91 protein-coding genes (2 of these 91 cut by a window edge) are annotated in these 115,343 nt (G+C 50.0%); 23 read left to right on the plus strand and 68 right to left on the minus strand.

Annotation, left to right across the window (positions count from 1 at the left end):
- From D0B88_RS02115 to D0B88_RS02185, 15 genes are all read right to left on the minus strand, one after another.
- Positions 1-673, minus strand: partial view of a glycoside hydrolase family 5 protein gene (locus D0B88_RS02115; protein WP_151054668.1) — the start only. It extends 1,988 nt beyond the left edge of the window; 673 of the gene's 2,661 nt are visible here — the first part of the coding sequence; the start codon lies at positions 671-673; its stop codon lies off the left edge, out of view.
- Between the two features lie 86 nt (positions 674-759).
- Positions 760-3,942 carry a TonB-dependent receptor gene (locus tag D0B88_RS02120; protein ID WP_151054670.1) on the minus strand — a complete coding sequence of 1,061 codons (3,183 nt, stop codon included), beginning with the start codon at positions 3,940-3,942 and terminating at the stop codon, positions 760-762.
- A 641-nt stretch (positions 3,943-4,583) separates the two neighbouring features.
- Positions 4,584-5,123 (minus strand): glutathione peroxidase, encoded by a 540-nt coding sequence (locus tag D0B88_RS02125; protein WP_151054672.1) that lies wholly within the window; start codon positions 5,121-5,123, stop codon positions 4,584-4,586.
- Between the two features lie 456 nt (positions 5,124-5,579).
- Complete coding sequence (locus D0B88_RS02130) at positions 5,580-6,590, minus strand: cupin-like domain-containing protein (RefSeq protein WP_151054673.1); 1,011 nt, start codon at positions 6,588-6,590, stop codon at positions 5,580-5,582.
- A 32-nt stretch (positions 6,591-6,622) separates the two neighbouring features.
- Positions 6,623-8,134 carry a tryptophan halogenase family protein gene (locus tag D0B88_RS02135; RefSeq protein ID WP_151054675.1) on the minus strand — a complete coding sequence of 504 codons (1,512 nt, stop codon included), beginning with the start codon at positions 8,132-8,134 and terminating at the stop codon, positions 6,623-6,625.
- 27 nt (positions 8,135-8,161) lie between these two features.
- A complete protein-coding gene (locus D0B88_RS02140) occupies positions 8,162-9,712 on the minus strand; it encodes a tryptophan 7-halogenase (protein ID WP_151054677.1) in 1,551 nt (516 codons plus the stop codon).
- Positions 9,709-11,319, minus strand: coding sequence for a tryptophan halogenase family protein (locus D0B88_RS02145; RefSeq protein ID WP_151054679.1), 1,611 nt, complete (start codon positions 11,317-11,319; stop codon positions 9,709-9,711). The genes D0B88_RS02140 and D0B88_RS02145 overlap by 4 nt, the downstream gene beginning before the upstream one ends.
- A gap of 98 nt (positions 11,320-11,417) precedes the next feature.
- A complete protein-coding gene (locus D0B88_RS02150; protein WP_151054681.1) occupies positions 11,418-14,456 on the minus strand; it encodes a TonB-dependent receptor in 3,039 nt (1,012 codons plus the stop codon).
- Between the two features lie 300 nt (positions 14,457-14,756).
- The gene (locus D0B88_RS02155) at positions 14,757-15,560 is read right to left on the minus strand and encodes an AraC family transcriptional regulator (protein WP_007639755.1); all 804 of its coding nucleotides are present in this window, start codon (positions 15,558-15,560) and stop codon (positions 14,757-14,759) included.
- 206 nt (positions 15,561-15,766) lie between these two features.
- Positions 15,767-18,175, minus strand: coding sequence for a beta-N-acetylhexosaminidase (locus tag D0B88_RS02160; protein WP_151054683.1), 2,409 nt, complete (start codon positions 18,173-18,175; stop codon positions 15,767-15,769).
- Positions 18,176-18,191: 16 nt separating this feature from the next.
- On the minus strand, positions 18,192-18,587 hold the full coding sequence (locus tag D0B88_RS02165) for a RidA family protein (RefSeq protein ID WP_007639751.1): 396 nt from the start codon (positions 18,585-18,587) through the stop codon (positions 18,192-18,194).
- 170 nt (positions 18,588-18,757) lie between these two features.
- Complete coding sequence (locus tag D0B88_RS02170) at positions 18,758-20,224, minus strand: amidohydrolase family protein (protein ID WP_151054685.1); 1,467 nt, start codon at positions 20,222-20,224, stop codon at positions 18,758-18,760.
- A 17-nt stretch (positions 20,225-20,241) separates the two neighbouring features.
- Positions 20,242-21,114 (minus strand): MurR/RpiR family transcriptional regulator, encoded by an 873-nt coding sequence (locus tag D0B88_RS02175; RefSeq protein ID WP_151054687.1) that lies wholly within the window; start codon positions 21,112-21,114, stop codon positions 20,242-20,244.
- An 11-nt stretch (positions 21,115-21,125) separates the two neighbouring features.
- Complete coding sequence (locus D0B88_RS02180) at positions 21,126-22,490, minus strand: GntP family permease (RefSeq protein WP_151054689.1); 1,365 nt, start codon at positions 22,488-22,490, stop codon at positions 21,126-21,128.
- Positions 22,491-22,501: 11 nt separating this feature from the next.
- Positions 22,502-23,821, minus strand: a complete 1,320-nt coding sequence (locus D0B88_RS02185) for an amino acid deaminase (protein ID WP_151054691.1) — start codon at positions 23,819-23,821, stop codon at positions 22,502-22,504.
- Positions 23,822-24,122: 301 nt separating this feature from the next.
- Between D0B88_RS02185 and D0B88_RS02190 the strand changes: the two genes are divergently transcribed.
- On the plus strand, positions 24,123-24,938 hold the full coding sequence (locus D0B88_RS02190) for a hypothetical protein (protein WP_151054693.1): 816 nt from the start codon (positions 24,123-24,125) through the stop codon (positions 24,936-24,938).
- 53 nt (positions 24,939-24,991) lie between these two features.
- Positions 24,992-25,924: a hypothetical protein gene (locus D0B88_RS02195; protein WP_151054695.1), complete on the plus strand. Its 933-nt coding sequence runs from the start codon at positions 24,992-24,994 to the stop codon at positions 25,922-25,924.
- Here the strand turns inward: D0B88_RS02195 and D0B88_RS02200 are convergent.
- On the minus strand, positions 25,921-27,333 hold the full coding sequence (locus D0B88_RS02200) for a S8 family serine peptidase (protein WP_151054697.1): 1,413 nt from the start codon (positions 27,331-27,333) through the stop codon (positions 25,921-25,923). The genes D0B88_RS02195 and D0B88_RS02200 overlap by 4 nt on opposite strands.
- A 202-nt stretch (positions 27,334-27,535) precedes the next feature.
- On the opposite strand from D0B88_RS02200, the gene D0B88_RS02205 reads away from it, so the two are divergent.
- From D0B88_RS02205 to D0B88_RS02215, 3 genes are read left to right on the plus strand one after another with little or no spacing between them, the layout of a single operon-like run.
- Positions 27,536-28,057: an RNA polymerase sigma factor gene (locus tag D0B88_RS02205; RefSeq protein ID WP_225318496.1), complete on the plus strand. Its 522-nt coding sequence runs from the start codon at positions 27,536-27,538 to the stop codon at positions 28,055-28,057.
- A 10-nt stretch (positions 28,058-28,067) separates the two neighbouring features.
- Positions 28,068-28,820, plus strand: coding sequence for an anti-sigma factor (locus tag D0B88_RS02210; RefSeq protein ID WP_151054699.1), 753 nt, complete (start codon positions 28,068-28,070; stop codon positions 28,818-28,820).
- A 41-nt stretch (positions 28,821-28,861) separates the two neighbouring features.
- Positions 28,862-29,347, plus strand: coding sequence for a hypothetical protein (locus D0B88_RS02215; RefSeq protein WP_151054701.1), 486 nt, complete (start codon positions 28,862-28,864; stop codon positions 29,345-29,347).
- Here D0B88_RS02215 and D0B88_RS02220 read toward each other — a convergent pair.
- The 3 genes from D0B88_RS02220 to D0B88_RS02230 form a co-directional block, all read right to left on the minus strand.
- Positions 29,340-30,290 carry an SMP-30/gluconolactonase/LRE family protein gene (locus D0B88_RS02220; protein WP_191966495.1) on the minus strand — a complete coding sequence of 317 codons (951 nt, stop codon included), beginning with the start codon at positions 30,288-30,290 and terminating at the stop codon, positions 29,340-29,342. The two genes, D0B88_RS02215 and D0B88_RS02220, sit on opposite strands and share 8 nt — an antisense overlap.
- Positions 30,291-30,519: 229 nt before the next feature.
- Complete coding sequence (locus tag D0B88_RS02225; protein ID WP_151054703.1) at positions 30,520-32,247, minus strand: bifunctional protein-serine/threonine kinase/phosphatase; 1,728 nt, start codon at positions 32,245-32,247, stop codon at positions 30,520-30,522.
- Complete coding sequence (locus D0B88_RS02230; RefSeq protein WP_151054705.1) at positions 32,247-33,713, minus strand: MFS transporter; 1,467 nt, start codon at positions 33,711-33,713, stop codon at positions 32,247-32,249. Before D0B88_RS02230 ends, D0B88_RS02225 begins: the two co-directional genes overlap by 1 nt.
- Positions 33,714-34,015: 302 nt before the next feature.
- On the opposite strand from D0B88_RS02230, the gene D0B88_RS02235 reads away from it, so the two are divergent.
- The 4 genes from D0B88_RS02235 (at position 34,016) to D0B88_RS02250 (ending at position 39,369) form a co-directional block, all read left to right on the plus strand.
- Complete coding sequence (locus D0B88_RS02235) at positions 34,016-34,306, plus strand: hypothetical protein (RefSeq protein WP_007639725.1); 291 nt, start codon at positions 34,016-34,018, stop codon at positions 34,304-34,306.
- 25 nt (positions 34,307-34,331) lie between these two features.
- On the plus strand, positions 34,332-35,810 hold the full coding sequence (locus tag D0B88_RS02240) for an MFS transporter (protein WP_151054707.1): 1,479 nt from the start codon (positions 34,332-34,334) through the stop codon (positions 35,808-35,810).
- 201 nt (positions 35,811-36,011) lie between these two features.
- Entirely contained in the window at positions 36,012-37,730 is a 1,719-nt protein-coding gene (locus tag D0B88_RS02245; protein ID WP_151054709.1) for a bifunctional protein-serine/threonine kinase/phosphatase, read from the plus strand.
- Between the two features lie 196 nt (positions 37,731-37,926).
- Positions 37,927-39,369 carry a response regulator gene (locus D0B88_RS02250; RefSeq protein ID WP_225318497.1) on the plus strand — a complete coding sequence of 481 codons (1,443 nt, stop codon included), beginning with the start codon at positions 37,927-37,929 and terminating at the stop codon, positions 39,367-39,369.
- Between the two features lie 143 nt (positions 39,370-39,512).
- On the opposite strand, the gene D0B88_RS02255 is transcribed toward D0B88_RS02250, so the two are convergent.
- The 9 genes from D0B88_RS02255 to D0B88_RS02295 all read right to left on the minus strand — a co-directional run bounded on the left by D0B88_RS02255 (position 39,513) and on the right by D0B88_RS02295 (position 54,412).
- The gene (locus D0B88_RS02255) at positions 39,513-40,280 is read right to left on the minus strand and encodes a hypothetical protein (protein ID WP_007639717.1); all 768 of its coding nucleotides are present in this window, start codon (positions 40,278-40,280) and stop codon (positions 39,513-39,515) included.
- A gap of 27 nt (positions 40,281-40,307) precedes the next feature.
- A complete protein-coding gene (locus tag D0B88_RS02260; RefSeq protein ID WP_151054713.1) occupies positions 40,308-41,765 on the minus strand; it encodes an alkaline phosphatase D family protein in 1,458 nt (485 codons plus the stop codon).
- 355 nt (positions 41,766-42,120) lie between these two features.
- Positions 42,121-42,714, minus strand: coding sequence for a hypothetical protein (locus D0B88_RS02265; RefSeq protein WP_151054715.1), 594 nt, complete (start codon positions 42,712-42,714; stop codon positions 42,121-42,123).
- Complete coding sequence (locus tag D0B88_RS02270) at positions 42,704-47,089, minus strand: RHS repeat-associated core domain-containing protein (RefSeq protein ID WP_191966496.1); 4,386 nt, start codon at positions 47,087-47,089, stop codon at positions 42,704-42,706. The genes D0B88_RS02265 and D0B88_RS02270 overlap by 11 nt, the downstream gene beginning before the upstream one ends.
- Positions 47,090-47,256: 167 nt before the next feature.
- Positions 47,257-48,474 (minus strand): alpha-galactosidase Aga27, encoded by a 1,218-nt coding sequence (gene aga27 / locus D0B88_RS02275; RefSeq protein WP_191966497.1) that lies wholly within the window; start codon positions 48,472-48,474, stop codon positions 47,257-47,259.
- Between the two features lie 127 nt (positions 48,475-48,601).
- Positions 48,602-49,972 carry a cellulase family glycosylhydrolase gene (locus tag D0B88_RS02280; protein ID WP_151054719.1) on the minus strand — a complete coding sequence of 457 codons (1,371 nt, stop codon included), beginning with the start codon at positions 49,970-49,972 and terminating at the stop codon, positions 48,602-48,604.
- 12 nt (positions 49,973-49,984) lie between these two features.
- Positions 49,985-51,217 (minus strand): AGE family epimerase/isomerase, encoded by a 1,233-nt coding sequence (locus D0B88_RS02285; protein ID WP_151054722.1) that lies wholly within the window; start codon positions 51,215-51,217, stop codon positions 49,985-49,987.
- 3 nt (positions 51,218-51,220) lie between these two features.
- The gene (gene mgp130, locus D0B88_RS02290; RefSeq protein ID WP_151054724.1) at positions 51,221-52,402 is read right to left on the minus strand and encodes a 4-O-beta-d-mannosyl-d-glucose phosphorylase Mgp130; all 1,182 of its coding nucleotides are present in this window, start codon (positions 52,400-52,402) and stop codon (positions 51,221-51,223) included.
- Positions 52,403-52,540: 138 nt separating this feature from the next.
- Positions 52,541-54,412 (minus strand): sodium:solute symporter family protein, encoded by a 1,872-nt coding sequence (locus D0B88_RS02295; RefSeq protein ID WP_007639702.1) that lies wholly within the window; start codon positions 54,410-54,412, stop codon positions 52,541-52,543.
- A gap of 314 nt (positions 54,413-54,726) precedes the next feature.
- On the opposite strand from D0B88_RS02295, the gene D0B88_RS02300 reads away from it, so the two are divergent.
- Complete coding sequence (locus tag D0B88_RS02300) at positions 54,727-55,728, plus strand: LacI family DNA-binding transcriptional regulator (RefSeq protein WP_007639698.1); 1,002 nt, start codon at positions 54,727-54,729, stop codon at positions 55,726-55,728.
- Between the two features lie 143 nt (positions 55,729-55,871).
- On the opposite strand, the gene D0B88_RS02305 is transcribed toward D0B88_RS02300, so the two are convergent.
- The 3 genes from D0B88_RS02305 to D0B88_RS02315 form a co-directional block, all read right to left on the minus strand.
- Positions 55,872-56,198, minus strand: coding sequence for a hypothetical protein (locus tag D0B88_RS02305; RefSeq protein WP_151054726.1), 327 nt, complete (start codon positions 56,196-56,198; stop codon positions 55,872-55,874).
- A gap of 125 nt (positions 56,199-56,323) precedes the next feature.
- Positions 56,324-56,998: a hypothetical protein gene (locus tag D0B88_RS02310; RefSeq protein ID WP_151054728.1), complete on the minus strand. Its 675-nt coding sequence runs from the start codon at positions 56,996-56,998 to the stop codon at positions 56,324-56,326.
- A 214-nt stretch (positions 56,999-57,212) separates the two neighbouring features.
- The gene (locus D0B88_RS02315; RefSeq protein ID WP_225318498.1) at positions 57,213-58,367 is read right to left on the minus strand and encodes an AGE family epimerase/isomerase; all 1,155 of its coding nucleotides are present in this window, start codon (positions 58,365-58,367) and stop codon (positions 57,213-57,215) included.
- A gap of 201 nt (positions 58,368-58,568) precedes the next feature.
- On the opposite strand from D0B88_RS02315, the gene D0B88_RS02320 reads away from it, so the two are divergent.
- Positions 58,569-58,787, plus strand: coding sequence for a hypothetical protein (locus D0B88_RS02320; protein ID WP_151054732.1), 219 nt, complete (start codon positions 58,569-58,571; stop codon positions 58,785-58,787).
- Here the strand turns inward: D0B88_RS02320 and D0B88_RS02325 are convergent.
- The 22 genes from D0B88_RS02325 to gspC form a co-directional block, all read right to left on the minus strand.
- Positions 58,776-59,744: an AgmX/PglI C-terminal domain-containing protein gene (locus D0B88_RS02325; protein ID WP_151054734.1), complete on the minus strand. Its 969-nt coding sequence runs from the start codon at positions 59,742-59,744 to the stop codon at positions 58,776-58,778. The genes D0B88_RS02320 and D0B88_RS02325 overlap by 12 nt on opposite strands.
- Before the next feature lies 1 nt (position 59,745).
- Complete coding sequence (locus D0B88_RS02330; RefSeq protein WP_007639692.1) at positions 59,746-60,264, minus strand: biopolymer transporter ExbD; 519 nt, start codon at positions 60,262-60,264, stop codon at positions 59,746-59,748.
- A complete protein-coding gene (locus tag D0B88_RS02335; RefSeq protein ID WP_007639691.1) occupies positions 60,261-60,812 on the minus strand; it encodes a biopolymer transporter ExbD in 552 nt (183 codons plus the stop codon). The genes D0B88_RS02330 and D0B88_RS02335 overlap by 4 nt, the downstream gene beginning before the upstream one ends.
- A 59-nt stretch (positions 60,813-60,871) precedes the next feature.
- Positions 60,872-61,555, minus strand: a complete 684-nt coding sequence (locus tag D0B88_RS02340) for a MotA/TolQ/ExbB proton channel family protein (protein WP_007639690.1) — start codon at positions 61,553-61,555, stop codon at positions 60,872-60,874.
- A gap of 46 nt (positions 61,556-61,601) precedes the next feature.
- On the minus strand, positions 61,602-61,970 hold the full coding sequence (locus D0B88_RS18975) for a hypothetical protein (protein ID WP_007639689.1): 369 nt from the start codon (positions 61,968-61,970) through the stop codon (positions 61,602-61,604).
- The gene (locus D0B88_RS02350; protein ID WP_151054736.1) at positions 61,963-62,703 is read right to left on the minus strand and encodes a tetratricopeptide repeat protein; all 741 of its coding nucleotides are present in this window, start codon (positions 62,701-62,703) and stop codon (positions 61,963-61,965) included. Before D0B88_RS02350 ends, D0B88_RS18975 begins: the two co-directional genes overlap by 8 nt.
- Entirely contained in the window at positions 62,690-65,554 is a 2,865-nt protein-coding gene (locus D0B88_RS02355; protein WP_191966498.1) for a tetratricopeptide repeat protein, read from the minus strand. Before D0B88_RS02355 ends, D0B88_RS02350 begins: the two co-directional genes overlap by 14 nt.
- Positions 65,551-67,497, minus strand: a complete 1,947-nt coding sequence (locus D0B88_RS02360) for a hypothetical protein (protein ID WP_225318499.1) — start codon at positions 67,495-67,497, stop codon at positions 65,551-65,553. The genes D0B88_RS02355 and D0B88_RS02360 overlap by 4 nt, the downstream gene beginning before the upstream one ends.
- On the minus strand, positions 67,497-68,045 hold the full coding sequence (locus D0B88_RS02365; RefSeq protein ID WP_225318500.1) for an AraC family transcriptional regulator: 549 nt from the start codon (positions 68,043-68,045) through the stop codon (positions 67,497-67,499). Before D0B88_RS02365 ends, D0B88_RS02360 begins: the two co-directional genes overlap by 1 nt.
- A 319-nt stretch (positions 68,046-68,364) precedes the next feature.
- Positions 68,365-69,342, minus strand: coding sequence for an FAD:protein FMN transferase (locus D0B88_RS02370; protein WP_151054738.1), 978 nt, complete (start codon positions 69,340-69,342; stop codon positions 68,365-68,367).
- A 14-nt stretch (positions 69,343-69,356) separates the two neighbouring features.
- Positions 69,357-70,151: a type II secretion system protein N gene (locus D0B88_RS02375; RefSeq protein ID WP_007639674.1), complete on the minus strand. Its 795-nt coding sequence runs from the start codon at positions 70,149-70,151 to the stop codon at positions 69,357-69,359.
- Between the two features lie 61 nt (positions 70,152-70,212).
- Positions 70,213-70,689, minus strand: a complete 477-nt coding sequence (gene gspM, locus D0B88_RS02380; protein WP_007639665.1) for a type II secretion system protein GspM — start codon at positions 70,687-70,689, stop codon at positions 70,213-70,215.
- Positions 70,690-70,698: 9 nt separating this feature from the next.
- Positions 70,699-71,970 carry a type II secretion system protein GspL gene (gene gspL / locus D0B88_RS02385; RefSeq protein WP_040391135.1) on the minus strand — a complete coding sequence of 424 codons (1,272 nt, stop codon included), beginning with the start codon at positions 71,968-71,970 and terminating at the stop codon, positions 70,699-70,701.
- A 45-nt stretch (positions 71,971-72,015) separates the two neighbouring features.
- Entirely contained in the window at positions 72,016-73,173 is a 1,158-nt protein-coding gene (gene gspK / locus D0B88_RS02390) for a type II secretion system minor pseudopilin GspK (RefSeq protein WP_225318501.1), read from the minus strand.
- On the minus strand, positions 73,142-73,843 hold the full coding sequence (gene gspJ, locus D0B88_RS02395) for a type II secretion system minor pseudopilin GspJ (protein ID WP_151054740.1): 702 nt from the start codon (positions 73,841-73,843) through the stop codon (positions 73,142-73,144). The genes gspK and gspJ overlap by 32 nt, the downstream gene beginning before the upstream one ends.
- Positions 73,821-74,303 carry a type II secretion system minor pseudopilin GspI gene (gene gspI, locus D0B88_RS02400; protein ID WP_151054742.1) on the minus strand — a complete coding sequence of 161 codons (483 nt, stop codon included), beginning with the start codon at positions 74,301-74,303 and terminating at the stop codon, positions 73,821-73,823. The genes gspJ and gspI overlap by 23 nt, the downstream gene beginning before the upstream one ends.
- Positions 74,300-74,872 (minus strand): prepilin-type N-terminal cleavage/methylation domain-containing protein, encoded by a 573-nt coding sequence (locus D0B88_RS02405; protein WP_151054744.1) that lies wholly within the window; start codon positions 74,870-74,872, stop codon positions 74,300-74,302. Before D0B88_RS02405 ends, gspI begins: the two co-directional genes overlap by 4 nt.
- Before the next feature lie 27 nt (positions 74,873-74,899).
- Positions 74,900-75,361: a type II secretion system major pseudopilin GspG gene (gene gspG, locus D0B88_RS02410; RefSeq protein ID WP_151054746.1), complete on the minus strand. Its 462-nt coding sequence runs from the start codon at positions 75,359-75,361 to the stop codon at positions 74,900-74,902.
- 43 nt (positions 75,362-75,404) lie between these two features.
- Complete coding sequence (gene gspF / locus D0B88_RS02415; protein ID WP_151054748.1) at positions 75,405-76,640, minus strand: type II secretion system inner membrane protein GspF; 1,236 nt, start codon at positions 76,638-76,640, stop codon at positions 75,405-75,407.
- Positions 76,641-76,650: 10 nt separating this feature from the next.
- Entirely contained in the window at positions 76,651-78,189 is a 1,539-nt protein-coding gene (gene gspE, locus D0B88_RS02420; protein ID WP_151054750.1) for a type II secretion system ATPase GspE, read from the minus strand.
- Positions 78,189-80,246, minus strand: a complete 2,058-nt coding sequence (gene gspD, locus D0B88_RS02425; RefSeq protein WP_151054752.1) for a type II secretion system secretin GspD — start codon at positions 80,244-80,246, stop codon at positions 78,189-78,191. Before gspD ends, gspE begins: the two co-directional genes overlap by 1 nt.
- Before the next feature lie 7 nt (positions 80,247-80,253).
- Positions 80,254-81,258: a type II secretion system protein GspC gene (gene gspC / locus D0B88_RS02430; protein WP_151054754.1), complete on the minus strand. Its 1,005-nt coding sequence runs from the start codon at positions 81,256-81,258 to the stop codon at positions 80,254-80,256.
- A gap of 549 nt (positions 81,259-81,807) precedes the next feature.
- Here gspC and D0B88_RS02435 point away from each other — a divergent pair.
- The 4 genes from D0B88_RS02435 to D0B88_RS02450 all read left to right on the plus strand — a co-directional run bounded on the left by D0B88_RS02435 (position 81,808) and on the right by D0B88_RS02450 (position 85,886).
- The gene (locus D0B88_RS02435; protein ID WP_151054756.1) at positions 81,808-82,053 is read left to right on the plus strand and encodes an exodeoxyribonuclease VII small subunit; all 246 of its coding nucleotides are present in this window, start codon (positions 81,808-81,810) and stop codon (positions 82,051-82,053) included.
- Positions 82,053-82,940, plus strand: a complete 888-nt coding sequence (locus D0B88_RS02440; protein WP_151054758.1) for a polyprenyl synthetase family protein — start codon at positions 82,053-82,055, stop codon at positions 82,938-82,940. The genes D0B88_RS02435 and D0B88_RS02440 overlap by 1 nt, the downstream gene beginning before the upstream one ends.
- Before the next feature lie 65 nt (positions 82,941-83,005).
- On the plus strand, positions 83,006-84,916 hold the full coding sequence (gene dxs, locus D0B88_RS02445) for a 1-deoxy-D-xylulose-5-phosphate synthase (protein ID WP_151054760.1): 1,911 nt from the start codon (positions 83,006-83,008) through the stop codon (positions 84,914-84,916).
- 76 nt (positions 84,917-84,992) lie between these two features.
- Positions 84,993-85,886 carry a chemotaxis protein gene (locus D0B88_RS02450; RefSeq protein ID WP_151054762.1) on the plus strand — a complete coding sequence of 298 codons (894 nt, stop codon included), beginning with the start codon at positions 84,993-84,995 and terminating at the stop codon, positions 85,884-85,886.
- 11 nt (positions 85,887-85,897) lie between these two features.
- Here the strand turns inward: D0B88_RS02450 and D0B88_RS02455 are convergent, their stop codons facing one another.
- A complete protein-coding gene (locus D0B88_RS02455) occupies positions 85,898-86,788 on the minus strand; it encodes a LysR family transcriptional regulator (protein WP_151054764.1) in 891 nt (296 codons plus the stop codon).
- A gap of 103 nt (positions 86,789-86,891) precedes the next feature.
- On the opposite strand from D0B88_RS02455, the gene D0B88_RS02460 reads away from it, so the two are divergent.
- The 3 genes from D0B88_RS02460 to D0B88_RS02470 all read left to right on the plus strand — a co-directional run bounded on the left by D0B88_RS02460 (position 86,892) and on the right by D0B88_RS02470 (position 90,496).
- Complete coding sequence (locus D0B88_RS02460) at positions 86,892-88,001, plus strand: S-(hydroxymethyl)glutathione dehydrogenase/class III alcohol dehydrogenase (RefSeq protein WP_151054766.1); 1,110 nt, start codon at positions 86,892-86,894, stop codon at positions 87,999-88,001.
- Between the two features lie 19 nt (positions 88,002-88,020).
- Positions 88,021-88,881, plus strand: coding sequence for an S-formylglutathione hydrolase (gene fghA, locus D0B88_RS02465; RefSeq protein WP_151054768.1), 861 nt, complete (start codon positions 88,021-88,023; stop codon positions 88,879-88,881).
- 388 nt (positions 88,882-89,269) lie between these two features.
- Positions 89,270-90,496 (plus strand): cellulase family glycosylhydrolase, encoded by a 1,227-nt coding sequence (locus D0B88_RS02470; protein ID WP_151054771.1) that lies wholly within the window; start codon positions 89,270-89,272, stop codon positions 90,494-90,496.
- 443 nt (positions 90,497-90,939) lie between these two features.
- On the opposite strand, the gene D0B88_RS02475 is transcribed toward D0B88_RS02470, so the two are convergent.
- The 6 genes from D0B88_RS02475 to D0B88_RS02500 all read right to left on the minus strand — a co-directional run bounded on the left by D0B88_RS02475 (position 90,940) and on the right by D0B88_RS02500 (position 99,091).
- The gene (locus tag D0B88_RS02475) at positions 90,940-92,154 is read right to left on the minus strand and encodes a sugar MFS transporter (RefSeq protein WP_151054773.1); all 1,215 of its coding nucleotides are present in this window, start codon (positions 92,152-92,154) and stop codon (positions 90,940-90,942) included.
- 116 nt (positions 92,155-92,270) lie between these two features.
- Positions 92,271-93,416: a Gfo/Idh/MocA family protein gene (locus D0B88_RS02480; RefSeq protein ID WP_151054775.1), complete on the minus strand. Its 1,146-nt coding sequence runs from the start codon at positions 93,414-93,416 to the stop codon at positions 92,271-92,273.
- An 18-nt stretch (positions 93,417-93,434) separates the two neighbouring features.
- Positions 93,435-94,487 (minus strand): sugar phosphate isomerase/epimerase, encoded by a 1,053-nt coding sequence (locus D0B88_RS02485; RefSeq protein ID WP_151054777.1) that lies wholly within the window; start codon positions 94,485-94,487, stop codon positions 93,435-93,437.
- Between the two features lie 222 nt (positions 94,488-94,709).
- Positions 94,710-96,635: an ATP-dependent DNA helicase RecQ gene (locus tag D0B88_RS02490; RefSeq protein ID WP_151054779.1), complete on the minus strand. Its 1,926-nt coding sequence runs from the start codon at positions 96,633-96,635 to the stop codon at positions 94,710-94,712.
- Between the two features lie 51 nt (positions 96,636-96,686).
- Positions 96,687-97,295: a PEP-CTERM sorting domain-containing protein gene (locus D0B88_RS02495; protein WP_151054781.1), complete on the minus strand. Its 609-nt coding sequence runs from the start codon at positions 97,293-97,295 to the stop codon at positions 96,687-96,689.
- Positions 97,296-97,603: 308 nt separating this feature from the next.
- On the minus strand, positions 97,604-99,091 hold the full coding sequence (locus D0B88_RS02500) for an OmpA family protein (RefSeq protein WP_151054783.1): 1,488 nt from the start codon (positions 99,089-99,091) through the stop codon (positions 97,604-97,606).
- A 302-nt stretch (positions 99,092-99,393) separates the two neighbouring features.
- Here D0B88_RS02500 and D0B88_RS02505 point away from each other — a divergent pair, with 302 nt between their 5' ends.
- Entirely contained in the window at positions 99,394-100,326 is a 933-nt protein-coding gene (locus tag D0B88_RS02505; protein WP_151054785.1) for a thioredoxin family protein, read from the plus strand.
- Positions 100,327-100,455: 129 nt separating this feature from the next.
- On the opposite strand, the gene D0B88_RS02510 is transcribed toward D0B88_RS02505, so the two are convergent.
- The 4 genes from D0B88_RS02510 to grpE form a co-directional block, all read right to left on the minus strand.
- Complete coding sequence (locus D0B88_RS02510) at positions 100,456-101,256, minus strand: CPBP family intramembrane glutamic endopeptidase (protein WP_151059193.1); 801 nt, start codon at positions 101,254-101,256, stop codon at positions 100,456-100,458.
- Between the two features lie 70 nt (positions 101,257-101,326).
- The gene (gene dnaJ, locus D0B88_RS02515) at positions 101,327-102,448 is read right to left on the minus strand and encodes a molecular chaperone DnaJ (RefSeq protein ID WP_151054787.1); all 1,122 of its coding nucleotides are present in this window, start codon (positions 102,446-102,448) and stop codon (positions 101,327-101,329) included.
- A gap of 120 nt (positions 102,449-102,568) precedes the next feature.
- Positions 102,569-104,500, minus strand: coding sequence for a molecular chaperone DnaK (gene dnaK, locus D0B88_RS02520; RefSeq protein WP_151054789.1), 1,932 nt, complete (start codon positions 104,498-104,500; stop codon positions 102,569-102,571).
- A 232-nt stretch (positions 104,501-104,732) separates the two neighbouring features.
- Positions 104,733-105,305, minus strand: a complete 573-nt coding sequence (gene grpE, locus D0B88_RS02525; protein WP_007639614.1) for a nucleotide exchange factor GrpE — start codon at positions 105,303-105,305, stop codon at positions 104,733-104,735.
- Positions 105,306-105,743: 438 nt separating this feature from the next.
- Between grpE and D0B88_RS02530 the strand changes: the two genes are divergently transcribed.
- Positions 105,744-107,363, plus strand: a complete 1,620-nt coding sequence (locus D0B88_RS02530) for a methyl-accepting chemotaxis protein (protein ID WP_151054791.1) — start codon at positions 105,744-105,746, stop codon at positions 107,361-107,363.
- 140 nt (positions 107,364-107,503) lie between these two features.
- Positions 107,504-109,171 carry a DNA repair protein RecN gene (gene recN, locus D0B88_RS02535; RefSeq protein ID WP_151054793.1) on the plus strand — a complete coding sequence of 556 codons (1,668 nt, stop codon included), beginning with the start codon at positions 107,504-107,506 and terminating at the stop codon, positions 109,169-109,171.
- 99 nt (positions 109,172-109,270) lie between these two features.
- Here the strand turns inward: recN and fur are convergent, their stop codons facing one another.
- Positions 109,271-109,684, minus strand: a complete 414-nt coding sequence (gene fur, locus D0B88_RS02540) for a ferric iron uptake transcriptional regulator (RefSeq protein ID WP_007639611.1) — start codon at positions 109,682-109,684, stop codon at positions 109,271-109,273.
- Positions 109,685-109,762: 78 nt separating this feature from the next.
- On the opposite strand from fur, the gene bamE reads away from it, so the two are divergent.
- Positions 109,763-110,218 carry an outer membrane protein assembly factor BamE gene (bamE, locus tag D0B88_RS02545; protein WP_151054795.1) on the plus strand — a complete coding sequence of 152 codons (456 nt, stop codon included), beginning with the start codon at positions 109,763-109,765 and terminating at the stop codon, positions 110,216-110,218.
- Between the two features lie 150 nt (positions 110,219-110,368).
- Here bamE and D0B88_RS02550 read toward each other — a convergent pair whose 3' ends face one another.
- Positions 110,369-112,024, minus strand: coding sequence for a diguanylate cyclase (locus D0B88_RS02550; protein ID WP_225318502.1), 1,656 nt, complete (start codon positions 112,022-112,024; stop codon positions 110,369-110,371).
- A 263-nt stretch (positions 112,025-112,287) separates the two neighbouring features.
- On the opposite strand from D0B88_RS02550, the gene D0B88_RS02555 reads away from it, so the two are divergent.
- Positions 112,288-113,511, plus strand: a complete 1,224-nt coding sequence (locus tag D0B88_RS02555) for an HD-GYP domain-containing protein (protein WP_007639607.1) — start codon at positions 112,288-112,290, stop codon at positions 113,509-113,511.
- Positions 113,512-113,528: 17 nt separating this feature from the next.
- Here D0B88_RS02555 and D0B88_RS02560 read toward each other — a convergent pair whose 3' ends face one another.
- Together D0B88_RS02560 and D0B88_RS02565 are read right to left on the minus strand one after the other, a co-directional pair.
- A complete protein-coding gene (locus D0B88_RS02560; RefSeq protein ID WP_007639606.1) occupies positions 113,529-113,912 on the minus strand; it encodes a response regulator in 384 nt (127 codons plus the stop codon).
- Between the two features lie 20 nt (positions 113,913-113,932).
- Positions 113,933-115,343, minus strand: the 3' portion of a protein-coding gene (locus tag D0B88_RS02565; RefSeq protein ID WP_151054799.1) for an ATP-binding protein. 221 nt of this gene lie beyond the right edge of the window; 1,411 of the gene's 1,632 nt are visible here — the last part of the coding sequence; the start codon falls outside the window, past its right edge; the stop codon is at positions 113,933-113,935.

The following is a 115,343-nucleotide window of genomic DNA, read 5'->3' on the forward strand; positions in this document are numbered from 1 at the left end:
GTGCATCGATAACTAACGGGAACTTAAAACCTGCAGTGCGGAATTTCCGAATGAGCGCTTTGTATGTATCGATGTATTCCTGATAGCCAAGGCTATCCTGATTAAATACATCCATTACGCCCCAGCCATTGGCGATATTCACCATCAAATGTGGCTGAAAGCGGTCTTGGACCAAGATGGGAAGAAATTTTTTCAACCAGAGGTCATCGACGGCCGTTAATAAATAACTGCCATCCTCGGTACAGGTTAATTTGTTACCTTCCGCCGTTAAGGTCACCAGCGCAACCATCCCGTTTTCAACAATCTTGCTCATTGCTCCTTCAAACTGGGTATCCGTTGTCGTTTCATCTAACTGCAGGCGAATCACATTTGATCCAGCAGTTTTAATAGCAGCAATACCGTTGATGCGCGCAGTCGGGTTGGCAGCATATAAGTGATTCATGCCACGCAAAAATACCGGCTGTTTGGCAGCATCGTAAATGAAATGCTGATCCGTGGTGATTACTACTGCGTTTTCTGGCGGGCGCGGACGCGCCGATTCATCTTCAACACCCGCTTCAGGGCGAATGGTGTCTATATCTTTGCCGTCACCGCCTGCTAGGCCACCGCCACCGCAGGCCTGCAAAAGCAACGTACTCGATAATATCGCCAAGTAACATAACTTCAGTTTCATAACAGAACTCCAAATTAAATTTTTATTGTTGCTTCACATGAAGCTGCCATCGCTTGATTTATGGATGACAATCATCTGTTGTTTCATTAATAGGTGAAGGTTATACCTGCCGTATAGCGACGCTCTTGCACCCAAATTGACTGCAATTGTTCTTCAAATTGTGCGTAGCTTTTTTTGCTCTGCCCGGTCAGGTTAGTTCCACTGAGCGAGAAGCTGACATGTTGGTTAAGCCAGTAGTTAACTGACAAATCCAAATAACCGGTTGGCTCTACCCAATTGCCCAAGTTGAGAGGTTGACCGCTGGTATTGAGCCCTGCACGCCCTTCGTACTCTTCGCTTTTCCAGTTATAAGCCAAGCGCACGTTGAGGCCGTCTTTGTCGTACCAGAGGATCATGTTGCTTTGATGCTGGGAGTTGGATTGCAGTGGCAGAGACTCACCATAAAGGTCTTCATCACCAGAATCGCTTTCGGAGTAGGTGTAGTTAAACTCAATACCCGTTGAACTCAAGAATGAAGGCAGGAAGGTAAAGGGTTGTTTGTACCCTAATTCAACACCGTACAAACTGGAGGCGCTGACATTTTTCGAAACCCACACATTGCCGGTATTACCACGATCAATGCCATCCGCATCCACAAAGCTACGGCGCTCCTGAAAACTTTGCACAGCGGTGTTCACATCAATCATGAACAAACCCAAACCGAGAATAGAGTTCTCATCGAAATACCACTCGGTGGAGATGTTATAAACATTCGCTTCCCAAGGTTTGATATCGATATTGCCTTGGTCGCTACCACCACCGGTACAGGTGACGGTATCGCCCTCCAGCTGACCCGAGTCATTAACAAACATTACCCGATTGCCATTTTCGTCGGTTTTTGCGCACTGGGATAACCACAGGCTCAGACCAGCACCAACATTTTCCAGATTGTTACGCGAGGTGGTTTTGGCAGCACCAAGACGCACAATCACATCATCCTGTGGGAAAAAGTTAAGGTTTACTGAGGGTAAAACCTGGTTAAACGAGCGCTCATTGGTTTCCACATCGTATACAAAAGCGAGCTTTTGATAGTCGGCCGCACCGATGGAGTTATAGATATCCAAGACTTCCGGAATATTATTTCTATCCACCGTACGGTCAGTGCGCATCACATGCAGACCGAGGTTACCGCTGTAAGGAATACCAAAAACACCTTCTTGATTATCAAGGTTTAACTGTACATAACCCTCGGTAGAAGCCTCTTCCACTTTGTAGGCATAGGCAGGGTCATCAACCGTTTTTGTGCCGGGATACAGGCGATTCATAAAATCGAGCGGATTATCCCAAGCTGCCGGATTAACCGCCGCCACACCATTTTCGAAGCCTTTAAAGGGACCAAAATCGGTAAAGGGAACAATCAGCGGATCATCGGCGCGGAAACCGTTATCGTACAGGCCCGCGTCGCGCAAACCTTGATCCTCAAGGTTGTAATCGAAGGTACGGAAGTCGGGATAACGCTGCCACACCTGATTACCGCTATAAAGCTGATTGCGCTTGTTTAACGGGATGCGCTGGCTTCTGCCATAACGACCAGTGGGAGTTACATAATAAAACTTGGTGTATTCCGCATCGCGCACACCATAACGTGCACCAACATCTACAGAGGTGAGAATGCCCTTGTTCAAGCCATAACTCAGGTCAGCACGCAATACATTTAAAGTAGCATCAGTGTTGTTACCATCAGCCATAGCCTGGTAATAGGTCAGGTTGCTGGCATCAGCAAGATCAGCCGTGTAAGAAAATGAGGGGTAGTCGCCGCGGTAATCAACGGTAACTTCATAAGGTTTGATTTCATCCTTTCCAGGAATATTATCAACATCAACCCAATGCCAAGCGGGAGTGCCCTGCTGCAAATTGGCAAAACGGCTTTCTTTTTCCGCTTCGGCGTAGATATAACGAACACTCGCTTTAATATTGTCCTGATTGTCGTAATCCAACTGAATATTGCTGTTCAACGCACCGGTACGGTTAATTCTAGTACCGGAAACAGTGCCAAAACTGGACGAAAGCACATTCGCAACACGCAGAGCCTGTAGATTTCGGGTTTGTGTTTGACCTGCATCGTCTACGTAAGAGAACTGACCAACCGGTTCAAAAATGGAGCCTGGCAAAACAACGTTATACAGACTGTTTTCTTTGTATTGAACATCGGGAGCAAGATCAGCATATTGCTCACCAAATACGTCATCCGGACCACGCAAGTCACCATTGACCGAATAAGCCCATGGCGTGCTTTCGCCATCAAAACTGGCTTTCACGTAGCGGTCGAACTGATCCATTTTGGTATAGAAGACATCCCCGCGCAGGGTGAAATTATCATTCAAATCCACTTCAATGCTAACTGAACCACCGTCGCGCTCACGCTCCATAAAGCTACTTTCCGCGCCGAACGAAGTGGGAACTAAATACCAATCATTTACCAAATCCCCATTGCCATTAATATCAGAAGGATCAATTGGCGTACCGTTGCGCTGATCCAGAAAACCAAAAGCCTGGGTCTGGGACATCTGATAGTTGGCGTTATAGGAGGTAGAGGTATAAGCACCGGCGGTAATTGCTACGCGGTCATTAAATTTGTAGCCCAGAAAAATATTGATGTTGTCATCTGGCGAGCGATCACCAGTAGTCCCATCGCTTTTCATCTCTTTGTCAGAGCGGCTACCTTGCGACGCTTCCAGCTTCAAATTACCAGTGAATCCATCTTCCAATGAAAGTGGGCGTATGGTTTTGAGATCTACCACACCAGAGATCCCACCTGCGATGGCGTTTGCGGCCTGAGATTTATATACATCTACACCGCGAATCATGCTCGCCGGCACGTCCGAATAGTTCGCCCCCACATCGGTAATGCTCCAGGGGCTGAGAAATTGCTCGCCATTCAGGGTAGTTAGCACTTGTGGCATACCGCGAATATTGAGCGAGGTACCTTCGTTGGCCTCACGCTTGATCTGGACACCAGTTACGCGCTGGAGCGAATCGGTAATGGTCATATCAGGCAACTTACCAATATCTTCTGCCACGATAGAATCCACCACGACAGCCGAATTTCGCTTGATATCAATCGCCTTGGCTTGTGAGGCGCGCACACCTCTTACGATTACTTCTTCCAAATCAGCATCTGCCGCTGGCACCTCTTGCGCCAGCGCTGTCGTAGACAGGCCACCCAGTGCACAGCTTATCGCCAGCACCAGTGCTTTTTTTCTGGGGTTAAAACCATGGGGTTTACTCATTGCTCACATCCTCATCTTGTTATTGGTATATCTAAAAATTGCGCCGGCCGGTCAAAAGCGGGAAGCATCAAATGGAGGGGGGCTCTCACTCTGGGTTGTCGCTTTTTATTATTTGGTACCAATTCCGATTAACCCGGAGGGGTATCTAGACCTTTTGGTGACATGATAATGGAACAAAATGTAATCGGTTTCAACATCAAAATGTTAACGGTTACACTTATGAATGAGAATGAAAATAAAGAATGACAGCTAAACCCTTAGAAAAAATAGCATCAAAAAATAGTTTTTTTGACCATATCTCTATAAAAACAATCATAAATAATCATTTTTATCCTAAAAATAGATAAAAAATCCTAAGTAAACCGAATATAGATATGAGATCTGCATATAAAAATAATTTTACCGGCAACAAAAAACTCAAAATATGCTGTTCGGTTTCATAAAAAGTGTTGCCATCGGTAACATTTCTAATGGGAACAATGTGCACTCAGGGAAACAAGTCCCACATGGTTGATAGGCAAAAACGGCGGAGGGAAGGCAAGCAGCGGGAGTAAGCAGAAAAACAAAAATCGACAGCACAGGGCAAGTGCTGTCGGTTTCTGGTGGATTGGCCCCACCAGTCAAAGGGGAAAAAGCGAGGCCTAAAGCGCCTTTTCTATGGCCGTAGCTAGCTTCGTCGATTCGGGCTTGGTCATACTGCCAAAATGCTCAATGACCTTGCCATCTTTACCTAACAGATACTTATTGAAGTTCCACTTGGGTTGTTCGCTTTGTGCAGCCAGCGCCTTGAATAGGGTGTTGGCCTTATCACCCGTGACAGGTGTAGGTGAGAGCATGGTGAAGGTCACACCGTAATTCAGGTAGCAGATTTCCGCCGCTTTCTCTTCACTGGCGTCTTCCTGTTTAAAGTCATCGCTGGCAAAACCAACCACCACCAAACCTTTGTCCTGATACTTTTTATGTAGGGCTTCCAGACCTTTGAACTGGGAGGTGAAACCACAGTGGCTGGCGGTATTCACTACCAGCACGGTTTTATTTTCCATTAACTCACAGATATTGATCATGTCTTTGGAGTGCAACTTGCGGTACTCCCCCTGCATATACTCAGGGCACGCAGCGCTGGCTAGCTGTGTCAAACCTAAAGCAGCAAGGGCGATGATAGGCTTTATCAAACTGTTCACAGATGAATCCTCGTGGTGGGTGCTACCAATTAACAATGTATGGTTTCGCTTGATTTACGCAGTGTAAGCCTTTTTGGATGCGCTGCCAGCTGGCGCAAATCGACTTAACCAATCCTTACGCATTGCTGTTTTCAGCACCGCACAGCATTACACAGGAAAACGAATACCCAGTTATAAAAAAGCCAGAACAGAGTCTGGCAAGTCACGGGAAACAACAACAATTGATTGGCTAGAGACGCCAGAGCACCACAAAAAAAATCATCAGCATCATGAGGTTGATAACACGCATTAAGGATATCAATTTGTTGTTATTGCTTTGCATGAAACTTCTCACAGAAAAATAAACTCACATCAACAGTAGCAGCTGCTTTTTAGCGGGACAATGATGACTTTGCGCAAAACCAAAAGTCGAACGATGGGTGAAAAAAAATACCTCATACACAACAGAAATAGCAGCTACTTAATTCCCATTCGCGCATATAAATAGCTGCGGATAAGTTGTTGTAATTCCGGTGTCATTGTAGATAAAACACCACGCGCCGATTCGGGTAAATGATCAAGCGGGTGGCCAGCATCCTGAAATACGTAATGATCAAAAAAAACTTTCCATGCACGGCGCTCAGCCTCAGGTAGCGAACTAATCGTGAGCACGCCGTGAATAAGTGCGGCATAGGGATCGTCATTCGCTAACGCTGCTGATTTCCACCAGTAGTTAACCAAACCATTAAAAGAGTCCAACCCCTCAACACCATGCCACCACAACGAGGGAATAAAAATAGCGTCGCCAGGTTCGAGTTCGACCACTACTTTATTTTTCTGTGCATCGGCATAGCGCGGAAATTTTTGCAGATCAGGATTGTTGATGGGAACCAAACTCATGGGCTGGCCGGCGGGAGTAACATCAATCGGCCCAACGTATAAGTTGCCGATTTGATCGGGAGGAAATAGGGTGAATCGCCGGCGACCCGCAACCACCACCGCAATATTATCGGACACATCATAATGCGGCTGCACCAGGGTTTTTCCGCCCAACCACAGGCGCGGTTTAATACTATTCCCCAACAATGTCATTGGGTTTTCGTGCTTTAAACGCGGCAATAAATCCTCTGTGGGTGTGGAGCCCATATAAATTAACGGCGATGGATTTTCGCGCTGGGCCAACAGCAATCGCTCCAGACAATGAGAAAATGGAACTTTAAGTTTATTAAAGTTAAAACCATTCATGGCATCATTGTAGTGCATGCGTCCATCCGCTCCGGGCGGCGCATAAAAAATGTCAACCACATCAGCATGGTGGCCGGCACTGCTCTCCAACAAATACTGCGCAAAACCATGTGACGATTCCCTGCCCTTTTTTACCAAAGGCCACGCCGAACATAGCCCTCTGAACACACAGGGCCTGTAGCGAGGAATAATGTCATTAAAAAATAATTCGCGGTTTATATCGCGATATTCATCGATTACCATCACACTGCCCTATCGTTTTGATTACCTGCAGATTACGCCTTACAGTAACGCGCAATATATTCAGCATGGGAAGGTATAACATCGGTAGATTCGCGAATCGCTCGTGCAATATCACCAAGCATTGCATCGAATTTAACCTGTTCAACTGAATCAACCAGTGGATGATAATCCTCCACCTTCACACCCTGCCCTTCCATCACTGCAAACCAGCTATCTTCGGTAAATAACTCATTGTTATCCCGGTAAAGGCGGCCACTCTTGATATAAAGCTCCATTTTTTTCCGCAGGCCATCGGGCACATCCATAGTTCTGCAGTGATTCCAAAAGGCGGAGTCAGTGCGGGACGTTGCCTTGTAATGCAGCAGAATAAAATCGCGAATAAACTCTATATCAGTTCGCATTACATCATTGTATTTATCGATATCCACTTGCGACAAAGCACCGGTAGGAAAAAACGTTAGCAATTTATGAATTGCACTGTGAATCAGATGAATACTGGTGGATTCCAACGGCTCGATAAAACCGCTGGACAAACCAATGGCGACACAGTTTTTATTCCACAGTTTTCGCCGGATACCCGTTTTGAATTTTACTGTTCTTGGCCCTGCAAGCGCAGGTGTGGGTAAATGTTGCAACAGTAAACTGGTCGCTTCATCTTCCGACATAAAACGGCTGGAAAAAACATGCCCATTGCCCGTGCGGTGCTGCAGCGGAATACACCATTGCCAACCGGCAGAATGTGCAGTCGAACGAGTAAAAGAGGGTAACGGATGAATAACTTCCGAAGGGACTGTGACCGCCGTATCCGACAACAGTAAATGGCTCCAATCCTCATAACCTGTTTTTAATGCCTGCTCAATTAACAAACCGCGAAAGCCACTGCAATCAATAAAAAAATCGGCGCTGTGCGTCTGTCCGTCTTTTAAGGTAACTGACGTTATGCAACCGGAATCATCATCAAGGCTTACGTTTGTTATCTCGCCTTGAACACGAATAGCACCTTGCTGCTCAGCGTAATTACGCAGATAAAGCGCATAAAGCCCTGCATCAAAGTGATAGGCGTAACGAATGTCAGCAAGCGGGGAGTTTGGTAAGTTGGGTGCACGCATAAATTTGTTATGGCGCGCCGCCTGGATATTAATTGAATAATCCCCCACATCAGTATCCGGCTTAATTTTTTGCTGTTTAAGCAAAAAATTATAAAAAGCCAGTGAGCCAATGCCTTTGCCATAAACACCAAATGGGTGAATATAGCGGTCGCCAATGTTTCCCCAGTTAACAAACTCAATGCCCAGCTTAAATGTCGCCTGGGTTTTTTTCATAAACTGACTTTCATCCAAACCCAGAATTTGGTTAAAGGATGTTATCAATGGAATCGTTGCCTCACCCACACCAACAGTTCCAATATCATCGGATTCAATTAACACTATGTCGTAGCAACTTGTGCCTAACACTTTTGAAAAGGCTGCAGCCGTCATCCAACCCGCCGTTCCACCGCCCACTATGATTATCTTTTTAATTCTACGCTTGGCATTATCGTTCATAAAAAAATCCTGTAAAACTTAGCGGGATTATGGCGCGTTGCTGGCGAGATATTGCGCCAGATAAGTATTGTGATCTGGCATTGCCTGCGCTGCTTGGTACATCATGTTCTGCATTTTCTGCAACTGCTCTTTAATCCACACAGAATCATTTTGCTCGATTAAACAGCTGTAATCTTTCGGCCAGCCGAACAAGCCCACCATAAACGACAACCATGCGGATTCAGCCAGTGTTTCACCTTCAAAAAAAGGCACTCGTCCTGCTGATGTAAATAAACTGATACGGTGCTGGAGTCGATCAGAAATAACAGCCTTTTTCTGCACTGACCAAAAATCAGTAAGCGGCATGCCCGGCACCTGAAAATGAAGTGAATGGAAATCCTCCACATGATCATATTCAAGATGCGTAAGGCGATTGTACTCAGCCGACAAATGCGCAAATGAAGGCGACGCAGGAAACAGCGTCGCCAAACGCAAAGCGGCGCTTTGGGTGAGATGCAATTGATCGATGCAGGTTGAGGTCAAATCACCTGCAGAGGCTCCGATAGCCACACAATTTTTATACCAGAAACTTGCTCTTCTTCCCGGTTTTAACTGGATTGCTGCACTATTGTTTTCGAGTGAGTGGCGCGCAATTTCATACTGCGCTGACAACTCAGATAATGCCTGGTCCTCGGTTATAAAAGCAGAGTTATAAATATAAGAAATAGCATTATTATTTTTTAGGGATACGCTGCGACTCACCCCTGAAGATAAAAACTGCAGCTGATTCACAGGCGCGCCGCGAGTACCAGCTTGCATAACATCTATGCGGCGATCAACCGGAAGTGACCGGGTTGACTCAAGCCAAGTGACGGCTAACGCATCACCCATCACCGCGGCGCGCTTACCGGAACAATCCACTATTAAATCGCACTCAAGTGTTACTTGCTGACCGGGTGTGTAGTTCTCCCCTGCCGCATTGACTTGCAGCATTAATTTATCAATATTGCCTGTGTTTGCAGAAAACACATATTGCTCAATGGTTGCATCAATAAATTCAACGGATTTTTTTTGTGCATATTGTGTTAAGTAACGGGAAAATAATGACGTAGAGAAATTTAATCCATAAGCCAAGGTTGAATATAAGGATTTCGCTTCTGCTGCCGGATGCCGAAAGCGCCCGAGTGAAGCCGCAACTGCACTTAGCGAATATTGATCATATGGGGTATTGTCACCCAGAGATTGCAGGTGCGCTGCATAGGAAAAAAAGTTCATGCCCTTTAGCGTAAAACCATGTTCACCATAAGGAAAAAAATATGCAGATTTATGATGACCGGTATAACGCTGGGCCAGCGTAAATGTAGCGGCTGTTGCCGCCACAAGATCGGCCTCGTGAATACCCAGAATTTTATTGAATACCTGTATGGACGGCGATAACGCCGCGCAGCGATCCACTTCGTCTTCTTGCGCCGTTTGAATCACTGTAATTTTAACCGCTGTGTTTTCAAGCGCATTGGCCAACACTGCCGCGGTGACCGCAGCGTCTACCCCACGACCCACAATCACAAGGCTAAATATTCGAGGCTGCTGCATACTCATGAAAACACCTCGTACAGGCTCAAGGCAGCGGGCGGCCACACATTTGACATTGCATTGGTATGTTTTTCTATCGCCAGGGAATGCGGCGGCATATCAGTGCAGTAATTATTAATTTCTGCGCGCAGGTTCGCCATGTGCGAATCCAGTTCGGTTTTACTTAAACTCTCCACGGCCGGGTGATAACCTGTGGGAACTATGCCCTGCCCCAGATAAACCGCCACCCAACTAGGCTCAAGAAACATGCCTTTTTTGTATTGCATTACATGCCCCTGCTCTACAAAAAGGGCGATTTTTTCATCCAGACTGGCGGGCTTTTTCATATTGCGCATATAGCGCCAGAACTCAGTATCGTCACGAGTGGTTGCGGTGTAATGCAAAACCAGAAAATCGCGCACACGCTCATACTCCAAACGCATGTCGCGATTAAATTCTTCCGTTAACGTAATGTCATTTTGGGTGCGCGGGAAATACTCAACCAGTTTGGTGATGGCCATTTGAATTAAATAAATACTGGTCGACTCCAGTGGCTCCAGAAATCCACTGGATAGCCCTACTGCAACGCAGTTTTTATACCAGGTCTTTTTTCTACACCCGGTAGTGAAACGAATATGATTAAGATTAGCGAGAGGTTTGCCATCCAAACTCGCCAATAAATTTTCAGCAACCTGCTCTTCCGTCACATAATGGCTGCAATAAACCTGGCCATTGCCATTTCTATTTTGTAACGGAATTCGCCATTGCCAACCGGCAGCTTTGGCCGTTGCTTTGGTGTAGGGCAGCGGTGGAGACATTTTTTCGGAGGGGACAGCAATAGCGCGATCACAGGGCAGCCACTGGCTCCAATCGTCGTAACCCACCTGTAAAGTTTTCTCTATTAGCAAGCCGCGAAAGCCGGAACAGTCGACAAACAAATCCCCACCAATGGTGGAACCATCATCCAATATGACTGAGGTGATGCAACCCGAGTCAGTGCATTGATTTACCTGTTGAATTTTTCCTTCGCGCCGGGTGATACCTTTTTGCTCCGCATAGGTACGTAAAAATTGTGCGTAACGCGATGCATCAATATGAAATGCATAACTGTATTTGGAGGCCAGTGATTCCGGGTTAGCAGAGGGGTAAGAAAATTTGGACTGCAAGGCCGCTTGCACAGCCAGAGAATAATCGCCGATTGGCCGACTATCACCAGCGAGTTTTGCCTTTAACCAATAGTGATGGAAACTGACATCGTTAATTGTTCGGCCGTAAATACCAAACGGGTGAATATAGGCATCACCCAGCTTTCCCCAATCAATAAATTCGATGCCTAATTTGTAGGTCGCATTGGTTTGACGAATAAACTCATTTTCATCAATTCCCAAGGTCTGATTAAAATAGCGGATGTGCGGAACCGTAGCCTCGCCCACACCCACAGTGCCGATTTGATCGGACTCGATAAGCGTTATGTGATAATGCTGTGCACTTAAAAAGTGACTCAACGCAGCGGCGGTCATCCAACCTGCAGTACCACCACCCACAATAACAATGGACTGTACCGTTTTTTGCAACCCTTTTTTTTGCAACCCTTGTTGTTGCATCGCATCTTGCTGAGTTTTGTTTTGCTGCATTTTTTTCTCGATATAACGTAGCTGCGATAACTAACTATATCACCGAAAAAAATACGCGCCGCTGTAGCGACGCGTATTTTTCACCAAACCTACGCCGATTAGAATTGCGCGCGCAGACTTAACGCATAACGTCTGTCAGTGACAAAGTTCAAACCATCGGTTTTATCACCTTCCTGATTCAACTGATTCATGGTTCTGGTTTCGGTATTTAACAGGTTAGAAACTTCCAGACCCACTTTGATATTTTCATTGAGGGTGTAGAAAACCGAACCGTCCAAATAACCGGTGTCTTTAGCATATACCGGAGCAAACCAGTCACTGTCACGACGAGTAATCAAATATTCCGAACGCCAGTTGTAGGCCAGACGCGCCGAAATACTTTCATACTCGTACATACCGGTGATATTGAAGGTATTTTCTGAATAGGAAGGCAGTGGCAAATCCGTAAACGAACGGAAAGTATTGCGACCATCCTGAGGCAATGGCAGGCCATCAACACCTAAACGAATATCTTCAATAACATCGATACCTTCCGAGTCATTAATATCTTGCTGATCGATATAGGTGTAGTTAAGTTGCAAGCCCAAACCGGACCACAAACCTGGCAGGGAGTCGTAGAATTGTGTGTAGGACAATTCGATACCCTGGATATCACCCGAGCCTTCATTTACCGGGCCACTGAAGCTGCCAGGCAAGGTCACACCATTATTAGTAACCGGTGCAGCAAAGGCGCGCTCACGAATAATATTGTCGAGTTTCTTGTGGAATAAACTGGCAGTTAAGGAATCCGTTTTATTGAAGTACCACTCTAAAGTGACATCAATATTGGTTGACTCCTCCGGCTCAAGGAAGGGGTTCTTCGCCTGACCCGTTAACTGAACATCAGTAACACCAATCACTTGTGTAGGATCATTTGGATCAGTGATATCCGTTTTACTAATCTGCATCACTTTAATATTGCGCGTATCGGTAAGCGATGGGTAATAAAGCCCTTTGGACACGGCAAAACGCGCAATCAAATCATCTTGCAAACTGGCGGTCAGGTTAAATGTTGGCAGAACCGTGGAGAAATCCGTGCCCTCTACGGTGACACCTTCGCTCGAACCACCGGTTGCAAAATCCTGCACATTTTGTGGATAGAGCGTCGCATTATTTGACAGTGTTGGATAATTTTCAAAACCGGTAGAGGTCAATTGGTAATTCACTTGACGCAAACCCAAATTACCTTTTAACGGAATTGCCAAATCATCAAACGCATAATCAACGCGCACATAAGCTTCCTGACGCTCTTCATTGACAGCACCAACATGATTAGGCGCAAACGGTGTACCGGGAATACGGTCTGCTCTTAACCATTGTGAGCCAGTGCCGTAGGGCATCCAACCATTTTCGTAACCACGCAGTGTTGTTTCAACCAGATCTTCCACACTGGACATTTTGGCAAACCAGAATTCATTGGTATCGCCATTAATGCCTGCGCCGCGATAGAAATTATCAAATGTCACTTTTTCAAATTCGGTTGGGCTCTGGGATAAATCGGCACTGGTTCCGGAGAAGCCTGGGCCACCGGCACACCAACCACAACCACCCACTACACCCCAGTTGGAATATTCGGTGTCACGCACCACAAGATCTTTATCCGCATAATAAACACCCGCTTTAACACCGGTGATCCAGTTGTCATCTATCTCATAGGTAACGTCTGCCGAATAGGCATCCATTTTTGCATCGTTATCAACGTTTTGCTCTAACAGCGAACGGATAAAATTGGTATTGGTCGCAGCGGCACCGTTGGTGTTTGGATTTCTTACCGACGGACTGAGGTATTCAATACTTGGATTTGAACCGCGCAGATCCACATAGAATCTTGAACCGGTTGATTGCGACATAAAACTATTGTTTACAACCGTATTGGAAGAATCAACACGCTGAACATCAAGATCGATGGTCAGATTATCCATCGGACGCAGTTTCAGATTAAAACTCGCATCTTCCACCGAGTTATCGGTGTCATTGAAGCGAGTGTTGTACCACAACAAACCTGAATCCAACGCGCCAGCCTTGAAGAAACCATCTTCAATCACTGTCGGAAAATCTGCATCATCAGGATTGGTTGAAAGATTAATCGCCGTGTTACCACCGATCACAAAACCCTGCTCATAGGGTGAATAAACCACATATTCGCGTGTAATTAATTCGGCTTCGGCTTTAATGTATTCCACTGTGGCAACAATGGTTTCATCGGCATTTTGCCACTGCAACGAGCTGCCGAAACCTTCGCGGGTACGATCATTATTGGCAGTGCGAATGGAAATAACCCCAGGCATATACACCTGTTGATCTTCATAACCGTTGAGTGGTGCACCATCGGCATCTGCACCGGGGCCGCGCGAATAATAGTTACCTACACCTATACCATCGCCGCGTGTTTCAAGTTCAGATTGAATAGCGCTGACCAAGAAACCAAATTCACCAGCACCGGTTTCCCAGCGATCACTAAATAATGCGGAAGCAACCGGTGTTACTGTCTCGCGCATATCACCATAAGAGGCTTTTGCACTTGCGGCTAATACGCGCCCTTCGGAATCAAATGGCTTACGCGTAACCAAATTTACTGTACCGGCAATACCACCCGAAATACGGTCAGCGGTTTGGTTTTTTACAACCTCTACCGCGCCCAACAATTCCGGTGGAATATCCTCAAAATTTAAAGTACCCCAGGGATTTGCACTGAATGCATCGCGGCCATTTATTTCACTGCGCACGCGATCCAAACCACGCACCAATACCCCGGTACCTTCATCGGCAAAGTGATTTGGATCTTCCGACGAGGCAAAGCGCTCGATAGTAACGCCCGGAACACGCTGCAAGGCTTCCGTTACTGATTTATCAGGCAATGCGCCAATATCTGTAGCGGTAATAGCATCAATTACCGTATCGGAATTTCTTTTTAAATCCTGCGCATTCTGAATACTATTTCTCATGCCCGTAACCACAACCTCTTCCACGTCAGCCGTGGCAGCGTTATTGGTTTGCGCAAACGACGGCACACTAAGTGCCATAATCGATGCTGCAAGCAGTGAGTGTTTGAAGTGAGTGCCTGACATTGCTGCCACACCTTTTTTGCTGTTAAACATAAGTAACCCCTTTAGTTTTTTTCTCTCGCAAAAATACCGACACTTATAAAGGACTAACACTTTATAAACCCGATGACTTTCCCCATTTGCACTCGCGGCCCTGTCAATGTTTGTGCGAGATTTATCGACAAACAAAAAAGCGGCCTTATTTTTTCGTTAAAGCGCAAATTCCGACGCTAACATTCTGTTTTTTTAAGTGCCACAGCAAAACCAAAGTCGTACTGTCACTACTAAAAGTCGAACGTCAGCAAATTCTAAAAGAGTTACTTAAGCGCAGCGTTATTGAGTGCCTGCAAGCTGTTAGCGGCAGTGCTGTTGCCGATAAATGCTAGGCGTTACGCCCACCGCTTTTTTAAATGCCTGGTTAAAAACAGATTTACTGTTAAAACCACAACTTTTCATAATTTCGCAAATCGGTTTATCCTGCAGTGTCGGGTCAGCTAGACGTTTTTTGGCTTCCAACACACGATAATTACTGATCAGTTCAAAAAAATTCATCTGCAATTCATTATTAATGGTTCCGGACAACAGCTTGGGCGATACATTTAATTTAATCGCCAAACGCTCTACGGTGATGTGCGGTTCCAAATACGGTTTTTGCAATAGCATAAATTCCGTTAACTTTTCTGCCAGCTGCGGCTGAACTTCCACAAGCACCTCACTGGCAAGACTCTGTGCATCCTGCACTTGCCCCAATTGTTCAGACTGCTGTTGCGCAGGGTTGTCATGGATAAAAAATGGTCGCGCATTAGCTCTGAATGGTGAAAAAAAATCGGCGCGAACTCGATCATCATGATTGATTGCCATTTTTTTATGGCGCCCCAGCAGGCGCGGCCCAAACAGAAAAAAAACACAGCCGACCATAAATAAAATATTGTTCACCACCAGCAGCAAAGCGGCATCTATTGCTATATCCCAATGCAATAGCGACGCAAGCATGCGCACAAGGCCAACCAAAAAAAACAATACCAGGCAGAACAGATACACGTGGCGCAATGCGCTTTGCTGTGGGCGCGCTATTAACAAACACACCAATATCAATACCAGTGCACTGCTCATTAGCAGCGACAGATCTTTTATTGCCAGGAGTGCTACTTCAACCATATCAGTCTACCCATAGGCACATTGAGTCGTGACGCATTGGAGTTATGACGATGGGTATTGTCATATCTATCGCCCACTCGGGCGCACTCCGTTAATTATTCTTTGTCTCCTGCGCGATATTCACTGCCTCCGGCATGGTGAACTTAACCGCGAAAGGACAACGTTGTCAAACAAATTTACAATTATTCCCTCTGAATTATCTTGCGCTAGGGAATTAACAGGGAATTAAGAATTTTTTCAGCGGAAAAAACCAATGCGATTATCATTTCCTGTTCTATCTGCGATGCGGCTAACAACTTTTTTTGCAATTTTTGTTGCTCGCCCGCTGCCAATGTTTTACTGGTTAAACGCTGCTCCAACAGTGCAGCAGTAAGATCCACCAACCCATAGGTTTTTTCCGCAAACAGCATCAGTTCCGGATGCTGTTTTAATAGCGGCATAAGTCGCGCGCGATTCACTGACCAACGCTGTAATTGCGCTTGTAGCAACGCATAATCCTCACCCGCTACCGGGTTCATCAACCAGCGTGTCAGGCGCATATTAAATTGCCGCAGAGATTCGTTTTCAACCGGTAATGCATCCACAAGACGATTCAGTGGATCTGCCTTGGAATAGCTTTCATTGGCCGATTTTTCATGTTGCCGGTGGTAGTAATAAGCCGGCTGCAACAGTTCAATAAATGTCAGCGCGGGTGTAATTGCCTCGGTTCCAAATAATCGCTGCAGCGCTTGCTCGGTTTGCTTTCGATGCAACAAGCCTGTGGATTTTTCTGCCCAGTGGGCGACACTATTCATACGCACATACATTGCATTTTCATCTTGCAATTCCTGCGCCGACCAGAGGCGTTCGGCCACAACAAATGCGCGCGGCCAGAGCCGCAGGTCGATTGACTGCTCATCCACAATTTCTGCCCACAATGCCGCTTCGCCACCCAGAATTAATTTATGCTCCTGTGCACCGAGCGGAGTCATTTTTTGCAATGCGGTTATCAATTGTAGTGCAATTTTTTTACCGCTCACCGGGTAAGGTGCGTTGCCTACTATTGCCCTGCCCTGCAATTCATCGCCCTTAAATTGCACGCGAAACTCTACCGGTCCCATCCAGGTATCCAGCGAAAACACGGCGGCACTTTTTGTCAATTTCTGAATCTTCACTGCACGACGCGACTTACCGGAAAAATCGATAAAACCCTCGCGCTCATTAAGCAGTGTGAAACTACCAGTAACCGGATTGCCGCGTTTGCGTGGCAAGGAAAATGACCAGCTGGCAATTTCTTCGCGCGCACTGTTGTTTTCGATCAGCGCAAGATTTTTATTGGTGTAAGGCGGCGGAGGCAAAGGATCATTGCGATAGTGATAAGCCGCGGATTGCGGCTGATCCAGATAATAACCCGTGGATAAAATCGCCTGAAAACCTGCCTCCACGGATTCGCTTACCGCATCCGGCCCACGCCAGGATTGAATCACTATGTCCTTGGGTAAAGTTTTGTGTTGTATTTCATCCCAGCCAATCATTTTGCGCTGGTGTTTGTGCAAAATGGTTTGCACCCGCTGATTAAAATAGGCCTGCAGCGCATAGCTATTTTTTAAATTGTTGGCCTGCATAAAGGCTTGAATGTCGGCGTTGTTATTCCAATGTTCCGGGTCTACCTCATCGCCGCCAATATGCAGGTATTCAAATGGAAATATGGCTTTGGCTTCTGCCACCAGTGCATCAACAAATTCATACGCCTTTTCATTGGCCGGATTGAGCGTGGGTTTATGCACGCCCCAACGATATTCCATCGCATAGGGGCCGGGTGCGGACATTAATTCCGGGTAGGCAACGGCAATAGCGCTGGCGTGCCCCGGCACATCAATTTCCGGCAATACCTGAATGCCGCGCGCTTGTGCATAGGCCACGACCTCACGCATTTGTTTACGCGTATAAAACTGACCGTCCGACGCGAGCTGTTGTAATTTTGGATAGCGTTTGGATTCAAAGCGCCAGCCTTGGTCATCGGTTAAATGCCAGTGAAAAATATTGTATTTGGCCGCAGCCATCGCATCGATTTGTCGTTTGATCGTCTCTACCGAGAAAAAATGGCGCGAAGTATCGAGTAACAAGCCGCGCCATTTAAAACGTGGGAAATCGTTAATGCTGACCTGTGGAATTTGAATCGTTTTTTCGCTTACACCCATTAACTGCAACAGGGTTTCCAAACCGCGCAGCACACCCAGATTTTGATTGGCACTGAGGTAGATTTTTTTATTATCGACCACCAACTGGTAGGACTCGTCCCATTCACTCATGCGTGGGGACATAGTGCGCGAATCTTTAATCGTGATAACCAATGTTGCTTTGGCGGCGGTGCTTTTTTTCCAGCGCAGTTTAATGCCGGTTTGTTGATAGCTGCGCTGTGCAAAACGCTTCAGTGCGTTGTTTAATTCAGCCGTAGATTTTCCGTCGATGGCAATCAACCAGTCACTGCCAAGCTGCAACTGCGGTTCACCTGCCGCCGGTATCAATTGTTGTGGATAAGGCATAAGCGGCAGCGACGGCGCATTGGCTACCGCCGCTAACGATGCCATCGTCGACAATATAAAACCAAAAACAAATAACAGCACACGGAACATAAATTATTAACTCTTATTATGTAGAGGACTTTTTATAGGCAACGCAATCTACTTCTACTTTGCAATCCACCACCATGCTGGACACCACGCAGGCGCGCGCCGGTGGGTTTGCGCCAAAATATTCCATAAACACGCGATTGAAGGACATAAAGTCGCGCGGATCATCAAGCCAGACACCGCAGCGCACAACATCTTCAGGGCCATAACCGGCTTCGGCTAAAATCGCGAGCACATTGTTAATGGCTTGATGGGATTGCGCCACAATGCCGCCCTCGATTATTTCACCATTTACCATGGGCACTTGTCCGGAAACGTAGAGCCAACCATCGGCTTGCACTGCCCGTGCAAACGGCAAATGCTGCCCACCGGTTCCTTTACCACCTTCAACACCGTAACGTTTTATTGCTGACATTTTATTTTCCACTGTTTAAATCATCGTTTGGATAAAGCCTGATATTCACTCGGAGACACGCCGTGAATACATCCCTGTAGGCTCGTCGTCGACATCCATGTCTCCGACGGTCTCCGAGCAAATATCAGACTTTATCTTGCAAGGTCATCGCATAATTTCTATTTGCAAAATCAATAAAACCCGATCCGTAAATCCCGCTGCTTTTCCAAGAACTTTCCTGCGCGTTTTCCAGTAATTTTTTTATTGCTGTAGGTCAACACTCCATTGACCCACACTGCCTCTATGCCTTCGGCTAATTGTTGTGGCTGCTCGAAAGTGGCGGCGTCTTTTACGGTATTGGGATTAAAAACAACCAGATCGGCGGCGGCGCCAATTTCAATGCGACCACGATCATCCAGACCAAAACGATCTGCCGACATACGTGTCATTTTGCGCACCGCTTCAGCCAACTCGAATAATTGTAAATCGCGACTGTAATGCCCGAGCACGCGGGGAAATGCGCCCCATAAACGGGGGTGCGGCAATGGGTCTACCGGCAAACCATCGGAGCCGATCATGGTGAGTGGATGGGCGAGAATTTTTTGTACATCCTGCTCACTCATGCCGTAATAAACTGCACCAGCGGGCTGTAATTTTTTAGCCGCGTCGAGCAAATCCAGTTGCCATTGCTGTGCGATATCCGCTAATTTTTTTCCGCCCTGCTCGGGGTGCGGTTTGCTCCAGGTGATGACTATGTCAAAGTCGCTGGTGACTTGTTGTAAATCTAAAGTGGATGAACTGGCACTGTAGGGATAACAGTCACAACCAATGGGGTGTGTGGTAGCCGCCTGTGTAATTTTTTGTAGCACCTCACCGCTGCGCCCCCAATTACCGGCACCCGCACATTTCAAATGGGACACAATAACCGGTGCCTGCGCGTGCTCGCCAATGTCAAAGGCTTCCTCGAGAGCGGCGATTATTTCGTCAAACTCGGTGCGCAAATGTGTGGTGTAAATAGCGCCCGCCGCGTTTAATTCCTGCGCCAGTTGTTTTACTTCCTCCGTGCTGCTGGAAAACGCTGATGCGTAAGCCAAACCGGAAGACAAACCCAACGCCCCCTCCGCCAGAGCCGTGCGCAGCTGCAATCGCATCGCTGCAATTTCATAATCCGTGGCGCTGCGATCCAACCGATCCATATGATTATTGCGCAGTGCTGTGTGACCGATTAACGCTGCCACATTGACGGCAGGCACAGTTTTATTAACCGCTTGTTTATAGGTGGCGAGATCAGGAAAACAAAAATCTTCTTTGCTGCCGAGCAAATTCATCGGGTCAGGCAAATTATTTTTTAAGGTGACCGGGCTGGCACTAATGCCACAGTTGCCCACTATCACGGTAGTAATGCCCTGGGAAATTTTGGGCAACATATTGGGCGTGCGAATCACTTGAATATCGTCGTGGGTGTGCACATCGATAAAACCCGGTGCCAAGACCCAACCCTGGGCATCAAAACGCTGGTGAGATTCGGCATTGGCAAGGTCACCGAGCGCGGCGATTTTTCCATTGTGAATTGCCAAATCACCGCGCACCGCGCTAGCGCCTGAACCATCCAGAATAAGCGCGTTGTAAATGACACAATCGAATTTCACCGCCTGCATTATTCGCTTCCCTTGGTTTAGTCGCCCAGCGGCAAACGGTTGTCGCCGCCGCGATATTCATCCAGTGCAAACTTCACCCGGCGCAATAATTCCTTGCTCTCGGTTTTGCGCACCAAGGCCAACTCAGTCGCCAGCAAATCTATCGCGAGTAACATGCCGTAGCGCGAAGCTGAAGGTTTGTAAATAAAATCCGTCTCTTCGGTGACGATTGGAATAAATAAACTGGCTTTTTGCGCGAGTGGAGAATCGGGCGCGGAGAGCACAATAATTTGCGCACCGTACTCGCGCGCGATATCGGCCACTTCCAATAATTCGGGCGTGACCCCAGTAATCGAAAGCAACACCAACACATCTTTTTCGGTGAGTGTCGCGGCAAACATGCGCAGCAATACCGGATCGTGATAAGCCGTTACCGCAATACCCAAGCGTGCGATACGAAATTGCACCTCGTCCGCCAGCATGGTGGAAGCGCCGCCCATGCCGCCGATATAAATCAGCCGCGCGTTATTTAATACAGTGGCGGCGCTGCGAAAATTGGCCTCGACAAAACGCGCGAGATTAGCGCGCAAGGTGGATTCCACTTCGCTGCAAATTTGCGAATAAAAAGCGCTCTCTTCCAGGGCTGGCACTTCGGATAAAAAGCGTGTACCCACCGCACTTGCCTGCGCCAGTTTTAATTTCAAATCGCGAATATCGTCGCAGCCAACAGATTTAGCAAAACGCGAAATAGTGGCGATGCTGACATTCGTTTTTAGCGCTAACTGATCAATACTCGCCGAGGCGGCAAAGGCGATATCTTCCAAAATAATATCCGCGACTTTTTGTTCCGTCGCCGAGAGCCGATCGCGATTGGAGCGAATGTGATAAACAATATCGAACAGTGCAGTCATAGGTGTTTCTCTTAAATAAAAGCGGCGATCAACAACACAAAACCCAGCGCCACAAAGGAAATTATCGTTTCCAATACCGTCCAGGTTTTTAAGGTTTGGGTAACGGTCATATTGAAATATTCTTTGATTAACCAAAAACCGCCATCATTTACATGGGACAAAATTAATGAGCCAGCGCCGGTGGCGATCACCAATAATTCGGGATGCGGATAACCCGCCGCAATCGCAATAGGTGCAACAATTCCAGCAGCGGTACTCATGGCAACCGTGGCGGAACCAGTGGCGATGCGCATTAACGCCGCCACAAACCAGCCCATCAATAATGGGGTTAAGGCCATGTCGGAAGAAAAATTAACAATTTCTTTGGCAATGCCAGCTTCCACTAAAATGCGGTTTAAACCACCACCGGCGCCGACCAATAAGGTGATGCCAGCGGTGGGCGCCAAACAATCGTGACTGAATTTTAAAATCGAATCGCGATTAAAACCGCGCGCCAAACCGAGGGTGTAAAAACTCACGAGCGTTGCGATTAAGAGCGCAACAACGGAATTGCCGATAAATAATAAAAAGTCATTCAGACCCGTGCCACGTTCGGCGATTAAATCCGCCCAGCCGCCAAGTAGCATTAACACCACGGGTAATAAAATTGTCGCAAGTGTGATACCAAAACCGGGCAACTGGCGCTCGCTATCGGCGTGAATAAATTGCTCTTCCAGTGGGTTGTGCGCAGGCAAATGAATTTTGGGTGCAATCCATTTGGCAAAAATTGGCCCAGCAATAATCGCCGTGGGAATGCCCACCAACAGCGCATAAAAAATGGTGCGGCCAACGTTGGCTTGGTATTCGCCCACCGCAATCATCGCGGCCGGATGCGGCGGCACTAAACCATGCACTACCGACAAACCCGCCACCATAGGTAAACCCACCAACAACATGGAAGTGCCGGTGCGACGCGCCACGTTAAAGGCGATGGGAATTAACAATACAAAACCGACTTCAAAAAAAATCGGGAAGCCCACCAGGAAAGCGATAAACACCATCGCCCAGTGCACATTTTTTTCACCGAACCAGCGAATCATGGTGCGCGCGATTTGTTCCGCGCCGCCCGATTCCGCCATCATTTTTCCGAGCATGGTGCCCAGCGCCACAACGAGTGCGATGTGCCCCAGGGTTTTACCCACACCGGCTTCATACACAAACACCACATCTTTTGCAGGAATACCGGCCATTAAACCCAGACCGAGGGAAACGAGGGTAAGCGTAATAAACGGATTCAAACGGTAGCGGGCGATCAATAAAATCAGCGCGATAATGCTGAGCGCCGCGTATACCAACAGCCACTGGCCTGAGGTTAATGCACTTGAAAAAAATTCCATCGCCGCGCGCCTTAAAAAAACGTTTCCACGGCATCGATCACCGTGTAGTTATCGTCAACCACCAATAGCTGGCGCCACTTATCAAAGGTCAGGCAGGGGTGGGAAATATCCAGCGCGAGCATATCGCCCACCTGCAAATCAGCACCGGCAGGCACCTGCATAAAGGCGTGTTGATCCATCATTTTGGTCAGCTGCCAGTCCGCTGGCGCGGGCGCGGGTTTTTCAGCACCGGGGCGACCTTTGTTGTGAGGACGAAAGTGCAAAGCGGGAACCGGCAGGCCGGCATCAAAGGCAGCATCGCGTTTACCCAGGCCGAGAATCACCAGACCGGGTTCGGGAATGGATTGCACATAAGCCCAGAGTTGCAGCGCGGGCAGCAAGCTGCTGTGCATGGCGCGGGCGATAGGGTTGCAAGCTTGGATACGGGCTTCGGAGGCTTTGTAAATGCCAACATCGTGAGTGAGGTAACAACCGGGGCGCAGGATGATATCCAGCACGCGGGCATCGCCCAACGAGGCACCGGCCCATTCCTCCGCCACCAAATCAAACCAGGCGGAACCGGCGCCAGTGAGTATAACCGGCCCTTGAGCCAACTGGCCGTGGGCTTCCAGAGTCATCAAATCGCGCAGGGCCAAACGCAGAAACTCGCGAATGGCGGCTTCGTCATTCAGTACACCCTCATAAACTTCTACGCCGCGTAATGCGAGTGCTTGCGGGTAGCGGGCGATGGTTTCTAACACGGCGGCGCGGGTTGCGGCGTCGCGCACTCCGGTGCGGCCGCCCGCAACACCCAACTCCAAAAGCAGATTCAAACGCTGGCCCGTTTGGGCAAAAAACTGCCCGAGCTGTTCGACATTCGCTGCCGAATCCACAATCACGTAACACTCAAAATCCGGGTCTTGCAGCAGGCGGCTGATAATCGCCATATTGGCGCGGCCGACTAGCTGGTTAGCCAAAATCACCCGACGCACACCAAACTCATAAGCCGCCTGAACTTGTGGCGCGGTAGCCAGAGTGATACCCCAAGCGCCAGCATCCAATTGGCGCTGGAACAGCGCGGGGCTCATGGTGGTTTTGCCGTGGGGCGCGAGTTTCAACCCGTAGCTGGCGATAAAGTCTTTCATCCACTGCAGGTTGTGTTGCAAGCGGCTTTCACTCAGCACCGCGACTGGCAGGCTTACATCCTCGTGCAGCAGGTTCCAACCCTGCGCGGCAATCTCGCCCACCAAAGGCTGTTTCAGCGAATCCCCAGCCGCAATACCTAACCCCTTGCCCACAGGGCTAAGCGGTCTGATTTTCAGGTTTGACTGTAAATTATTTTCTTTAGTCATATTATTTTTTTGCCAATAGCAGAAAAATCGAGCGTTTTTACAAGGATAACAGCAAAAATGCGCCATGTTAAGAAAATTATTTACAAAAAGACATTTTTGCTTGAAAACTTCTTTCAGGGTTTTGCCTACCGGGATTCCCTTGTTTAGCCCCCCACCCCCTCCTCATTTGCTTCCCGCATCAAATATTTTTTTCAGGTTCGGGAATAAAAATAACTCCCCCCGCGTTAACAGGTTGCAAGTCGACGAAAACGGGCTGCAGCGCAACCCGCTTTCAAACCCTGAAACGAATGAGGACATCACCATGAACAAACACACTTTATTGATTGCTGCTTGCACCCTGGCCTCCAGCGTTTGCTGGGCACAAGACGCGTCATTAGCCGTAGAGACAAGCGCCAACACCCAGACCGCAGCGGATGCTCGCCTCTCTGCCCAAGGAGGCACATTGAGCGCCGGTTTTGGGTTGCAACAAAATGCCAGCCCAGCGACCAGCACTAATGCCAACAGCGACGCAACTGACAGCGACGCAGAAGCGGAGCAAAACAACACCGACCAAGCCAATGCCGGAACAGAAACCGCCGGCGCAATTTCTGCAGCAGCGACCGGCAATGCAGCAGTGGACGCACAGGCAGTGCTCACCCCCATCGGCCAACAGGCAAACCAATTGTTGGAGCGCGGGGCGGCGGCACAGGAAAACCTCTCGGCCAATCTCTCCGCCACTGTGAATGCCACCAGCACCGCCACCAACGGCGCGATTAACCAGCAGCTGAACTCAGCCCAGCAGTTGGTTGCCGATAGCAACCTACAAGGTTCGGCAGAACAGCTGGTTAGCGGTTCGGTAGATAGCTCGTTAGATAGCGTGGTAAATGGCTCGGTCACTGGCTCAGTGAACGGCTTGGTAGATGGGGCGATAAGTGGTTCTGTAGAACAATTGGTAACTGGCTCGGTTCAACAGTCCGTCAGCGGCTCAGTCGAGCAAGCGATTGGCAGTTCGGTAAACACAGCGGTAGAAGGCGCCATCAACAACAGCATCGCTGCGAGCATTCAGGACACTGTGGATAGCACCGTGAATAACAATATCAGTGCGGCCTTAACCGACAGCTTGAACCTCGGTTTGTAATAAGAGATCGGCGCTCCGGCGCCGATTTTTTTGCCTTTTGCGGAGCAACCATCATGAACCCACGCAGTGATAAACAACTGATTTTTAGCCTTGGCCGTTTGCTTATCAGCCCTTTAGTCATCGCCCTCTATAGCATTGCCGCCCATGGGGCCAACAAGCTGGACGTGGAGCTGGAAAGCGGCGCCGAATACGATTCCAATTTGGCGGTCGTTGAGCTTGACCAATACTCCAGCGCCGGCGACTGGGCATTGCTGGCTAATGCGCGCGTAAATGCCCAGTGGCAGGCGACACCCAAGGCGATGTTTAAAGCCGGTGCCAGCTACAACAGCAAAACCTATCAAGACCTGAGCGCGTTTGACCTTGGCATCCAACAACTATTTGCCGATGCCAGTTATGAACTGCCGCTGTTCAAGCTGGGCTTGAGCTATCACCAGGCCGACGCCGCGCTGGACGGCACCGATTTTTTAACCCTGCGCCAGCACAGTGTTTACCTGTCGCGCCTGTTCAACCAGCGCACTTTTGTGCGCGGGGCGGTGAATTATCAGGACAAGGATTTTCCCACCAGTGCCGAGCGCAATGCGCACAACCTGGGTATGGCGGGCGATGTGTTTGTGTTTTTTAACCAGGGCACCACCTTTGTGGCATTTGGCTTGAATCACGAACGCGAGAACGCCGCCAGCGATCCGTTTGATTTGACCGCCACCAGCGTAAAAACCAGCATTAATCACCAGTTCCCCGCCTGGGGCAAAAAGACCAAGCTGCAACTGGGCTGGCGTTATGAACAGCGCGATTATTCGGCCATCACCCCGGCGTTGGAAGCCAAGCGCGACGATACCCGGCAGGTGGTAAATCTGGAATGGCAGATCAATACCCATGATTGGTTGGCGTTGGTGGGCAAGTTGGAACGGGGCGATTATCAATCCAACCTGCGCAGTGCGGACTATTCCGAAACCCGCGCCTCACTCACGTTAAAAGCCAGCTTTTAAGGGCGCTGCAATTGGCCGTGACCAAATATCGGGTCGCGGCCCGGTGCACCCAAATCCTGCGCACGCTTGATTAATTGCGCCATCACCCCCGAGGCAGGAGTAGTTGCCAGCTCGCAAGCAAGCAATGCCGAGACCAGCGGCGCCGCCATAGAAGTTCCACTTTCACGGCCATAACCACCCGCACTGCGCGCGGTGATCACCGACACCCCCAGCGCGGCAAAAGCGATATGTTCCCCCCGATTGGCCCAGCGATAAGGGCGCTGTTGTTGATCCACCGCGGTCACTGCAATCACTCCCTTATAGGCGGCCGGATACAAGGGTGGCGCGGCTGGCCCCTCGTTACCCACTGCCGCCACCACCAGACTGCCAGATTCAATAACTCGCTCAATTACCTGCGCCAGAATGCTGTTGTCCGGGCCGGTCAGGCTCATATTAATCACCGGCACTTTTTGTTCTATCAGCCAATTCAAGGCACGCACCAGATTCATCATGGTGGCGCCCTGGGTGTAATCATTGCGCGGGTAAAATACCGAGGCCGCATAGAGTGTTGCACCCGGCAGAAGCGGTTGCAGCTCATCGCCTTTGCCTCCTGTCCCTGTTCCAACCAACAGCCCCGCCACCGCTGTGCCGTGGGCTTTGGGCGATTCGATATCGGCCCCGATAAAATCCTGCTGCCGGATTTTTACCCCGGCAAACGCGGGATGCGTGCTATCAATCGCGGTATCGATCATGCCGATAGACAAGTCATCAACACAGGCCGGAGCCTGAGGTGGCAATGTGGATGATATGGGTGATGAAGCGGGTTGCGAGGACTGAGGGGCAGCAGTTTGGGGCGAATAGATATGATTGCGATCCAACTGCGGATGCAAACTGGCGGGCAAGCGCTGGCGCAGCGCGGCGCGGGAATCCAGAGCGGCGGGCACACGAAAGCGCACCAGTTGCAGCCCCAACCCGGCAAATTGGGTCTGCTCAATGATTTCAACATCAAGCTTGGACAACTCCGCCAACGCAGTTGGGTCGAGCAATAACAGCCATTCGCGCTCCACGGCGCGCCAGCCATCTTCCACTTTGACATCCACCAACACCGTGGCACCACGGCGATCAACAATCGGCAGCACCGCCGTTAGTAAGTCGGGCACCAGTGCGGTTGTTTTGGCGAGGGCGGCATCGACCGGTTGTATCAAGGCGTCGCGCAATACCGACTCCTCCAGTAAATCCTTCTGTACCGATTCCTGCACCTGGCGGACTGTGTCATCCAGCTCCCGCGTTACACCGTCCAGTGTGGTATCCACCGGCAGGCGCTCCAACAATTGGGCAGCAACCGGCTGGCACAGGCAGGCGAGCACAAGACTGCTGCAGGCAATACGCAAACAACCAAGACGTAAATGACGGCGGTAAAAAGGTTTCATTGGGTCACCATGGCGTGTAATAGGGTAAATTAACCACAAAAAATGGCTGGGTTCATTACCTGGTTAACGTTTGCGGGGAATAAAAATTCCAAAAATAATCACTGGGATGGGAATAAAACCAACAGCGGGCCGTTTACTGGATAAGAGCACCAAAAACTACTCCTCAAACGAGCCCCCAACACCAGACCTGAAATCAGCGCCTATGAAGACCGACACCAGTATCGCCATGAAACAGGAATTAACCCAACTCGCGCCCGCCTTACGGCGTTTTGCCTACTCGCTCACCGGTTCCCCCGCCGATGCCGATGACTTATTGCAAAATACCCTGGAGCGATTGCTGAGCCGTGGTGTACCCGAGGATATTGAACTGGCCAAATGGGCCTTTCGTGTATGCCGCAATATTTGGATTGATGAGTACCGCGCGCGCAAGGTTCGCCAGCACCTTAACTACGCCATTGAGGACAGCGAGGAGCCGGTGGCCGATGGCGCACAAGCCATTGAAGACCAGATCGCCCTGACGGAGGTAGATGCCGCGATGCAGCAGTTGCCCGACGACCAGCGCACGATTATTTCGCTGGTGGCGCTGGAGGGTATGTCCTACAAGGAGGTGGCCGACACCCTGAGCATTCCCACCGGCACGGTGATGAGCCGCTTAGCGCGGGCGCGTATCGCGCTGAGCCGATTTTTAAATCCCGAACAACCGCCCGCCGCTGAAGGCGCGTGAGGAATCCGCCATGAGTCTTTCGAACCAATCACCACCCCACGAAGTATCCGATGAACAGCTCTCCGCCTTTTTGGATGCCGAGCTGCCTGCCGCGGAAATGGAGGCTGTGCGCGAGCAGATCAGCCGCGACGAAAACCTCGCCAACCGCCTGGCAGAACTCGCCATGGTGGATACACAGGTGGCCAGCCACTATCGCCGCATTGATGAACAACCCATGCCGGAGGCTATCACCCGCCTTTTAAGCGACGAGCAACCAGCCAATAACATCATTGCCTTCCCGCTGTGGCGGAGAATCCAGCAGGGTTTGCAACAGCATGCGGCCATGGCTGCATCGGTAGCGCTGGTGATTGGTTTTGGTGCCGCGCAATTATTGCCGGGCAATGCCGGTAACAGCGATAACTGGAATGCCATCGCCGAGGCGCTGGATAGCACCCGCAGTGGCGAACAACAGGCGCTGGCCGATGGCAGCCGGGTTAAACCGCGTTTGAGTTTTATCAACAGCGAGGGCAACTACTGCCGCCAGTTCCAAGTAAACACCGGCAATAGCAGCGCGGAAAACATCGCCTGCCGCCGGGATAACCAATGGCAATTAACCCTGAGCGTGCACAGCCAGGCCAGGCCATCGGCGGATGATTACCAAACCGCCAGTGGCAGTGACAATGCGCTGATTGAAAACGCACTGGATAACATGATGCAGGGCGATGCCTTTGATGCAGCGGCCGAAGCGGCAGCGATCAATAACCACTGGCGCCGCGATCCATAACCACCGGCGCTCCGCTCGCCAAGCACAGGAGATTGGCAAGAATGAAATCACTGATTGCGTTGTGTTTACTGGTATTTCTCACTGGCTGCGCCAGTCAACAACATCAACAGCACCGCCACTATCACCCGGCCAAGGGCGATGGCACTGGCTATAAGGAACTGGCGCTGAGCGAAACCCACTACCGCGTGCAGTTCAAGTTGCGCGGCCAACAGCGCGCTACTGCCGAGCGCTATGCACTGCGGCGCGCCGCTGAACTGACATTGCAACAGGGTTACGACTGGTTTGTGGTAATTAAAAAGACCCAGCGCCGGTTGGAGGACGAACCCGCGTTTCCCGCCCGCCGCGAGGCCATCACCCAACGCCACTGTGGTCTGCTCGGCTGCCGCAGTACCCGCTATGCGCGGCCGGATGAAGACCCGTTCGATGAGGAGGCTTACACCCTGGTACTGCTGGAAATCCAAATGGGGCGCGGCGTGCGCCCGGAGAAAAACAGCTACGACGCCGAAACCACCCGAACCATTATTTAGCCTGCAGTAACTGCCACTCGCGCCCGGCATGTGCGCTGCGGAAGGTTTCTATCGCGCCGCGCTCCTGCAGAGTCACATACACGGTTTTGCCATCGGCACCGCCAAAAGCGACATTCGTGGGCTTTTGGCCTTTGAGTTTTATACGCTGTAGCACTGTGCCATGCGGTGAGACTACTGTGACTTCACCGGCACCGTAACGGGCGATATACAAATTGCCGCGCACATCGCTGCGCATGCCATCCAAACCGTGATCGGGAAATTCAATCAACAGACGTTTGTTTTTTACGGCGCCGGTGGATTTATCGATGTCGTACTTCCACACACTGCGCTGCACACTTTCATTGACGTACAGATGCTGTTCATCCGCACTCACTTCCACGCCGTTGGTGGTGCCCATATTGTCTTCGAGCAATGTGACCACACCGTCGCGGGCGATCATCCACAGGTTTCCAGTATTGTCCGCCCACTTGGGGTCACTGGCGTAAATCACCCCGGATTTAGCGATAGCAATATCGTTAGGTTGATTCATCTTATCGCTGTGGGCATGCACCGAAATCGCTTTGGAACGCGGATCGATTTTTAAAACATTGTGCCCGGTGTAATCCGCCACATACATAAAACCATCGCGATCAAAACGAATACCGTTGCCAGTGCTGCCGGAGGGTAGGGTGAGGAATAATTGCGCGCTCTGGGGTTTATCGGCTTGGGGTTTATAAACAATGCCTATGGTGCCGCCTTGGATTGCATCGGCGTCGCGCGCAAAACTTACCGCATAGAGATTGCCCTTGGCGTCCACCGCTGGGCCTTCAATGCCTTGGGTGAATATACCATCGCCGACATAATCTTCAGTTTGGGCGCAGGCCCAGGGCGCCAACAGGCTCACGAATAAAACGCTGACCGGGGCAATTCGAAGCGGAAAAATGCTGAAAGATAAACGATACATCTCGACCTCACTCTAGGGACAAATGCCATTGGGAATAAGTGCAATTAAAAACAGCTGCAATTAGGGTGCGTGTACTAAAGGCCAGAGCGGTAGGTAGGGTATAAAACTGCGCATATCATTGCGCTTTTCGGTTTTTTACTTTTTATGGTGTTAATTACCAGCGGGGATTTATAGCGAATAATCACCGCCAGCGCAAATGCGCCAACGGGGATTAAAACTCACCAGCGAGTTAAAAATAAAGGGAGACACAGAGCGCAACAAACAAAATGGCCGATAAACCCTGCCAAAAACGCAGCGGATTTTTTTCCAACAGCAGCGCGCGGTAGTGCTGTTTATATTTGGGGTTGGGGTGTTGCAGCTCGTGCAAAAATTCCGAGACATCGGCGTGGCGCCGCTCCAAATCGTAGCGCAGGCCTTTGCGAATCGCACCGTCCACCCAAAAAGGTACCAGCGGGTTGAGTTCATAGGTGGAGGTGTAGCGAGTATTTAAATAGGCGCGCTCGGTACGGCAGCTGGCGAGTTTGCCATCAAAGGGCGCGCTGCCGGTGAGCATTTCAAACACAATTACCGCCAGCGAAAACACATCGGACTTTTCATCGCTCTTGCCCGCTAAAATGGTTTCCGGCGCAGAATATTCGGCGGTGCCCAAAATATTTTCACGCGCAATAGGTGAGCTGATTTCCGCAATGCCTTTTACCAAACAGGAACCAAAATCAATAATTTTAATTTCGCCGTGGCGATCCACCATGATATTGGCCGGGCGCAAATCCTGGTGCAGGGTTTCACGGCGATGAAAAGCGCGCAGCCCTTTGCAAATTTGCTCCACCATATAGATAACCGTTTGCACGGATGGCAGCGGATTTTTTTTAATCCAGTGATTTAAGGTCTCACCATCAATATATTCCATCAAATAATAGAGACAGCTTTTGGGTTTGTTAGGCGCAATCACTTTCACCACATGGGCATTGTGAATGCGGCTGCCAATCCAGGCCTCCAAAATAAATCGTTCTATATAGGCGGGGTCGTCGCAAAAATTAATCGACGGGGTTTTCATACACAGCAGCTGGTTGGATTCCAGGTCGCGCACCAGATACACCTGGCTGCGGCTGCTTGCATGCAATTCTTTTTCAACGCGATAGCCGTCGATTTCCATGCCGGAGGTTAAATGCGGCGGGAATGGCAGGGCACCGAGTTTTTGACAGGCGTCGTTAATATTTTGTGCGGGCAGGGAATCGATACGCAGCAACTGGCAGCTGATGTTGTCGTCGCTCTGATTAGCCGCCGCCAACGCCAACAATTGTTGACTGAGAAGTTCGTAATCATCACCGCCCGCCTGTAAAAAATGACTGAGCTGTTCATCACTGACAAAATCGTGCAGGCCATCGGTGCTCAATAAAAAAATATCCTTCTCTTCCAGATCGATGGTTTTACAATCCACATCGAGCGATACATCCAACCCCATGGCGCGCACCAAATAAGACTGCTCGGCGTTAATGACGGTGCGATGGTCGCGTGTCAATTGCTCCAACACACCGGCGCGAAAACGATAGATGCGCGAGTCGCCCACATGAAAAATATGCGCGCTGTGGGATTTAAAAATAATGCAGCTGAGCGTGCTGACAAAACCTTTTTGCGCGTCGCGAAAATGTTGGCCACGGGAAAAGAGCCAGCGATTGAGCGCCACCAACACTTGAGTGGTAGATTTTTTCACGGTCCAGGTATCGGGCGTGGAGAAATAATCAGCGAGAAAATTGCGCACACAGGTTTCACTCGCCTCTTTACCAGCTTCGGCGGCACTCACCCCATCGGCAATAATCGCCACCGCGCCCTTGGTATCCAGCAGCATGCCCTCGGGAATACGCATTCCTATGGCATCTTCATTTTGGGCCTTAATGCCTGCGGTTGATGCTTGCCCAAGGGTAAATGCCAATTTGCTGCCAAGATGCCATTGGTCCATTAATGCATTTCCACCAATTGCACCCGGCCATCGGGCAGCACTTCAAACATGGTGCTCTGCGGTTCTTCCAGAAACATCGCGGCGAGTGCAGTGATTGCAATAGCGGCCGCGATAGTGAGGAAAAATACCGGGGTACTGACAAAGGAAAAAATGGTGAGGAACACCACAGCACCAATATTGCCGTAGGCACCCACTATGCCAGCAATCTGGCCGGTAAGGCTGCGGCGAATAAGGGGCACCACGGCAAACACACAACCAGCCGCCGAACCTAAAAAGAAGGAGCAGCACATCATCGCGGCGACCGCTAACGCAATCGGCCAGTCGCTGTTAATCATCGACATAACAAAAAATCCCAGTGCGGCGCCGATCAACAAAATCACCAGGGATTTTTTGCGCCCGAATTTATCGCTGATCCAACCGCCCGAGGGGCAAGAGCCAATATCCACCGCTGCAAAACAAGCACCAAATACTCCGGCCAGTGCTACCGGCACCGCAAAGGTATGTTGGAAAAATAGCGGCAGCATAGACACCACCGCCAGCTCCGAACCAAAGGTCACGGCGTAGGCGAGGCTCAAAATGGCCACCTGCTTAAACTTGTACTGCTGGAGCTTGTCGACCGGGGCGGAAAAAATGTGCAGATTTAAACTGTAGATCTTGCGGCATTGCAGTAAAAAAATCGCCAACAGTAGCGCATAGATTGCATAGAGCGTGGTCGCCGCAATCAAGCCCAGGCTATTTACTTTCCAGGCCAATAACGCCATGGCGCCATACATAGGAATATTCACCAGCAAATAGAGCACAAAATCTTTTTTGCTGGTGACTTCCAAACCACCGGATTTATTCGGCTTGAAATAAGTAGAACCCGCAGGCGTATCGCGCACGGAAAAATAATAAATAAACGCATAGAGAAAGGCGATCAATCCGGTGATGCCAGTGGCATAGCGCCAGCCGTCATCGCCTCCCACCAGCAATGCAATGGTGGGCAAACTAAGCGCTGCCACCGCCGAACCTATATTGCCCAGCCCCTTATAAATTCCTTCCGCCAAGCCCATCTGCCGCGCGGGGAACCACTCGCTGATCATGCGAATACCAATCACAAAACCGGCGCCGACAAACCCGAGTAAAAAACGCGCCAGCGCGAGCATTTCAAAACTGGTGGCCAGCGAAAAAAATAAACAGAGAAAACCGGTGATGATTAATAACAGGGAATAAATAGCGCGTGGTCCAAAAGAATCCACCAACATGCCAATCACAATCCGCGCCGGAATGGTCAGCGCCACATTGAGAATCAACAGGGTTTTTACCTGCTGGTCGCTCAACCCAAAACTGGCTTGAATGGCCAGCAACAGCGGTGCGTGGTTAAACCACACCAAAAAAGTAATAAAAAAAGCCAACCAGGTCAGATGCAGGATTTTGGTTTTCCCCGCAAACGACAACAGATTCATTTTTGCACTATTTTCACTCATGCCCCAAGCCTCAAGGTTTACTTATGAGGCGCAAACAGCAATAACCAAGCCACAACACAGTGTTGTGTTATTTTTTTGCAAATAGTTTATGCACCAGACTAAAACATCCAACTAAAAAGCACGAAAAGGCACAATTATTGATCACTGTGCACCCACTCTTTATCCGCTTTCGGTGCAAAACCACAAATCCAGTTCGCACAGTTTTAGCGCTATAGAGCAATAAAATCCGGCGGAAACACCTGGTTTTGCGAAAAATGCCCCACCACTCCCCGATCGCTCTGCTTCATCAACAGGCACAACCTATGACCGCAAGTGCCTTGATGGGTAGCACCTTGTTAAAAAAGGTGCAAAACAGATTACAAACCCGCAAATGCACCATTCAGAATCAATTACACAATTTAGAGCGTTTATTTGGCGCACTATTTATTCTCAAGCGTGCCCTCAAATACACCCATATCAATAAAAACCGCTTTTTATGTGCACTATTTATGATTTGGCATAGCCGTTGCAAAACCCTCATAGAAGTTTCATCACTTCAGGATGCAGAGCGATCACCGGCTTCATTAAGGTGCACGGCCCTCTGCCGACCTTGAATAATTGTCTGCCGGAAAAAACGCCATGAGCACTTACCGTTTCCCCCTGTTGGATTTTTCCAATAAATCTGTTGCGACCCTGCACTTCACCTGGTTCGCCTTTTTCCTCACCTTTGTGATGTGGTTTAGCTTGCCACCACTTAAACCGCTGATCACCGCCTCCTTTGCGATGACACCGCAACAGTGGGCTGCGCTACTCACGCTCAACGTAGCACTCACCATTCCTGCGCGAATTGTGGTGGGTAGCTTGGTGGATAAATTTGGCCCGCGTGCGATTTACTCCGGCTTGCTGATTTTTTCCGGCGCCTTATTAATTGCTTTTGCTTGCGCACAATCCTTTGAACAGCTGGCACTCTTCCGCTTTTTACTCGGATTTGTCGGCGCCGGTTTTGTGATTGGTATTCGCTTGGTGAGTGAATGGTTCCCGGCGCGCCAGGTTGGTTTGGCGGAAGGGATTTACGGTGGCTGGGGTAACTTTGGTGCGGCAGCGGCGGGTTTTACCCTGCCCTTTTTGGCGATCCATGTATTTGGCGGTGAAGACGGTTGGCGTTATGCAATGGGCACTGCTGCTGTTATCGCGATGATTTATGGTGTGGCTTTTTATGCCAGCGTGCGCAATACCCCCAAAGGCTCTACCTATTTCAAACCGAAAAAATCCGGCGGTTTGGAAGTGAGTAATCGCAAAGATTTTATCTTCTACGTGATTATGAACGTGCCTATGTATTTAATTCTCGCGGTACTCGCGTGGAAAATGTCCCCCACCAATTTGGGCTTGTTAAGCACAGCGACGACTTACATTTTGTATGTGGTGTTGTTTGCCCTGTTTGTATTTCAGTTTTCACAAATTTATCGCGTGAATAAAGACATGCTGCAAAAAGGCAGCGTGGCCGAGCACGACAAGTACGAATTTAAACAAGTGGCTATTTTAAGCTGGGCTTACCTTGCAACCTTTGGTTCAGAGATCGCAGTGGTATCCGTATTGCCCGCGTTTTTCATGACTACCTTTACCGGTTTGAGTGTGACCCAAGCGGCAATGCTCGGTGGCTCCTTTGCGTTTATGAATTTAGTGGCACGCCCTGGCGGCGGTTGGGTGAGTGACAAATTCGGTCGCCGTTTCAGCATGAGTATAATTCTGGCCGGCGTTGCCTGTGGTTATATGCTGCTTGCGCAAATTAACGCTAGCTGGCCGTTATATCTGGCATTCTCTGCGGTATTTATCTGCTCGCTGTTTGTGCAAGCCGGTTGTGGTGCCGTGTTTGCAGTTGTACCCTTAATCAAACGCCGCATGACCGGCCAAATCGCTGGCCTTGCCGGTGCTTATGGCAACGTGGGCGCGTTGTTCTTTTTGACCATGAATACCTTTATCGATATTCAAACATTCTTCTGGATGCTTGCCGGTACTGCTGCTATAGGTCTGGTATTTGTGCAATTCCTGAAAGAGCCAAAAGGCCATGTAGTTGAAGTGAATGAAGATGGTTCACTGCACAAAATTGAAGTGAGTTAATTCAATCGCGATCAGATGCGAGTTTGGCGTTGGGGTGTTTGTTTCGAAACCGTCAAGTCAGGGACGACTTGACGGAGCTACAGGGATGTATTCATGCGTTTTCGAAACAAACACCCCAATGGCAAACGGATTCGTAGCACCTATTTTCCTACGCTAAAATTCTCTTGCGAGAATTTTTTCTTTTTATAGAACTGAAAATTTATGGATCACCTGCAATCAGTGCTGCAAATTTCCTTCGCGCAAAAAAGTGAGGCGGGACGTAAACCGGAAAATCAGGATACGGTCGGCGCACGCATTCCCGAGGGCAATTTACTCACCACCAAAGGCATTGCGATTGCGATTGCCGATGGTGTGAGCAGCAGCATGGCCGCGCGCGAAGCGAGTCAAACAGCGATTGCCGGGTTTCTCAGCGACTACTACGCCACACCCGACACCTGGCGTACCCAGCAATCCGCCATGCGCGTGATTCAAAGTTTAAATTCCAGCCTGTGGGGCCGCAGCCAAAATTCGATTTACGGTGAAGGTTATCTCACCACTTTTTCCGCGCTGATTTTAAAAGGTGATAGCGGTTTTATTTTTCATGTGGGTGATACCCGCGTTTATCGCCTGCGCGAGAACAATCTGGAATTACTCACCCGCGACCACACCCAGCGCATCGACAAACACACCACCCATTTAAGCCGCGCCATGGGCGCCGACCCTTATTTAGAAGTGGATATGCACAGCCTGGAATTGCAGCGCGGCGATATTTTTATTTTATCCAGTGACGGTATTCACGAACATATTCCGCCCGCCGAATTAAAAGCGCTGATTTTGGCCGAGCAACACAATTTGGACAGTCTGGTAAATCAGGCACTACCACTTGCGCTGCAACACCAGAGTGAAGACAACCTGAGTATTCAAGCGCTGCGCATCGACAACCTCGGCACCGCCGGGCAAAACGACGCGGTGCAAGTATTGTCGCGCCTGCCCTTTCCGCCGGTGTTTTCACCCGGTCAAAGTATTGATGGTTTGACGATTAAAAAAATCCTGCACGAATCAACAAGAAGCCAGGTGTATTTGGTGGAGGATGAAAAAAAGAATTTACTGGTGATGAAAACGCCGTCCGAACTCTATCAGGACGATAAAGCTTATATCGAACGTTTTGTGATGGAATCCTGGATCGGCGCACGTATTCAAAGTTCTGGGGTGGTACGGGTAATTCCCTCATCTGAATCCCGCTCCTGTTTGTATTACCTCACCGAATATATTCCCGGCCCTACCCTTACCCAATTATTAAAAGAGCGCGGCGTTTTATCGATCCTCGACGCGGTAGAACTGACCGAAAGTTTAATTCGCGGCATTCGCGCCTTTCATCGCAAAGAGACACTGCATCAGGATCTAAAACCGGACAACATAGTGATTAGCGGCAAAGGCCCGGTGATTGTGGATTTCGGTTCCTGCTGGGTCGCTGGCGTACAAGAAGCAGGTGCCCCCATTGAACGCGACCAGGTGCTGGGCACCCTGGATTATTCCGCGCCGGAATATCGCTACGGCGGCAGCACCAGCGAAGCCTCGGATCAGTTCTCGCTCGCGGTGTTGCTCTACGAAATGCTCACCGGCAAACAGCCCTACGGCAGCACCTACAGCAAAGCCATGGACTTAAAAAATTTCCAGAAACTGAAATATATTTCGGCGATGAAATTTAATCCGCTGGTGCCCTACTGGCTGGATCGCGCGCTGGAAAAAGCCCTCAGTATCAACCCCAATCACCGCTATCAAGCGCTGTCGGAATGGCTGCAGGATTTAAAACGCCCCAACCCCGATTGGCTGGTACCGCGCTCGCAGCCGCTACTGGAAACTCACCCGGAGCGGGTGTGGAAAGTATTGGCCATTTGCGGCTGGTTGACGGCGCTGCTGGCATTTATCTTCCCGCGCTAACATCTCGCGCCACGTTTACATCCCATCACACCCTAGCTTCTCACCTCATGGGCACTCAGGCTGTGATTGAATTGGCCGCGCACAGCGGCCTTTTTCTGTTAGGCTCTCGCCCTGTCTCGATCACCCGTCATAACACCCAAAAACCAATAACGATAGCCACCAAGAATACTAGCGACACCGCAGAGGGATGTTTGTCATGGCCAGTAAACGTGCACTGATTGTGGATGACTCCACCACCGCCCAATACCGCTTAAAAAAAATGCTCCGTGCCTACCCGCTCGATATCGATATTGTCGACTCGGGTGAAGCCGCACTGCGCTACCTGGCGCACCACTCACCCGACGTGATTTTTATGGATCACCTGATGCCGGGCATGGATGGTTTTCGCGCGCTGCAAATTATTAAATCCCACCCCGAAACCGCGATGATCCCGGTGATTATGTACACCTCAAAAAGTGGCGATGTGTACACCGGCCAAGCGCGTGCACTGGGCGCCTTGGATGTGGTCAGCAAAGATCGTATTAACGCCACGGATTTATCGCGGGTGATGGAGACCATTCATATTTATCCCCTGCCCAAAAGCCAAACTCACAGCAACACCGACGTGGAAAGCCCGGAATTAATTGCAGCGGCCAATAAAGTGAGCGTGGTCAGCGGTTCGGAACTGGAGCGCCGCGCGCCCAATCAAGCGGCGATGGAACAGGCGCGCAATATTGAACTGCGCCTCAGCCATATGGAACACAGCCTGGAAGATAACCGCCGCTTTATTACCTCGCGCGTGTCGCGCGAATTGCAGGGGCTGCGGCAAACCTTGCGTCAGGAATTTAGCAATATTACCCAGCAACAAATTCCGCCCGCCGCACCCGACACAACAGAACCAACGGCACCGGCCAGTAATAGTCGCTGGGGCATAGGTTTGCTTTTAGTCGCGGGGATAATTGCCAGCGTGTATTTCCTGCTACAAATCAAAACGCAACTTGAACAAAACACTCAGCAGCAGGATTTATTAACCGAGCAGCTGCAAGAACTTATGCAGCAAGCACCCTTTCAACAAACATCCGGTCAACAAACACAAGCTCAACCAGCAAACATCACAGCACAAACGGCGGCTGTTAATCACACTCCCACACTGGCGGCAAACGGAACAACAGCAAACGATTCGATTAATTATTTGGACGATCTGGCCTGGACATTTAATCAGCAAGGTGCACTCGCCTTTCGCCAATACACCATCGACACCAGCACTGTCTTGCGCCTGCATGAATTATTGCATCGCCTCGCCAGCCGCGGCTTTAAAGGCATGGCGGTGATTACTATTTATGTGGGGGATTTTTGTATCGGCAAGGACAAAAACGGTATGGATCAACTCGCTGCCGATGAAGCCAGCCTGAGCAATTGCCTGCTCTCCAGTGAACTCTACGGCATGGATCGTTTGATGGCCGACTATGTACGCGAAACCGAAATGATTTTGCGCAATTTAACCGGTAGCATTAACAGCACCCTCACTCTGGATATTCACGCGCTGGAAGGCACCGAGCCCTACCCTGAACGCCTGCCCACTTTTTTTGCCGGCGAATGGAATGCCATCGCGCAAAAAAATAATCGCATTGAATTGGTGTTAGTGGCGGAGCGGGAATAAATAAAAGCGTCTTACACTCGATAACAATCAAAGTCATAAAAACTGCACCATAAAATTTATACAACAAAAAAGCGGAGTCTGAATTTCAGCTCCGCTTTTTTGTTGCGCAGATTTTAGTGAGAAAATTTTACAGCAAGGCGCAATTAGCTCTCATCAATATCGTAAAAATGACTAATCACAAAGCGCGCTTTTGGCAGCAAGCCGTTTTCTTGCGTATTGCTGTAGTAAGCTTGCCAGTGTTTAACGCCACTCCAAAACGTTTCGGGGGCGGAGAGGTTGGCGTTTACGCCGGGGGCGAGATCGAAGCCGTTGGCGTTATAGAGTTGGTTGAGCATCATCGCCGAGGGGAAACCAATTTGCTGCATAAGTGGATTGGCGGCATTGCCAGCGCCCCATACAAATGCCAGCCAGGGCAGAATATTTTCTACTGCGTCGTAACTCACCCGTGCTTTTTGATAATCCGCTAGCGATGCAAGAATTTTTTCCTGCGGCACAGGAATGGCGAGCAGCGCCAGATTGGGAAAATCTTTTTGGCTGGGCAAATACTTTAAGGGCAACTCGATTAATCCATTACGGGCGGGTGCATAGCTGGCGTTAGCGGGTTGGAATAGCGGCAAATTAAAAAAGCGCGCTTGGGTAAAATCACCCTGCTCGACTTTTAACAGCGCGCAGTCCGACCAGTAGGAAGGCAGCATGTCACCGCGCAAATGGGATTGCGCGACACGCAAGCGAAAGGAGGCTACATCCTTACCTCCGGCCAACACCACAAAACTCCATTGGCTTGCATCCGCCAGCGCAAAACTCTCATAGGCGCGTGGCAGCCATTGCAAATTGCTTTCGCGATTGGTGCGCGCTAGCGGGTATACGTCGGTGTGCACTTGGCTTTGGGTTGCGAGGGTTTGTTTGATCATGTTCCTTTCCTCAAAAAAATCACATTGTTAAAAACTATTTAATTTAAACGGGCCGCAGCTCTTGCTGTAAGCGCGACGCAATTTTTCATCCGCATCGGTACACACATAATCTACGCTGAATTCAATACCGGCGGGCGTCGCATGAAAGCGCAGCAGTGCCACATGATCACCGCGCTGACGATGTTTAACACTGAGCCGCAAATTAGAGAACTTCAGTTCATTCACTTCGGCCGCAATCGGATGGCAGGGGAAGTCCTCGCCCTTACCAAACAAGCTGCGCCAATTATTTCTAACGAGTTTGTATTCATCCACACAGTTGGTATCGATCAAACGCGACGGCGAGGCGATCACTTCATAAAAGAGGGTATTGCCGCGCACATTTTTACCCTCGACTATGCGCCCCCAATGCACATCACCGGTGATATAAATCACCGGAATTTCGGCGGCAAATAATTCGGCGAGCGCATTGGTAATCAGCGCAAAATCCGTGTAGTTGGGCATTTCCATATCGGCAATTTTGCACGCCCAGGGGCCGGGGGTTTCAATCAATAGGGCCTGCCCCGAACTGAGCAAACCCACAGCGGCGTGCCCTTGTTGTTTGCGCTGGAGCAAATCGTTTTTCCATTGCCCAATCGCCGCATGAGTTGCGGCATTAAACATCTGCACGCCGTCGCCATCGCGCTGGGTGCGCCCATCCAAAAACAGCATGCTTAGCGGCGCAATATCCTGCCGGAAAAAACCCGCTGCTTGCGCCGGGGAACGCTGGTAGCGCTCATATAAACGATTGGCTAACTCAGCCCAATTGGCACGATCCTGTTCGCAGTGGGTATTGTCCAACTGGGCTTGGAAGAGCGGAAAGTTATTCCAGAATTCGTGATCGTCCGGCACACAAAGCACTGGGCCTTGGCGCAAAATATTGGCCAACCCCGGCTGTTGCGCGCTGTTGGAAAACCAATTGAGTTGATATTTTTTCCCCAGCGTTTTTGCCAACGCCGTTTTGTTACAGGGTAAATCTTGTTGCGAGGGCAGATCCAGATACACCTGATCACCCGCAAGCACCGTGAAATCCGGCGCGGGCTTAATGTGTTTTATCACATCCGCCAATGCGCGACTTTTATCATTGGGTTGGTAATAACAGGAGGAGAGCAGCAGGTTAAAACTGGCCGCATTTTTTAGCGGCAATTGTTGTGGTGGTCGGCGGCTACTGAGTGTGGTCACACAGCCATTAGCGCTAACCGTGACCGTGAAACGCTCAGCGGTATCCGGCCACGCCAATTTAAAAATCCCGCGATAGTTAATCGCTTTGCCGCGCGCATCGCAGACTTCATCACCCAGCGCTTCAAAACCCGGCGGCAATAATTGTGCGGCCACCGGCTGACCGGCAATTTCAAAAATCACTGACGGCGGAGGGTAAACCGCCAACATGCCGACCCAGATTAATAATTCATCCGGGCGCCCCACTTGATTGTACGCAAACAGCTGCACCTGATTTCTCCCTGCAGATATGGCAAGGCAGCACTATATACCCGAATTTGAGCCAGGCAAAATGCAACAAAGCCGGCAAGTGCCGGCTTTGTAGAACTAACGCATAACATAGATCAATATTTACATATTGACGATAAGTGCTCATAAGAGCTTGCTGTACGACCACAAGAAAGATATTTGAGAAAATACAGGAACTCTATTTGTATTAGCTTCCGAGAGTCTATATTTACAGTTTAATTACGCCATTAATCGACTCGCGGTAAACACATGCCATGGAAAAAATTTGATAACAAATGGGTCTGCAATATTCCCCTCTAGGGCAACCATAAATCCGAATTGGGTGCAACTCTCAATATTACCAGGCAACCCGTTCCTGCATGACCTCTGTATCTTCCTTCTTAACGCCATCCCATGGTGAAAGCTCTTCATAATTTCTATGATGAACTGTAAATTGCTTCTTTAGACTTATGTTTCCACATATGCCTTTCCACCCTAGCGGACTTGCTGTTTCCACTACAACACTCAGATCAACAATTATTGTTTCTGCTGTTATCTGCCTAATGATTAATGTCCCAGATTTAGCAAATCCGAAACACCCTGATTTTCCTGGCAAAAAACTAGACGCAGCGCTATAAAAAAGACGAGTATCAGGCGAAGAAAAATTAAATATATCTCCATTTTCTATCTTATCAGGAAGAGAAATCGTTACTTTAGTAAAAGATGGCTCCCTCCCTCTTTCGTAAATCCTATTGGCAATAACCAATCGGCCAGTTAATGGCACTAGTCTGTGGCATGCAATCTCTAGCTGTTTGGTTTCACTTTTCTCGCACCCCTCAACAATTGATGTATCGTTAACAAAAAAAGCTGACTCCATTGGAGTTAATTGAGTATTTCCACAAGAAAGCAGGAGGTTAATAATACTTAGAATTACTCCATATTTAAAAAGCATTTGAATTTCCTTGCATTTCAGTTCTTCTTTGAGCCTCATCATATACATCTCGATGATCTGCATCACTTTTTACTGGGCCACGATTTTTATGTAAAACTTCGTGAACTATTGTTTCATATAAGTCCTCAATTTGAGCCGGTGATAAATTACTTTCCTCATACAACTTATCCAATTTAAGCTCCCCCAATCCAAATATCCCCAGATGAGTATATTGCCCCATAATCTTTCTTCCTTTTTCATCATATCCAAGATCCAATATTTTATATTTTTTTGGAAACTTTAAGTCAGGATTAAAATTTCTAGCTCGATTAAAGCAATATGCTATGTCCTCTGCTGAAAGCCCCATCGGATCCACAAAACTAATCGGATTACTCCCAACATAAGCATAAGTATTAATCCCACCCGTCAACCCAATCGGATCACTTTGGATATATCGCCCAATACTCGCATCATAATAGCGGTGCCAGTTGTACCAGAACCCGCTTTCACGATCATAGTACTGCCCCGGAAAACCTATATTGAAGCCAGTATTACCAAAAGAGTTGACCGTCACATGCCGATCAAAAGCTAGGTTGGTCGCCCTCCATACTACAGCTTTAGATGAATTTGTAATGACTTCTGGCCGCCCTAAGTGATCGTTATGTATTGCAAAAACACTTCCTCCACGAACCATCCCTACAATCTGAGAATCCAAATAGATATAAATTGATTCTATTGTTCCACTAGATGCAAGATAAGAGTGTTCATACTCCAATAATCCTTCTAATGAATATACATACTTGATGTTTGTAGGTTCGCCACCATTGGCGCTAGCAAGCCTTAGCTTCTGCACCCTTTGATTTTTTGCATTATAGAAATATTGCACCGGCGCTACACCTACCGTTTGAGAATATGCCATCCGCCCCAAACCATCATATTGCGCGTTAAAAGTGGTGGTGTGTGATATGGGACTCCCCTGACCATCAAATGCCCCACTACCGCGAGATATTAAGGAGCCAGTTTCGTCGTATACAAAACTACTACCACCGCTTCCCTGATATCGACTGTTCAATCTGTTTTTAGCATCATACTTTAATATAACTGGCGGCGTGTTAACCCGTGTTTGATTGGTTCGATTCCCATTACCATCGTAAATATAAGTGTCTGTTCCGCTGGATCCATTAGCAGGCAACGTAGATATACGGCCGCCGCCATCATATGTATAGTTCGCGCTAGCTGAAGGGTTAATCGAATTGGTTATTCCGCTTATATACGAAGTCATAGGCTTGTACGAGTACGACAGGTTTTGTACTGTCGAGCTGATGGTTTTTTGTTTTCCATCAGTATCAAAATAGCTTTTTGAAACAATTCCGTTTCCAAAAGCAAGCTCCTGATAATTAAAATAGTCTTTACGAATTACTAAACTCTGCCAGACTCCACTGACAAAAACCTTCAATTCTTTAATGGTATCTTTGACGTCATAGATTCTTTTTAACTTAACGCCATTGGGGTATGTAGTCTCATCTAACCTTCCATGATTATCATAAGTATTACTAACAACAAGATTGACGCCTCCAATCGTCTGCTGTTGTTTTGCAACATTCCCTAATCCAGTATAAGAAAAATTAGTTACCCCAGATCCGTCACTAAAACCACAGAGATGCCCACGACCATTTTCACAAGGCAAAGGTGAACTTGGTGCAGCAGCATCAAAATAATAAGAAATATTTTCGTTTCTATAAGCGCCTATAGTGCTCACAGATGTGACTCTATTTGAACTATCACGCCCAAAATCTACAGACACGTTATTAGATTTAGTTAAATAATCTAATTGTCCATTGTCAGTATAGAGATAAGAAGTTGTTCCGGTTTCAGGGCTAATCATCTCCTCCACTTCTCCGAACCCATTTCTTCGATAATATGTAGATTTATTATTAAAATCTTTTACTTCAGAAATATAACCCAAAGAGTCATACGTAAATGTAGTAGTTTCTAGACTGCCATTGGTAATAGTTTCAAGCCTGTCGAAACTATTGTAAGTCCTGCTAGTTACATAACCCTGCGCATCCGTTTCCGACGTTACGTTACCATTTTCATCGTAAAGAACGTTAACAACTTGTCCATTCTGACCTTTTTTCTGTTTCAGAAATCCCTGCGAATCATAAACGTGATCTTGTGAAACAACTGATAATGTTTGAGGACATGGAGAGGGTGTACATGCTGCCGCCTGTTGCGAATAAAGGGAGCTTTTCTGCAAATTATTTAATAAATCATATTCAAGGCGAGTTACCCAAAAACTATATACCTCATCAGGACGAATGATAGTGCCAATACGACGCGCGGAGTCCAAAGTGTATTGAATATAATTTCCACTTGGGTATGTCACCTTTTTAATTTGGTCATCGCCAAAATAAGTATATGCAGTAACTTTTGCGCTTCCATCATTAACTGATCGAGTTTTCAAGCGGCCTTTATCATCGTAATCAAAACTGGTTGTTATCTGATTTGCATCAGTTACGTTTCCTATTAATCCAGAGTTATCCGCTCTTGGCGAAAAAGATGATAAATCACCATTAGCACTGGTCATGCTCGTCAGATCACCAGCACTATTGAATTCAACAATTGATAAGTCATTTGACCCGGCAAGAGGACCATCGACCGTTGTTTTTTTCACAATGCCATTTGGATGATACTCATAAGAATATGTATATGTACGTTCAGACGTGTAGCCTGTACTGTTGTATTTAAGCGCTTTTGCTCGCACATACCGAATACGATTTTTATAATTCGCAGTGGCATCGTACTCATATGTAAGCACTTGAGCGGGGAGTGATCTTGGTTGCGGACACAAAGCCCCATTTGCGCAAAGAGCATTATTCTTTGCGCCATCCCAAACATTCAGCCCGATCAATCGCCCATAGCTATCCCAAACATGTTCCCGAGTGATGCCTTTCTCATACTCGTAGTGCACATCTCCTAAGGATGTATATGTATAGGTCTTCCTATTACCCTTCCAGTCATATTTGAACTCCACTTTATTATCGTAAGTATTTTTATACGTTATGCTTGATGCCGCCAATGGGCAAGTGTCAGATCCACTTCGGCTGATACCAGTAAGTCTTTTATTGGCATCATAGGTGTAGATTTTCACACCTCCCTTTGCGTTGGTTACAGTTGTACCAGTAGCGGAATAAGAAAAATTATCTCGATTTATACCACCAGTGATTCCGCTATATTCAACTTTTGAATCGGTGGCAGAATATTTATAATCGCCCCACGGCAACGAATCAATTGAATATGATTGTATGCCTTTAACACTTGTGGACTTTGCATAGAATTTAATACCCGTATTGCCTGGATAGGTAACCGTTAAATCATCACCATTTGGGGTATAAGCGTAAGAAATTATTTTTCCGCTTGGCAATGTGACTGACGTAAGGTAATCATTGTAGCTACCCGTTCCACCATTTTTATGCGCCCATGAAAATGTAAGCTCACGACCCGAACTATGTTTAACCTTTTTTAATAGATTATTTTCATAAGTGAATGACCACGCAATCCCATTAAGGTTTGTCTTGCTAATCAATTGTCCATATTGAGAGAACCTGTAGATATTCGCATTGTCATCAACATATTCCCATGCAAGTGGATATTTAGTTGTACCTATATAGATGGGACGAATTAAACTCCGACTATAACTCTGCGCAGATGCTCTTAAGGATCCCCATGGATTATTACTAAAAGTTGTTGACGCACCATTTTCTCGTAACGTAACGTTTGCAACTGATTTTGGCGTATCGGATGACCCTGGAAAAATGCCGTTGCACCAACCTGTAGGTGATTGTCCGTTTCTATGTTCACAGGTGGTATCATCAAGATAATTTATCCTAAGCCCCATAAGCAGCTCTGAGTTCCAACGCTGAGCTACGCCTGTTAGAGACGTTTCACCTCCCCCCGTATTACTATATGTGCGACGCAGAGTTAAAGGCATTTCACCAGTACCTATGTAGTCGACCTCATCAAATGTTTTTGCTCCATTCGCGATAACTACTGGACAATCAGTGGTTTTATCAGAAGAAGGTATTTGTGAATTAATTTGACCACGCGAAGTCATGCCCAAAATATCGGGAATTGAATGTTGTTTCGGCGATAAAAGATCGCCCAAGATAGTCACGGGGTCTGGTGTAAATTTGCATATAGTATGAGGAGCTGCTGTTGTACTGGGCTCCCCAATTGGATTCCCATGTTGATCCACTGCCTGTGTAGTAGTAAATGTATATGTTACTGAGCATTCAAAACCAGCGTAGGTAGAACTGCTAAATATGGAAAGTAAAAAAAACGGAATGCAGAAAAAACACTGGGGTATACGCGACATACAGAAATAATTATTTAACATTTTAAATCCTATTAACATAGTTATTTATATCCATCATTATCTATAGTGAAAAATTGGTGCCCGCTTATTTGTATATATCTATTACATAAAAATTACCGTTTATAAAAAATGACTGAGGACAATAACTTTCGTTACCCCTCAGCCACGCTTACTTATTTCACGAAAACTTACTGCGGCATTAAACGCAACACCACCACGCTATGGGCAGCCATGGTCAGGTTTAATTTTTCAGCAGTGGAGCCCTTGCCGCCATTCCAGATATCGCGCCAGTTGAATTTTTTCTTATCAAAGAAAATCTCATGTTTGCTGATATCGTCTTTCATGTAGTGGAAGCCCCAATCCAGACTGTAGTTCACTGTGGTATCCGCGCGATTCAAAAAGAGTACGGCGTAGTCGCCTTTCTCCAAGGGTTTGACATAAATTTCGATATCGCCTTCATCAATCCATTTCATCGCCTGAATGCCCAATTTGTCCTGATTAATGGCGAGCATGTCTTTGTTGGTGAGAATTTTTTTGGTGGCCTCGCTCATCTTGCGTAAATCATTACCGGCGATCAGCGGTGAGGCCATCATCGCCCACAGGGAAAAATGTGCGCGGTCTTCGTCTTCATTCATGCCGTTGCCGACTTCCATCATGTCCATGTCATTCCAATGGCCGGGGCCCGCGTATTTACGCAAACCGGCTTGTTTATCCAGAATGGGTAATACGCCCCACGACGACCAGGAACCGTGGTTGTGCTCGCAATTCCAGCAGGGGTAAATGTCACCCGTGGTGCGCCATGAATGACCAACGTCCGTTGCCCACTCCCAAGGTTTGTTATCGCCCCATTCGCAAATACTGAATAACATAGGGCGGCCCGCTTTATGAATGGCATCGCGCATGGTGGCGTAAGCAGCTTTGGGGTTGATGTCTTTGGTATCGCACCAATCGTATTTCACGTAATCAATGCCCCAACTCGCATAGGTCACTGCATCCTGATATTCGTGGCCGCGACTGCCTGGGCGACCGGCGCAGGTGGTATTGCCCGCGTCAGAATAGATGCCGAGTTTTAATCCTTTGCTGTGAACATAATCTGCCAGCGCTTTCATGCCCGACGGAAAACTCTTTTTATCGACCTGGATAAAACCTTGTTTGTCGCGCTCGCCGTGCCAGCAGTCGTCGATATTAATATATTCATAACCCGCGTCTTTCATGCCCGATGCCACCATAGCGTCAGCCATTTCGCGAATCATTTTTTCATTTACATCGCAAGCAAAAGTATTCCAACTATTCCAACCAAGCTGCGGGGTTTTGGCGAGATGCTCAAATTTTTGCGCACTGACACTCATGCTGGCAGCCAATGCAAATCCGAACAGACCAGCGTTTATCAATAGTTTTTTTATCATGGTGTTGACCTTTTTTGTCGTGAGGATATCGTTGAATACATCATTATATTAATAATCTGATAATTTAATACGGCGTCAAAAAAAACTGCAATTTTCATTGCAGTTTTTTACTGACGCAGCGTGCAAATTATTTCGGCTGAAAACGCGCATTAAACTTTTTCATAATGGCAATAGTAGATGTATCGGTATCAAACACACCGTACATACCCTGCTCTTCTTGTGGCGGGTCACCCATAAAATCGTCGCCCTCTTGCCACCAGTAGTTCGCGCGTGTGGTGCGGCCATAACCATTCCAGGCCCAAATGTTGTAACCCGCACTCGGTTCACCTTGTTCAAGGCTCGCCAGCATCAATTCAAATACACCGCGAAAATACATATCGCGATATTCGGTGGTGGAATCCATCGCGTAGGAACCCATATCGCGATCCAAACCAAACTCTTCCAACACCAAGGGTTTGTTTAATTGTTTGGCAACATCAATGTGCGCGCGCATATAGTTCTGCGCTTTTTCCCACGCCGATGGCCAGGTTTCTGCGGGTTTGGTTTTATCAAACCAGCTCCAGTTGCGAATCCACATGTGGTAGGTGAGGTAATCGATATCCGGCGTGGCGTGCGCATCAATAAATACTTGCATGTCATTCACTGATCCCATTTCACCTTCACTACCACTGCTCACTAAATGATGTGCATCCAAAGTTTTAATATAAGCCGCAGCAGCGTGAACCCAATCGATATAAATTTGTTTTTCTTCCGCCGTCGTTTGTGAATTACCGGGGCGCGGCTCGTTAGCCAATTGCCAGGACATAATCGTCGCGTCATCCACATAGGCTTTGCCATTAATGCTGTTCACGCGGGTAATAATTTTTTCCAGCGTTTTGCGATATTCCTGCTGCGCTTTTTCGCTGCGGTAGAAACTCGCTGACTTGGCCATAAAGGCTTCCCACTCGTTAGTCACGTTCGGGTCTTGCACTGGCTCACCTTCAATCCAGGCCATGTATTGAGTCATACCGCCCGACCATTGCCAGAAATTATTAAAATACAGCACCACGGTCATATCGCGTTTAGCGAGTTCAACTAATAAATAATCCAAACCTTGCAGCAAGGTTTCATCGTAGTTGCCAAAACCATTGGTTACTGCCGGTTTTACCGCTGAATTAATTTCACTTTTTTCGGATACCGCCAGCACACGCAAATTATTCACGCCCATGGCTTTCAAATTATCCAACTCTTTCGCCAAGCGCTCGCGATCGCCGACTTCGTTGGGCGCACCAAGATAAGCCGCGTACCACATATTTACGCCGGTAATCACATAGGGTTTACCCTGCAGCTCGAAGTGCCTACCGTTGACGCGCACAAAATGTTCGTGGGCAGGCGATGTTGCAACATTGGCCGTAGGTGCAACTGCTGAGTTACTTTCTGCAACGGATGTTTTTTTATCGCAGGCAGCTAACAACAATATGGATACAAATCCGACAATAACAGCAATAATATTCTTCATTATTTTTCCAGATTAAGTTGTGTGTACAGAAGCATCGCCCTGTAAATAACGGATCGCTTCCATCATGGCGCGGCCATTATGGTAGGGGCATTTCCAAAAACCCACTTTGTAATAGGGTGTGGCGCTGGGCGTGTGCAGCCGCGACAACCACAACCACTCACCCGACTCATTATCAATTTGATATTTTTTAATAAAGGCCCACACCGCTTCCGCCGCCGCAAAATATTTTTGCTCGCCACTGACGCTGTAGGCATAAAGAAAACCCACCAACGCTTCTGCCTGTACCCACCACACGGTGTCGTTATTTACGGTGGCGCTGGAAAAATCATAAGAGTCCACCACCTGCCCCAACTCGCCAATACCTTCTTGCAGCGTCACTTCGGCAATACGAATTAATGTCGGTGTCAGTGCGCGCGTATAGGCTTCGTCACCCAGCGATTCCAATGCTTTGGCAATTAACCAGCTCGCTTCAATATCGTGCCCGTAGGTATAACCGGGTGAAAAATCCTTCCACTGCAGATCCATAAACATACGCAGATGATGCGTGTTTCTGTCGATCATGAAGCGATCAAACATCTCAATATTGTATTGCAGTGCTGCACGAACTTCTGCACTCGGCTGCGCCTGATACAAGGTGGTGTAAGCTTCAAGAATATGCAGATGGGTATTTTGTGATTTGGGATAATTCAAATCTTTTTCGCTGAGACGTAAATCCTCAATCACACCCCAGTCACGGGTAAACGCTTCAAGGTAGCCTTGATTTACCGAGTCGATGGCATGCTGTTCAATTAAATTAAAACATTCCAGCGCACGGGCAAGTGCCTGTGCATCACCCGTGAGTTGGTAGTAAGCGCAGAGCGCGTAAATAGTAAATGCCTGCGCATAAACTTGCTTTTTGGTATTGATCGGCGCGCCCGCCGCATCCAGCTCCCAATAAACACCGCCGTGCACATCATCAAAAAAATTCGCACACAAATAATGGTATGCGCGCTCAGCACAATCGCGATACACAGGGTTATTGATTTGCTGCGCGGTTTCACTAAAAAACCAAAGAATACGCGCATTCAAAATAATGCCTTTACTGGCAGAGGGAACAGGCAGATTGTCTGCACCCACTTCGCCGTAAAAACCACCCTGTTGCTGATCGATAGTATGGGTAGCCCACCAATCAGCAATAGCGCTAAGTTCTGCGCGAAATTCTTGTTGCAACACAATGGCAGATGAAGAAAGCATGGCGGCGTTCATGGTTTAAACCAAATCCTTCATTACTTGCAAATTCGCACTGATTAATTCATTGCGCACCGCAACCGATGCCGCAGAACGCAGGCCATCTTCCGGGGTGTTTTTGCAATAGTCGATCAGTTTTTCCACGGTAGACGTTGCCACGTGCATGCGTGTATCCGATGAGGCGTAATAAATAAACACTTCATTTTTTTCGTTTGCAATCCAACCATTTGAAAACGCCACGTTGGATACGTCACCGACACGTTCAACACCGTGCGGTGCAATAAAATGTCCGGCAGGGCGATGGGTTACTACCCAGGGGCGCTCCAATTCGGTCATGAACATGTAGAGCACATAACGTAAACCGGCGGCGGTATTACGCACACCGTGGGCGAGGTTCAACCAGCCTTCGGCAGTTTTAATCGGCGCAGGGCCCTGGCCATTTTTAACTTCTTTAATGGTGTGATAAACCTTGCCATCCACAATCACTTCGGATTTCACTTCGGCTTTGGTCATATCATCCACCAGACCCCAACCAATACCACCACCGGCGCCCACGCTGATAAAACCGTCTTGTGGGCGGGTAAACAAACCGTATTTACCGTCGATAAATTCCGGGTGCAATACCACATTGCGCTGCTGACCGGAGTAGGTCACCAAATCGGGCAGGCGCTCCCAGTTAATTAAATCTTTGGTGCGTGCAATACCACATTGCGCTTCCGCCGCAGAGGTATCGTTCGGGTGATTTAAATCTTTGCGCTCGGTGCAAAATAAACCGTAGATGTAACCATCCTCGTGATTGGTTAAACGCATGTCGTACACGTTGGTATCGGGGCGATCTGTTTCCGGCATGGTGATGGGGTAATCCCAAAAGCGGAAGTTGTCGATACCATTTGGGCTTTCCGCAATCGCAAAAAAGGATTTGCGATCCACACCTTCTACACGCACCGCTAAAATGTATTTACCGTTCCAATACATTGCACCGGAATTAAACGCGGCATTAATGCCCTGGCGCTCCATTAAATGCGGATTGGTTTTTTCATTTAAATCGTAACGCCAAAAAACCGGAGCATGTTCGGCGGTGAGAATCGGGTTTTCGTAACAATCGTAAATACCGTTGCCATCGCGTTTTACAGCATTTTTTTTCGTGATTAGCGTTTCATGTTGTTGCAGTAAGGCTTTTGCTTTTTCTTTAAAACTACTCATGTTTCAAATACTCCAATGAGTTTTTCCAGTGTTTCATTCTGATGAGTGTTTCATCACACATCGAACTTATAACGTAATCGTTTACACCCGTAGTTAAAATTTTTTGTGCTGCAGAAAAACCGCAGCACAAAATCGCTATCAGGGCTTGCTTAATAAATGCTCGTCGTTAGTACCCTGCAGTGCAGAGGCAGGAATATCCGCCGGATAATCTTCCAGTTTTTGGTACCAGTTAAACCAGAGGAAAATGCTGGTGATCGCTGCCACAACCATTGCCGCGATAAACTCTGGCCAATGTTTGATAACCATAAAAATCGGCGCGGCGACCAGCGAGGTTTGCCACACAATCCCCACCAGTACATTGACTGCATCACGGGCAAAGTTTTTGTTGGCGCCCACCTGCGGATAATCTTTTTGCACTTCCGCCAATACCGGTGCCCAAAAACCCCAAGGACGCACTTTGGTGTAAAACTTTTTCAGCACTTCCATATCGTCCGGTTTAGTCAACAGCGAACCAATAACGCAGGCAGCAATACAGGCGAGGAACATAAAGGGGAAAGCATTGATGGGTGCTATATCGGTAAAAATCAGCGGGAAGGCGATCGCAAAACCGGTCACCATGCCCCAGAAATAACCATAGCCATTAAACCGCCACCAGTACCACTTCAATACGTTGGAGGCGGTGTAACCACCGTAAAGTGCACTCACCAACCATTGAATAACCTGATTGAGGGTGGGAATAAAAAAGCCAATCGCCACACCGAGAATGACAAACAAGACGGAAATGAGGTAACTCATTTTTACGTAGGTTTTTGGTTCGGCATCGGCATTGATGTAGCGTTTGTATAAATCGTTAACCACATAAGCCGGTGCAGCATTGACTGTTGCGGCAAAGGTGGACATAAAGGCCGCGAGCAAACCAGCGATTAACAACCCCAACAAACCGCTCGGCAAAATTTCACCGGCCAATACCATGGGAAGAATTTGTTCAAAATCGACATTCTCACCCATCGCATTTAAATCACCCATAAATAAACCCAGCGCAAGCACCGTTAACCCGGTGATAAGCATGTAGCGCGGAAACATCAATACGACGGTAACAACACCACTCATTTTGGCGGCTTCTTTCGGGGTTTTAGCGGAGAGCACACGCTGCATGTCGTAAGTGGGTTGTGGGCCGGCCATGCTTTGCAACATGCCTTTAAACAACATCAGCATAAAAAAGATGGCAAATAATTCATAACCATCGGCATCAATTTTTTGTTGTGCGGCGGCGAGTTTTTCTGACCAATCCAAATGCAATTCCCAGCTGAATAAAATACTGGTCCAGCCTTCGGGAATCGCGGCATTTAACATTTCCGGTGAAATGCGCTGCATGGCAATTACCCCCACCGCGATGCAGGCAACAGTCATAATGAAAAATTGCAGCACCTCGGTAAACACCACACTGAACATACCGCCTTTCACCACGTAAAGTGTGGTGATGGCGGTGATAATCAGCCCATAACAAACATCGTTCATATGTGGGTCTGCAGCCAATTGCCAAGGCATAAATACCGCTGCAAATTTACCAATACCGATAAATCCGTAAGCAATAAAACCAATCACATTCACCAGCGCAAACAGCACCACAATTAAATGTGAGAGGCGTGCGCCCTTACCTTCGCCAAAGCGAAAGGTAATCCATTCCGCACCGGTCATTACGCCTGAGCGACGCAACCAGGCGGAGAGGAAAACCATCAAAAAGATCTGGTTAAACACCGGCCACAACCAGGGAATAAATACACTGGTGAGACCATACACAAACAGCAAATACACCAGCCACATAGTGCCGGAAATATCGAACATGCCCGACGCATTCGATAAGCCCAGTTGCCACCAGGACAGTTTATTGCCGCCAAGGAAGTAACTTTTTATATCTTTGGAGGCGCGACTGGAAATCCAAAAACCAACCACCAGAGTGGCAATAACGTAAGCGAGAATAATCGCTATATCCAACAGAGGAAGATTCATTAACAGATTCCAAATTTATTATGTGGATCGACACGGGTCGTTTTTCTTATCTGATTGTTACTTCCGTGCATCGCCATACAACCCCTAGCGGGCAGGCTCAGGAAAAACCGCCTAGGTAACAGCAGGGAGCAAACCTTTGAAAAAGATATAGCATAACTGACCATAAGCACCTTAACAGCAAGCTAATGTAACCGTTTACATTTTATTTTTCTAGTCTCTTGTGGTGAGCTGTAGTAAATTTTCAGTCAAATAAGCAGTTTTTCGGACAAATCCATACCCACCCGCCTATCACCGGCACCCTAAGGTCGTTTTTTATGTCCAATATTCGCGATGTTGCACGCTTGGCTGGCGTATCCGTTGCAACCGTTTCACGTGCCCTGAGCAACCCCGAAAAAGTTTCTGATGAGAGCCTGGAAAAGGTTCACAAGGCTATCGCCCAAGTGGGCTACCGCCCCAACATGCTGGCACGCAACTTCCGCTCAGCGCGCGCCTACGCGGTGGTAGTGCTGGTGCCCGATATAGCCAACCCCTTCTACTCGCTTTTTATTCGCGCCCTGGAAGACCGCGCCCAGCAAAAAGGTTATGCCGTGCTGTTGGGTGATACCCGCGGCACCCCCGAGCGCGAAATGGAGTACATCCGCCGCGTAGAAACCCGCCTGGCCGATGGCATAGTGCAGCTGCGCCCCAGCTCGGAAAAAAGCCAGAACAACATTCCGCCCGATATTCCCTGCGTGAATGCCTGTGGCTGCGAATACACCACTGGCCCAGCCATTCGTATCGATAACCGCGCCGCTGCCAAAACCATGGTGAACTATTTGATTTCGCTCGGACACAAACGCATCGGCGTTATCTCCGGCTTGAAAGACAACCCCCACGCCATTGATCGCCTGGAAGGCTATAAAGAGGCATTGGCCGAAGCAGGTATTCCTTTTGAGAGAGACCTGATTGCCGAAGGTGACTTCACCATGTGGTCCGGCCTGAACGCCGCCTTCCAGTTCTGTAATATGAAAGTGCGCCCTACCGCGATTTTTTCCATGAATGATGAAATGGCAATCGGCGCTATGCAGACCTTAAAAAATCAGGGCATTCGCATTCCGGAGGATATGTCGGTCACCGGTTTTGACGATATCGCCTACGCCAAATATTCCGACCCAAGCCTCACCACCATTTCGCAACCGGCGGAAGAGATGGGCAAAATGGCGATGGATATGTTACTGAAAGTGATTGAAGGCGAACCACTCAGCCAACGCGAATGTGTATTGCCGACGGAATTTATCATTCGCAAAAGTACCGGGCCATTGTTAACTAAAAAGTAAGGCTATATTTTTATAATCACCAAAACATACATTATTTAAATATTGTCATGTGTAATAAAAATTTATAGCAACGCAAATCATCAAATAAATAAGGCCAAGGGAGCATTAACTTCCTTGGCCTTATTTATTGATACGAAAAACTATCAGGGTTTTAAGTATACATTCCAGTTGGAGCAAGATCCGTTAGCATAATATGCGGAACTGCCGGGGTAAAAGGTACAAGTGCGGTTATTCCACCCATTGCTGTAATTGGTATAAACACCAACGACATAAGTGCCCGATGTACATGCAATGCTGTATTCTTGATAAAGATAATATCCTCCACCAGTACTATATACCTGCGTAAAGGTACAACCTCCATAAGAATTACCGAGGACAGGGTCACCATACTCTGCTACTTTTTGATCTGCATGCGCAACAGCAGAAAGACCTAATGCCACTACAATAGCCGCCATAAATTTAAACTTCATATTAACTCCTTGTGTTAACTATTATCGGCCTTGCCTCATGCTTCGCTCTCGGGTGAGTGATAAATTTGGCCGTTATTTATCGCGATCCTACTCCCTTCCTACCGGAACTTTTTAGCGCACCATTTTTATTGAAAAATGGAATTGCCCTGCGACGAGATATACACAACAAACTCACCTTTTTCCGGATTGGGAAAATAAGTGATGGAATAATTTGAATCTGGATTGTTACTAGCTAACACCTGCCACAGTGCACGATAAGCCTTATCGGCACTGGCATCATCCTGAGAAGGGATAGTTATTTTGCACGTCACTGACCGGCAACTCATGTGCGTGGGAATATAAGAGTCGAGCGCAGCGGTATCAGCAAAGATTGACAGTAATTTATTTTCTTCTGTAGCCGCCCATTGGTAATCGACAAGCTCGGCCTCGTAGCGAAGATTGGATTCTTCAATTAAGAATTTGCTATTTTTTTCATTTGCAAACTGTCTGAGGATATTAATCTGTTGCTGTTGTGCATCACGGGCTTTTACCAGCGCCTCTATATCTGCTGTTTGGTGTATTACCTGCACAGCTGGGGAAGTTTCATTGGTCGATGCTGTTTTATTTTCAACAACCACGGACTGATCAGGAGAGAGCGGCGCAGATGCAGGAGGAAATACGGCAAGCGGGATAACATCATCCACGCAAGTATTGGCCGAAAGGTTGGGCGCGATGTAATGATTTTTTGTCACAGTAAACGTTATATAAAACGTCAATGTGACAGTTATAGCGATTATGCTGACAAATTTAAAATTACCCATCCGTAGCACCTGTTGTTATTAACAACCCATAACAACATGTATACTAGACGACAAATAAAACCGCAAGCACAAAACCTAATTTAGATTTTTTTGGCGCGCAAGTTTCTTTTCATTAGAAAAAGAAATTTTACAAAGCCAACAGAGAACCATTTTTTATCAATAAAAAAGCGCGCAGTAATTTTTTACTGCGCGCTTTTTCGCTTCTGGGAAAATATTACTTTTTTGCCACCAACTCAAAATGATCAAGCAATTCCATTGCCGCCACAATTAAATGGTACAGCGTACTGGCGGGTGCGACATCTACGACCACTTCATCATTAGCACCGCGTTGATCAACATAGGAACCCGGTGTTGATGCGCAGAGATAATAGCTAAATAAGTCATCCACGCCTTTAATCGCAATCGCTTCAGCATCCGAATTTCCCTCACGGATCTGCACCAGACTCGCTTTAATTAATTCAGTGATTCCCCAGCACCGTTTGTTGGGGTCAATGATCTCGCCGGTGTAACTCACCGCATCAAATAACAGACCGGATTTATCCATACCAATTTCCAAACCGCGCGCATACAGCGCGTTGGTATAACGGGAAACCGGGCGACCGGTGCGGCGGTGATACCAGTCGAGCAGCCAGACCCACTCCATCATATGACCCGGTTCAACCGTATCGCCTTTGGCATTGGGCAAACGCGTCCAGCTATCGTCAAAAAATTCAAACAAGACACCGTGTTGCTCATCAAAAAAGTGGGTTTGGAATAGCGCAAATAATTCGCCCACCCGCGCCAAATATTTTGCATCACCGGTAGCATCGTAGAGCGCAAGAAAGGCTTCAAATAAATGCATATGCGGATTTTGGCGGCGACAGGCATAGTCGTAATCACCCTCGATCCAACCACCTACTGCAGAACCAAAAGCGGCATCCAAATGGGCGATTAATTTATCGGCCTCCTGAAGATAAGCAGCCTCGTTAAATGCGCGATAACACCAGGCATTGGCGAGCAGGAAAAACGCGTGGTCATAGAGATCCTGTTTGGTATCTACCACCACAAAATCTTTGTTCAATAAGTGGGTATATCCCGCGCCTGCGGCAGGGTGTGCCGCTGCTCCATGCACAAACGCCAATAACTTTTTGGCAATATCCTTACCCTCCGGGCACCAGCCGCGATGGTAGGCCGCTGCAAAAAAGAAGGCTTGGCGAGCCTGTACCCGCACCCGGGTGCTGGACTCCAGGTCAGGTACACCCGCGGGTGTCAGGCGCTCGTAGTTAGCGCCGGTTGTAGGCTCTATACCACGCGCTAACCAGAGAGGCAGGGCATCTTGTTTGATCCAGTGTTCAAGGCGACTGGCCGCCGCACGCAATGCTTGAGACATAAAGAATCCATTTACCGCCAGATGCGGTTGCTGTGAGTTAAGTGGCGAATGGGGATTATGGCTGATTGAGTCGGCATTTTGCGCGGAGCCTTTAACAGGGCGCAAATAAAAAGCCCCGGAAAACCGGGGCAAAAAACACAACAGCGGGCTATGGCTTAACAATTAATCACTAACAACTGTCAGCAGCGACGACAGAAAACAATGGATAAAACCACCATAACTGTAATCGATTACCAACAAATAACCATGAATAAAATGGCCTTAGCGGGGCTTATTATGGATAAAAATGTAATCGGTTACAAGTATTTTGTCATGGAAATCATCAAAGGATTACGATTCGCCATCCATCTGACTGACAGGCATAAAAAAACCCCGGCAAGCCGGGGTTTTACAAGGAGCGTCAAACGCTTACTGCGGTAAAAAGTCGAAGGTTTGATTGATGGTAGTGCGCGCCACATTGGAGGCAGGAAAACTGATCAAGCGAATGCGCTGCAGGATTTTCCCCTCCAGATCGCTATCGCCCAGTTCGCTGGATACCAATGTTGCCTCAACGATTTTACCGCTGGGGTCGATCACAATCTTCACCACCATCTTGCCTTCCAGCGCCGCGTTTTGGCGCAGGGCGCGGTTGTAGATCGAATAGATCGCACCTTTGTGCTGTTCCATGATCTTGCGGATTTCTTCTTCGCTGCGCGCTGCACCGCCCGCACCATTGCTGTTGCCAGCAGTAGCCTGGGTCGATTTTTTGCCCGCTTCGGCCAAGCCGCTTTTCACTTTGGTAGTCTCACGCCCCGAGAGCGCCGTGCCGCCGGTATCGCGACTCAATGCCGCGGTATTAATGCCACCACTGGCGGTTTTGGCGCCACTGGTAATCATGGCGCGATCCAACTGCGCAGCTTCACCCGTACTATTGGTTACTGTAGTCGCTGCCGTTTCCACCGCCGAGGTCTGCATCATTTCACGCATTTCAGCCAGATCGTCTTTAAACTGCATTACACCGGTATTGGCCGCCTGCTCGCGCGCTTTTTCCAGTGCCGCTTTAGGTGGAGCAACAGGTTTTTTCACCGGCTCCGGCGGTTTAACGACCGGCTCCGGCTTTTTTTCTTCCACTTTAGGCTCGGGCTTTTTTTCCTCTACCTTGGGTGGCTCGATAGGTTTCGGGGGCGGTAGCTCTTTCTTTTCCAACACGACCCGCGCCAATTGCGGTGGCAGCTTTTCTTTTTCCGCACGGGTAATCTCAGGCACTTTGCTGAGTGTCACCACAATACTAAGCACCAGCAACACCACAAAACTCACAACCAATATTTTGGTAAATCGCTGATCGTCCTCAATCGAGGAGCTCCAGGGCAACTGTAAATTCAACAGGGGGTTGGCCATCTCAACCCTCCCCATTGTTAGCGGGTAATTCTTTTTTGGTTACGGCCAGCGAAATATCGCGATACTCCGCCGCCGCACAAGTCGCCATCACTTTCTTCAGTAATTGATAAGGCACCTTTTGGTCAGCCATCACCGTAACAGGGCGCCCGGTGAGTTGATTTTTTTCCGTCAATGGCCCGGCTTTTTCGGCGTGATATTTTAATTCCTGGGTGAGCGGCGCAAACTGATCGCCTTCAGCGGCCAATAAATCCGCCACCGAGCCCACTGCCCTGCCAGCCACAACCACGTCGGTTGCACTGATCAATACCAACAAATTTTCTTCCGGAACCTGATCAGACACCGACGCGGGTAACTTGATACTTTTATCCGTTTGCAAAACTTCCACATCACCCGAATTCACCAACAGGAAAAATACCAGAATGGTAAAAATATCCATGAGTGAAACCAGGTTTAACTTGGAACCTTGTTTTAACCGGCGATGATGTTTTGCCATGCGTTTAGCGCGTAGGGATTGCTTCATGGTGTCGCTCCCTGTGCATTGCCACTCACGGCGGAGGTTTGACCACCTGCGGGTGGCGCATCGCCCAATGAAATCTCCGGAAACAATTCCGCATCGACCATGCTGGCGGCAACTACCGCTTTGAATGAACGTACGGTATCCATAGTGCTAACCAGGGTTTGATAGTCGGTATCTTTTTCGGAGAGGATATAAATATCTTTTTTCTGGATACCTTTATCTTCCAACAAGCGTTTGGTTTCCTGTAGCACCGTCGCCAATAATGCGAAGTCATATTGCCCGTCAGCGGTTTTTTCCACCCACTTTAATTTGATGCCCGCCGGATAATTCACTTCAAATTTATCGGCGCGAATAATCAACTCCAATTGCTGCGGTGGCTCTTCGGTTTGCGGCGTGCTTGAATCCGCCATGTCCGGCAATTTGAGATCCAGTACGGTGGTGCGCGCGAGCACCATGCTCATCAACAATACCGGCACCAATATGATCATCAGATTCATAAAGGAGGTGATATCGAGATCTGGATCCTCTTTAAAACGGCGTTTTATACGCATAAGATTTTCCCCAATAAATACAACTGCTGATTGCGCAATAACTGCAACGGGCAGTAAGTTTATTGAGCGGCTTGCTGTGGTTTAGCGGCCGATTCCGGCGCGCGCGTACGCACACTCACTTCACTGGAATGAGCGATAATATTCAGGCACTTCACACCCGCCATTTCCAGGCTATCGATAATCTCGGTAGTTTTACTTTGAATCATGGAGTGAATCAGCAAGAGAGGAATAGCAGCAATCAAACCAAAGGCGGTGGTGTTCATCGCCACGGCAATAGACGATGACAGGAGCGCAGCTTTTTCAGCGGGGTCAGCGCTGGCTACGGCGGTAAACGCTTGAATCAAACCGATAATGGTACCAAGCAAGCCCAGCAAGGTGGCGATATTTGCCAATGTTGCCAAATAAGCAGTGCGTTTTTCCAGGCGCGGCATGGCTTCCATTACACCTTCTTCCATCGCCAACTCAATATCATCGCGACGCGGTGATTGCGCCATGCGAGTAATACCCGCTGCAATAATGCGCGCAATAGGTGCGCTGCTGGTCTTGCCTAAATTGACCACGCCGTTGTAATCCTTTTTTTGCAGCAGCGGCAAAATACGGTCAAACGCCTGGCGGTTAGACGACTTGGCAGACGACAATACCAACCAACGCTCCAATGCAATAGCAATGCCCACTACCAATACAATGGCAATAGGATACATAAAGGCGCCGCCATCCTGAAAAAAACGAATCAAAGTATCCATAACGTCTATTAACCTCACCAGAGAATGTAATTAAAAAATGAATTGATTATTGCGCAGCGTCAAACTCGCCCGCTGCTTCCAAATGACGCTGTAATTCATCGCGTTCCAAATGTCCAAACACTGAATCTGCTTCGCTACCCAACATTTCCATTTCCAATTCGGGGCTGAGCGGTGATTGCCAGGGCAGAATATACATCACTCGCGGCTGTTCCTGATTACCGGTGACGGTGGTGCGCAAATTAATATTCGCCTCACCGATAGCTGCAGAATTTCTCGGCGCCGTATTTTCTGTTGGCTGTTGCGGCGACGTTTGTTCTGGAACTGCTTGCTCCTGATCAATTGGCTCTTGAACAGCCTCTTGCGCGATTGTCGCAAAAGACCAACACATCACTAACGCGAGAAATAATTTATTCATTGCTCTCACCCTCAACCGCTGCCGGAGCAGCCTCCACCGCAGCTTTCGGTTTAGCGGTAATACCCAGGCGACGCTGCAAATCAGCAATCCAACTTTTGGCTTGTTTATCCTCACCGCCGATCAATTCTAAATAGGCCTCATAGTGCGGTAGTGCTTCCGCGCTTTTACCCAGGTACAAATCGTAAAGTATGGCGATATTTTTATGGCTCTCGGCGTGATAAGGCCAAACGCTCAATGCTTTTTTGTAATTGCTCTCTGCTGCCGCAAAATCCCCTGACTCGCGCTGCAGGATTGCCAACTGATTGTAGGCATCCAGGTTTGTATGGTTGGCGGCGATTGCATCGCTGAATGCCTGGGCTGCACGTTTGTTTTCCTGTTGCGCGCGATACACCAACCCCAAATTCAAATGCGCGCCCGACAGCTTTGGGTTAGCGGTGATAATTTTTTGCAGCAAGCCCTCTGCCTGTGCCCACTGTTTGTTGCGCATGGCGCGCGTGGCATCGGCAAATTGTTGGTTGATTTCACGACTCACCGAGGGTTTGTTTTGCAAATAAGGATTCGGCGTAGCGGGGCCCGCCGGCAAAATACTCGCACCAGGCGCGGCGATAGACTCCTCTGCAGCAGATTTACTTTTTCCACCGCTAGATTTTTTTGGTGCAGTGTTAGAGCAGGCCACCAATAAACTTGCCACGGCGATTAATAACCATGTGCCTGCGTATTTAGTGAATATCATTACTCACCTCCACGCGGGTTTCACTTTTGTTGTAGCGTGCGGGCAACAGTTTAGCGAGCGCATCAAAACTGCGTTTAACACCATTGTCATAAGTGCCTTTCCAACTGCGCTGCGCATTGGCTTGATGAATTTCAATCGCTTTCTCTTCGAAGGGATAAGCCTGCTCTTCCAGCAAAATTTCGTATTGTTCCAAGGCCAATTCATCCAATTCTTTGGGGCGCTGTGAGGCCATTAAATCGCGGCTGAGCTGCGCATAAATTTCACCGATTTTAAAACTGGCCTCAGTAGTGAATTCAGCCACGCCATAACCCAGCACTTGTTCCTGCGCTTTGAGTGCTTTTTCCAAGGCCGCGCGTTTGCGCTGCAAACTGTTTTTAAGTGGCAAGGTGAGTTGGATACGCGAGAATTCATCGTAAGCTGGCTGCGCTAATTCTGCTTGTGCACTGGCCGCCAGATACGTGGAGCGATCGGTTTTGGCACTGCCGGCACGCTGATGGCTATTAATAATATTTTGCAGCCAATAATTACGTTTATCGCGTTCACCCGAGGCGCGATACAACTCGGTCAATTTAAATTGCGCTTCTAAATTGTTCGCCAAGGGGCGCGGGTATTCGGTTGCATAACGACGGTACTGTTCAATCGCCTGCGCGCGCTTGCCGGATTTTTCATACAGCTCGGCCCCCATATAGAGCGACTGGCGTTTAACATCCGGATCGGTGCTGGTGCGCTCCATGACCACCAATTCATCCGCTGCTTGTTGCCATTTATTTTGATTTTGATAAATCAGCACCATCTTGGCAGGTAAGGTAGCGGTTAGCGAATGACTGGGATATTTTTTGCGGAAGCCCAAATAAACATTTTCAGCCTGCGCCCATTTTTCCTGCTCAATTAAATACACACCAGCATCGTACTGCGCTTTGGCTGCAATCTCGGTATTGGGTGTGAGTTGGGTGATGCGCATTAATTGTGCGATGGCAGAATCTTTATCGCCAAAGGTCAAGCTGGCTTCAGCTTGCTGATAAATACTTGCGGCAATGCGCTCTTGCACTTGTTGCACACTGGGTGCGCCCGGTTTTTTACCGTAGGCAGGCAAGAGGTTTAACACTTGCATGTAGGCCTGTTCAGCGGCGGCATATTCTTTGGTTTCAAAACGGCTGTGGCCGAGAATCAGCCAGCTTGAAAACAGCAGCGAACCCTCAGCTGCCGGCTGCCACTGGATTACGCGCTCGGCAATCAGTTTGGCGTCTTCATAACTATTCTGTTGCAACAAATCATTGGCGGCTTCCGCCAAGACGACGACTGCGCGTGGATCAGTTTTGTACACATCGGCAAAATTTAATGCATTTTGAATTTTGCGACGCTGCCATTCTTCCTGACGGTTATCCGGCAAACTGCGCGCCGATTGAATTAATTGTTGCGGCAATAAAATCGCTGCATAACCGGCATCGGCGCCGCGCAGTTTATCCATATAACCGTAGGCAACCTGCTCATAAGCTTCCATCGCTGCCGGCAAATCGCCCGCTTCATTTAAACATTCGGCGAGTAAAAACGTCATCTCTGCTACTTGTGCATCCTTGGCAAAGGTTTGCACAAACTCGCGATACCATTTTGCCGCACGCGCAAACGCGCGCATGGCGTCGCTATTATTTTTGGGTTTTAAGGCTTGTGCTTGCGCGTGTTCAAACTGCGCCAATTCCTGTAATGATTGATGCAAATAGGCAAGTGAATTATTGCCTATCACACCTTTGCGGCTAGTCCAATAAAAACTGCTGATGCCATACCGTTCTACAAAATCCTGTTTTGCGGGCAGGATTAAACTGGGGAAATCGCCTTCCTGATAAACATCAATCACTTTAATACTAAAGCTGGGGGCAAAATCGGAATCGGGATTGTGTTGCACAAAATGCTGATAGGTTTCGGCACTGTCGGTAAAACGTTTTTGTTCGAGATATAACTGACCTAATTGTTGGTACAACAAATATTCATAGGGACGGCGACCACCTAATTCAGTTTGCAAACTAACGATGGATTTTGCACCTTCAAGATACGACAGCGATAACCCCATCACGCGTAAAGTATCTTTCACCAAATTCGCTTTGGAAGCACCAATGTCCCCAAGCACTGCGTCCACTTGTTCCGGGTTGGCAGCGCTGCCCAATAGTTGATCCAATACCTGCGCAAATGACAAGAGCGCCAGATCGTAATCGCTGCGTTTAAATTGCGCCCAACCGCGCATATAAAGTGCATTTTGTTTTAGCTCGGGGTTGCTACCATTCACCACCGCCGCATAATTGCGTTCAGCCGCGGCATAGTCGCCATCGGCAAACGATTTTTCCGCGCGCCGAAATTGAGTTTCTGCCATAAAACCGGAATCGGGATTGTTATTAGCCAGTTGATCAAGCACTTGCGCCGCTTCGTCATTACGACCATCCAACGATAAGGCTTTGGCAAGCTTGTAACGCAATTGATCAGCGGCAATACCATTAACCGGTTGCGCGCCTTCACTTTGCAATTTAAGTAGCTCGCTGTACATAGCGACCGGCTTGTCGTAAAAGCGGCGCATGTCGGTAGCATCGAGCTGAGCCTTTTCACTGCGCGCCATTTCCAAATCAGCCAGGCGCACCAAAATTTGCTGTCGCAGTTTGGGGTCATCGGCAACTGACAGCGCGCGTTGATAACTTTGTTCAATACGCGCCACATCCAATACTGCAACTTTTGCTTTGCTATCAGGCAATTTTGCTTCCGGTAAATCGGCCAGGGTTTTACCGCGCCCATCATCGCCCAAGCCAACGTAGCTACAACCCTGCAGTTGCATGCCAGCGATAATTATTAATCCAAGCAGTCGCTTCATTCCGGTTGTCTCCGCAATTCCGCGTCATACAAACGCGCGACCGCAAGATGCGCTTGCGACAAATAACTTTTCAAACGTTTTTCATGGCTCGCCAATTGTTGATCCACCTGCTCGCGCAATACGCGGGTTTGCTGCGCGATTAATTGTTCGGTGGCGTGCAACTGGGTTGCTGTTTCCTGCTGCAACGTTTGCAGGCGCGCCAATACCGGTTGGATATCCAAACTGGTGGCGGTGATCTCATCGATATGGATTTGGGTTTTGATCACGCTCGCCAGTGCGCTATCTATTTGTGCAAGTTCCCGCTGCTGCTCCGCCAGGGCGATAGGATAATGCTGCGCGGCTCGCCACAACAAAATTCCGGCAAACATTTTTTGGCGCTGCGCCAGCTCATCGGTTTGTTGCCCTGCCGCTTGCATGCGCGCGATGGTTTGTCCGGCGCGGGTAACACGCTCCTGCAGTGCACGGGTATCGGCGTCGGCCAACGCGAGATAGTCATCCGCTGCAATAATTTGCTGCAAACGTGTGGCAAATTGATCGCGGCGCTGCTGTAACTGTTGCGCCTGCAGCGCAAAAGCAGATTGGGTTAGCTGTTGCTCTTGGCGACCGCGTAGCGCTTGTTTTTCCAACAACAGTTCACGATAAGCAATCAGTTTTGGCTGCCAGTTTTGCAACAAGCGCTGTAAACGCAATAAATCGCGCAACTCCAAAACCGCCGTTTGAAAACGGGTTTGTGCAAATAATTCGCTCATGTACGCGGAGCGGGTTTTGATAATGCTGGTGCCATCGAGCTTCAACCAGTTTTGCCCATCATCAGCAATTACTGCCGAGAGTCCTTGCCCTTCCTCATCGTTTTGCAACGCCTTGCGCGCCTCTTCCGCGGCCATGGGTTTGGCATCGATTAAAGTGAGCAATTCACCTTCTGTTAGCGTTGCGCGCATATCGCGAATTAATTGAATTTCACGCGCTAATAATTCTTCCGCCAGTTCATAAGCAGCGACGGCTTCGCCCTGCGCATTTAATTTTTCGTAGGCAAAAGGTAAAGCGAGCAGCGATTCCTGCACCGCGGGATAAATCAAACTGCGCGAACGCAATAATTGCCAGGGCTGTAATGCGGTGGTGTACTCTTCTTGCGCCACGGCGGCCCAGCCATAACCCAGCAGCGCTTGATTGGCATAAATGCCATCGAGCCGCACTTTGGTAAATTCACGAATCGCCGCCGCGTATTTTTTTTCCGCGAGATAAGAATAACCAAGCGCTGTGGAGGATTTGTCTTGCAGTGCCCACTGGGTCGCGCGGGTGCGCGGGTCTTTGGCTATATCAATATCCGCCAGCGCATTAAAAAATAGTTGTGCCTGGGTAAAATTACCTTCGCGCGCATGCGCTGCACCCAGGTTATACAGTGCGTAAGGATTCCAGCCACGCAGTTCACTCTGCTCAACGGTTTTGGGCGTGAGTTCAGCGTAGCGCTTGTCACGGATGCGAATATTGATTTGCAAAGCTTGCAGTTGGGCGCGCAATGCTGGTTTGAAATCGGCACTGACACGATTAAAACTTTGCTCGGCAGCGGCCCAATCGCCGCGTGTGTAATAGAGTTTGCCGAGATAAAACCAAGCGGCATCGCGCACTGATTGGGGGCGGCGTTCGTCCTGCAGGATTTGACTGAAAACCGATTCAGCGTGATTTTGCATACCGAAGGCGAGACTGATGCCGCCGGCAATTAACTCCGGATTATCGCTGTGCCCCTGAATGCCGTTGCGCGCATCTGCCACCATTAATTCGGCGATGGCATTGACGTAATCCTGTTGGTAGTAGTGAAAAAGTGCGACGCCGTAGCGCAAATCGGCTACGGCAGTTTTAGGCTTTTCCTCGGCCGCTACGGAAAACGCCGTTGCAAGCAACGGCGATACCAACAGAGCCAGTAATCGACAGCGGAGCAGACGCATTACATCTGCCATTGTTTGATTGAAAATTCAGGTTGCAACTGTGCAGTGGAGTCGACAATTTTTAATTCCAACACCACCGGCTCCTGATTTTTATTGATCGTGATCTTGGCGCCGCGTTTGTAATCCTGCTGCGGACCACGGCCGGTAAAAAACGCGCTGATTTCGTGTTCGCCGCTTTTTAAATTACCGATATACAACCGCTGCACCCCGCCGCGAAACAGCGCGTTGGTTTGTTTGTCGGTGTAGAGCTCACTTGCCACTAACTGATTGTTGATTTCAAGTTTGATGGCATCCAAGGCGAAATACTGGCCCAGATCCATGGAGACATACACCGCAATTTGGGTGCTGGCCGGGTAGAGCAATTCCTCTTCGAGAATAAGTAAATCGCGGTTTAGCGTCAGCACCGATTCTTTCAGCGATTCAACCTGCCCTGCCGTTGCTGGCGCTGCTGATTGCGCCCAGGCATTACCCGCGACTAACTGCCCCCAAATTGCCATCAATAAAAATAACCCAGCCATAGCAAGCCTGTGGCGCAAGAGGTGAAACATGGTCTATCTCCGAAGAATGGATGGATGGCCGCTGAGGCGTCACCCGGCAATCAGAAAGCCCTTAGCATTTTGTAGACCAACTGATTCAACACCGGTAAATGCGCCACATTCTAGAAGCCCGTTCACTTTTTGAATGTGACACCGAGCACAGTTGATCTGGCGCCTCAATTTCTTTTTGGGTTGCACGTGTTTCTTTTTTTAATCCACGAGTTACGTTTTATGTCGCCAACTAACAATTTGCGCGCAGGTTGTACAACAACTCGCCACCTGAAAGCCTAGAGCGTTTTTGCCAGAATGCTAAGTGCTTGCTGGTGCAATTTTATTGGGGATTTTCCAGCCCTTGGCTGTACAGCACTTTGCCCTGACTGGTGATAATTACCGCATCAAAACCGGGCAATTTATTGATCAATGCCAAGCCTTTTTCCGGCCCCATCACAAACACACTGGTGGAGAGCGGATCGGTATCAAACCCCTGTGGGCCGATAATGGTCACGCTGTTGACGCCCGAGGTGGATTTACCGGTGCGCGGGTTAATAATGTGATGGACGCGCTCGCCGCTGTCGGCGATAAAGTAGCGCTCGTAATCGCCCGAGGTGGACACCGCCACATTGTCGAGCGGCAGGCTGATCGCGACTGCATCGGCGCGCGGATTTTTAATGCCAACCAACCAGGGGCGGCCACGTTTGTCTCCCAGTACCCGGCTGTCGCCACCAGCGCTGAGGCTGGCGTGCATAACCCCGTGGCTGCGCAAAATAGCGATTCCGCGATCCACCGCATAACCTTTGGCGATGCCGCCCAAGTCTATGTACAACTGCGGATGTTCAAACCAGAGCGTGCGCTGCTGTTTATCCAGATGAATCAAGCGATAGTTAATTGCCGGTAAGAGTGCAGCACGTTGTGCCTCGCTCGGCGTAAGCTTTTTGCGGTAATCGTAATAGCGCGCCAGGGAGGCGAAGGTGATATCAAACGCGCCGTCGGTGAGACGGCTGTAATAGAGGGATTTATCAATCAGACGGGTCAGCTCTGGCGAAATTACCAAGGGTTTATCCGCTGTGGCCAGTACCGCCTGCTGATTGGCGCGCGATAACTCGCTCGATGCTATGTAGGGGCTAAAATGCTGGTCGATGCGGTGCATTTCCGCCATTACCGCCGCCAACGCAATTGCGGCTTTGGCGTCATCCTCCAGCCAGAATGTGAGGCTGACACGGGTACCCATGACATCCTGTGCATCGCTGTGCCATTTGGCCTGGACACTTGAAGCCAAGAGCAGCAGCAGTGGAATACAGAGGAAACGCATAGCCACCGCCAGTATCAGAGGTTCAGATCAACGCGATAATGGGTTTTACCCTGTTCATCAACCCGGTCTTCCTGTGCAAACATGGCGAGCATATCGATTGCATTGGCCGACTCAAAAAAGGCCTTGGGCGCGGCCACTTCACCATTGATCCGCCCACCACTGGGCGCTGTTAGCTCGACAGCCAAATTCACATCCATCGGCCCGGCCAGTTGGAAAAATTGGGCTTTGATACCGTTGTTGCCATTGTCGGACAACTCAGCCGCGTAACTCCCAATATCCAACCAATTAGAGCCTGTATTCACCCGGGCGCCATTCCAGGTCAGCTTGCCCTTGAGTGCTTGCAATACGTTGCCACGCAATTGCAGTTGATCGATATGGGAGGAAAACTGACCCTGAATCGGAATGGGCAAGTAGGTTTGTACCAGTGCCGCTGGCACCAAGATGTCCGCATTGCGCAGCTGCAAGGTGCCGCTCGCGGTCGCACAAATTTCGCCATCAAACTCTTGTTGCGGCAAGCGGGTAGTCACCTTGGCGCAGGGCGATAACAGCAACAGCGACAGGGGCTGTAATTTCCAGCTCAACTGTCCAAGCGAATACTCCCTTGTAGGTGTGCGCAGGCTGGCGAGGCTGGCGCGTCCATCCCACAGGGTGCCCGTCACACCACTGAGCGCCAAACCGGTACCACGGGTGAGGAAATAGCCACCCCAGATGGCCGGAATATTGGCAATCGCAAAGACCAGAAAAAGCGTAACCCCCAGGGGAATCCACAGTTTTTTACGCGACAGCAGCAGTGCAGTTATACGGCTCATAATTATCTTTTAAGTAGGTGGCAGGCAACTAGCGCTGGCATCAAGCGCAGCGCTGCAGGGCTCAAAGTTTTTGCAGGCGCAGATTGACAGTGACCTGACCGACATCATTAGTTGCGGCAATAGATAGTTCACTCACGCTAATCCCCTGCTTAAACTCCATTTCATACAGCCATTGCATCAGCGCGTCATAGGGTGCACGCTCCAGCCGCACCCGCACTTCACCATTGGCACCGGGGTTGAAACCGCTCATGCTCAGGCCGTTGGCGCGCAGCGATGAATCTATCACCCCACTGATATTGGCCGAGCTCGCAGTATTGCCCTGACTGCGCATTTGCTGGATTTGCGCCGCCATGATTTGCACCTTACCCAAGGCCTGGGTAGAGGCTGTATTAGCCGCCAGCAGTTGATCGCGCTTGTTCTGGATGGGTGTCAGCACTACCAGCCACAGCAGATAGACAGCTACCGCCAACGCACAGGCCAGCAGCATCATTTGCTCGCGGCGGTTGTATTTATTGAGCAGGGTAAATATCTGGTTCATCACAAGCCCCTAGGGATTTTTACTGACTTTGAGGCGTGCCGATTGCACATTGCCTTGGGCATTGGCACTCAATACTTCGGCATTAAGCCCCTGGTCGCGAATTTTTTGGCTCAAGGTTTCAAAGGCCCCAAAAGTATCGGCCTGAATATTGATGTTCAATTCACCCGTATCACCCGCATAGGAAATCCCTTTGATAGTGACGGTGGGAGCCTCGGCGATTTGCGGCAGAGCTACCGCAAGTAGCGCCATCACACTGGTTGACTGCCCCACTGGCTGGCTTTGACGCAAAATAGTCGCCAACTGTTTTTCCGCATCCACTACCCGACCTTGCGGAATAGCGATGCGCGCGGCAGCTTCGATTTGCTGACGAATTTTCAAATTCTCGGCGCCCAATTTATGGATTTCATACAGCAGGGTGCCCAAGTAAACCGCCACACAAACACCGGCAAAAATAGCGATAGAGCGCCACAACTTCCACCAGCGCTCAATGGGCAAACGCTGGGAGAAATCCCCTTGGCAGAGGTCGATAGAGCTATTGCTAAAATCCAATGCCCAGGGGTCCGCAAGGCTTTGGCTGGCAATTTGCTCATGCAAACCGGCGGGAATCATCTCCACCAATGCGGCCAGATCCTGCTCACTGGCCGCGCGCAAGTGCAGCGCAGGTAATTGCTCACCGCGCACCTGATCGGCAAGCAACATCTGTAATGCAAGGCGGCCCTGGGCATAGGCGACACTAAAACCCATGGTCGGCAGGTAGCGTAAATGCAGCTGGCCTTCAAACAACCCCAAAGTCCAATGATTGCCGGGCTGGGTGATTGCATCCAATGCCAGCGGTTGGGTTAGCGGTGCACTCCAGCAACGGGTAACTTCAATCCCCAGCGCCGCCAGTTCGGCAAAGGCCGCTTGCAGCCAGGTTTTATCGGCATAGGCGACAACCACTTTGCCATCGGCAGGTGTGCCCAGCGCAAAGTGCAAGTCTTCCACATCGCCCACCACCGAATCCTCCAGTTGGAACGGCAGGAGGTTGCGCAGATGTTTCTTTTCTTTATCGCTGTATTCAAGTTGGCGGGTATTGACGCGACTACCGGGCAATATCACCCAGGTACTGAGCGGGCTTACTACCTGACTGCTAACCGCTGCACGCAGCGCCTCGCGATCGCCACTGGCCACAGAATCATTCGCTGGCGTACCGTCGGCCGCAAGCCAACACCAACGAAAGCTATCCGCGAGGCTTTTGCCGTCGTCGGAAGTATTTACGGAGAGCACCAATTGCATGGACATAATTTGCTCTAACTCTGCATTCAAAAACGGATTATGGATTGCGACTTAATCGACCAACTCGGTCTTGTCACTGTTTTTGTCCCGCTCATTGCGCACCGAGCTGGGCAACTCAAACACATCATCGCGCTGGATGGCCTTAAGGCTATTATTTTCACCGCGCTGCATGAGGGTGCGCATACTGCGGCGCTGATCCACCAACTGCACCGTTGCATTGAGCCAAAAGTAATCGGTTTTTACCGTCAGCCCATCCAGTACCAGGTTGCGACCGGAAAACAACTTGCTCCAGCTTTCACTGATAACCCCAGGCTCGGCAAAACCGGTTTCGGGGCGATCAGCAATAAATTGCTCCGCCTCTGAGGGGTTCAATGGCTCCAAATTATTGGCGTCATTAAGCGTCAACAACAAGTTGTTGATGCCATCCCCAAACGGGCTGATCGCCTCGATGGTGTTCACATTCATGCCCACCTTGTCACCCGGCAGGGCGGTGATAAACGGCTGCAAACGCATAACCAGCTGCGGCAGTTCGTTAAAACCGCGCACCAGCCGCAACTCATCGACCGACTTAAAGGGTGCATTGGCAGGCAGATAACCGTTTTTCAACCCTTGATAATAATTGGACTCGGCACCGCCCATGCCCGCTTCGATGTCGTCGCCATCAATCCAATCCAGCACCGCTTCGAGCAGGTACTCGGCTTCATTCTGATTGAGTGGCAGATCGGGAAAAGTCTGCAACAAGCGGATAAAACGGCGCTGCGGTTCCGAGTAGCGCTCGGCATCGCCGATGGGCTTGTCCGCCACCAGCGGCGTCAGCAAATCATTTAAATTGAACTGTGCGCTCGCATCCACCAGCTGCGCAACCCCACTCACCCCATCGTCTTCAATCGGTACTTGAGCGTTCCAGTCTTCGCCGAGAAAATCAATATTGGGGTCGTTATCGGCGACACTGAACATCAGCTTGGCGACCTCTTCCGTCCCCTCCAAAAAGGCCCGCGCCTGGGCACCATGCCAACGCGATTCGGCACGCGCCAAACCCAGTTGGTATTGGGCAGCAAATTTCACACTCAGCGCCGCCACCAGCGCCACAATCAACAATACCAGCACCAACACGGTGCCGCGCTGCCCATCAACAAGAGTGCGCCGCATACCAATCAACGTGCGCCACGCGGCGCGATTATTGTTCTGGCAGGGCAAAGAGACGCACACTGGGCCCTACTCCTTTGATATCGATAGTAATTTCTACCGCCAACGGCAAGCCGCCGGCATTTTGTAAACTGCTATCTGGCCACTGCTGTAGCCAATCGTCCGCATATTCGCGCCCTTCGAGCGCACTTTTGCCCTTGGAGGTGATGATCCCCTGATGCAAAAAACGCAGCTGCAGATCATCGACGTCATTCAGCAACAACTGATGAAAGGCATCGTCTTCCATCTCGATATCTGCCAATGCGCGGTTGTATTCGGGCATAAAATCGCGCCACAACTTGCCCTCCACCACACGGTAACTGATTAGCTGTAAATCGCTGCGCGGCAAGTTGGCAAAATTGACCCAACCGCGCCGCTTGAAAAACAGCACTGGCTGATCGGCATTTTCACCGGAGGAGCGCAGGCTCTCGCCTTGAAACAGCGCATTTTGATCATTGGCCAGCGGCATTTGCACATGGCGCAAATCGGCAGCAATAATCTGCCAAGCGCGATCGAGACGATTAATTTCATCCAATACTTCATTGGTGCGCTGGGCACCTTTATCCGCCGCATCCAGCGACTGAAACGCCATTACCGCAATCAGCGCCGAAATAACCAGTGCGATCATCACTTCGAGCAGGGTAAAACCGCGCTGCGCCAAAGGGCGATGTTTACTGCACAATTTCAGGATCACTGATATACCCCGTCAAGCGCGCCAGCGCTGGTTGATCCTGATCCACCATGGCAGAACCGAGCGAAACACCATCGGCAGGCCCCATCAAACGCACCGCAATTTCAACCCGTTTAAAGCCCTGCACGGGCAAGGTATCCAGCGCGAGGGTGGTTAACTGCCATTGCCAGCGCAGGCCAGCCAAATCAACCACACCGGAATCTTTTTCGGGCAATTGGTAACTCGCTAGTGCCTTTTTCGCTTTTTGCTGTTGCAGCAGGCGCACGCGGGCAAGTTCATTTTCTGCCACCCAATAGGCGTAGGTTTTATCGCGGATCGCGGCGGAGCCATCCAACTGGGTCATCACCAGCGTGATTAATGCAGGCAGCGCCATAGCCACAATCATCAGCGCAATCATCGCCTCCAGCAGGGTAAACCCGCGCTCCTGACGAGTGCGAAAAATACGCGTAACAGAAGATTTCATCGCCCACGAGACTCCTCTTCCAGGCGTTTTTCTTCATTGATCCAGCGCAATTCACCGCTGATATCCAGTTCAAAACGCTGGGTTTCTTCGTCGCCATCGCCTTGCAGTTGATCGACAAACAAACTGATTTCAACCACACCAGAGGCGTCGCCACTGGGAAAAAAACCCAGTACCGGTTCCTGGTATTCAAGCTCGGGGTCGTATTCCCACAGCTCTTCATCGATATAAAACTCGAGCACCAAACCTTCATCAAGACAGTGCTGGGACAACTCAGGTACGGCCTGCCACTGACTGTCGCGCACCCGCTGCCACTGATAACACCACTGCGCCAGGGCATCAATATCCTGTGGGGCGCGCAGCTCTACAAACAGGCCGTGAGTTTCGCCTTTGAGCACTGATTGCTCAGCGACATAACCGGCCTGCAGCAAAAACGTTTCCGCCTCTTTTTTACTGCGCTCGGCTAGCGCATTCCCGCCCACGGATATAGAAATCACACTTACCGCCATGCCGATAATAAAGACGACAAAAATAATTTCGATAAGGGTAAAACCCTGCTCGTGGCGGCTCACAATTGTCAGATCCGGGGCGCGCGGTGGTTACTGCTCATCCCATACACTAATGTCGGCATTTTGGCCTTCACCACCCGTCACGCCGTCTGCGCCCAAGCTATAAATGTCGTATTCGCGACCATCTGCCGGGCTCATGTATTGGTAGTCATTGCCCCAAGGGTCTTTTGACAGCGAATCGATATATCCACTGGACTTAAAGTTGCGCGGCACCGGGGCGATAGACGTCTTGGTGACCAGCGCTTCCAACCCTTGCTCGGTGGTCGGGAAGTTAAAGTTGTCGATGCGGTAGAGCTTGAGCGCGGTCTGCAGCGAACTAAAATCGGCGCGGGCTTTCTGTACGTTGGCCTTATCCAGGTTGTCCATCACGTTGGGTACCACAATACCGGCTAGCAAGCCGATAATAATTACCACCACCATGATTTCCACCAGCGTAAAACCCGCTTGGCGCATCCGGTTTTTCATGGCCATTGGTTGCATTACTTTATTCATATAACACTCCTGGAATATCGCTTGTTGTTAGTATCACCGGGTATTAACCCAGTTTGGTCATTTCAAAAATCGGGGTGAGGATCGCTAATACAATGACGCACACAGCCCCACCCATAAAAATAATCGTGGCCGGTTCCAATAAGCCCATGGCGACCCCCAGCATCATTTCCAGCTCGCGCTCCTGATCTTTGGAGGCGTTGTCCAGTTGTTGCGGTAAGGTGCCGTTGGTTTCGCCACTGGCCACTAATTGCACCAGCAAGGGTGGAAAATGGCCCGTATTTTCCAATGCACGGCTTAAACTCATGCCCTCGCGCACCGCAGCGGCAACTTGGTCGCAGGCCTCTTGCAGAATTTTATTGGTCATCACCTGGCCGGAAATATTGAGTGCCTGCAACAGCGGCACGCCACTGGCCGATAACAAACTCAAAGTGGCGGCAAAACGCGCCGAGTTGATCTGCTTCACCAACTCACCAATTACCGGCAACTTCAATTGCACCACGTGCCAGGCACGCAAGCGTTTAGGGTCGCGCATCAGGTGTTTAATGAAGAAATAGAGCCCGATCAGAGCGACAAACAAATAAACACCGTAGTTCAGCAAAAACTCACTGGTGGCGATAAGGCCCTCAGTCAAGGCGGGTAACTCGCGTTTGCCCTGCTCAAAAATTTTAACCAGCTTGGGTACTACCAGCACCATCAGCGCGATGATCACGGCGAGACTGACCACCAGCATTACAATCGGGTAGATCATTGCCATTTTGATCCGCTGCTGCAGCTGCTGACTGGTTTGGGTGTAATCCGCCAACCGCTCCAATACCGGGCTTAAATAGCCTGAGCCTTCACCGGCACGCACCAGTGCGCGATACATATCGTTAAATGCCACCGGGTTATCGCCCAGAGCCTGCGCCAAGCTAAACCCCTCCAGCACTTTGGTGCGTACCTGCAACACTACCCGTTTTACATTGGCTTTTTGCGATTGTTTGGCGGTGGCATGCAGGGCTTCATCGAGCGGCAGACCAGACTTAACTAATGAGGCCAACTGGCGGGTGATAAGACTTAATTCGCGTGTACTCAAGCGACTGGCGCGACGGCGCGACCAGGCTGCAACATCCAACCCGTCACCGGCAGTGGCTTGGGCCTCATTGCCCGCACTGAGCACTTCCAAGGGTTTGAGCTTTTTAGCGCGCAATTGCGTGCGGATATGCCGTTCGGAATCCCCTTCGAGAATCCCCTTAACGGTTTTACCCTCATCGTTCAGCGCTTTGTAACTGTAGGCACCCATGTTTGCGTCCTTACAGTTGTGTCGTCACACGCAGCACTTCTTCAATGCTGGTGATGCCATTAAGGACACACTGACGGCCATCGTCGCTCATGGATGGACTGTGTTTACGCGCCTCGGCCAATAGCTCCTGCTCGCCAGCTTGTTCGTGAATCAGGTGACGCAGGCGCTCGCTGATTTCAATCAGCTCATAAATACCTTTACGGCCACGATAGCCTTGATGGTTGCAATGCTTACAACCACTCGGCGCCGGACGCCAGATAGAGGTGTCCGCCGGCAGCTTGAGCATATCGCGCTCCGCATCACTCGGCAGGTAGGTTTCTTTACAGTGTGAACAGAGCACACGCACCAAACGCTGTGCCATCACCACTTCCAAGCTCGATGCGAGCAGGAAGGGTTCAACACCCATGTCTTTCAACCGCAACACCGCACCGATGGCGGTATTGGTGTGCAGGGTCGACAGCACCAAGTGACCGGTCAAGGATGCCTGAATTGCAATTTCAGCGGTTTCGCCGTCGCGAATTTCCCCCACCATCACCACGTCTGGGTCTTGCCGCAATATGGCGCGCAGACCGCGGGCAAAAGTCATATCGACCTTGGTATTCACCTGGGTTTGGCCGATACCTGGCAACAAATATTCGACCGGATCTTCAATTGTCAAAATGTTGCGACTGCGGGTATTGATGTGGCTCAAGCCCGCATAGAGCGTAGTGGTTTTCCCCGAACCGGTAGGGCCGGTTACCAGAATAATACCGTGGGGTTTGAGCAAGTTTTTGGTGAGGCGCTCATAGACCAGTTGCGGCATTTGCAGCTGCTCTAGGCGCAACTGGCCAGCGGCCTGATCGAGCAGACGCAATACGATGCGCTCACCAAAAGCAGAAGGGATTGTCGATACCCGGATATCCACCGCGTGACCGGCGAGGCGCACGGTGATACGACCATCCTGCGGCAGACGTTTTTCGGCGATATCGAGGCGCGCCATTACCTTCAAGCGCGATACCAGTACCGGTGCCAATTCGGCTTTGGGTGAGAGCACTTCGGTCAATACCCCATCGATACGAAAGCGCACAGATACCCGGTCTTCAAAGGGTTCAAGGTGGATATCGGAAGCGCCTTCACGCACCGCTTGCGAGAGGATGGCGTTTATTAGACGGATAATTGGCGCGTCATCATCGCCTGCGAGCAAGTCAGTGCGGTCGGCCAAGTCGTCGGCCATGGATGACAAATCAAACTCATTGCCCAAGTCCTCAGCGGCGCGCTGGGCGGCGCCATCTCCGCTTTGGTATTCGCGGGTCAAACGCTTTTGGAAATCTTCGGCGGGCAATTCTTCAAATTGCAGGGCTGGCCCCAAAATGCGCTGCAGTTCCAGCAATACTTCCAGGGTCAAGCCCGGTTTGTGCAGGACTCGCGGCAGACCATCGGCCTCAGTCTCATCAAGCATGACGCCGTGGGCAGACGCATAACCGAAAGGTAGGCGCTCATAAACGGCAGGCTCAGGAACTATGGCCTGCTCATCCAGCGGCAGCGCTTGTTCTAAGTGCTCGTTCACCATCACTCCCCTGTAGCCTCAGTGGAATCGGCTTCTGCAGGTAGTGATTGGCGATAGCGTTCAATCTGTTCTTCCCATTCGGGCAAGACTGGAATGTCGCTATTATTCAGCAACAAGCCTTTGTTGCGACGAGTATCAATTTGCTTTTCACGAATCGCTTGATACTTCTCGGCAGTCGCGCCGGTTAATACGCGATCATCGCGAATAATGGTTGGGCGAATGAAAATCAACAGGTTAGTTTTTACTTTTTTGGAGGTCTGGCTGCGGAATAAATGCCCGAGAACCGGAATGCTGCCCAATACCGGCACACGACTGTTAGAGACCAAAACATCATCTTTAATCAAACCACCCAGTACCACGGTTTGGCCATCAGCCGACAGGATTTGGGTTTTTACTTCGCGTTTACTGGTGACGGGGCCATCTTCGGTATTACGCACCACACTGGAAATTTCCTGTTCAATATCCAGTACCACGCTATCACCTTCATTGATATGCGGAGTGACTTGTAATTTGATACCCACATCTTCGCGGTTGATAGTATTAAAGGGACTGCTGAAACCAGTATTTCCCGTGGTGCCCGTGTTACCCAAACCAGAATAGGAGCCGGTTCTGAAAGGAACCTGTTCGCCCACCAGAATGGAGGCTTCGGTGTTGTCGGTAGTCAGTAAATTCGGTGTTGAAAGAATGTTGCTCGAGTCGTCGGTCTGCAGCATTTTCAATACAGCCAAGAAGTCAGTTTTACCCCCCAAACGACCAACACCAAACAGCTGACCGGGAATACCTGCCACACCGGCGGCCAATTGAACCAATGAGTCTCCGGAAGAGCCGTTTTCTTCAATATCAAACGCCGCAGCCCCTACCGAGGCCAACGCACCACTATTGGTAGAACCACCAAAACCAGCATCATCGTTACGGTACATCCATTCAATACCCAGCTCTTTATCATTCCCGCTGGATAGCTCAACAATGATTGCCTCCACTAAGACTTGGGCACGACGGATATCCAGGCTATCCACAATGGACAACAAGGTGTCCATTGTGTCGACATCAGCAGTGATCAGCACCGAATTGGTTGCTTCATCGGCCTGCACCGCAGGTTGGGCAGCGTTAGCGGGAGCACCCTCCGCTTGCTTGCCCTGACCTAAACTTTGCAACATCCCTGAGAGCACCTTGGCCACATCTTCCGCCTTGGCATATTTCAGGTAGAAGACACGAACATTGCTACTTTTGGATTGCGGACGATCCAGGTCATCGATCAAAAACTTGAGACGCTGACGGGTTAGGTCATCACCACTCACAACAACGGCATTGGTGCGCTTATCGGCAACAATTACCGGTGGTGCGGTAGTCATACCGCGGTTGGGATCGGGTTTTTCCAGCTGGGTGAGCATCGCCACTACATCAGCCGCATTGGCGTAGCGCAGCGGAATGACATCAGTATGGGTAATGCCGATTTTATCGAGCTGTACAACCAACTCGCTGATACGCGCCGCATTGGCACGGGTATCGGTAATAATCAGCGCGTTGCTCGGTTCATAGGTGGTGAGGTGACCGTATTGCGGCACCAGCGGGCGCAATGCGGCGAGAATTTTGGCGGCGCTGGTATTTTTCAGCGGAATCACCTGGGTGATATACAGGTCATCGCGATCTTTAATGCTATTTTCGGTGGGTATAGCAAACTGGCGGGCATCGCGGTTCATTACCACACGCACAATATTGCCACTCTCCACTGCGGTAAAACCATGCACATCCAATGAGGCAAGGAAGAGCTCATACAACTCTTTGGCATTCAGTGGACGGGTATTTATCACCTTGATTGGACCGCGTACCTTGGGGTCAATGATGATGGTTTTACCGGTCAAGCCCGCGATGGATTTGATCACATCCTGAATATCGGTATCGTTAAAGTTGACCGACCAGCGCATTTCACCCTGACCCTCAACTGCCTGTACCTGGGCTAGTGAGGTGCCACTCACGCTGATCAACGCCGCAAGCAGCAGGCGCCCCACTGCTTTGCGAAAGATGATCTTGTTATTGTCACGACCATGAAACCGGATCACAAAAACCTCACTTGAGCATTACGTCTAGGTTAACTGTACTGCCACCGCGTCTGATTTCGAGATTCGCTGAGGTGGCACTACCCATACTTTTATATATTTCCATAACCTTGCCTGGCGCGCTGAGCGGCACCCCATTGACAGCCGTCACTATATCGTCAGCCTGCAAGCCCAAGGCATCAAAGAGCTCCGCATTGCGTCCGGGGCGAATTTTATAACCCACCACCTGACCGCCCTCGCGGTAAATACTCATCGCCACCACATCCGCCAGGGTTTTGGTCACCTGCGCCATTGAAGGCTCAGCCGCTGCCGACGGCGAATCGTATACCGGGCTTTTATCACCAGTAAGTGACGGCGGCTGGAAGTTGGCTGCACTGTTATCTTGCGCTGGTGGCGCCGAATAACTGCTGGTTAATTTAGGAGCATTGGGATCATCTTTGAACATCCACAGCGATTCAAAGCTGCCGTTGTTGTTGATAATCACGCGCACATCCAACACCTTGGCGAGGGTGACCTTGTTACCCACGGGCAAGGTATCACCTACGGCGTAAACATCGGCTTTATCGCCCGCCACAATAATCGCACGCGCCGCCGATTCGGTACTGCTGCCAATCACCCCGCGCAACACCAGGTTAAGCTGGGTATCGCTGCTGGCTTCTATGTCGCTCACCACTGCTGGCGCCTGTTCTACGGGCGGTGCAGCGGCTACATCACCGAAAGGGGCAAGGGATTTTAATTGGGTAATATTGACTGCTTCGGTGGTCGTAGAACCTGTATCCGCTTGGGTCGCAAGCAGGGACACACTGGCAGGAGGAATTTCGGGTGCTGGCACTACCAGCCACAGCAAGCGCGCAAGGCTGTGGCTTAACCAAATGACTAATAACAGCATAACCAGCCATTGCCAGCGCTGCAGGGGGATGCGGTTTAAAAGCGCAAAGAAACGGCGCAGCTGAACTTCCAACTGGGCAGTGCGCTGCTCAAAAACAGCTCTGTTCGATTGCAATCTATCTTGCATGGGTATGACTGAGTCCTTCACGCTGGCTGACGACAGGAATGAGTTGGGAATGGCAATTGTCAGTCGTATCAAAAGCTTAGTGCGTTATGATTATCAAAGCCACGGGATTCTACTCCATCCATATTACAAAAGCGAAATAGTCCTACAAGCCCGTAAAACATGGCGCGATAAGCCTTTTTGGCCTTAATTGGATAATGAATCACAAAGGAAGTTGCAGGCGAGCGAGAATATGCGACACAGGGCACAAAAATGAAGGGTGAAAACGAAAAACCCCGACTGCTTAAGGGGGCAATCAGGGCTTTTACAGGATGAAGGCCATACCTTGGCAATACGGGATGCTCTATTCCATTCAACTCCTTGCGACTGTCGCATCCTGCGACAAACTCCAATGACCGTCATTATTGATGAATGAGGCGTCAGTTTATAGTGGCTAAGCTCTGCAAGTTTTGTAGGAGATATCGCACACGCCTGCCAGTCAAAACGCCTGCAGTTTTGTGACAGCAGGTTTATAATCCGCCGCCGCCAGCCAATAACCTGCGAGAGAAACACATGCCGCCCAAGAAAAAAAGCATCGACTTTGAGCAATCGCTCGCCACGCTCGAAAGCCTGGTGGCGCGTATGGAGCAGGGCGATATGACATTGGAAGAATCGCTGCAGGCGTTTGAAACCGGCATAGCCCTGACCCGCGAGTGTCAAACCCGCCTCGCCGCCGCTGAACAACAGGTCACCTTACTGATTGAACAACAGGGCAATATCCGCTTGGAAGCCTTTGATCGCGATGAAGGCGAGGCCTGATGGACACGGATTTCAATAGCTTTGCCAGCGCCTGTCGCCTGCGGGTTGATAGCGCCCTTGATCAGTATTTCCCTGCCGGTAGCGACCCAACCCAACTGCGCGCTGCCATGCGCTACAGCCTGTTTAATGGCGGCAAGCGGGTGCGCCCGATCCTTGCCTACGCCTCGGCACTGGCGATAAACCCCAGTATCGAGCTGCCCCTGATCGATCCCGTCGCCTGTGCTCTGGAGTGCCTGCACTCCTACAGTCTGGTGCACGACGACCTGCCCGCCATGGACGATGACGATCTGCGCCGCGGCAAACCCACCTGCCATATCGCCTTTACCGAGGCCAGCGCCATTCTCGCGGGCGACGGCCTGCAGACCTTGGCTTTTGACCTGCTTACCCAAACCGAATTACCCGCCAACACCCAGATCCAGCTGGTGCGCCAACTGGCCGCAGGCTCGGGCGCCGGGGGCATGGTGCTGGGCCAAGCGATTGATTTAGCCGCCGTAGATCACCAGCTCAGCCTCGCGCAGCTGGAAACCATGCACAATCACAAAACCGGCGCGCTAATCCGCGCCGCCGTTGCGATGGGCGCACTCAGCGCCGGTGCCAGCGCGGCACAACTGGCGGCGCTCGATAACTACGCCGCCGCTATCGGCCTGGCCTTTCAGGTGCAAGACGATATTCTCGATGTCACTGCCGACACCGCCACCCTGGGCAAACAGCAAGGGGCCGATATAGCTCGCAACAAGCCGACTTACGTATCACTACTGGGACTGGATAGTGCCAAAGCCAAAGCTGCTGAATTACATCAGCAGGCGCAGGCCGCACTGCTGGATTTTGGTGACAGCGCCGTCCATTTGCGCCAACTGGCGCGCTATATAGTAGAAAGGTCGAACTAGCCAAGCCTCTGCCAAGCTGCCTACAATGGCCGACTGCCACCTGATAACCAGACTGATGACCGCGAATGCATAACGAGATACCCACCTCCCGCCCGCTCACGCCACTGCTCGATAGCATCGACAGCCCCACTGAGCTGCGCGCCCTGAGCGAAAAGCAGCTGCCGCAACTGGCAGAAGAACTGCGCGCCTTTTTGCTCTACAGCGTCGGCCAGACCGGCGGTCACTTTGGCGCTGGCCTCGGTGTGGTAGAACTCACTATCGCACTGCATTACGTCTATCAAACCCCGAACGACCGCCTAGTGTGGGATGTGGGCCACCAGACCTATCCACACAAAATCCTGACCTCGCGCCGCGAGCGCATGGGCACTATTCGTCAGGGCAGCGGCCTGTCCGGTTTCCCCAAGCGCGAAGAGAGCGAGTTCGATACCTTTGGGGTCGGCCACTCCAGCACCTCCATCAGCGCCGCCCAAGGCATGGCGATTGGCGCCAAAATGGCAGGTATTGAACGCAAAGTGGCAGCGATTATCGGCGATGGCGCCATGACTGCCGGTATGGCATTTGAAGCGCTGAACCACGCCGCGCACACTGAGACCGATATGTTAGTGGTACTCAATGACAACAACATGTCCATCTCCCCCAATGTGGGCGGCTTTTCCACTTACCTGTCCAAAATCTGGGCGAGCAAGTTTTACAACTCCCTGCGCGAAGGCAGCAAACAGGTGCTGGGCATAATCCCACCCGCCTGGGAGTTTGCGCGCCGCACCGAGGAGCACTTCAAGGGTTTTATGTCGCCCGGCACCTTGTTTGAAGAGATGGGTTTTAACTATGTCGGCCCCATCAACGGCCACGATCTGGGCGATTTAGTGCGCTGCCTAAGCAACCTGCGCGAGATCAAAGGCCCAAAACTGCTGCACATCATCACCCAGAAAGGCAAAGGTTTTGAGCCAGCGGAGCTGGACCCGGTGGGCTATCACGCGCTCAACAAAATCGAGCCCAAAAAAGCCGAACTGGGTGCGGTGGATGCCCCCAAAAAAGTGAAATATCAGGACGTATTTGGCCGCTGGCTGTGCGATATGGCGGCGCAGGATGACAAGCTAATTGGCATCACCCCCGCCATGTGTGAAGGGTCAGGCATGGTGGAATTTGCCGCCCACTTCCCCGAGCGCTTTTACGATGTAGCCATCGCCGAGCAACACGCGGTGACACTGGCAGCAGGCATGGCCTGTGAAGGCCAGAAGCCGGTAGTGGCGATCTACTCCACCTTTTTACAGCGCGCCTACGACCAGTTGGTACACGACGTCGCCCTGCAGAATCTGGACGTCACCTTTGCCATCGACCGCGCGGGTTTGGTCGGCGAAGACGGCCCCACCCACGCCGGCAGTTTTGATATCAGCTTCCTGCGCTGTATTCCCAATATGGTGATTGCCGCACCGAGCGACGAAAATGAGTGCCGCCAGCTGCTTTACACCGCCTACCACTACCAAGGCCCCGCCGCTGTGCGCTACCCGCGCGGAACAGGCCCGGGCACAGCGATAGAAAAAACCATGACCGCCCTGCCCATCGGCAAAGGGGTTATCAAACGCGAGGGTAAACAAGTCGCCCTGCTCTGTTTTGGGCCGCTGCTGGCTACCGCCCAACAAGTCGCCGAGCAGCATAATTACACCCTGGTGGATATGCGTTTTGTGAAACCGCTGGATGCACAATTAGTGGAGCAGCTGGCGGGCTCACATCAATTGCTGGTGACCCTGGAAGAGAATACGATTGCTGGCGGTGCAGGCAGTGCCGTGACCGAACATTTAAATCATATCGGCCTGATTTGCCCGACCTTACAGCTCGGTTTTGGCGATGAATTTGTTGAACACGCCAGCCAGAAACAGCAGCTGGCAAGCCAGGGGCTGGACGCCAAATCCATCGCCGAGCGTATTAGTTTGCGCCTGAAGGCAACAACAAGCGACGCCAGATCCATAGCACACTAAACTCGATAGTGAGGCTGCCAAGCATTACATAGCAGCCTGACTGTTCACCTGATTAACCCGCGAGGAGAGCGCCACCTTGTCATCCTCTAAAGCTGATCACTCCCAAGGCCTGCTGTTGTTTCGCCTGCACAACCAACAGATATTTGGCCTGGGCACACTTAAAATCCAGGAATTGGTTCCCTATCAAGCCGTGACCCCCATGGTCAACCAGCACCCGGGGATTCTGGGTGCGCTCAATATTCGCGGCCAGACCATGCCCATAGTCGACCTCGCGGCAGCGGTGGGCAAAGGCGCCACCCCGCAAGATGCGCTGGCCAGTAGTTTTATTATTGTCACCGATGTACAGCGCCAAAAAGTGGGTTTTCTGGTGCGCCAGATCGAGCGTATTGCCGATACTAACTGGCGCGATATCCGCGCGCCCGATAAATTTTTGGGCAATAGCATTTACATCACCGGCGTAACCCGGGTCGACAACCAGCTGGTACAACTGCTGGATGTGGAAGTGATCATGGCACGCCTCTTCCCGCTCGACGCCTCCAAAGCCACCGCCACCATTACCGATGTAGAACGCGAGCAGCTGCGCCCCATGCGTATTTTATTGGTGGACGACTCGCGCACCGCGCGCAAACAGTTAAGCGATTCCCTCGATGCCATCAATGTGCGCTATCAGGTGACCGATGACGGCCAAAAGGCACTGGAGATTATGCGCGCCGCCGCCAACAGCGGACAGCCCATCGATATATTAGTTAGCGATATCGAAATGCCGGGGCTGGACGGCTACGAGCTAGCCTTTGCCGTGCGCGACAACAAACAGCTCGCCAGCGCCTACATCATCCTGCACACCTCACTCTCCAGCAGCATCAGCGTCAGCCAAGCCCGCCAGGTCGGTGCCGACGAAGCGCTCACCAAATTCGACGCGCGTGAATTAATTGATGCGATGTTGCGTGGCGCCACCAAAAAAATTCGCTAACTAGCGCCCAATCAAACCAATGACGCCACCCCACCCGCAAATCGCTCCGCCAGAAAATCGATAAACAACCGTACCTTGGGCGCCAAATGGCGCTGCTGGGGGTAGACCACCCAGACTCCGGCGTCGTTAAAACGGTAGTCGTCCAATACCTTCACCAAGCGGCCATCGGCGAGAAATTCATCCACGTAATAATCCGGTAACTGCGCCAGCCCCAAACCTTTCAGCGCCGCGTCCAGCAGGGCCGGGCCGGAGTTGGCCTGCCAGTTACCGCGCACCTGTAGATCCTTACGCTGGCCACCGTCACTTAACAGCCAATAACCGCGCGTGCCCACCAAACAATTGTGGCGCTCCAAGTCTGTGAGTGTTTGCGGCGCCGAAATACGCGCAAGGTAGTCAGGTGAACCGACAATATATTCGCGCCGGTCACACAGGCGTTTGGCGATCAGGGTGGATTCGCGCATGACCCCCATGCGAATCGCCAGATCAAACCCCTCTTCAATTAACTCCACCTGCCGGTTGCTGAAGTACATCTGTACCTTGAGTTGCGGGTAAAGCAGTTGGAAGTCGTTCACCAAGGGCGCGATATAACGGTCGCCAAAGGTGGTCGCCGCGGTAATTTTCAGCAATCCCGTAGGCTGGCCTTGATGATGCTGCAGCAGCGATTCCGCCTCGCGCAGCCCATCAAACAAATGGCGACAGCTGTCGTAATAGAGTTGCCCCGCATCGGTCAGGCGGATTTGGCGCGTGGTGCGATAGAGCAATTGGGTGCCCAACTGCTGCTCCAGCTGGCTCACCAGCCGACTCACATGGGAATTGGATACTTGCAGCTCCCGCGCTGCGGCGGCAAAGCTGCCAAATCGAACTACCGCGATAAATGCCTCTACCCGCTCCCAATGTTGCATTGTTGCCCCACAGCAATAATTAAGTGATTTTCAGCTGGCTTATTGCCACTGGATCACTAGTCTACACTTTGCACCCGGAAATTTTAACGCTGAGGAGTCACCCATGAAATCACGCGCCGCTGTCGCTTTTGCCGCTGGCAAACCACTGGAATTGGTAGAGATCGATGTTGAAGGCCCACGCACCGGCGAAGTGTTGGTGCGCATTGTAGCCACCAGCGTCTGCCACACCGATGCCTATACCCTGTCCGGCAGCGACCCTGAAGGCGTATTTCCGGCAGTCTTGGGCCATGAAGGCGCGGGCATTGTGGAGGCAGTAGGCGAAGGTGTGACCAGCCTGAAAGTGGGCGACCATGTGATTCCGCTTTACACCGCCGAGTGCGGCAAGTGCAAATTCTGCCTGTCCGGTAAAACTAACCTGTGCGGCTCGGTGCGCGCCACCCAAGGCAAAGGGCTAATGCCCGACGGTACCACCCGCTTCTCGTTTGAAGGCAAGCCGCTGTTCCACTATATGGGCACCTCGACTTTCTCCGAGTACACCGTATTGCCGGAGGTTTCCCTCGCCAAGGTGTCGCAAGACGCCCCGCTGGATAAAATATGCCTGCTCGGCTGCGGCGTCACCACCGGTATCGGCGCCGTCATCAATACCGCCAAAGTCACCCCTGGTTCCACTGTGGCAGTGTTTGGTTTGGGCGCTATCGGCCTCGCGGTAATCCAAGGTGCGCAGATGATGAATGCCAGCCGCATCATCGCTATCGACATCAACCCCGACAAATTTGAACTCGCCCGCCAATTTGGCGCGACCGATTTTGTGAACCCCAAAGACCACAGCGCGCCAATCCAACAAGTGATTGTGGATATGACCGACGGCGGCGTGGACTACTCCTTTGAATGTATAGGCAACGTGAACGTGATGCGCTCGGCACTGGAGTGCTGCCATAAAGGTTGGGGCGAATCGATCATTATCGGCGTGGCTGGCGCCGGGCAGGAAATCAGCACCCGTCCCTTCCAGCTCGTCACCGGTCGCGTATGGAAAGGTTCAGCGTTTGGCGGTGTGAAAGGCCGCAGCCAATTGCCCGGATATGTGGAGCGCTATATGCGCGGCGAGATCAAAATCGACGAATTTATTACCCACGATATGCCCTTCGACCAAATCAACCACGCCTTTGACTTGCTGCACGAAGGCAAAAGTATCCGCACCGTTTTGCACTTCTAAGGGCTACAGGGGCACCGACATGACCAGTATTTTGACCAACATCGCCAGCAACAAAAGTTTTGGCGGCTGGATAAAGCGTTACAAACACCATTCCACTAGCCTCAACTGCGACATGGTGTTTGCGATTTATTTACCACCGCAGGCCGAAACCCGCACGGTGCCAGTCTTGTGGTGGCTGTCGGGGCTGACCTGTACCGACGAAAACTTTATGCAAAAAGCCGGCGCCCAGCGTATGGCAGCAGAACTGGGTATCGCCATTGTGTGCCCGGACACCAGCCCGCGCGGCCTGAACCTACCCGGCGAGCACGACACCTATGATTTCGGCTCCGGCGCGGGTTTCTACCTGAATGCCACCCAAGCGCCGTGGGATAAACACTACCGCATGTACGACTATTTGACCCTTGAGCTGCCGGAACTGATCAGAGCGCACTTTCCGGTGAATGGTCGCGAATCGATCAGCGGTCACTCCATGGGCGGCCATGGTGCGCTGGTGCTGGCGCTGCGCCAACCGGGCCGCTACGCCTCGGTATCGGCCTTTGCACCTATCGCCAACCCTGGTAACTGCCCTTGGGGTCAAAAAGCGTTTAGCGGCTATTTGGGCGAAGATCGCAACACCTGGCAGCAGTACGACGCCTGCGCATTGATTGCGAGCGGTGTATCAAGCCAGGAGCTGCTGGTGGATCAGGGTGATGCGGATGAGTTTCTAGCACCGCAACTGGGCGCAGACGCCCTGCAAGCCGCCTGCGCCAAAGCGGGCCAACCGCTGCTTTATCGCACCCGCAGCGGCTATGACCATGGCTACTTTTTTATTGCCAGCTTTATCGACGATCACCTGCAGTATCACGCCAAATACCTTTATCCAACGGGTGCTCACCACTAAACACCCGCCAACACCCTTATTTGCGCATAAAAAAGGGGCTTGCCAAGCCCCTTTTTCTCGGCTAACTTTGTAATCGGTTACAAAACAATTGCCATAGATTTATCGATTATCTTCTGGGCATTCGACACCACAGAATAATAATTTTGTTTTAATTCAAAGATATACACAAAAACCAGCATTTGTTTGTCTACCGATACAATAGGGATTTTATCTTTTATTAACTGAAAATAAGTAACCGGTTACAGGCAATTGATTAATACAAGGGCACAAATAACAAGCAGCCCGCATTACAACAAGGATTGGATGTCAGGAAGAGCGTTTTGACAGTGAGTTGTTCATCGCCTTGGACGAGGCGCCCGCAAGAATAATCATAACGAGGTTCAACCCCATGAAAGCAACAAAACTCATCAAACCCTTCGCCGCCCTGGTGCTGGCGCTCAGCGCCATCAGCAGCAGCGCCGGTATTTATGTGTCCGGCAGTACCGTCTATGAAAACAGTTCGCCCTTTGTGATGCGCGGCGTCAATGTCGCCCACGCTTGGTACAACGACAAAACCGCCAACTCCCTGAGCGACATAGCTAAAACCGGCGCCAACAGCGTGCGTGTGGTGCTCGCCAGCGGCAAACTCTGGAGCCGCACCCCGGAATCGCAAGTGGTTAGCATCATCAGTCAGGCCAAAGCCAACAAACTGATTACCGTGCTGGAGGTGCACGACACCACCGGTTACGGCGAACAAACGGCGGCCACCCTTAATGAGGCGGTGGACTACTGGATCAGCATTAAAAACTCACTGATCGGCCAGGAGGACTACGTCATTATCAATATTGGCAACGAGCCCTTTGGCAATGGCCAATCCGCCAGCGCCTGGACCGACGGCCACAAAAATGCCATCAGCCGCCTGCGCGCCGCCGGTTTCAAACACGCACTGATGGTCGATGCCGCTAACTGGGGCCAGGACTGGCAAAACATCATGCGCGACAACGCCGCCAGCGTATTGGCCAGCGATCCGCAAAAGAACGTGATTTTCAGTGTGCATATGTATGAAGTTTATGGCAGTGCCAGCAGTATCAACAGCTACATGGCCAGCTTTAAAAACAATGGGTTAGCTTTGGTGGTGGGCGAGTTCGCGGCAGATCATTTTGGTAGCAATGTCGATGAAGGCGCGATCATGAGCTACGCCAAACAGTACAACTATGGCTATTTTGGCTGGTCATGGTCAGGTAATGGTTCTGGCTTGGCCTCGCTGGATATCGCCCAAAACTTCAACGCCAACACACTAACCACCTGGGGCAATACCCTCATCAATGGCAGCAATGGCATTAAAGCGACTTCCAGACTAGCCAGCATTTTTGGTGGTAGCGCATCATCCAGCAGCAGCTCCAGTGGCAATAGCTGCGGTACCGCGCCCAATGGCTACCCCTATTGCTGCAGTGCCAGCTCAGCCACCGGTAATGGTTGGGGTTGGGAGAACAATCAAAGCTGTGTGGTGCGTACCACTAGCAGTAGCTGCAACTGGTATGGCACCAGCTACCCAATTTGCACCAGCGTCAGTTCCGGCTGGGGCTGGGAAAACAACCGTAGTTGTATCTCCCAAAGCACCTGTAATTCGCAGTAAGGCGTTTTCAGGCAACATCCTTTACAGCCCTTTGGCGATGTAGCAATACATCGCCTTTTTTACGTAGCCGCCAGCCAGTAAATGAAAAAGCGCAATCGGTTCGCGTCAGGGTTTAGCCATAGAGCCCAACAGGGAGACGTAAAAAGCAGAGCAAAGCGGGAGAGAAGGGAGAAGTTACAGAAGAGAGATGCATGGAAACTCAAGTCCTTTTGAGCCTCACTAAACCACTCACTCATTTCATGGTCATGCCGCGCTTTTATACAGCTTGTACTTTTTTAAAACCAACAGCACTAGCCTCTTATGTGATGCAGTTCCCATATTTGTCGCCAAATGTAACAACTTATTACAGCGGATTACATTTCGCCTAGTTACAACCTTGTTTTACAGCCATTAAAAAAGCGCCCTTAGGCGCTTTTTTAATGAGGGGTTAATACCGAACTCAATTACTTGTGTGCAAAACGTTTGCGAATCAAGAACAGGAAACCAAACGCAAAGATCAGGAACAGCGGGAACAGTGCGAGGTTTTGCAATGTCGCTTGGCCTGCAGTCAACTCTACCGCTTCCGCCGGAACACCACTGGCAATCGCTTCGGCTTTTGCATCATCCAACCAACCGCCAATTACCGGATTCCACATACTCATGGAGAACATACCGGCACCACCTAACAGGGACATCCCCAGCGCACCCGTTTTCGGCTGGTATTCACTGATAAACCCGATCATCGTCGGCCAGAAGTAGGTAACACCCAATGCAAACACCATCGCTGCAATGTAAATCATGCCGCCGGATGCATTGCTCAACAGGAAGATACCAATGGTGGTCACCACGGCAGACATCAACAACACACCCACCGGGTTAAGAGCCTCTACAATCGGGCCAGCAAAGAAGCGGCCCAATGCCATCAGACCAGTTACCAAGGCCAATACCAACATGGGGTGAGCACCTGACGCACCAAAAATACGGTCAACCCATTGCTGGGTGCCAAATTCAGACGCGGCGGTCACAGTCATGCAGAAGAACATGAAAATAAACAGCGGCGAGAACAACGCTTTGATATTGGTTTTGGTAGAAGTCTCGGAATTCGCCATGGTTGGGAATGGCTGACCGAAGATCATTACGCCATAAATAATGGTAGGAATGATCATGATCGCAATTTGCCACTGCCAATCCAGACCCAACTTGGTCATCAGGCTTGACACCAAAGCACCGATCACAATGCCACCGGGGAACCAAACATGGAACTTGTTGAGCATGGCAGTTTTGCGAGTGTGGTAGATATCGGCGATCAAGGGGTTACAGGCGGCTTCAACCGAACCGTTAGCAAAGCCGATGAAAAAGCTCGATAACAACAGAGTGACAAAACCATTGGCGGTAATTGTCAAAATCAAACCAATCAAGTGGCAGGCAAAAGCCAGATACATCAAGGTGCGTGCACCGACATGGTTATAAATCAAACCACCAAACATCATCGCCACCGGAAAACCGAGGAAGGCCATGCCGTTAATCCACCCCAACTGGGTGTTGCTGAAGTTAAAGTCTGCACTCAGTTGCGTGAGGATACCGGCGCGAATCGCAAAGGTCATTGCGGTCACAATCAGTGCGACGCAGCAGGCGGTAAATAGTCGCTGCGGATTAATAGTTGCTGAGGAGCTGGTCATAGGATTTATACCTTTTTATAGGGTTTTATTGTTACTTGGTTTGTTATTGATTGTTGTTGTGAGTTGTTGTTTGACAAAACCAAACTGCCGGGCACAAAACCCGGCAGTTATTGACACTACACCAGTGGCGTCCAAACGCCATCCTGCTGCGATGAGGTTAGCACAGCCTGAATGAAGCGCATGCCCTCCACACCTGTGTCTATATCCGGCACCCAATTTTGTAAAAAGTGCGTCTCACCCTGCTGACGCGCAATCAAAATATCGGCGATATCTTTATAGAGATTGGCAAAACCCTCCAGATAACCCTCCGGGTGACCACCCGGTGTACGCATACCCCGCGCTGCAATATCGCTACCTATATCACCGCGACGGGTAATACGTTGACGCGGTTTATTCAACTCGCAGAACCACAGCTCGTTAGGATTTTCCTGCGCCCACTCAATGCCGGCTTTTTCGCCATACACACGAATACGCAAACCATTTTCACACCCGGGTGCAACCTGGCTTGACCAGAGCATCCCTTTGGCGCCGCCATCAAAACGCAGCAGAGCATGTACGTTGTCATCTACCGGGCGACCATCAACAAAACTGGTCAAATCCGCACTGACGGTTTTCACTTTTTGCTGGGTAATAAATTGCGCAAGCTGGAAGGCGTGAGTGCCGATATCGCCCAAACAACCTGCCAACCCAGAGCGCGCGGGATCAGTGCGCCATGAAGCTTGTTTGTTGTCGTCTGCCGCCGCTTCGGTCAGCCACTCTTGTGGATACTCCACTTGTACAACACGCAGCTTGCCGAGTTTACCCTGCTCGATAATTTCACGGGCATAACGCACCAAGGGATAAGCACTGTAGTTGTGGGTAAGCGCAAAAAAGCAGCCGCTTTTTTTCACGATCTGCTCCAACTCCAGCGCTTCTTCCAAAGTGCGGGTCACCGGTTTATCGCAGATCACATCCACACCGGCTTCCAAACAGGCTTTGGCAACCGGAAAGTGCATATGGTTAGGCGTTACGATAACCACCGCCTGAATACCATCGGCGCGGGTTTTCTCTACCCGCAGCATTTCTTCATAGGAGGTGTAAGCGCGATCGGCAGCGATATGTAAATCAGCTGCCGAAGCCTGGGCATTTTCGGGATTAGAGGACAGTGCGCCAGCAACCAGTTCAAACCGATCATCCATACGCGCCGCAATACGATGCACCGCACCGATGAATGCACCGCGACCACCACCGACCATTGCATAACGAATTCTTGGAGTTGTCATTGTTGAATTCCTAAATTTTTACAGACCGAGAATTTTGCGATTTTTGGCTTCGTCGATGCCGCTCTTGGCAAAATCGTCAAACGCGCGCTCAGTGACTTTAATGATGTGCTGCTGGATAAATTTAGCGCCCTCTTCCGCACCCACTTCCGGGTGTTTCAGTGCACATTCCCATTCCAGCACAGCCCAGCCCTCGTAATCATAAGCGGCGAACTTGGAGAAGATTTGTTTGAAATCTACCTGACCATCGCCCAATGAACGGAAGCGACCGGCGCGATCCACCCAGCTTTCATAACCGCCATATACACCCTGTTGGGCGCTGGGGTTAAATTCCGCATCTTTTACATGGAACATTTTGATGCGCGCGTGATAGCGGTCGATAAACGCGAGGTAATCGAGCTGTTGCAATACAAAGTGCGATGGGTCGAACAAAATATTCGCGCGCGGGTGATTGTTTACCGCTGCAAGGAAGCGCTCGAAGGTAGCGCCATCGTGCAGGTCTTCGCCCGGGTGGATTTCGTAACACACATCCACACCCGCTTTATCAAAGGCATCCAGAATGGGCATCCAGCGTTTAGCCAATTCAGCAAAACCCTGCTCCACCAAACCAGCAGGACGCTGTGGCCAAGGGTACAAATAGGGCCAGAGCAGCGCACCGGAGAAGGTCGCATGAGCGGTTAAACCGAGGTTTTTACTTGCCTGTGCCGCCAACATCAATTGCTCAACCGCCCAAGCCTGTCGCGCAACGGGGTTGCCACGCACCGACTCTGGCGCAAAGCCATCAAACATTTCATCGTAAGCCGGGTGCACCGCCACTAACTGACCTTGTAAATGGGTGGACAATTCAGTCGCCACCAAGCCGTGTTTAGCCAGTGTCGCTTGAAACTCAGCGCAATATTCTGTGCTGGTTGCCGCTTTTTCCAAGTCAAAAACGCGCGCGTCCCACGTGGGAATTTGCACACCTTTGAAACCTAAGCTCGCCACCCAACCCGCGATGCTATCGAGGCTGTTAAACGGAGCGGTATCACCTAAAAATTGTGCGAGAAAAATCGCGGGGCCTTTCAGCGTTTTCATGGGGGAATCTCCAACAGAACAGGGGCGTAAACCAAGGCGGCGCTGTCGCAACGAGCCGCTTCATTATTTAAATTGCCGGTACATATATGCAAGATGACTTAAAGTAATCATAACAATAAGCCATACGGAGGCAAGACTTTATTCCAAGTCGCCAAAACGCGCGACAGAGCAAACAGTTATTTACACTTCCGGCAACGCCTGGAGGCGCCAGCCGGGCATAACTCACGCACCAGCGGCGGCTTCGATTAATAAGGAAAAAGAAACACCGGCCAACGCCCCAAACGCAGGGTGGGATTTAAGGCGCGAACGGCTAGTCGCCGGACTGGGCAGTCCACATAAAAACCGCGCCAATTGTCGCGGCTGCTGCAGTGCTACATGCGCCTCACGCTTCACACCTGCAACCAGCGTTTGCTGCGCGGGGGTGAGCGGTAATACAGGAGGCAAAGACATAAGCGCTGGCTGCGTATGGCGACAGTGATTGCAGATACCACAGGGCGGCGCGCCCTCTTCACCAAAATAGTACATTAGCTGCTGGCTCAAACAGGCGGGATTATTGGCAAACGCAAGCACCGCATGAATGCGCTGAATATCCCGCGCCTCCCGCTCGGCAAATAATTGTTCCAGGTAATGATGGAGTTCGGCCAGCTGATCGACGTTATGCATGGTTTTATTATTTTTATAGCCCTGACGCAAATTGGCGACGGTTAATTCAATCCACCCCTGCTCTGCCAAATAATCCAGCGCGTTACTGATACGCTCTTTGGATTCCTGCAATTGTTCCGGTACCGTCAACATATCCAGCGACAACCATTTTCTGCCCATACGCCCGGCAGCAAATAAACGCTGTAAAAAACCAGCGCGGTCAGCATCAAACTGCGCAAGGATAAATGTATGGTCCCGCAAAAAATGTATTTTGTATTCGGTATAAAACGGACTCTGGGCACTGATCACACCGCGCAGCTCTAAATAAGTGAGCGCGGTATTCAATACCAGCGGACGTAAATCAAACTGATTGGATAATTCATAAGTCGATATATCAAATACATCGTCAAAAGTGAGCAAGTGCTGCACCAATGCCCGCAAACTTTCTGCTGTGGGCGTATCGCCATAGGTAAAATTTTCCAATACGCGAATATCATCCGCCACCGCAAACATTTCACATAATGAAGGCTCGCCATCGCGCCCGGCGCGCCCAATTTCCTGCACGTAGTTTTCAATCGATTTGGGCAAATTAAAATGGTACACCGCGCGAATATTACTTTTGTCTATGCCCATACCAAAGGCGATAGTAGCGACAACTATCGGCACCTCGCCGCGCATAAATTGATTTTGCACCTGTTCGCGCTCGTCATCCGGCAACCCGGCGTGATAATGCACCGCTATTAAACCCGCGGCATTAATTGCCGCCGCCACTTCCTCTGCGGTCTTTTGCAAAGTCACATACACAATGGTGGCAGCGTTGCGCGGATGTTTTTGCAAGCACGACAGAAGTAAATCGATGCGCGCCTCAGCCCCACAAGGTGTGACACGCAATTGTAAATTCGGGCGCGCAAAACTGGTTTGAATATGGTCCGCCTGGGCGATAGCAAATTGTTTGCAAATATCGGCGGCCACTGCCGGTGTGGCTGTTGCCGTTAAAGCCAATACACGCTCAGCGCGCAACGTTTTGGCAAGATCAGCCAGAGTTAAATAATCCGGGCGGAAATTATGCCCCCACTCAGAAATACAATGCGCTTCATCTATCGCCAACAAACTGATTTTGCAGCGCGCAAGCCGCTGCACAAAACGCTCGTTCTTTAAACGCTCGGGCGAGACATACAATAATTTTATCTGCTGCTGATAAATGCCATCGTAGATGGCCTGCACCTCATCTTTGGACAGAGAAGAATCCAAACGCGCGGCCGCAATACCCAGCGCCTGCAATGCATCTACTTGATCTTTCATCAACGCGATAAGCGGCGAGACAACCAGCGTTAAGCCGTCGAGCATTAATGCAGGCAATTGATAGCAGAGACTCTTACCTCCGCCTGTCGGGAATACTGCAAGTGCAGATCGCCCCGCGAGTAGCGCGCTAATCACTTGCTGTTGACCGGGACGAAAGGAGTTAAGTTTAAACGACTGTTCCAGAACAGTATGAGACGATGACATAAAAAGACATTCCGTAATGTTGTAGTTCTTCCATGAACCTAAAGCGGCACACTAAATCGGCGACTTAAAACGTCGCCAACCGAGTATAAACAGGCTACTCAACAACAATGCCCATAGACTTGGCTCCGGTACATTATTTATTGGCGTAAAGCTGACCTTGGTTGAGCCATAACCCTCAAAATAATTCACAGGCTCAAGCAAACTGAATACCACTGAGTTTTCCCACACATCGACTGCTGACTTGAGCGTATGCAAATGATCATCAGGTTTAAAACTGGCTTCCATCCATAAATCAAATAAAAAACTGTGGCCTAACTGATTTTTAAACGAACCACGCAGCGCTATGCCGGTATACATATCCGCTACGGATTCTACATCGAGATAATTTTGGGTATCCAGGTCAAACAAATAGGTTTCACCCGTGCGGTAATTATTGAATTGGCCACCCGCAATCGCACCGTTATAGCGGCCGCGCTCCGGGAGTGCATTGGAGTCAGCAACTGACTCATCAATAAAAAAACTAATGCTGCCACCAGGCTCCGGTTCACCGGTATCCCAATCGTAAAAAGTGAGGTTATCTATATCCAAACGTACCAAGCCAGCCATGGCAGAAGGTGCAGCCAGCGCAACTATCAAACCCACTATTGTTATGAATCGCATAAACGTCTCCCAAAATCCCTCGATAACGAACCTCAACCAACGGCAAGATCAGAACTGCCGCGCGCTGCAGCAACCAACTTCTTTTAGCCGATGCAACGCGCTTGCCCAATGGCTCTTCATATTAACTGGAACCTTTGCCGATAACAGTGAACTTTTTTACAAGAACTGATTTTAGGTGTCGCCATGAGACCAGCGGTTAACAAAACCACTCAAAACTGAACCGACCGTTATAAAAAAATATTTTTAAAAGATACTTTTTGCATAACTAGCCGGTTAAGCAGTAGCACCCCACTGAAAGCACAGGCTGATCAGCGCAAGCGTTTAACCAATTCAACGCGGCGATTTTTTTGCTTCCCCGCATCACTGGTATTGCTACTGGCGGGCGCATAAGGGCCAACACCCTGTGCCTGCAGGCGCGCGGCCGCGACTTGATAATCTTTTACCAGCCTGGCAACCACCTCATTAGCGCGCTGCCCGGAGAGTGTGACATTGGCGGCACCATCGCCCGTGTCATCGGTATGGCCAACGACGTAGAGCAGCAAATCCGGATTGCGCTTTAACAGTTCTGCAATCGCATCCAGAGTGGGCTTGGATTCCGTTTTAATATCTGCCTTGCCGGTATCAAAATAAATACCATAAATCAGCGCTTTACCTTCAGCATCAAGCTGTTGCTTCAAACTATCGGCATTTACATTCACTAAACCTGTTTCTACCGCTTTTTCTTGCACAATCACTTGCTGTACACCCACTTGTGATTCATAAGCTCCAATAAATAAAGCGATATACACATTGCCGGTCGGCAAGGATTTTTTAGCCAATAAGTAATAGGAGTTGCGATACCAATTATAAACACTCCCAGAGATGGCTAATGCCTCACCCAGCTGACTACTTTGTTTTTCGTTGCCGCACTGCGTTAATTCGCACTGCGAAATAAACGCAAAACCAGCGCTGTTTAAGGCATTTTTATAATTTTCATAGACCTTTAAGGTCGAAACATTTTCGATAGTGTAAGTGTGACGGGTTAAATCGCCGGTTAATTGCAGTGGCGTTTTTTCTGTTGCATTGATTGCATAAGGAATTGTTACAACTTCCGTATCCACTTTTTTATGTTGTGAAATTTTTGCGCCGGGATAGCGCGGCAACATCTCATTATCTTTCGCCTTTTCATCTGCCGACAAAGGCTCGGTACTGGTTGGCGCTGCCGCCTGCCCGGCGTAAGCAGCGTCTACTTTTACCAAACCTGTTTCCAGTGGCTCGGTCTCAAGTATCACCTGCTGCACACTGACCATATCTTCATAAGCGCCAAAAAACCAAGCAGCTATAACTTTGCCTTTCGGTGATTCTTTTTCACCAATCCAATAATAGGGGTTATGGTAATTGTTGTAGACACTGCCCCTTACCGCAATCGCGGTACCTAGTGCCGCCGCCTGATCTTCATCGCCACAAGCCTCTAGCGCACAAGAAAACAGCGGTTTAAAGCCCGCCTGTTTGGCAGCAACAATGTAATTCTCATACACCTTGAGCGATGAAACATTTTCAATTTCATAATTGTGCAAATACAAATCGCCCACCACATCCAACCGGGTAAAGGAGTACGGTTCTTTGCTGACATCCACTATAGAAATCGGGAAGGTGTATTTTTCATAGTCATACATTTTTGCCTGCTCAAGATCCGCATTGGGATAAGCCGCAAACAGCGGATGATCTTGATCGTAACTCGCATACAACGGTGAGCTTATTAGTGCAAAAGAAAGCACAACAGGGTGTGATAACAGCGACAGTGCACGAGAAAACATAACAACTCCTTGGTTAATTTTTAGTGTGATATTGACAGGTATCTCTATGACAGAAAATAGGCAAGATTAATACTGGGCGTTTAACACGCAGTGAATACAGATCACAAATTTGATGCGGGTGTAATATGCTTAAACTAATATCAGCTTTATTAGCGTGAAACAGCAACCGTATCCCTTAGTACAATCTATTCGCCATACAATCACGGGCAGAGGTCAGGCGACTGCATCAAATGTCGCAAAAATACAATTCATTGAACCTGGAAACAGTCATAGTAAAGATACCCCCCTACGGAACTTATCACATGCAACCAAATCAGTTATTCCGTTCACTGCTAGTTACAATATTTGTATTAATTGCTCCCTGGGTACAGGCCAAACCACTGAATTTTGAAACGGAATATCAAACATTTGAGAAGCAACCCGTTTCACTGCAGACATTAATCGGGAAAAAACCGATCTATCTGAAATTCTGGGCAACCTGGTGCCTGGATTGCCGCCGCGAGCTACCAAGCCTTGAGAGAACCTATCAACAATACAACGATAAAATTGCCATCTTTGCCGTGAATTTAAATATCAACGAAACCGATGAAACAATTCGTTCGCTGCAACAAAAAAATAAACTCACTATCCCAATATTAATGGATAACAATGGCACCATTGCAGGAAACTTTGAATTTAAAGGAACACCTTTTCATGTATTGATTAATAACCAAGGAGACGTGGTTTACACTACCTACACAGACGACGAACAACTCGCCGATCAATTAGCCAAGCTCGCAAGCAACTCCAAAACGGCAGCAACACCTGCAGATGCAACAGTAGAAATCAGCTCTGTTGCCAAAACATCCTTACCTAAAGGTGCTGCGGTAATGTATTTTTCGGCAACTTGGTGTGATTGGTACATGAAAGACATACATCCGGAACTGAGCAGCAATTGCATCAATGCCCTGAAAATTATTGATAAACTTTATCGTTCAACACCAAAGCTACAACTATCTGCCTATGTCACTCATTTATGGACAGAGCAGACGGATGTGAATGATTACAGTAAAAAATTCTCACTTCCTTATAATGTCAGCGTGGACAAAAACAACGAACAATTCCGCCGCTTTAAAGCCACAGGTTATCCCACAGTGATTGTGTTGAAAGACGGCAATGAAATCGCCCGCATTACCGAATTTGACGGCAGTGAGAAGCCACTGCAAGTGATTAAGGCCGCGCTAGCTACACATTAAGGATAGGGATTAAAATTACTAAATAAAAAAGCGCCCCCTTTATCCGGTTGCGCTTTTTTATTTACAACAGTTGAACCCAGAAAACGATTCTTAGCATTTAACTATTTTGGCCTGTGCGACCATCACTATCTATAGCGGATAGGTCAATAGCGAAAAATGGATTTGGTTTACCAGAAAGTGAATAGTAATCGGGTAAAGGACATTTTTACTCAAGGTATAACTCAACCCATATAAAAATCCCGCTAGCGCATAAATCCAAATAGCAGCACCACTCAAACCCGCATGTATTGCTACAAAAATCACTGTTACCAGCAACAAAGGTAATAATTCTTGTACCCAGCGGTTAGTCGTCATGCCAGCCGCAGCATTGCGCAGCGTCTGCTGCAGCAACAGACGCATAAATGCTTCTTCTGCCAAAGCGATAACAAACAAATTGACCAGTGCGAATAACAACATGTGTTCCATTGCTTTTGGCTGAACACGCAAACCCAAGACCGGGATAGCAATCGCCACAATCAGCGCTGGAGCAAGCAATGCAATTAAAAATTGCCATCTTGGCGAAGCCACAAATTCGCAGTTACGTAATCTGGGCCAAAGTAAAAATAACAAACACACACCAACCAATAGCTTGGAAAAATTTACAAACATCTCAAAGCGTGGTTCAGAACCGGTTTCATTCGTGAGCGACAACAATAGTGGATAAGAAAACCCCTCCGGGCGATAAGTCGCCACAAAAAACACCAGTGGCACCAACAATATAAAGACGCCAACTTTTATCCAGCGATTTAACGCCTCTTTACCAAAAAATATGGCAAGGCAAACAACACCTGCCAGGCCAATCATATTGAACCAAGGCATCCAACCCACAATAACCAAAACTGCAACAACAAGCGCGAGCAGGACACCCGCTATCAATTCTTTTTTATTCACGATAATTTTCTTCTTGCTCACAATAAAAAAGCCGATTCTCTCGAATCGGCTTTTCATTTTAATAATTTATTTATTCATTAAAAAACTTCTTAACCCCATCGAACCAACTCGACTGTTTGGGCGAGTATTTCCCGCCTTTCATGGTCGTTTGGAATTCTTTGAGTAAATCTTTTTGTTTGCTGGTGAGGTTCACCGGTGTTTCTACTACAACTCGGCAAAGCAAATCGCCAACTCCACCACCGCGCACGGGCGTTACACCTTTGCCGCGCAGTTTAAAGAGTTTGCCAGTTTGGGTTTCAGGTGGAACTTTTAATTTTACGCGACCATCCAGTGTTGGAACTTCCAATTCACCACCCAGTGCAGCATCGACAAAATCGATGGGGACTTCGCAGTACAGGTCGGCGCCGTCGCGTTTAAATATATTGTGCTCGCGTACATTTACCTGCACGTACAGGTCGCCACTGGGACCACCATCCGCACCGGCTTCGCCTTCACCGGACAAACGAATACGATCACCCGTATCAACACCCGGCGGTACTTTTACCGACAAGGTTTTGGTTTCTTCTACACGACCCTGACCGTGGCAAGGCTTGCATGGATCAGAAATAATAGTGCCGCGACCACGACAGGTGGGGCAGGTTTGTTGCACTGAGAAAAAGCCCTGCTGCATACGCACCTGGCCATGGCCGCCACAAGTGGAACAGGTAACAGGTTTGCTGCCGGGTTTTGCACCGGAGCCGTCACACACTTTACAGCTAACGAGCGTGGGCACTTTAATTTGTACGCTGGTGCCTTTTACCGCTTCTTCCAAACTCAGTTCAAGGTTGTAGCGTAAATCGGAGCCGCGCGCCGGGCCGCCGCGACCACCACGCCCGCCGCCACCAAAAATATCGCCAAACACATCGCCAAAAATATCGCTGAAATTGTTAAAGCCAGCACCGCCACCACCGCCCATGCCTGACTGACCATCCACACCAGCGTGACCAAACCGGTCATAGGCTGCGCGCTTATTGTCATCGGAAAGTACTTCGTAGGCCTCATTGGCTTCTTTGAATTTTTCTTCCGCAGAGGGGTCATCCGGATTTCTGTCCGGGTGAAATTTCATCGCCACACGACGGTAAGCTTTTTTCAATTCTGCTGCGTCTACATCTTTTTTGACGCCGAGCACTTCGTAGTAATCGCGTTTTGCCATGGTTACACCGATAGTAGAAATGTCTTTTGCATTTCAGTTAATAATTCATTTGCTTCTTACATGACAAATGCGGGCAAGCCCGCATTTGTTTTTGTTACTTCCTGATCAGTGATCGAAAACTTATTTATTGTCTTCTTTCACTTCTTCGAATTCAGCATCTACGACACCGTCATCTGCCGCTTTGTTGCCGCCTGCTTGTTGCGCACCGGCACCAGCGTTAGCACCTGCAGCTTGCTGCTCGGCGTAAAGCTTTTGCGCGAGTGAACCTGAAGCCTCGGTCAACTTGGTAGTTGCCGCTTCAATTTTTGCCAGGTCTTCCGACTTAGCCGCATCGCGACCTTCAGTCAGTGCTGCTTCGATAGCAGATTTTTCATCAGCAGTCGCTTTGTCACCAGCATCCTTCAAGGTTTTTTCTGTAGCGTGGATCAAACCTTCCAAGGTGTTACGCGCTGCAACTACTTCGGCAAACTTGCGGTCAGCATCAGCGTTGGCTTCTGCGTCTTTAATCATTTTCTGGATTTCATCGTCGCTCAAACCGGAAGAGGCTTTGATCACGATGGATTGCTCTTTACCAGTGGCCTTGTCTTTCGCGCTTACATTCAAAATACCGTTGGCGTCGATGTCGAAAGTCACTTCAATTTGTGGCATACCGCGTTGCGCTGGTGGAATATCGCTGAGGTCAAAACGACCCAGTGATTTATTTTGCGACGCTTGTTTACGCTCACCTTGTACTACGTGAATAGTCACAGCCGTTTGGTTGTCATCCGCAGTCGAGAAAATTTGCGATTTCTTGGTAGGAATCGTGGTGTTTTTGTCGATCAACGGAGTCGCAACGCCACCCATGGTTTCAATACCAAGAGTCAATGGAGTCACGTCCAACAACAATACGTTGGTGGTATCGCCTGACAATACTGAACCTTGAATTGCCGCACCGATGGCTACCGCTTCATCTGGGTTTACATCTTTACGTGCTTCTTTACCAAAGAAATCCGCAACGGCTTTTTGTACCAATGGCATACGGGTTTGACCGCCAACCAAAATCACGTCATCAATTTCGCTCAGCGATTTACCGGAATCTTTGATTGCTTGTTTTACTGGCTCCATGGAGCGAGTGACCAAATCTTCAACCAGCGATTCCAACTTGGCGCGAGTCAGTTTGACCACCAAGTGTTTTGGACCGGTTGCATCAGCAGTGATGTAAGGCAGGTTCACTTCAGTTTGCTGACTGGATGACAATTCAATTTTGGCTTTCTCTGCTGCTTCTTTTAAGCGTTGCAGCGCCAGTGGATCGTTGTGTAAATCGATACCGGTATCTTTCTTGAAAGTTTCCGCGAGGAATTCAATCAAGCGCATATCAAAGTCTTCACCGCCGAGGAAAGTATCGCCGTTGGTTGAAAGCACTTCGAATTGGTGTTCGCCATCTACGTCTGCGATTTCGATAATGGAAATATCGAAAGTACCACCACCCAGATCGTATACCGCGATGGTGCGATCGCCCACGCCTTTATCCAAACCGTAAGCCAGTGCTGCAGCAGTAGGTTCGTTGATAATACGTTTTACATCCAGGCCCGCGATGCGACCGGCATCTTTGGTGGCTTGACGCTGTGAATCGTTGAAGTAAGCAGGTACGGTAATGACCGCTTCGGTCACTGCTTCGCCGAGATAATCTTCAGCGGTTTTTTTCATTTTCTTCAGCACTTCAGCAGAAATTTGTGGCGGTGCTTTTTTATCGCCTTTCACTTCTACCCATGCATCGCCGTTGTCGGCTGCAACAATTTTGTACGGCACCATGGAGATGTCTTTTTGCACCACATCGTCTTTGAATTTACGGCCGATCAAACGCTTAACCGCGTACAAGGTATTGTGCGGGTTAGTGACTGATTGACGCTTGGCAGATTGACCCACCAGAATTTCATCGTCGTTGGTGAACGCAATGATCGACGGCGTAGTGCGATCGCCTTCGGCGTTTTCGATCACTTTTGGTTTGCCGCCTTCGAGTACAGATACGCAAGAGTTGGTAGTACCCAAGTCGATGCCGATAATTTTGCCCATGGTGTTGCTCCTAAAAATCTATGTGTTGCCGGGCGCGTGATCACTGGCTGGTATGTGCGTGACCTGCGCCGAATTGTTAACTTAAAAGTCGGTTATTTACTGGCTGGATCAGCACCAATCGCCGTGGATTTATGCTTTTGCCGGTAGTTGTTTCCTATATTGGCGCCAACGCGATGAATTCAAGTGCAGCGCCAAAAAAATCCTTACACTTCCTACGGATATCCAAAAAAAATCAAGGTGCCTTGGACACGACTACCATCGCCGGACGCACTAAACGACCATGCAGGGTGTAACCTTTTTGGAAGCAGTTGAGCACAGTGTTGGGCTCTACGTCAGGGTTGGGAACTGCAGAAACCGCTTGATGTAAATTTGGATCAAAAGGTTCACCTTCAGGGTTCACTACCGCCACTTGATGACGGAGCAGTGCATCCACAAAGGATTTATGGGTGAGCTGAATACCTTCAATAAACGCAGCAAAAGCTTCATTGGCCGGATCGATACTCGCCAATGCACGCTCCAGGTTATCCACTACGGGCAACAGGTCGTTGACCATTTTTTCCAAACCAAACTTATGCGCTTTTTCCACATCTTGCTCGGCGCGACGACGCGCATTTTGCGCATCCGCCTGCGCGCGCAGGGATTGCTCTTTGGCTGACTCATAAGCCGTAGCCAAAGTGGCGAGTTGCGCTTGCAGGGTTTCAATACTCAGCTCGGCATTGGCCTCGGGTTGACCTTGAGCCTCGGCAGTTTCCTGCGCTTGCTGCTCGGTTGCTTGTTGAATATCGGAATAATCTTGAGTTGACACAGTGTTCTCCAATGATCAGTTGGGCGGAGTTCTCGGCAATGGAGCAGGCTCCGCAATAATGGCCACAGCACAGGCGTCGGTGTCCAGTGCAGGCTATATGGGGCTGAGGTGGGCAGATTCAAGCAAAGTGCGGCGAAGTTTTTGCCACCCCCCCTGCTGACGGCAATTGACCCTAACTACGGATTGCCAGAATTGACGCCACCCTGAAAGCACCATCATGGCGCACAAATCATTGTTTTGATCATCGTCTATTACGCCCAGATTCTGTGCATATCCCCACTTTTATGCGGTTTTTGACGCCTTTTCATCGCCTTAATAACCAAGGCCCACCAAAAAACACAGCCACCTGAAAATACCTTGCGACCACCATTGACAACGTTGTCTCATGCGGCTACTGTCAATCCATCTGATCACAACTTAGCCGCCTTCGGAGGCCCCATGTCATTACGCGTCAAAATCTGGATTGTCTCCGCCCAAATCCTGCTCGGCCTGCTGGGGATAATGTTGATTGGGCTATTTACCCTGCGCTATTCCAATAATCAGGATAATGAAGCGCGTGTGGAGCAGTTACTGAATAGCACCTATGCGACGGTGATCCAGATGGAACAGCTGGCCGCGCGCGGCGAACTAAGCGATGAGCAAGCCAAAAAAATTGCGACGGATTTGCTGCGCAACAACATCTATCACAAGTCCGAGTATGTGTACGTCGCCGATGAAAAATTGAATTTTGTCGCCGCACCGCTCGACCCGCAAATTCACGGCACCAGCTTCCATGAATTTAAGGATGGCAATGGCCGCAGTGTGGGTGAGATCCTGCAAAAAGCGGTGGAAAAAGCGCGCGGTCAAACAGCGCGTTATAAATGGACCCAACGTCAGGCCGATGGCTCCATCGAAAATAAATTGTCTATTGCCAAACTCTCACCGCGCTGGAATTGGGTAGTGGGCACTGGCATTGGCTTTAACGAAGTCAACGCGCGCTTTTGGGAAACCGCCAAATGGCAACTGACCATTTGTTTACTGGTGATGCTGATTATTGTGGTTCCCGTGGTGCTGTTTGCGCGCAAGCTGGATAACGGTTTGGGCGCGGAATTAAAAGAAGTGCTGGCGCTGGTGCGCGCCGTTGCCAACGGCGACCTGACTGAGCGCAATGTACGTCGCGCAGCAGAGGACAGTATTTATGGTTCGGTAGTGAAAATGCGCCATGCCTTGCGCGAGATGATCGGCAGCATTTCGCACATGGTCGCGCGCCTGCATGCGATTAGCGATGACATAGTCCATAAAGCTGAAACCAGTACCGCCATGGCTGAAGACCAGAGCGCCAATACCATCAAAATCGCGTCTTCTGCGGAAGAATTTAATCTGCAAACCAAGGACGCCATGCAGCAGGCAAAAATTGCCACTAACCAAACCGATCACGCCTCCAAAACCGCCAACCAGGGGCAAAAATTGATTTCCAGTGCGGTAAAAAGTTTTGTTGAAATCGACAACAGCGTGACCCAAACCCAAACCAGTATTGATGACCTCGCGGCGCGGATTAACAGCATTTCTGCAGTGATTTCGGTGATTAGCGAAGTCGCCAACCAAACCAATTTGCTCGCACTGAACGCCGCGATTGAAGCGGCGCGCGCGGGTGAACAGGGGCGCGGTTTTGCGGTAGTGGCCGACGAAGTGCGCCAGCTCGCGCAGCGCACCACCCAAGCCACCAGCGAAATTGGCGAGACCATTACCGCTGTGCAGAACTCCAGCCGCGTCGCCAAACAAAATATGGATGACATGGTGGTGCAGTTAAAAGATGGCATAGGCCAAACCCGTCAGGGCGGTGAAATTGTGGAGAGCGTGCGGCAGGAGACTGATGAAGTCGCCAAGATGGTCGCGCACATTGGCAACTCACTCATCGAACATGTACAGGCGAGCAGTTTGATTCTGGAGTATGTAAGCCAGGTCGAGCAGTCATCGCTGGGCACCAAAGATGCTGCGCGCGGTACGCTGCTGGCGTCCCAACAAATTCGCGACGCCTCCGACGAACTGAGCCGCCAATTGGAAGGTTTCCGCCTCTAGCATTCCGGAACGGCTTATCGCTCCCCCCACTTGCCGCCGCCTGCGCAAATACTGTATATATAGCCAGACAATTATTCACCATAATGTCTGGCTTTTTTAGTGGCGCACTTCATCGCCGCTGCCGGATTTGCGAGGCGCTGATGCTGACTCACCTGAATATCCAAAACTTTACGCTGGTCGATCAACTGGATCTGGACATCAAACCCGGTATGACCGTGATTACCGGCGAAACGGGGGCGGGTAAATCCATCATGCTCGATGCACTCGGGCAGGCGCTGGGTGATAAAGCCGATGGCGAGCGCGTGCGCACGGGTGCCAGCCGCGCCGATATCTGCGCCAGTTTTGATACCAGCCAAATCCCCGCAGCACAGGAGTGGCTACAAAGCCACGATTTGCAGCAGAGCGATAATCCGCACGAGTGTTTGCTGCGCCGGGTAATCAATGCCGATGGCAAATCCAAAGCCTATATCAACGGTCAACCGGCGACGCTGCAGCAACTGCGTGCGCTGGGTGAAATGCTGATTGATATTCACAGCCAACATGAGCATCAATCGCTGTTGGTAAAAGATACCCATCGCCGCCTGGTGGATGAATTTGCCGGCCAAACCGAATTAGCCAAACAGGTGCGCCTCGCCTTTCGCGAATGGCACAGCCGGTTAGAGCATTTTATTAACCTGCGCGATAACGCCGCCGATGTGAGCGCACGCTTCCAATTGCTTAGCTATCAATTTAACGAACTGGAACAGCTGGGTTTACAGCAAGGTGAACTCGCCAAGCTCGAAGCGGAGCAGCGCAGCCTTTCCAACGCCGAAGAAATTTTGCGCGGCAGCCAGCAACTCGCCGCGTTTTGTGGCGATGACGAACAGGGTTTGAGTGTGAACCTGCATCGCGCACTGCATATTTTGCGCAGCCTGCCGGAAAAATCCGCCGCACTGCAGGCGGCCGAAGAGTTACTCACCAGCGCGCAGATTCAAGTGGAAGAAGCGCAGCACGAAATTGAGCGCCATATCGATACCTTCAACCTCGATCCTGCGCGTTTGACGGTGGTGGAAGACCGCCTCTCAGCAATTTACGACATAGCGCGCAAGCACCGCATCCAGCCGGAAGCACTACCGTCATTTATCGATAAACTCAGCGCCGAACTGGAACAACTGCAAGGCGGCGATGCCAAGCTGGATCAATTGGCGCAGCAAGTGGAGCAGGCGGAAAAGGCCTATCGCCAACTGGCCGAGCAGCTATCAGCCAAACGCACCAAAGCCGGCGCAACACTGGCCAAACAGGTTAATGAACAACTCAAATTACTGGCGATGGAAAATGCCAAGCTCACCATCAGCTTATTACCACTGACCGACAAACCCGGCCCCAATGGTTTGGAAGAGGTGGAGTTTTTAATCAGCACCAACCCCGGCCAAGCGCCGCGCCCGCTGGCAAAAATTGCCTCGGGCGGGGAACTCTCGCGCATCAGCCTCGCCATTCAGGTGATTACCGCCAAAACCTCCGCGACGCCCACACTGGTATTCGATGAAGTCGATGTCGGCATCGGCGGTGCCACCGGTGATGTCGTGGGCCAACTATTGCGTCAGCTGGGTGAGCGCGGGCAAGTGATTTGTGTAACCCACTTGGCGCAGGTGGCAAGCAAGGGCCACCAGCATTTGCAGGTAGTGAAAACCGCGAGCAAAAAAAGCGCGGAATCCACCCTGGTGGAATTAGCGGGCGATAGCAAAGTGGAGGAAATTGCACGCATGCTGGGCGGCTTGAAAATTACCGATCAATCCATCGCCCATGCTCGTGAAATGCTGAGTTTTTAAGGGTATTAACCAGAGTTCAGCAAACCGTGAGCAATAAAAAAGGGCGCTATGCACTGCGCCCTTTTATTCAACCACCCAATCAACTAACAACATTCACTGTCAGGATGGGCGTTTTTTTCTCACGTAGAGCACCAGACTGTGATCGGTGAGTTCGTAGCCGTATTCCGCCACTATACGTTTTTGCAATGCCTCAATTTCATCGTTATGGAACTCAATGATGGTGCCGGCATCTATATCCACCATGTGATCATGATGTTCGCCGCGCGCCACTTCAAATACCGAGTGGCCGCCATCGAAATTGTGCCGCACTACCAAACCGGCAGATTCAAATTGGGTTAATACCCGATAGACAGTTGCCAAACCGACATCGTCGCCCTGCTCCATTAGCGCTTTATATACATCTTCCGCGCTCATGTGATGCTGTTCAGAGGACTCCAGCATTTGCAAAATTTTCACACGAGGCAAGGTCACTTTAAGACCCGCTTTGCGCAGTTCGTGGTTACCGTCTGCCATTATTTCCCCCAAACCCTTCTCAGTGTTCCTGTGGTTCGGGTATTATCCGCGTTCATTTTCGTTAGTGGAAGCCCTAGTATGAAATTAGCCAGCCGTGTATTTCTGGCCCTTGTGTTTATTACGGGCCTCACCGCCTGCTCCAGCTTCCGCTTTCCTGGTGTGTATAAAGTTGGCATTCAGCAGGGCCACATCATTACCCAGGAAATGGTCGATCAATTAAAACTGGGCATGAACAAACGCCAGGTACGCTTTGTACTCGGCAATACTTTACTGCCGAATACCTTTAACGATGACCGCTGGGATTACCCTTACAGTGTGCGTCGCGGTTCACAGGGTGAAATTACCCAATACCTTTACACCGTTTATTTTGAAAACGATAAGCTGGTAAAAACCGAGGGCGATTTCCTGCCTGGTAAAGCACCCATGAGCGGTGAAAAATCCAAGCGTTATTTGGATGATATGCAGCGCGATGTCCCGGTGCCAACAGAAGATAGTACACCGCCAGATTTGCCCGATCCCGAAGAGTTGGAATAAATACACTTAAGCATCTGGCAAAAAATAACTACCCAAAAACAACCGCCTAAAAAACTAACGCCCGGATCTCCGGGCGTTGTTGTTTTTGGGCAGTGGTTTTTAGAGGGTTGTTTTTGCAGGGCTAGCGTTGCACTGGTAAACATTTACGCTTCACACAGGCGCCACATCTGCCCCGCGCAAACTGCACACGCGATTACGTCCCTCGCTTTTCGCGCGATAGAGCGCCGCATCGGCCTCTTGCAATAATTGCTCAGCGCGCTCTATACCCGGTTCAAAAGATGCCACTCCCGCACTCAGGGTGACGTGAAAGATTTTTTGATCGACCGTAAAGGTAAGGTCGCGAAAACGTTTGCGGATATCTTCCATTAATAAATGCGCTTCAGCGCGGGTGCAGCGCGGCAATACCGCCACAAATTCTTCACCGCCGTAACGCCCCACTGCATCCATTTTACGCAGCCGTTGGCGCAATAAATGGGCGATGGCTTTAATGACTTTGTCACCTGCCGGATGACCGTAGCTGTCATTGATTTGTTTGAAATGATCCAAATCCAGCATCACCAGGCTCAGCGCTTCACCGGTGCGCTGGGCGCGGCTCAGCTCTATATCCACCTGCTCTTTAATGCGCGAATGCTTCAGTAAGCCGGTCAAACTGTCGCGATCCAGTGCATCGCTTAACTGGCGGCTGCGCGCAGCGCGCACGGAAACTGCCGTTACCAATTCCAGATCGCTGAGCGGTTTGCTGAGGAAATCGTCGCCCGCGCGCCCCATGGCTAACGCGCGTTTTTGTTCGTCCTGCTCGGAGGATAAATAAGTAATGGGAACCCGCAGCCAATCCTGATTCAAGCGAATGACCTGCGCCAGTTCTATACCGCTGCACACCGGCATATTGATATCGAGCAAAATCAGTTCGGGGTGAAAGTCATTGAGCAAGGCAAAAATATCGCGCGGACTATTGCTCACTTCGGCGCGAATATCGGCACCGCCAAGCACCAATTTATAGTGCTCTGCAAGGGCGAGATCATCATCGATAATCAGTACACGATAGGGGGTACTGCGGTGGCGATCCAGATAATTTTCAAAGCAGTCCACCAGCCGGATGATATCCAGTGGCTTCACAAAATAACCCACCGCACCGGCACGCACGGCGGCATGGTAGGCGTCAAAATCAGTGCGACTGGAGACAAAAATCACCGGCACCGAAGCGGGTAATTGGTGCTGTAACCGGGCAATCGCCTCCGGGGTTTCGCGCCCCTCATCAATGAACATGACATCGCAGATCATAAAATCCGGCGGGCGGCGCAAAATCTCGCCCTCGGCAGCGGCGATGGTGCCAAAGTGCTCTACCTGATGGCCGAAATGGCGCAGGGTGATGCAGAGTTCATTGGCCACATCCGGATCATCTTCCAGTACATAAATGAGCGAGCTGACCGCCCCCGATGGTGTTGCCGGGGGTGGCAGCGCGACACTGGTAGCAGGCGCTATTTGAAGTTCGCCCCCCAGCGCTGTCACCGCCACTGAAAATACCCGCAGCATGCCAGTGTCTACGGTGCCAGCGGCTACCCAGTCCAACACCTGTAGCTCCAGTTTTTTGGCTTGTTTACCCAAGTCAGGAAAGCCAAAACTGCCCGCTGAGCCGGCCAATTTGTGCAATTTTTGCCCCAATTCCTGCAGGGCGGCGGCTTGGCTTTCCGGCACTAATGCCAGGGCTACCAGTTCGCGCAAGCGCGCGATTTCAGCGGGCAGCCGCGCCGCATAATCGGCGCGCAGAGCCTCAAGGCGCGCGGCGATTTCGGTTTTTTTGTCCATAGAAAAACTGTACCCGATGGTTTGCATTGGTGTCTGATTCTGTAACAGCAAAAGGGATACGCCCCGCAACGACAGGCGCCAGTTGTCAAATAATAGAAGTGTTGCGCACGAATAGCCAATGTCCGCCAATGGGATATTTACGGCGCTGAATTTAATATCTGGGTAGCCGGAACTGCATCACAGCAAAGCGCGTCTATACTAGCCTTAGCGCCACCCACTTCCGACCAACTAATAATCCATTTTGCCAGCCACTGCAGGGCTTCATGCTAAAAAGAATCGCCGTAAAAGACATCAAACTCGGTATGTTTATCTGTGAATTTTGCGGTTCATGGATGGAGCATCCCTTTTGGAAAACGCGTTTTTTACTGGACGATGAAAAAGACCTGCACGCGATTCAGGCGAGCGGGATCAAGGAGCTGTGGATTGATGTCAGCCAGGGCATAGATGCCAGCGATGCCGCCGCAGCCAAGACCGAAGCCGAAGTAGCACAGGAAGCAGAAGCGCTGTTGCTGGGCGCAGATAAAGCCGCCGTAGGCGAAAAGCTATCGCTCGACGAGGAAATCCAGACTGCCGCCAAACTGTGCGCCAAAGCCAAAGAAGCGGTGATTGAAATGTTCAGCGATGCGCGCATGGGCCGCGCCATTCAGGTGGAACAGGCGCGCGCGCTGGTGGAGGAAATTTCCAACTCGGTATTGCGCCAACCTCACGCCCTGATCAGCCTCGCGCGCCTTAAAAATGCCGATGAATACACCTACATGCACTCGGTAGCCGTCTGTGCGTTGATGATTGCGCTGGCGCGCCAGTTGAATATTGACGAAGAGATGGTGCGCGAAGCCGGTTTTGCCGGTCTGTTGCACGATTTAGGCAAAGTGGGCATCCCCATGAAAGTGCTCAATAAACCAGGGAAACTCACCGACGCCGAGTTTTCGGTGGTCAAATCCCACCCTGAAGTGGGCGCACGTATTTTGATGGAAAACTACGACGTGAGCCCCATGGTGCTGGACGTATGCCTGCATCACCACGAAAAGGTGGACGGCACCGGCTACCCTCATGGCCTGAAGGGCGACACCATCAGCCTGTTTGCCAAGATGGGCGCGGTGTGCGATGTCTATGATGCCATCACCTCCAATCGCCCCTATAAAAAAGGCTGGGCACCCGCAGACTCGATTCGCAAAATGGCGGAGTGGAGCAAGGGGCATTTTGATGAGGCGGTGTTTCAGGCCTTTGTCAAAACCGTGGGTATTTACCCCACGGGTTCATTGGTGCGGCTGGAAAGCGGCCGCCTGGCGGTAGTGGTGGAACAGAACGAGCACTCGCTGCTCAACCCCACAGTAAAAGTGTTTTTTTCCGCCAAAACCAAAATGCCGATTATTCAGGAAACCCTGGATCTGGCAGCCCTCAAGGGCAAAGACAAAATCATCGGGCGCGAATCACCCGACGACTGGGGCTTTAAAAACCTGGATATGCTCTGGTCGGGCCTGGGCTAGCACCTATACCAATAACGCTAGCGCTTCTCCCAAATACTGACCAGCTGCTGCGCCAGAGTCATGGGGTCAAAGGGTTTGGCGATCACCCCCAGCGCGCCCAAATTCAGATACCCCTGCACCTCCTGCGGCTGCACTTTGGCGGTCATAAACACCACCGGTACGGCCACCATTTCCGGAAATGCACGCAGGTGCTTCAGGGTTTCGGGGCCGTCCATGCCCGGCATCATCACATCCAGCAGAATCAAATCCGGCTTGAAGGCCACCGCTTTTTGCAGGGCTTCCGCCCCGGAGCTGCAGGCTTCCATCACAAAACCATGAATTGTCTCCAGTACCATCATGGCGATGGCTTGAATATCCGGGTCATCCTCTACATACAAAATACGGCTGAGTTCCTGTGTCATAAATCGAACCTGATTGACGGTTAGTGATGGGGTACAAGATCGGTAGCGCGGTTGGCGAGCGGGAAGATGGCGTAAAAGGTAGCGCCCTGCCCCGGTATGGAATCAAAGCCTATGCGGCCATGCATGCGCTCCACAAAGGTTTTGCTAATGGCCAAACCCAACCCGGTGCCACCGCGCTGGCGCGAGGCCGAAGAGTCAGCCTGGGTAAATTTTTGGAACAAGCGCTCGCGAAACTCCTCGCTAATACCCGGGCCGTGATCCACTACGGCAATTTTTACCTCGCCCTGCAGCTGGATTAACTGGATTTCCACCCGCCCTTGGGGAGGGGAGTACTTGACGGCGTTGGAGATAAAATTGGCCATGACCTGCTGCAGGCGGTGGGCGTCCAGCGAGACCATTAGCGGCACATCCTGTTCATTGGCGCAGACACTCAGGTGCAAGCTGACGTTAAAGCTGTCGGCGTAGGCTTTATTGGTTTCCAGTGACTGTTCAATGATGGGCACCAGCGGCTGGCGCTCCAGATCGAACCCCATTTTACCGGCGATAAGTTTTTCCATATCCAGCAGGTCATTGATCAACTGGGTCAGGCGCAGCGCGTTTTTGTGCGCAATCACCAACATGTTTTGCATTTTTTCCGGTGGCGCGCCCAGCATCCCGCCCACAATTAACCCGAGTGAACCGGAAATCGCGGTCAGTGGGGTGCGCAACTCATGGCTCACGGCGGACACAAAATCATTTTTGATCTGTTCCGCACGCTTGCGTTCGCTGATGTCCCAGATAAAACCATCAATGTATTTCAGCGCTCCACTGGCATCAAACACACCGCAGCCAAGCTCTTCGATCCAGCACCAGTCGCCATTGCCATCGCGCAGGCGGTAGATAATCTGAAAGGCCTGCTGCTGCCTCAGCGCCTCCTGTACCTGCTGGTACACCATAGGCACATCCTCGGGATGGGTGATGTCGGAGATGCTTAACGCACCATCGCCCATAAAACGCGTTGAGGGGTAGCCGGTCAGTTGTTCAACCTTGTCGCTCAGGTAGAGCATGGTCCAGCGGGCATCGTTGAGGCAGCGGTACACCGCACCGGGAAAGTTACTGAGGATGGTATTAAGTTGCTCACTGCGCTCCTGCAGTTGCAGCTGCGATGCTTGCAGCGCCTGATTGGCCTCGCGCAGCTCCAGCAGCTGGATCACTTGCCCGGCGAGCAGTTTCAGGGCCATCGCCTGGGAGGAGCCGAACCGGCGCGGTGTGGTATCAATCACACAGAGGGTGCCAAAGGCATAACCCTCTTCCGATACCAGCGGCGCGCCGGCATAAAACCGGATATGCGGCTCGCCCAAGACCAGCGGATTGTCGCTAAACCGCGGGTCGCGGATCGCATCCTCCACAACCAACAGGTCGCCCGGCTGCAAAATGGCATGGGCGCAAAAG

Source organism: Cellvibrio sp. KY-YJ-3 (assembly GCF_008806955.1).
Classification (GTDB): Bacteria; Pseudomonadota; Gammaproteobacteria; order Pseudomonadales; family Cellvibrionaceae; genus Cellvibrio.

Coding starts and splice junctions, on each gene's coding strand:
- D0B88_RS02120 (WP_151054670.1), bottom strand. CDS start 3,942: ATGAGTAAACCCCATGGTTTTAACCCCAGAAAAAAAGCACTGGTGCTG.
- D0B88_RS02130 (WP_151054673.1), bottom strand. CDS start 6,590: ATGGTAATCGATGAATATCGCGATATAAACCGCGAATTATTTTTTAAT.
- D0B88_RS02135 (WP_151054675.1), bottom strand. CDS start 8,134: ATGAACGATAATGCCAAGCGTAGAATTAAAAAGATAATCATAGTGGGC.
- D0B88_RS02140 (WP_151054677.1), bottom strand. CDS start 9,712: ATGAGTATGCAGCAGCCTCGAATATTTAGCCTTGTGATTGTGGGTCGT.
- D0B88_RS02145 (WP_151054679.1), bottom strand. CDS start 11,319: ATGCAGCAAAACAAAACTCAGCAAGATGCGATGCAACAACAAGGGTTG.
- D0B88_RS02150 (WP_151054681.1), bottom strand. CDS start 14,456: ATGTTTAACAGCAAAAAAGGTGTGGCAGCAATGTCAGGCACTCACTTC.
- D0B88_RS02155 (WP_007639755.1), bottom strand. CDS start 15,560: ATGGTTGAAGTAGCACTCCTGGCAATAAAAGATCTGTCGCTGCTAATG.
- D0B88_RS02160 (WP_151054683.1), bottom strand. CDS start 18,175: ATGTTCCGTGTGCTGTTATTTGTTTTTGGTTTTATATTGTCGACGATG.
- D0B88_RS02165 (WP_007639751.1), bottom strand. CDS start 18,587: ATGTCAGCAATAAAACGTTACGGTGTTGAAGGTGGTAAAGGAACCGGT.
- D0B88_RS02170 (WP_151054685.1), bottom strand. CDS start 20,224: ATGCAGGCGGTGAAATTCGATTGTGTCATTTACAACGCGCTTATTCTG.
- D0B88_RS02175 (WP_151054687.1), bottom strand. CDS start 21,114: ATGACTGCACTGTTCGATATTGTTTATCACATTCGCTCCAATCGCGAT.
- D0B88_RS02180 (WP_151054689.1), bottom strand. CDS start 22,490: ATGGAATTTTTTTCAAGTGCATTAACCTCAGGCCAGTGGCTGTTGGTA.
- D0B88_RS02185 (WP_151054691.1), bottom strand. CDS start 23,821: ATGACTAAAGAAAATAATTTACAGTCAAACCTGAAAATCAGACCGCTT.
- D0B88_RS02190 (WP_151054693.1), top strand. CDS start 24,123: ATGAACAAACACACTTTATTGATTGCTGCTTGCACCCTGGCCTCCAGC.
- D0B88_RS02195 (WP_151054695.1), top strand. CDS start 24,992: ATGAACCCACGCAGTGATAAACAACTGATTTTTAGCCTTGGCCGTTTG.
- D0B88_RS02200 (WP_151054697.1), bottom strand. CDS start 27,333: ATGAAACCTTTTTACCGCCGTCATTTACGTCTTGGTTGTTTGCGTATT.
- D0B88_RS02205 (WP_225318496.1), top strand. CDS start 27,536: ATGAAGACCGACACCAGTATCGCCATGAAACAGGAATTAACCCAACTC.
- D0B88_RS02210 (WP_151054699.1), top strand. CDS start 28,068: ATGAGTCTTTCGAACCAATCACCACCCCACGAAGTATCCGATGAACAG.
- D0B88_RS02215 (WP_151054701.1), top strand. CDS start 28,862: ATGAAATCACTGATTGCGTTGTGTTTACTGGTATTTCTCACTGGCTGC.
- D0B88_RS02220 (WP_191966495.1), bottom strand. CDS start 30,290: ATGTATCGTTTATCTTTCAGCATTTTTCCGCTTCGAATTGCCCCGGTC.
- D0B88_RS02225 (WP_151054703.1), bottom strand. CDS start 32,247: ATGGACCAATGGCATCTTGGCAGCAAATTGGCATTTACCCTTGGGCAA.
- D0B88_RS02230 (WP_151054705.1), bottom strand. CDS start 33,713: ATGAGTGAAAATAGTGCAAAAATGAATCTGTTGTCGTTTGCGGGGAAA.
- D0B88_RS02235 (WP_007639725.1), top strand. CDS start 34,016: ATGACCGCAAGTGCCTTGATGGGTAGCACCTTGTTAAAAAAGGTGCAA.
- D0B88_RS02240 (WP_151054707.1), top strand. CDS start 34,332: ATGAGCACTTACCGTTTCCCCCTGTTGGATTTTTCCAATAAATCTGTT.
- D0B88_RS02245 (WP_151054709.1), top strand. CDS start 36,012: ATGGATCACCTGCAATCAGTGCTGCAAATTTCCTTCGCGCAAAAAAGT.
- D0B88_RS02250 (WP_225318497.1), top strand. CDS start 37,927: ATGGCCAGTAAACGTGCACTGATTGTGGATGACTCCACCACCGCCCAA.
- D0B88_RS02255 (WP_007639717.1), bottom strand. CDS start 40,280: ATGATCAAACAAACCCTCGCAACCCAAAGCCAAGTGCACACCGACGTA.
- D0B88_RS02265 (WP_151054715.1), bottom strand. CDS start 42,714: ATGCTTTTTAAATATGGAGTAATTCTAAGTATTATTAACCTCCTGCTT.
- D0B88_RS02270 (WP_191966496.1), bottom strand. CDS start 47,089: ATGTTAAATAATTATTTCTGTATGTCGCGTATACCCCAGTGTTTTTTC.
- aga27 (WP_191966497.1), bottom strand. CDS start 48,474: ATGATAAAAAAACTATTGATAAACGCTGGTCTGTTCGGATTTGCATTG.
- D0B88_RS02280 (WP_151054719.1), bottom strand. CDS start 49,972: ATGAAGAATATTATTGCTGTTATTGTCGGATTTGTATCCATATTGTTG.
- D0B88_RS02285 (WP_151054722.1), bottom strand. CDS start 51,217: ATGAACGCCGCCATGCTTTCTTCATCTGCCATTGTGTTGCAACAAGAA.
- mgp130 (WP_151054724.1), bottom strand. CDS start 52,402: ATGAGTAGTTTTAAAGAAAAAGCAAAAGCCTTACTGCAACAACATGAA.
- D0B88_RS02295 (WP_007639702.1), bottom strand. CDS start 54,412: ATGAATCTTCCTCTGTTGGATATAGCGATTATTCTCGCTTACGTTATT.
- D0B88_RS02300 (WP_007639698.1), top strand. CDS start 54,727: ATGTCCAATATTCGCGATGTTGCACGCTTGGCTGGCGTATCCGTTGCA.
- D0B88_RS02305 (WP_151054726.1), bottom strand. CDS start 56,198: ATGAAGTTTAAATTTATGGCGGCTATTGTAGTGGCATTAGGTCTTTCT.
- D0B88_RS02310 (WP_151054728.1), bottom strand. CDS start 56,998: ATGGGTAATTTTAAATTTGTCAGCATAATCGCTATAACTGTCACATTG.
- D0B88_RS02315 (WP_225318498.1), bottom strand. CDS start 58,367: ATGTCTCAAGCATTGCGTGCGGCGGCCAGTCGCCTTGAACACTGGATC.
- D0B88_RS02320 (WP_151054732.1), top strand. CDS start 58,569: ATGGATAAAACCACCATAACTGTAATCGATTACCAACAAATAACCATG.
- D0B88_RS02325 (WP_151054734.1), bottom strand. CDS start 59,744: ATGGCCAACCCCCTGTTGAATTTACAGTTGCCCTGGAGCTCCTCGATT.
- D0B88_RS02330 (WP_007639692.1), bottom strand. CDS start 60,264: ATGAAGCAATCCCTACGCGCTAAACGCATGGCAAAACATCATCGCCGG.
- D0B88_RS02335 (WP_007639691.1), bottom strand. CDS start 60,812: ATGCGTATAAAACGCCGTTTTAAAGAGGATCCAGATCTCGATATCACC.
- D0B88_RS02340 (WP_007639690.1), bottom strand. CDS start 61,555: ATGGATACTTTGATTCGTTTTTTTCAGGATGGCGGCGCCTTTATGTAT.
- D0B88_RS18975 (WP_007639689.1), bottom strand. CDS start 61,970: ATGAATAAATTATTTCTCGCGTTAGTGATGTGTTGGTCTTTTGCGACA.
- D0B88_RS02350 (WP_151054736.1), bottom strand. CDS start 62,703: ATGATATTCACTAAATACGCAGGCACATGGTTATTAATCGCCGTGGCA.
- D0B88_RS02355 (WP_191966498.1), bottom strand. CDS start 65,554: ATGAAGCGACTGCTTGGATTAATAATTATCGCTGGCATGCAACTGCAG.
- D0B88_RS02360 (WP_225318499.1), bottom strand. CDS start 67,497: ATGCGTCTGCTCCGCTGTCGATTACTGGCTCTGTTGGTATCGCCGTTG.
- D0B88_RS02365 (WP_225318500.1), bottom strand. CDS start 68,045: ATGTTTCACCTCTTGCGCCACAGGCTTGCTATGGCTGGGTTATTTTTA.
- D0B88_RS02370 (WP_151054738.1), bottom strand. CDS start 69,342: ATGCGTTTCCTCTGTATTCCACTGCTGCTGCTCTTGGCTTCAAGTGTC.
- D0B88_RS02375 (WP_007639674.1), bottom strand. CDS start 70,151: ATGAGCCGTATAACTGCACTGCTGCTGTCGCGTAAAAAACTGTGGATT.
- gspM (WP_007639665.1), bottom strand. CDS start 70,689: ATGAACCAGATATTTACCCTGCTCAATAAATACAACCGCCGCGAGCAA.
- gspL (WP_040391135.1), bottom strand. CDS start 71,970: ATGTCCATGCAATTGGTGCTCTCCGTAAATACTTCCGACGACGGCAAA.
- gspI (WP_151054742.1), bottom strand. CDS start 74,303: ATGAAATCTTCTGTTACGCGTATTTTTCGCACTCGTCAGGAGCGCGGG.
- gspG (WP_151054746.1), bottom strand. CDS start 75,361: ATGAATAAAGTAATGCAACCAATGGCCATGAAAAACCGGATGCGCCAA.
- gspF (WP_151054748.1), bottom strand. CDS start 76,640: ATGGGTGCCTACAGTTACAAAGCGCTGAACGATGAGGGTAAAACCGTT.
- gspE (WP_151054750.1), bottom strand. CDS start 78,189: ATGGTGAACGAGCACTTAGAACAAGCGCTGCCGCTGGATGAGCAGGCC.
- gspC (WP_151054754.1), bottom strand. CDS start 81,258: ATGCAAGATAGATTGCAATCGAACAGAGCTGTTTTTGAGCAGCGCACT.
- D0B88_RS02435 (WP_151054756.1), top strand. CDS start 81,808: ATGCCGCCCAAGAAAAAAAGCATCGACTTTGAGCAATCGCTCGCCACG.
- D0B88_RS02440 (WP_151054758.1), top strand. CDS start 82,053: ATGGACACGGATTTCAATAGCTTTGCCAGCGCCTGTCGCCTGCGGGTT.
- dxs (WP_151054760.1), top strand. CDS start 83,006: ATGCATAACGAGATACCCACCTCCCGCCCGCTCACGCCACTGCTCGAT.
- D0B88_RS02455 (WP_151054764.1), bottom strand. CDS start 86,788: ATGCAACATTGGGAGCGGGTAGAGGCATTTATCGCGGTAGTTCGATTT.
- D0B88_RS02460 (WP_151054766.1), top strand. CDS start 86,892: ATGAAATCACGCGCCGCTGTCGCTTTTGCCGCTGGCAAACCACTGGAA.
- fghA (WP_151054768.1), top strand. CDS start 88,021: ATGACCAGTATTTTGACCAACATCGCCAGCAACAAAAGTTTTGGCGGC.
- D0B88_RS02470 (WP_151054771.1), top strand. CDS start 89,270: ATGAAAGCAACAAAACTCATCAAACCCTTCGCCGCCCTGGTGCTGGCG.
- D0B88_RS02475 (WP_151054773.1), bottom strand. CDS start 92,154: ATGACCAGCTCCTCAGCAACTATTAATCCGCAGCGACTATTTACCGCC.
- D0B88_RS02480 (WP_151054775.1), bottom strand. CDS start 93,416: ATGACAACTCCAAGAATTCGTTATGCAATGGTCGGTGGTGGTCGCGGT.
- D0B88_RS02485 (WP_151054777.1), bottom strand. CDS start 94,487: ATGAAAACGCTGAAAGGCCCCGCGATTTTTCTCGCACAATTTTTAGGT.
- D0B88_RS02490 (WP_151054779.1), bottom strand. CDS start 96,635: ATGTCATCGTCTCATACTGTTCTGGAACAGTCGTTTAAACTTAACTCC.
- D0B88_RS02495 (WP_151054781.1), bottom strand. CDS start 97,295: ATGCGATTCATAACAATAGTGGGTTTGATAGTTGCGCTGGCTGCACCT.
- D0B88_RS02500 (WP_151054783.1), bottom strand. CDS start 99,091: ATGTTTTCTCGTGCACTGTCGCTGTTATCACACCCTGTTGTGCTTTCT.
- D0B88_RS02505 (WP_151054785.1), top strand. CDS start 99,394: ATGCAACCAAATCAGTTATTCCGTTCACTGCTAGTTACAATATTTGTA.
- dnaJ (WP_151054787.1), bottom strand. CDS start 102,448: ATGGCAAAACGCGATTACTACGAAGTGCTCGGCGTCAAAAAAGATGTA.
- dnaK (WP_151054789.1), bottom strand. CDS start 104,500: ATGGGCAAAATTATCGGCATCGACTTGGGTACTACCAACTCTTGCGTA.
- D0B88_RS02530 (WP_151054791.1), top strand. CDS start 105,744: ATGTCATTACGCGTCAAAATCTGGATTGTCTCCGCCCAAATCCTGCTC.
- recN (WP_151054793.1), top strand. CDS start 107,504: ATGCTGACTCACCTGAATATCCAAAACTTTACGCTGGTCGATCAACTG.
- fur (WP_007639611.1), bottom strand. CDS start 109,684: ATGGCAGACGGTAACCACGAACTGCGCAAAGCGGGTCTTAAAGTGACC.
- bamE (WP_151054795.1), top strand. CDS start 109,763: ATGAAATTAGCCAGCCGTGTATTTCTGGCCCTTGTGTTTATTACGGGC.
- D0B88_RS02550 (WP_225318502.1), bottom strand. CDS start 112,024: ATGGACAAAAAAACCGAAATCGCCGCGCGCCTTGAGGCTCTGCGCGCC.
- D0B88_RS02555 (WP_007639607.1), top strand. CDS start 112,288: ATGCTAAAAAGAATCGCCGTAAAAGACATCAAACTCGGTATGTTTATC.
- D0B88_RS02560 (WP_007639606.1), bottom strand. CDS start 113,912: ATGACACAGGAACTCAGCCGTATTTTGTATGTAGAGGATGACCCGGAT.